The 114,371-nt window shown below is 47.6% G+C and carries 116 protein-coding genes, 2 rRNA genes and 3 pseudogenes (2 of these 121 cut by a window edge); 69 read left to right on the top strand and 52 right to left on the bottom strand.

Annotation, left to right across the window (positions count from 1 at the left end):
- Positions 1–454 carry the 3' portion of a hypothetical protein gene (locus ACO6UX_RS23380; RefSeq protein ID WP_422450700.1) on the top strand. The gene continues 377 nt to the left of window position 1, outside the view, so only the last 454 of its 831 coding nucleotides appear in the window; its start codon lies beyond the left edge, outside the window; it ends in the stop codon at positions 452–454.
- Positions 455–875: 421 nt separating this feature from the next.
- The gene (locus tag ACO6UX_RS23375; RefSeq protein ID WP_422450699.1) at positions 876–4,061 is read left to right on the top strand and encodes an LPD38 domain-containing protein; all 3,186 of its coding nucleotides are present in this window, start codon (positions 876–878) and stop codon (positions 4,059–4,061) included.
- On the opposite strand, the gene ACO6UX_RS23370 is transcribed toward ACO6UX_RS23375, so the two are convergent.
- Positions 4,055–4,219: a hypothetical protein gene (locus tag ACO6UX_RS23370; RefSeq protein WP_422450698.1), complete on the bottom strand. Its 165-nt coding sequence runs from the start codon at positions 4,217–4,219 to the stop codon at positions 4,055–4,057. The two genes, ACO6UX_RS23375 and ACO6UX_RS23370, sit on opposite strands and share 7 nt — an antisense overlap.
- A gap of 476 nt (positions 4,220–4,695) precedes the next feature.
- Here ACO6UX_RS23370 and ACO6UX_RS23365 point away from each other — a divergent pair, with 476 nt between their 5' ends.
- On the top strand, positions 4,696–5,103 hold the full coding sequence (locus ACO6UX_RS23365) for an NINE protein (RefSeq protein WP_422450697.1): 408 nt from the start codon (positions 4,696–4,698) through the stop codon (positions 5,101–5,103).
- A gap of 332 nt (positions 5,104–5,435) precedes the next feature.
- Here ACO6UX_RS23365 and ACO6UX_RS23360 read toward each other — a convergent pair whose 3' ends face one another.
- Entirely contained in the window at positions 5,436–6,473 is a 1,038-nt protein-coding gene (locus tag ACO6UX_RS23360) for an IS630 family transposase (protein ID WP_422450696.1), read from the bottom strand.
- A 420-nt stretch (positions 6,474–6,893) separates the two neighbouring features.
- On the opposite strand from ACO6UX_RS23360, the gene tnpA (ACO6UX_RS23355) reads away from it, so the two are divergent.
- The 8 genes from tnpA (ACO6UX_RS23355) (at position 6,894) to ACO6UX_RS23320 (ending at position 11,399) form a co-directional block, all read left to right on the top strand.
- Positions 6,894–7,193, top strand: a complete 300-nt coding sequence (gene tnpA / locus ACO6UX_RS23355) for an IS66 family insertion sequence element accessory protein TnpA (RefSeq protein WP_422444696.1) — start codon at positions 6,894–6,896, stop codon at positions 7,191–7,193.
- Positions 7,194–7,195: 2 nt separating this feature from the next.
- The gene (gene tnpB, locus ACO6UX_RS23350) at positions 7,196–7,567 is read left to right on the top strand and encodes an IS66 family insertion sequence element accessory protein TnpB (protein WP_101745392.1); all 372 of its coding nucleotides are present in this window, start codon (positions 7,196–7,198) and stop codon (positions 7,565–7,567) included.
- 18 nt (positions 7,568–7,585) lie between these two features.
- On the top strand, positions 7,586–7,825 hold the full coding sequence (locus ACO6UX_RS23345) for a transposase domain-containing protein (RefSeq protein ID WP_422450695.1): 240 nt from the start codon (positions 7,586–7,588) through the stop codon (positions 7,823–7,825).
- A gap of 129 nt (positions 7,826–7,954) precedes the next feature.
- The gene (gene tnpC, locus ACO6UX_RS23340) at positions 7,955–9,157 is read left to right on the top strand and encodes an IS66 family transposase (RefSeq protein ID WP_422450705.1); all 1,203 of its coding nucleotides are present in this window, start codon (positions 7,955–7,957) and stop codon (positions 9,155–9,157) included.
- Positions 9,158–9,364: 207 nt separating this feature from the next.
- Entirely contained in the window at positions 9,365–10,042 is a 678-nt protein-coding gene (locus tag ACO6UX_RS23335) for a GNAT family N-acetyltransferase (RefSeq protein ID WP_422450694.1), read from the top strand.
- Between the two features lie 53 nt (positions 10,043–10,095).
- Positions 10,096–10,725: a hypothetical protein gene (locus ACO6UX_RS23330; protein WP_422450693.1), complete on the top strand. Its 630-nt coding sequence runs from the start codon at positions 10,096–10,098 to the stop codon at positions 10,723–10,725.
- A gap of 147 nt (positions 10,726–10,872) precedes the next feature.
- A complete protein-coding gene (locus ACO6UX_RS23325; protein ID WP_422450692.1) occupies positions 10,873–11,172 on the top strand; it encodes a hypothetical protein in 300 nt (99 codons plus the stop codon).
- A complete protein-coding gene (locus tag ACO6UX_RS23320) occupies positions 11,169–11,399 on the top strand; it encodes a hypothetical protein (protein ID WP_422450691.1) in 231 nt (76 codons plus the stop codon). Before ACO6UX_RS23325 ends, ACO6UX_RS23320 begins: the two co-directional genes overlap by 4 nt.
- 233 nt (positions 11,400–11,632) lie before the next feature.
- Here ACO6UX_RS23320 and ACO6UX_RS23315 read toward each other — a convergent pair whose 3' ends face one another.
- Positions 11,633–12,106, bottom strand: coding sequence for a group II intron maturase-specific domain-containing protein (locus ACO6UX_RS23315; RefSeq protein WP_101749239.1), 474 nt, complete (start codon positions 12,104–12,106; stop codon positions 11,633–11,635).
- A 308-nt stretch (positions 12,107–12,414) separates the two neighbouring features.
- Entirely contained in the window at positions 12,415–13,677 is a 1,263-nt protein-coding gene (ltrA, locus tag ACO6UX_RS23310) for a group II intron reverse transcriptase/maturase (protein ID WP_422450690.1), read from the bottom strand.
- Between the two features lie 664 nt (positions 13,678–14,341).
- Here ltrA (ACO6UX_RS23310) and ACO6UX_RS23305 point away from each other — a divergent pair.
- The 5 genes from ACO6UX_RS23305 to ACO6UX_RS23285 all read left to right on the top strand — a co-directional run bounded on the left by ACO6UX_RS23305 (position 14,342) and on the right by ACO6UX_RS23285 (position 18,470).
- Positions 14,342–15,091 carry a metallophosphoesterase family protein gene (locus ACO6UX_RS23305; RefSeq protein ID WP_422450689.1) on the top strand — a complete coding sequence of 250 codons (750 nt, stop codon included), beginning with the start codon at positions 14,342–14,344 and terminating at the stop codon, positions 15,089–15,091.
- A gap of 80 nt (positions 15,092–15,171) precedes the next feature.
- Positions 15,172–15,663 carry a GNAT family N-acetyltransferase gene (locus ACO6UX_RS23300; RefSeq protein ID WP_422450688.1) on the top strand — a complete coding sequence of 164 codons (492 nt, stop codon included), beginning with the start codon at positions 15,172–15,174 and terminating at the stop codon, positions 15,661–15,663.
- 82 nt (positions 15,664–15,745) lie between these two features.
- The gene (locus tag ACO6UX_RS23295) at positions 15,746–16,138 is read left to right on the top strand and encodes a hypothetical protein (RefSeq protein WP_422450687.1); all 393 of its coding nucleotides are present in this window, start codon (positions 15,746–15,748) and stop codon (positions 16,136–16,138) included.
- Positions 16,125–17,306, top strand: coding sequence for a DUF6575 domain-containing protein (locus tag ACO6UX_RS23290; protein ID WP_422450686.1), 1,182 nt, complete (start codon positions 16,125–16,127; stop codon positions 17,304–17,306). The genes ACO6UX_RS23295 and ACO6UX_RS23290 overlap by 14 nt, the downstream gene beginning before the upstream one ends.
- Before the next feature lie 126 nt (positions 17,307–17,432).
- Entirely contained in the window at positions 17,433–18,470 is a 1,038-nt protein-coding gene (locus tag ACO6UX_RS23285; RefSeq protein ID WP_422450685.1) for a hypothetical protein, read from the top strand.
- A gap of 135 nt (positions 18,471–18,605) precedes the next feature.
- Here the strand turns inward: ACO6UX_RS23285 and ACO6UX_RS23280 are convergent, their stop codons facing one another.
- From ACO6UX_RS23280 to ACO6UX_RS23270, 3 genes are all read right to left on the bottom strand, one after another.
- A complete protein-coding gene (locus ACO6UX_RS23280) occupies positions 18,606–19,079 on the bottom strand; it encodes a group II intron maturase-specific domain-containing protein (RefSeq protein WP_422450684.1) in 474 nt (157 codons plus the stop codon).
- 128 nt (positions 19,080–19,207) lie between these two features.
- Positions 19,208–19,435, bottom strand: a complete 228-nt coding sequence (locus ACO6UX_RS23275; protein ID WP_422450682.1) for a hypothetical protein — start codon at positions 19,433–19,435, stop codon at positions 19,208–19,210.
- Positions 19,436–19,448: 13 nt separating this feature from the next.
- Complete coding sequence (locus ACO6UX_RS23270; RefSeq protein WP_422450641.1) at positions 19,449–19,796, bottom strand: reverse transcriptase domain-containing protein; 348 nt, start codon at positions 19,794–19,796, stop codon at positions 19,449–19,451.
- 885 nt (positions 19,797–20,681) lie between these two features.
- Between ACO6UX_RS23270 and ACO6UX_RS23265 the strand changes: the two genes are divergently transcribed.
- Positions 20,682–22,382, top strand: coding sequence for an AIPR family protein (locus tag ACO6UX_RS23265; RefSeq protein ID WP_422450683.1), 1,701 nt, complete (start codon positions 20,682–20,684; stop codon positions 22,380–22,382).
- 69 nt (positions 22,383–22,451) lie between these two features.
- Here the strand turns inward: ACO6UX_RS23265 and ACO6UX_RS23260 are convergent, their stop codons facing one another.
- The 3 genes from ACO6UX_RS23260 to ACO6UX_RS23250 form a co-directional block, all read right to left on the bottom strand.
- The gene (locus ACO6UX_RS23260; protein ID WP_101749240.1) at positions 22,452–22,925 is read right to left on the bottom strand and encodes a group II intron maturase-specific domain-containing protein; all 474 of its coding nucleotides are present in this window, start codon (positions 22,923–22,925) and stop codon (positions 22,452–22,454) included.
- Positions 22,926–23,053: 128 nt separating this feature from the next.
- Positions 23,054–23,281: a hypothetical protein gene (locus ACO6UX_RS23255; RefSeq protein WP_422450682.1), complete on the bottom strand. Its 228-nt coding sequence runs from the start codon at positions 23,279–23,281 to the stop codon at positions 23,054–23,056.
- 13 nt (positions 23,282–23,294) lie between these two features.
- Positions 23,295–23,600, bottom strand: a complete 306-nt coding sequence (locus ACO6UX_RS23250) for a reverse transcriptase domain-containing protein (RefSeq protein WP_422450681.1) — start codon at positions 23,598–23,600, stop codon at positions 23,295–23,297.
- A 931-nt stretch (positions 23,601–24,531) separates the two neighbouring features.
- On the opposite strand from ACO6UX_RS23250, the gene ACO6UX_RS23245 reads away from it, so the two are divergent.
- Together ACO6UX_RS23245 and ACO6UX_RS23240 are read left to right on the top strand one after the other, a co-directional pair.
- Positions 24,532–24,882, top strand: a complete 351-nt coding sequence (locus tag ACO6UX_RS23245; RefSeq protein WP_422450680.1) for an SH3 domain-containing protein — start codon at positions 24,532–24,534, stop codon at positions 24,880–24,882.
- A gap of 141 nt (positions 24,883–25,023) precedes the next feature.
- Positions 25,024–25,266: a hypothetical protein gene (locus ACO6UX_RS23240; RefSeq protein ID WP_422450679.1), complete on the top strand. Its 243-nt coding sequence runs from the start codon at positions 25,024–25,026 to the stop codon at positions 25,264–25,266.
- A 290-nt stretch (positions 25,267–25,556) separates the two neighbouring features.
- On the opposite strand, the gene tnpC (ACO6UX_RS23235) is transcribed toward ACO6UX_RS23240, so the two are convergent.
- Genes tnpC (ACO6UX_RS23235) through tnpA (ACO6UX_RS23225) form a run of 3 tightly spaced genes read right to left on the bottom strand, consistent with a single transcriptional unit; the run spans position 25,557 to position 27,820 of the window.
- A complete protein-coding gene (gene tnpC / locus ACO6UX_RS23235) occupies positions 25,557–27,128 on the bottom strand; it encodes an IS66 family transposase (RefSeq protein WP_422444698.1) in 1,572 nt (523 codons plus the stop codon).
- A gap of 18 nt (positions 27,129–27,146) precedes the next feature.
- Positions 27,147–27,518, bottom strand: coding sequence for an IS66 family insertion sequence element accessory protein TnpB (gene tnpB / locus ACO6UX_RS23230; protein ID WP_101745387.1), 372 nt, complete (start codon positions 27,516–27,518; stop codon positions 27,147–27,149).
- Positions 27,519–27,520: 2 nt separating this feature from the next.
- Entirely contained in the window at positions 27,521–27,820 is a 300-nt protein-coding gene (gene tnpA / locus ACO6UX_RS23225; protein WP_422444696.1) for an IS66 family insertion sequence element accessory protein TnpA, read from the bottom strand.
- Between the two features lie 134 nt (positions 27,821–27,954).
- Here tnpA (ACO6UX_RS23225) and ACO6UX_RS23220 point away from each other — a divergent pair, with 134 nt between their 5' ends.
- On the top strand, positions 27,955–28,164 hold the full coding sequence (locus ACO6UX_RS23220) for a hypothetical protein (RefSeq protein WP_422450678.1): 210 nt from the start codon (positions 27,955–27,957) through the stop codon (positions 28,162–28,164).
- Between the two features lie 240 nt (positions 28,165–28,404).
- On the opposite strand, the gene ACO6UX_RS23215 is transcribed toward ACO6UX_RS23220, so the two are convergent.
- Together ACO6UX_RS23215 and ACO6UX_RS23210 are read right to left on the bottom strand one after the other, a co-directional pair.
- The gene (locus ACO6UX_RS23215) at positions 28,405–29,211 is read right to left on the bottom strand and encodes a hypothetical protein (RefSeq protein ID WP_422450677.1); all 807 of its coding nucleotides are present in this window, start codon (positions 29,209–29,211) and stop codon (positions 28,405–28,407) included.
- Between the two features lie 16 nt (positions 29,212–29,227).
- Complete coding sequence (locus ACO6UX_RS23210) at positions 29,228–29,830, bottom strand: hypothetical protein (RefSeq protein ID WP_422443857.1); 603 nt, start codon at positions 29,828–29,830, stop codon at positions 29,228–29,230.
- Between the two features lie 243 nt (positions 29,831–30,073).
- Here ACO6UX_RS23210 and ACO6UX_RS23205 point away from each other — a divergent pair, with 243 nt between their 5' ends.
- The 3 genes from ACO6UX_RS23205 (at position 30,074) to ACO6UX_RS23195 (ending at position 31,513) form a co-directional block, all read left to right on the top strand.
- Positions 30,074–30,256 carry an excalibur calcium-binding domain-containing protein gene (locus tag ACO6UX_RS23205; protein WP_422450676.1) on the top strand — a complete coding sequence of 61 codons (183 nt, stop codon included), beginning with the start codon at positions 30,074–30,076 and terminating at the stop codon, positions 30,254–30,256.
- Between the two features lie 172 nt (positions 30,257–30,428).
- Positions 30,429–31,049 (top strand): helix-turn-helix domain-containing protein, encoded by a 621-nt coding sequence (locus ACO6UX_RS23200; protein ID WP_422450675.1) that lies wholly within the window; start codon positions 30,429–30,431, stop codon positions 31,047–31,049.
- 68 nt (positions 31,050–31,117) lie between these two features.
- Positions 31,118–31,513, top strand: coding sequence for a hypothetical protein (locus tag ACO6UX_RS23195; RefSeq protein ID WP_422450674.1), 396 nt, complete (start codon positions 31,118–31,120; stop codon positions 31,511–31,513).
- A 69-nt stretch (positions 31,514–31,582) separates the two neighbouring features.
- Here ACO6UX_RS23195 and ACO6UX_RS23190 read toward each other — a convergent pair whose 3' ends face one another.
- From ACO6UX_RS23190 to ACO6UX_RS23170, 5 genes are all read right to left on the bottom strand, one after another.
- The gene (locus tag ACO6UX_RS23190) at positions 31,583–31,732 is read right to left on the bottom strand and encodes a hypothetical protein (protein ID WP_422450673.1); all 150 of its coding nucleotides are present in this window, start codon (positions 31,730–31,732) and stop codon (positions 31,583–31,585) included.
- Between the two features lie 451 nt (positions 31,733–32,183).
- Positions 32,184–33,098 carry a metallophosphoesterase gene (locus tag ACO6UX_RS23185; protein WP_422450672.1) on the bottom strand — a complete coding sequence of 305 codons (915 nt, stop codon included), beginning with the start codon at positions 33,096–33,098 and terminating at the stop codon, positions 32,184–32,186.
- Between the two features lie 40 nt (positions 33,099–33,138).
- Complete coding sequence (locus ACO6UX_RS23180) at positions 33,139–33,669, bottom strand: hypothetical protein (RefSeq protein WP_422450671.1); 531 nt, start codon at positions 33,667–33,669, stop codon at positions 33,139–33,141.
- Positions 33,670–33,768: 99 nt separating this feature from the next.
- Positions 33,769–36,207: a DEAD/DEAH box helicase family protein gene (locus tag ACO6UX_RS23175; RefSeq protein ID WP_422450670.1), complete on the bottom strand. Its 2,439-nt coding sequence runs from the start codon at positions 36,205–36,207 to the stop codon at positions 33,769–33,771.
- Positions 36,208–36,213: 6 nt separating this feature from the next.
- On the bottom strand, positions 36,214–36,801 hold the full coding sequence (locus tag ACO6UX_RS23170) for a class I SAM-dependent methyltransferase (RefSeq protein ID WP_422450669.1): 588 nt from the start codon (positions 36,799–36,801) through the stop codon (positions 36,214–36,216).
- Positions 36,802–36,836: 35 nt separating this feature from the next.
- Between ACO6UX_RS23170 and ACO6UX_RS23165 the strand changes: the two genes are divergently transcribed.
- The 6 genes from ACO6UX_RS23165 to ACO6UX_RS23140 all read left to right on the top strand — a co-directional run bounded on the left by ACO6UX_RS23165 (position 36,837) and on the right by ACO6UX_RS23140 (position 39,856).
- The gene (locus tag ACO6UX_RS23165; protein WP_422450668.1) at positions 36,837–36,998 is read left to right on the top strand and encodes a hypothetical protein; all 162 of its coding nucleotides are present in this window, start codon (positions 36,837–36,839) and stop codon (positions 36,996–36,998) included.
- 91 nt (positions 36,999–37,089) lie between these two features.
- Positions 37,090–37,686 carry a hypothetical protein gene (locus ACO6UX_RS23160; RefSeq protein ID WP_422450667.1) on the top strand — a complete coding sequence of 199 codons (597 nt, stop codon included), beginning with the start codon at positions 37,090–37,092 and terminating at the stop codon, positions 37,684–37,686.
- Between the two features lie 57 nt (positions 37,687–37,743).
- A complete protein-coding gene (locus tag ACO6UX_RS23155; protein WP_422450666.1) occupies positions 37,744–37,971 on the top strand; it encodes a hypothetical protein in 228 nt (75 codons plus the stop codon).
- A gap of 159 nt (positions 37,972–38,130) precedes the next feature.
- Positions 38,131–38,346 carry a hypothetical protein gene (locus ACO6UX_RS23150; protein WP_163370559.1) on the top strand — a complete coding sequence of 72 codons (216 nt, stop codon included), beginning with the start codon at positions 38,131–38,133 and terminating at the stop codon, positions 38,344–38,346.
- Between the two features lie 89 nt (positions 38,347–38,435).
- Positions 38,436–38,987 carry a hypothetical protein gene (locus tag ACO6UX_RS23145; protein WP_422450665.1) on the top strand — a complete coding sequence of 184 codons (552 nt, stop codon included), beginning with the start codon at positions 38,436–38,438 and terminating at the stop codon, positions 38,985–38,987.
- A gap of 533 nt (positions 38,988–39,520) precedes the next feature.
- Positions 39,521–39,856 (top strand): hypothetical protein, encoded by a 336-nt coding sequence (locus ACO6UX_RS23140; protein WP_422450664.1) that lies wholly within the window; start codon positions 39,521–39,523, stop codon positions 39,854–39,856.
- A gap of 509 nt (positions 39,857–40,365) precedes the next feature.
- On the opposite strand, the gene ACO6UX_RS23135 is transcribed toward ACO6UX_RS23140, so the two are convergent.
- Together ACO6UX_RS23135 and ACO6UX_RS23130 are read right to left on the bottom strand one after the other, a co-directional pair.
- Positions 40,366–41,490: a Fic family protein gene (locus tag ACO6UX_RS23135; RefSeq protein WP_422450663.1), complete on the bottom strand. Its 1,125-nt coding sequence runs from the start codon at positions 41,488–41,490 to the stop codon at positions 40,366–40,368.
- 465 nt (positions 41,491–41,955) lie between these two features.
- Positions 41,956–42,303, bottom strand: coding sequence for a group II intron maturase-specific domain-containing protein (locus ACO6UX_RS23130; RefSeq protein ID WP_422450662.1), 348 nt, complete (start codon positions 42,301–42,303; stop codon positions 41,956–41,958).
- 610 nt (positions 42,304–42,913) lie between these two features.
- On the opposite strand from ACO6UX_RS23130, the gene ACO6UX_RS23125 reads away from it, so the two are divergent.
- The 3 genes from ACO6UX_RS23125 (at position 42,914) to ACO6UX_RS23115 (ending at position 45,076) form a co-directional block, all read left to right on the top strand.
- Positions 42,914–43,426, top strand: a complete 513-nt coding sequence (locus ACO6UX_RS23125) for a hypothetical protein (protein ID WP_422450661.1) — start codon at positions 42,914–42,916, stop codon at positions 43,424–43,426.
- Positions 43,427–43,617: 191 nt separating this feature from the next.
- Positions 43,618–44,658 (top strand): hypothetical protein, encoded by a 1,041-nt coding sequence (locus ACO6UX_RS23120; protein WP_422450660.1) that lies wholly within the window; start codon positions 43,618–43,620, stop codon positions 44,656–44,658.
- A gap of 1 nt (position 44,659) precedes the next feature.
- Positions 44,660–45,076 (top strand): hypothetical protein, encoded by a 417-nt coding sequence (locus ACO6UX_RS23115; protein WP_422450659.1) that lies wholly within the window; start codon positions 44,660–44,662, stop codon positions 45,074–45,076.
- Between the two features lie 59 nt (positions 45,077–45,135).
- On the opposite strand, the gene ACO6UX_RS23110 is transcribed toward ACO6UX_RS23115, so the two are convergent.
- The 3 genes from ACO6UX_RS23110 to ACO6UX_RS23100 all read right to left on the bottom strand — a co-directional run bounded on the left by ACO6UX_RS23110 (position 45,136) and on the right by ACO6UX_RS23100 (position 48,736).
- Positions 45,136–46,149 (bottom strand): hypothetical protein, encoded by a 1,014-nt coding sequence (locus ACO6UX_RS23110; protein WP_422450658.1) that lies wholly within the window; start codon positions 46,147–46,149, stop codon positions 45,136–45,138.
- A gap of 72 nt (positions 46,150–46,221) precedes the next feature.
- Positions 46,222–46,413: a Tn3 family transposase gene (locus ACO6UX_RS23105; protein ID WP_422450657.1), complete on the bottom strand. Its 192-nt coding sequence runs from the start codon at positions 46,411–46,413 to the stop codon at positions 46,222–46,224.
- Complete coding sequence (locus tag ACO6UX_RS23100; protein WP_422450656.1) at positions 46,397–48,736, bottom strand: Tn3 family transposase; 2,340 nt, start codon at positions 48,734–48,736, stop codon at positions 46,397–46,399. Before ACO6UX_RS23100 ends, ACO6UX_RS23105 begins: the two co-directional genes overlap by 17 nt.
- Here ACO6UX_RS23100 and ACO6UX_RS23095 point away from each other — a divergent pair.
- The 8 genes from ACO6UX_RS23095 to ACO6UX_RS23060 all read left to right on the top strand — a co-directional run bounded on the left by ACO6UX_RS23095 (position 48,617) and on the right by ACO6UX_RS23060 (position 65,401).
- Positions 48,617–48,895 (top strand): DUF5397 family protein, encoded by a 279-nt coding sequence (locus tag ACO6UX_RS23095; RefSeq protein ID WP_422450655.1) that lies wholly within the window; start codon positions 48,617–48,619, stop codon positions 48,893–48,895. The genes ACO6UX_RS23100 and ACO6UX_RS23095 overlap by 120 nt on opposite strands.
- Positions 48,896–49,176: 281 nt before the next feature.
- Complete coding sequence (locus ACO6UX_RS23090) at positions 49,177–49,734, top strand: recombinase family protein (RefSeq protein WP_422450654.1); 558 nt, start codon at positions 49,177–49,179, stop codon at positions 49,732–49,734.
- A gap of 220 nt (positions 49,735–49,954) precedes the next feature.
- Positions 49,955–52,090, top strand: a complete 2,136-nt coding sequence (locus tag ACO6UX_RS23085) for a type I secretion system permease/ATPase (protein WP_422450653.1) — start codon at positions 49,955–49,957, stop codon at positions 52,088–52,090.
- The gene (locus ACO6UX_RS23080; RefSeq protein WP_422450652.1) at positions 52,090–53,499 is read left to right on the top strand and encodes an HlyD family type I secretion periplasmic adaptor subunit; all 1,410 of its coding nucleotides are present in this window, start codon (positions 52,090–52,092) and stop codon (positions 53,497–53,499) included. Before ACO6UX_RS23085 ends, ACO6UX_RS23080 begins: the two co-directional genes overlap by 1 nt.
- Before the next feature lie 85 nt (positions 53,500–53,584).
- Complete coding sequence (locus ACO6UX_RS23075; protein ID WP_422450651.1) at positions 53,585–54,073, top strand: hypothetical protein; 489 nt, start codon at positions 53,585–53,587, stop codon at positions 54,071–54,073.
- A 64-nt stretch (positions 54,074–54,137) separates the two neighbouring features.
- The gene (locus ACO6UX_RS23070; RefSeq protein WP_422450650.1) at positions 54,138–63,167 is read left to right on the top strand and encodes a calcium-binding protein; all 9,030 of its coding nucleotides are present in this window, start codon (positions 54,138–54,140) and stop codon (positions 63,165–63,167) included.
- Positions 63,168–63,623: 456 nt separating this feature from the next.
- Positions 63,624–64,820 (top strand): IS1096 element passenger TnpR family protein, encoded by a 1,197-nt coding sequence (locus ACO6UX_RS23065; protein WP_422450649.1) that lies wholly within the window; start codon positions 63,624–63,626, stop codon positions 64,818–64,820.
- A gap of 269 nt (positions 64,821–65,089) precedes the next feature.
- Entirely contained in the window at positions 65,090–65,401 is a 312-nt protein-coding gene (locus ACO6UX_RS23060) for a hypothetical protein (protein ID WP_422450648.1), read from the top strand.
- Between the two features lie 57 nt (positions 65,402–65,458).
- On the opposite strand, the gene ACO6UX_RS23055 is transcribed toward ACO6UX_RS23060, so the two are convergent.
- The 5 genes and pseudogenes from ACO6UX_RS23055 to ACO6UX_RS23035 all read right to left on the bottom strand — a co-directional run.
- Positions 65,459–65,809 (bottom strand): hypothetical protein, encoded by a 351-nt coding sequence (locus tag ACO6UX_RS23055; RefSeq protein WP_422450647.1) that lies wholly within the window; start codon positions 65,807–65,809, stop codon positions 65,459–65,461.
- Between the two features lie 131 nt (positions 65,810–65,940).
- Positions 65,941–66,186, bottom strand: coding sequence for a DUF2164 domain-containing protein (locus tag ACO6UX_RS23050; RefSeq protein ID WP_422450646.1), 246 nt, complete (start codon positions 66,184–66,186; stop codon positions 65,941–65,943).
- Positions 66,187–66,583: 397 nt separating this feature from the next.
- Positions 66,584–66,814, bottom strand: a complete 231-nt coding sequence (gene brnA, locus ACO6UX_RS23045) for a type II toxin-antitoxin system BrnA family antitoxin (RefSeq protein WP_422450645.1) — start codon at positions 66,812–66,814, stop codon at positions 66,584–66,586.
- On the bottom strand, positions 66,804–67,061 hold the full coding sequence (locus tag ACO6UX_RS23040; RefSeq protein ID WP_422450644.1) for a BrnT family toxin: 258 nt from the start codon (positions 67,059–67,061) through the stop codon (positions 66,804–66,806). The genes brnA and ACO6UX_RS23040 overlap by 11 nt, the downstream gene beginning before the upstream one ends.
- A 192-nt stretch (positions 67,062–67,253) precedes the next feature.
- Positions 67,254–67,493, bottom strand: a pseudogene (locus ACO6UX_RS23035) (ATP-binding protein); the annotation flags it as partial.
- Between the two features lie 27 nt (positions 67,494–67,520).
- Between ACO6UX_RS23035 and ACO6UX_RS23030 the strand changes: the two are divergent.
- Entirely contained in the window at positions 67,521–68,432 is a 912-nt protein-coding gene (locus tag ACO6UX_RS23030) for an IS91 family transposase (RefSeq protein ID WP_422450643.1), read from the top strand.
- A 178-nt stretch (positions 68,433–68,610) separates the two neighbouring features.
- Here the strand turns inward: ACO6UX_RS23030 and ACO6UX_RS23025 are convergent, their stop codons facing one another.
- Positions 68,611–69,003, bottom strand: coding sequence for a helix-turn-helix domain-containing protein (locus ACO6UX_RS23025; RefSeq protein ID WP_422450642.1), 393 nt, complete (start codon positions 69,001–69,003; stop codon positions 68,611–68,613).
- A 539-nt stretch (positions 69,004–69,542) separates the two neighbouring features.
- Between ACO6UX_RS23025 and ACO6UX_RS23020 the strand changes: the two genes are divergently transcribed.
- From ACO6UX_RS23020 to ACO6UX_RS23010, 3 genes are all read left to right on the top strand, one after another.
- The gene (locus ACO6UX_RS23020; protein WP_422450641.1) at positions 69,543–69,890 is read left to right on the top strand and encodes a reverse transcriptase domain-containing protein; all 348 of its coding nucleotides are present in this window, start codon (positions 69,543–69,545) and stop codon (positions 69,888–69,890) included.
- Between the two features lie 13 nt (positions 69,891–69,903).
- Positions 69,904–70,131 (top strand): hypothetical protein, encoded by a 228-nt coding sequence (locus ACO6UX_RS23015; RefSeq protein WP_422450636.1) that lies wholly within the window; start codon positions 69,904–69,906, stop codon positions 70,129–70,131.
- A 128-nt stretch (positions 70,132–70,259) separates the two neighbouring features.
- Entirely contained in the window at positions 70,260–70,502 is a 243-nt protein-coding gene (locus tag ACO6UX_RS23010; protein ID WP_422450640.1) for a group II intron maturase-specific domain-containing protein, read from the top strand.
- Positions 70,503–70,871: 369 nt separating this feature from the next.
- Here ACO6UX_RS23010 and ACO6UX_RS23005 read toward each other — a convergent pair.
- Positions 70,872–71,647 (bottom strand): IS5 family transposase gene (locus tag ACO6UX_RS23005; RefSeq protein WP_422450639.1). Its coding sequence is split into 2 segments (ribosomal slippage): positions 70,872–71,308 and positions 71,308–71,647, totalling 777 coding nucleotides; the frame shifts between segments, so codons are not numbered across the junction.
- A gap of 197 nt (positions 71,648–71,844) precedes the next feature.
- On the opposite strand from ACO6UX_RS23005, the gene ACO6UX_RS23000 reads away from it, so the two are divergent.
- Positions 71,845–72,339 carry a hypothetical protein gene (locus ACO6UX_RS23000; protein WP_422450638.1) on the top strand — a complete coding sequence of 165 codons (495 nt, stop codon included), beginning with the start codon at positions 71,845–71,847 and terminating at the stop codon, positions 72,337–72,339.
- Between the two features lie 479 nt (positions 72,340–72,818).
- Here the strand turns inward: ACO6UX_RS23000 and ACO6UX_RS22995 are convergent, their stop codons facing one another.
- On the bottom strand, positions 72,819–72,962 hold the full coding sequence (locus ACO6UX_RS22995) for a hypothetical protein (protein WP_422444400.1): 144 nt from the start codon (positions 72,960–72,962) through the stop codon (positions 72,819–72,821).
- A gap of 373 nt (positions 72,963–73,335) precedes the next feature.
- Here ACO6UX_RS22995 and ACO6UX_RS22990 point away from each other — a divergent pair, with 373 nt between their 5' ends.
- The 3 genes from ACO6UX_RS22990 to ACO6UX_RS22980 all read left to right on the top strand — a co-directional run bounded on the left by ACO6UX_RS22990 (position 73,336) and on the right by ACO6UX_RS22980 (position 74,527).
- A complete protein-coding gene (locus ACO6UX_RS22990) occupies positions 73,336–73,683 on the top strand; it encodes a reverse transcriptase domain-containing protein (RefSeq protein ID WP_422450637.1) in 348 nt (115 codons plus the stop codon).
- 13 nt (positions 73,684–73,696) lie between these two features.
- Entirely contained in the window at positions 73,697–73,924 is a 228-nt protein-coding gene (locus ACO6UX_RS22985; protein ID WP_422450636.1) for a hypothetical protein, read from the top strand.
- Positions 73,925–74,182: 258 nt separating this feature from the next.
- The gene (locus ACO6UX_RS22980; RefSeq protein ID WP_422450635.1) at positions 74,183–74,527 is read left to right on the top strand and encodes a group II intron maturase-specific domain-containing protein; all 345 of its coding nucleotides are present in this window, start codon (positions 74,183–74,185) and stop codon (positions 74,525–74,527) included.
- 82 nt (positions 74,528–74,609) lie between these two features.
- Here the strand turns inward: ACO6UX_RS22980 and ACO6UX_RS22975 are convergent, their stop codons facing one another.
- Together ACO6UX_RS22975 and ACO6UX_RS22970 are read right to left on the bottom strand one after the other, a co-directional pair.
- On the bottom strand, positions 74,610–75,146 hold the full coding sequence (locus ACO6UX_RS22975; protein ID WP_422450634.1) for a hypothetical protein: 537 nt from the start codon (positions 75,144–75,146) through the stop codon (positions 74,610–74,612).
- Between the two features lie 173 nt (positions 75,147–75,319).
- Positions 75,320–76,387 (bottom strand): annotated as a pseudogene (locus ACO6UX_RS22970) (IS4 family transposase).
- 298 nt (positions 76,388–76,685) lie between these two features.
- On the opposite strand from ACO6UX_RS22970, the gene ACO6UX_RS22965 reads away from it, so the two are divergent.
- Both ACO6UX_RS22965 and ACO6UX_RS22960 read left to right on the top strand, forming a co-directional pair.
- Positions 76,686–76,937, top strand: a complete 252-nt coding sequence (locus ACO6UX_RS22965) for a site-specific integrase (protein ID WP_422450633.1) — start codon at positions 76,686–76,688, stop codon at positions 76,935–76,937.
- Positions 76,897–77,256, top strand: coding sequence for a tyrosine-type recombinase/integrase (locus tag ACO6UX_RS22960; protein ID WP_422450632.1), 360 nt, complete (start codon positions 76,897–76,899; stop codon positions 77,254–77,256). Before ACO6UX_RS22965 ends, ACO6UX_RS22960 begins: the two co-directional genes overlap by 41 nt.
- Positions 77,257–78,038: 782 nt before the next feature.
- Here the strand turns inward: ACO6UX_RS22960 and urtE are convergent.
- The 5 genes from urtE to urtA form a co-directional block, all read right to left on the bottom strand.
- Positions 78,039–78,734, bottom strand: a complete 696-nt coding sequence (gene urtE, locus ACO6UX_RS22955) for an urea ABC transporter ATP-binding subunit UrtE (RefSeq protein ID WP_422450631.1) — start codon at positions 78,732–78,734, stop codon at positions 78,039–78,041.
- Between the two features lie 13 nt (positions 78,735–78,747).
- Positions 78,748–79,506, bottom strand: coding sequence for an urea ABC transporter ATP-binding protein UrtD (urtD, locus tag ACO6UX_RS22950; RefSeq protein WP_422450630.1), 759 nt, complete (start codon positions 79,504–79,506; stop codon positions 78,748–78,750).
- Positions 79,499–80,665, bottom strand: coding sequence for an urea ABC transporter permease subunit UrtC (gene urtC / locus ACO6UX_RS22945; RefSeq protein ID WP_422450629.1), 1,167 nt, complete (start codon positions 80,663–80,665; stop codon positions 79,499–79,501). The genes urtD and urtC overlap by 8 nt, the downstream gene beginning before the upstream one ends.
- 3 nt (positions 80,666–80,668) lie before the next feature.
- Positions 80,669–82,315, bottom strand: coding sequence for an urea ABC transporter permease subunit UrtB (gene urtB, locus ACO6UX_RS22940; protein WP_422450628.1), 1,647 nt, complete (start codon positions 82,313–82,315; stop codon positions 80,669–80,671).
- 67 nt (positions 82,316–82,382) lie between these two features.
- Positions 82,383–83,612, bottom strand: a complete 1,230-nt coding sequence (urtA, locus tag ACO6UX_RS22935) for an urea ABC transporter substrate-binding protein (protein WP_269676007.1) — start codon at positions 83,610–83,612, stop codon at positions 82,383–82,385.
- A 446-nt stretch (positions 83,613–84,058) separates the two neighbouring features.
- Here urtA and ACO6UX_RS22930 point away from each other — a divergent pair, with 446 nt between their 5' ends.
- The 10 genes from ACO6UX_RS22930 (at position 84,059) to ACO6UX_RS22885 (ending at position 91,559) form a co-directional block, all read left to right on the top strand.
- Positions 84,059–84,949, top strand: a complete 891-nt coding sequence (locus ACO6UX_RS22930; protein WP_422450627.1) for an urease accessory protein UreD — start codon at positions 84,059–84,061, stop codon at positions 84,947–84,949.
- A gap of 30 nt (positions 84,950–84,979) precedes the next feature.
- The gene (locus tag ACO6UX_RS22925) at positions 84,980–85,282 is read left to right on the top strand and encodes an urease subunit gamma (RefSeq protein ID WP_209204055.1); all 303 of its coding nucleotides are present in this window, start codon (positions 84,980–84,982) and stop codon (positions 85,280–85,282) included.
- A gap of 9 nt (positions 85,283–85,291) precedes the next feature.
- Entirely contained in the window at positions 85,292–85,627 is a 336-nt protein-coding gene (locus ACO6UX_RS22920) for an urease subunit beta (RefSeq protein ID WP_269672330.1), read from the top strand.
- The gene (ureC, locus tag ACO6UX_RS22915) at positions 85,624–87,342 is read left to right on the top strand and encodes an urease subunit alpha (RefSeq protein WP_422450626.1); all 1,719 of its coding nucleotides are present in this window, start codon (positions 85,624–85,626) and stop codon (positions 87,340–87,342) included. Before ACO6UX_RS22920 ends, ureC begins: the two co-directional genes overlap by 4 nt.
- Positions 87,343–87,357: 15 nt before the next feature.
- Positions 87,358–87,849 carry an urease accessory protein UreE gene (gene ureE / locus ACO6UX_RS22910; RefSeq protein ID WP_422450625.1) on the top strand — a complete coding sequence of 164 codons (492 nt, stop codon included), beginning with the start codon at positions 87,358–87,360 and terminating at the stop codon, positions 87,847–87,849.
- Positions 87,833–88,507, top strand: a complete 675-nt coding sequence (locus ACO6UX_RS22905; protein WP_422450624.1) for an urease accessory protein UreF — start codon at positions 87,833–87,835, stop codon at positions 88,505–88,507. The genes ureE and ACO6UX_RS22905 overlap by 17 nt, the downstream gene beginning before the upstream one ends.
- Before the next feature lie 37 nt (positions 88,508–88,544).
- Complete coding sequence (ureG, locus tag ACO6UX_RS22900) at positions 88,545–89,195, top strand: urease accessory protein UreG (protein WP_422450623.1); 651 nt, start codon at positions 88,545–88,547, stop codon at positions 89,193–89,195.
- Positions 89,196–89,241: 46 nt separating this feature from the next.
- Positions 89,242–89,445, top strand: a complete 204-nt coding sequence (locus tag ACO6UX_RS22895) for a HupE/UreJ family protein (RefSeq protein ID WP_422450622.1) — start codon at positions 89,242–89,244, stop codon at positions 89,443–89,445.
- A gap of 838 nt (positions 89,446–90,283) precedes the next feature.
- The gene (gene ltrA / locus ACO6UX_RS22890; protein ID WP_422450621.1) at positions 90,284–91,075 is read left to right on the top strand and encodes a group II intron reverse transcriptase/maturase; all 792 of its coding nucleotides are present in this window, start codon (positions 90,284–90,286) and stop codon (positions 91,073–91,075) included.
- Between the two features lie 10 nt (positions 91,076–91,085).
- Positions 91,086–91,559: a group II intron maturase-specific domain-containing protein gene (locus tag ACO6UX_RS22885; protein ID WP_422450620.1), complete on the top strand. Its 474-nt coding sequence runs from the start codon at positions 91,086–91,088 to the stop codon at positions 91,557–91,559.
- A 100-nt stretch (positions 91,560–91,659) separates the two neighbouring features.
- Here ACO6UX_RS22885 and ACO6UX_RS22880 read toward each other — a convergent pair whose 3' ends face one another.
- The 4 genes from ACO6UX_RS22880 to ACO6UX_RS22865 all read right to left on the bottom strand — a co-directional run bounded on the left by ACO6UX_RS22880 (position 91,660) and on the right by ACO6UX_RS22865 (position 93,501).
- Positions 91,660–91,953 carry a HigA family addiction module antitoxin gene (locus ACO6UX_RS22880; RefSeq protein WP_422450619.1) on the bottom strand — a complete coding sequence of 98 codons (294 nt, stop codon included), beginning with the start codon at positions 91,951–91,953 and terminating at the stop codon, positions 91,660–91,662.
- The gene (locus tag ACO6UX_RS22875) at positions 91,883–92,230 is read right to left on the bottom strand and encodes a type II toxin-antitoxin system RelE/ParE family toxin (RefSeq protein ID WP_422450618.1); all 348 of its coding nucleotides are present in this window, start codon (positions 92,228–92,230) and stop codon (positions 91,883–91,885) included. The genes ACO6UX_RS22880 and ACO6UX_RS22875 overlap by 71 nt, the downstream gene beginning before the upstream one ends.
- Before the next feature lie 138 nt (positions 92,231–92,368).
- Positions 92,369–92,773, bottom strand: coding sequence for a helix-turn-helix domain-containing protein (locus ACO6UX_RS22870; protein ID WP_422450617.1), 405 nt, complete (start codon positions 92,771–92,773; stop codon positions 92,369–92,371).
- A gap of 356 nt (positions 92,774–93,129) precedes the next feature.
- Positions 93,130–93,501, bottom strand: a complete 372-nt coding sequence (locus ACO6UX_RS22865) for a DUF4440 domain-containing protein (protein WP_422450616.1) — start codon at positions 93,499–93,501, stop codon at positions 93,130–93,132.
- A 96-nt stretch (positions 93,502–93,597) separates the two neighbouring features.
- Between ACO6UX_RS22865 and ACO6UX_RS22860 the strand changes: the two genes are divergently transcribed.
- Both ACO6UX_RS22860 and ACO6UX_RS22855 read left to right on the top strand, forming a co-directional pair.
- Positions 93,598–93,798, top strand: coding sequence for a Lar family restriction alleviation protein (locus tag ACO6UX_RS22860; protein WP_422450615.1), 201 nt, complete (start codon positions 93,598–93,600; stop codon positions 93,796–93,798).
- Positions 93,799–94,165: 367 nt separating this feature from the next.
- Positions 94,166–95,146: a transposase gene (locus ACO6UX_RS22855; protein ID WP_422450614.1), complete on the top strand. Its 981-nt coding sequence runs from the start codon at positions 94,166–94,168 to the stop codon at positions 95,144–95,146.
- Between the two features lie 369 nt (positions 95,147–95,515).
- Here ACO6UX_RS22855 and ACO6UX_RS22850 read toward each other — a convergent pair whose 3' ends face one another.
- Entirely contained in the window at positions 95,516–95,998 is a 483-nt protein-coding gene (locus ACO6UX_RS22850) for a tetratricopeptide repeat protein (protein WP_422450613.1), read from the bottom strand.
- Between the two features lie 299 nt (positions 95,999–96,297).
- Between ACO6UX_RS22850 and ACO6UX_RS22845 the strand changes: the two genes are divergently transcribed.
- Complete coding sequence (locus ACO6UX_RS22845; protein WP_422450612.1) at positions 96,298–96,810, top strand: phage integrase N-terminal SAM-like domain-containing protein; 513 nt, start codon at positions 96,298–96,300, stop codon at positions 96,808–96,810.
- Between the two features lie 189 nt (positions 96,811–96,999).
- Here the strand turns inward: ACO6UX_RS22845 and ACO6UX_RS22840 are convergent, their stop codons facing one another.
- Complete coding sequence (locus ACO6UX_RS22840; protein WP_422450611.1) at positions 97,000–97,176, bottom strand: hypothetical protein; 177 nt, start codon at positions 97,174–97,176, stop codon at positions 97,000–97,002.
- 95 nt (positions 97,177–97,271) lie between these two features.
- On the opposite strand from ACO6UX_RS22840, the gene ACO6UX_RS22835 reads away from it, so the two are divergent.
- Positions 97,272–97,550 (top strand): hypothetical protein, encoded by a 279-nt coding sequence (locus ACO6UX_RS22835; RefSeq protein ID WP_422450610.1) that lies wholly within the window; start codon positions 97,272–97,274, stop codon positions 97,548–97,550.
- A 275-nt stretch (positions 97,551–97,825) separates the two neighbouring features.
- On the opposite strand, the gene ACO6UX_RS22830 is transcribed toward ACO6UX_RS22835, so the two are convergent.
- Together ACO6UX_RS22830 and ACO6UX_RS22825 are read right to left on the bottom strand one after the other, a co-directional pair.
- A complete protein-coding gene (locus ACO6UX_RS22830; protein ID WP_422450609.1) occupies positions 97,826–98,920 on the bottom strand; it encodes a hypothetical protein in 1,095 nt (364 codons plus the stop codon).
- A 132-nt stretch (positions 98,921–99,052) separates the two neighbouring features.
- Positions 99,053–99,187: pseudogene (locus ACO6UX_RS22825) on the bottom strand (arsenical-resistance protein); the annotation flags it as partial.
- A gap of 71 nt (positions 99,188–99,258) precedes the next feature.
- On the opposite strand from ACO6UX_RS22825, the gene ACO6UX_RS22820 reads away from it, so the two are divergent.
- The 5 genes from ACO6UX_RS22820 to ACO6UX_RS22800 all read left to right on the top strand — a co-directional run bounded on the left by ACO6UX_RS22820 (position 99,259) and on the right by ACO6UX_RS22800 (position 110,579).
- A complete protein-coding gene (locus ACO6UX_RS22820; protein ID WP_422450608.1) occupies positions 99,259–102,831 on the top strand; it encodes a DUF4116 domain-containing protein in 3,573 nt (1,190 codons plus the stop codon).
- 201 nt (positions 102,832–103,032) lie between these two features.
- Positions 103,033–104,397, top strand: coding sequence for a hypothetical protein (locus ACO6UX_RS22815; protein ID WP_422450607.1), 1,365 nt, complete (start codon positions 103,033–103,035; stop codon positions 104,395–104,397).
- The gene (locus ACO6UX_RS22810) at positions 104,387–105,163 is read left to right on the top strand and encodes a chromosome partition protein MukE (RefSeq protein ID WP_422450606.1); all 777 of its coding nucleotides are present in this window, start codon (positions 104,387–104,389) and stop codon (positions 105,161–105,163) included. Before ACO6UX_RS22815 ends, ACO6UX_RS22810 begins: the two co-directional genes overlap by 11 nt.
- Positions 105,160–109,596 (top strand): chromosome partition protein MukB, encoded by a 4,437-nt coding sequence (mukB, locus tag ACO6UX_RS22805; protein ID WP_422450605.1) that lies wholly within the window; start codon positions 105,160–105,162, stop codon positions 109,594–109,596. The genes ACO6UX_RS22810 and mukB overlap by 4 nt, the downstream gene beginning before the upstream one ends.
- The gene (locus ACO6UX_RS22800) at positions 109,593–110,579 is read left to right on the top strand and encodes a Wadjet anti-phage system protein JetD domain-containing protein (RefSeq protein WP_422450604.1); all 987 of its coding nucleotides are present in this window, start codon (positions 109,593–109,595) and stop codon (positions 110,577–110,579) included. The genes mukB and ACO6UX_RS22800 overlap by 4 nt, the downstream gene beginning before the upstream one ends.
- On the opposite strand, the gene ACO6UX_RS22795 is transcribed toward ACO6UX_RS22800, so the two are convergent.
- The 4 genes from ACO6UX_RS22795 to ACO6UX_RS22780 form a co-directional block, all read right to left on the bottom strand.
- Entirely contained in the window at positions 110,568–111,752 is a 1,185-nt protein-coding gene (locus tag ACO6UX_RS22795; protein ID WP_422450603.1) for an iron-containing alcohol dehydrogenase, read from the bottom strand. The genes ACO6UX_RS22800 and ACO6UX_RS22795 overlap by 12 nt on opposite strands.
- Entirely contained in the window at positions 111,749–112,285 is a 537-nt protein-coding gene (locus ACO6UX_RS22790) for a hypothetical protein (protein ID WP_422450602.1), read from the bottom strand. Before ACO6UX_RS22790 ends, ACO6UX_RS22795 begins: the two co-directional genes overlap by 4 nt.
- Positions 112,286–112,459: 174 nt before the next feature.
- Positions 112,460–112,575: ribosomal RNA gene (rrf, locus tag ACO6UX_RS22785) — 5S ribosomal RNA — on the bottom strand.
- A gap of 148 nt (positions 112,576–112,723) precedes the next feature.
- Positions 112,724–114,371, bottom strand: a 23S ribosomal RNA gene (locus ACO6UX_RS22780); it runs 1,692 nt beyond the window's last position.

Genomic DNA, 114,371 nt, shown 5'->3' with positions numbered 1-114,371 from the left:
AGGTTGGAATGACTGGGGTGATGAAGAACTCAGGGAAACACTGCAAACCGAAATCGATCAGACCATCAGCACCATTGAGGAACTGACCCATCACAAGGCCCGGTTACTGGATGAACTGAAAGCGCTGGAGCAAGAACTCCAGTCTCTCCATAGCGGCAAGGCACCCAATATTCACCGTATGGTGCCCGACGCTCCGCTGAAAGAGAACTGGCCCAACCTGATTATGAAACGGATGATCCGCCATGCTGCTGAACAAGGCTTTGACCGGATCGCCTGGACCAGTGCCATGCAACAGGTGGAACGGTATCCCGGTCTGGGTCAGGTGGTTCGGGAATTGCGGGTATATCCCCGGCTGAATAAAGAAGGCGTCGTGCAAGGTTTTGAGCTGGAAGCTAAAGACCGCAATGGAGTCACCCGCAGTATGGTGGCACCCGAGTCGTCACTGGCAGACTAAGTAGTTGGCCAAATGGAATCGTATATTTCTGGCTAAGTGGGCAGTTACTATGCAAGGCGCAACGTAGGGAGCATAGCCGTAGCTATGTGACCGGAGTTGCAACGCCGCAGAGTGACTGCCCACTTAGTCAGAAATATATGATTTCATTTGGTTAACTACTTATATCGGGCATCGTCTGGCGGAGCAGGCCCGGGAAAAAACCAGAGACGTTTATGAAACGCTGAAACAGGAGCGCAGCCAGTGGTCAGCAGAGCAGGATGCTGACGATGAGCAGAAACGCTGGTTTCTTCGGGCTGCCAATGGCGATGCCCTATACACCCAGGATGATGAGTTTCTGTATTTCAACTCCGAAGCTGAGGCGATTCACCAGATTGATCAGACGGTATTTGCCGAGCATAGCGAAGAGTTCACCCTGGAAGGTATGAATGAAGTGGTGGGTAAGGATGGCAAGGGTATGCGTGAGTTCTACGACAAGCGCCTTGCCAATTACATGAAGAAATACACCAGGAAATGGGGAGCGAAGCTGGAACCCATTGAGATGGCGTTCCATCAGGAAAAGTATCCCTATGATAATAAGCAGGACAAGGTGTGGTCCGTGACCGTCACCGACAAAATGCGCGACTCGGTACTGAAGGATGGCCAGCCGCTCTTTTCCCTGAAAGATGACCCCCAGGGATGGGGGAAATCCCACCAAGCGCTGGGAGCGCGACTGGGACAAAAAGATCAGAAGCCCGACAACTCCCCCCGCTATGCCCTGAAAGATATACCCGACGATGTGCTGTCAGTGATCAAAGATATCCATGGCGGTATCAATCCAAAAAGTAAGCTGGACCGGCTAAAAGAGCAGTGGGATTCCCGCACCCTGGTTGAACATATCCAGCGGTGGCAGGTAGAAGCCAATCAGGGAATATTGAACCGTTTTGCCATTGTTGAGCACAATGAAAAACAGTTGAATGATGGCAAGTTGCTGGATGCTGCCCTGTCCGCCAGCAAAGCAGCGTACCTGAGCCGGAACTCGGACAGTGTCACAGAAGCGGTGCTGTTTAAAGGCACGCCGATGCTGAAAGACGGCAGTGTGATAATAAAGCCCAACAGCCAGGGGATTGTGGAGGTGTTTACCCCGGTGGCCGAGCGGGGCGAACTGGAAACCCAGGAGGTCTGGGCAGGCAGTATCCGGGCGAGGCGGATTATCGATGAAGACAAGGCCGCCAGAGCCAAAGGCAATCAGTTGCTGGTCCGGGGGCAGGCCATGAAAGAGACTCTGGATGCCATTGCTCCAGATGAGTATCAAGGAGGGCGCTCTGCCTGGAACCGTGATCGCAAGCAGATGGAGAAAGACCTGAAACTGGGTAAGGATCTGAATCAGCAGAGCAGGGAGAATCTGTACGACGAACAGAAGATAAAAACCATCCAGAACTGGGTAGACACTCAGCCGCAGCTGAAAGCCCGGTTCAATAAAGTAAAAGACAGCTATCAGGCTCACAATAAAGACCTGCTGGACTTTATGGAGGCTGCCGGTCTGCTGAATAAGGACGTTCGCAAACTGTTTGAAACCGACGACTACCTGCCCTTCCATCGGGTACATGACCTGGAAGCGAAGGAGCAGGATGGAGGTCGCATCAAAAGAGGATTATCCGGTCAGAAGTCAGGAATCCGGAAACTCACCGGTGGCGTCGAAAAGATCGCACCACTGGAAGCGATGGTTCGTAATACCCGAGCGATGATCGATGCCGCTTTCAAGAACATTGCCCAACAGCGCATTGTGGAGGATGGGGTGCGCCTGGGTGCGTTGGAAAAGGTGGAAGCTGCTTTCACCATGACTGATCAGGAAGTGGTTGAACGACTGCGGGATATGGAGCTGGATACCAACCTGACACCGACCCAAATGCGTCGCTGGAAGGCCCTGTTAAGCGCCTATGTGGAACCGGGCAATGGCGTGGTCAGCGTATCGGTTAACGGTAAGCTGGAATATTATCAGACCAAAGACCCACTGTTGTATGCCGCCATTCAGGATCTGGGCGCACCGGCCCATAACGCCTTTGAGAAGCTGATTGGGTTCCCTCGCAAGGTGCTCACCACAGGGGTAACCTCACTGCCGGATTTTTGGCTGCGCAACCTGTTCAGGGATACCCTGTCCACGGCGGTGCATATTGCCCCGGAGGTAAATGGCAAACCAATGAAGCTGAATCCGGTGGCCGGTGCGGTCAGAGGTTTCCGAAAGTCATTAAAGGAAGATGAAACCCGTTGGGCGCTGGCCATGGGTGGCGGCATGAGCGGCAGCGGCTATTACACCATCAATTCGGATAATGTCCGCAAAAAACTGTCACCGGAAGAGCGGAAGCGAATCATTAACCGCCCCGGACAGTTGTGGGATTTGTGGAAAGGGTTCGGTTCCCGTTTTGAAAACGCCAACCGGTTGCACGTCTATGAGCGTGCCATCGAACAGGGCGGTTCCACTGCCGAAGCAGCCTTCCAGTCTCTGGATGTATTGAACTTCACCCGCAGCGGCCAGTGGCCATTGATCCGGTTTATGGTGAACTCCATTCCGTTCTTTAACTCTCTGTTGCAGGGAGTTAACCGGCTGTGGCGGGGCATCAAGCCGGGTAATACCTGGGATTTGTCGTCATTTTCCGGTCCGGTGATTTTCCGTGGCCTGCTTTATGGCATGGCCGCCTGGGCATTGATGAAAAACTACGAGGATGATGACCGATACAAAGAACTGACCAATGATGACAAGCTGGGGTATCACCACTTCTGGATCGGTGAAGGCAAGGAGGGCCATTACCGGATACCCAAGCCCTTCGAAGTGGGTGCCATCTTTGCCACCCTGCCGGAGATTATCACCCAGAGCCTGGATGGCCATGAGGATATGAAGTGGACCAGGGATATGATGTACGGGCTGGTGATGAATATCTTTAATCTTGACCCCATCCCGCAAATCATCAAGCCAATCTGGGAAGTGTCCGAAAACAGGGACCGCTTCCGTGACCGGCCCATTCTCCCCATGCGCTTGCAGGACCTGAAGCCAGAGGCACAGTACGATCCTTACACCAGCGACACCCTGAAAGAGCTGGTGCAGTGGATACCAGAAGAAGCGCCGGACTGGATGCGTTCCCCCAAAAAGCTGGAGCATCTGATCAGGGGCTATTTCGGGTCGCTGAGCAGTTATACCCTGATGGCCGCCGATGCCATAACCCGAAAAGCAACGGGTGCCGCCGACAAACCAACACCCACTCTGCAAGACAACCCATTACTGGGCAGCTTTGTGCGAGACAAAGTGGCCAAACGTAACCGTTACACCGATGAACTGCACGAGATGACGGTGGACATTAACGAGATCGCCAACAGCATCAAACGCTACCAGGAATCCGGCGAAGGCCAGCGAGCCAAAGATCAGGAGCAGTCTGCCGCCGCAAAGCTGAAGCATAAAGCAGGACTCCAGAAGGCGAGTCGGGAGATAAACAAGCTGAGAAAAGAAGTGCGCCGGGTGATGGAAGACCGGTCGATGAACTCTGAAACTAAACGGCAACAACTGAATACTCTGCACGAGCGGATCAACCAGTTATCAATGAATGCGGTCAAGCGTTACCAGCAACCCTTTCACTGATCAGCCTGTTTTTTCTCCTGCTCTTCGGATGCCTGATCGCGAGTACCTTTGACGGAGGTCATCACCGCCTCAGACTCATCCCGTGAGAGCTGCAGAACATGAAAGAGGAGAGAAACCAGCTGAGAGACCTTGGCGAGCCAAATGTTCCTTTTGTTCATAATATCCGACCTTCACCACCCCTTGGTAACATTTTGATTTTAAACGATTAAATATCGTGCCAACCATATATTCGAATAGAATATATGGTTCAAAATCAGATGATTACGTTATTTTGGTGGTGAAAGTGGGTAATATACGTCCATTTATTGTAATTGTAATTATTGGCCGTGTAAGAAGTGTAAAATATGGGTATCGGCTGCATCCTGCCAAACAAATACCACTGTAAACTGTTCGATGGTACTATTTTATGCCTATGCAACTAGACATTGAGTGTCGTTCAAAAAAGCGTTACCCGACTATTCCTGAAAATGTCTGGGTGGGCGGTAGCGTCGTTGCGGATCAGGAAAGTGTTGCAATGTTTTTTTGATTTAAGGCATTGGGTAGGACAAGCATAAAGCCGATTTTTTCTGGTCAAGAAAATGTAGTGTGTAAAAACCAAGACCCCATCGTTTTCCCAATGGTTCAGGTAATTAAAATGAACGACACCCATAGTAAAGTTATCGGTTATGTACTTTGGATTTTCGGTTTTCTTGGCGCTCACCGCTTTTATTATGGCAAACCGGTAACAGGGACTATCTGGTTGTTCACCCTTGGTCTCTTTGGCATAGGCTGGCTGATCGATCTTTTCCTTATCCCGGCCATGGATCGGGAAGCGGATTTTCGTTTCCATAGTGGCCAGTATGATTACTCTGTTACATGGATCTTGCTGGCATTCCTTGGTGTATTCGGCGTTCACCGTATGTACCTGGGGAAATGGATATCGGGAATTTTGTATCTGTTTACCATTGGCTTTCTTGGCCTTGGTGTTATTTACGATTTTTGGACGTTAAACGACCAGATCTCGATTAAAAACAGTGCGAATAGTTCTGCATCAGAAAACTGAAAAAGTGGGTTGAAAATTTTAGGGCAAGAATTTAGAGGCAGGTTTTTAATCTTGGATTCGTTCAAGATTCAAGACTCGACCCCGGTTTCTGCGGTTTCTGCAGTAAAAGTTAGTTCGTATATACAGAAAATCAACTGAATGGTTAATCTGTTGTTTTGAATGAAAATAAAGCAATCTTTAATCACACGGGTTGCTTGACCGAAAAATATACGAATTACAAAATACGAATCAGAAGATATAGCCTATAGAATGCAGAACGTTATGTAAGTCCCGCTGTATGGGGGGGTATCGGCTGGTACGTATATCGAATCTACAGTACTGATTTCCAACCATTATAGGTAGCACTGCCTGCAAGCATATCTGGTGTCATGCAACCTGAAAAAACCTTTCACCACTTCAGGCATTTTTTGTAGTGCTCGCATCTTGCTACGAACAAAACTTGTGAACTCATCTTTGGTCTTCAAAGCGACTTTTCCCAGCTTTTCTTTGAGCTGATTCCAGACCTGTTCATCAGGATTTAACTCCGGAGAATAGCTTGGCAGTATGTGCAGCCCAAGCAGCTTCGGCTCTTGTTCTACATAAGCTTTCGTATATTTTGCCCGGTGTGCAGGATGACCATCTGTGATTATGATCACTGGCTTGTCAACACTTCGGACCAATGACTTCAGATAGTCAACAAACATAAAGCGATCCATTTTCCCGGTAAATGTCCGGTATCTCAGGATACCTTCTGAACTCACTACAGAAACAATGTTCAACCTGTGTCTGGAGCCTGTTGTTTTTACAACTGGAGTTAGTCCTTTTACGCCCCATGTCCTGCCACGATGGCACTCAGATTTTGCTGTAGATTCATCCAGAAAGAAGATGATTGCATCTTGTTCTTCTGCTTGCCGAAGTATCGCGGGATAACGCTCATCAAGCCATTCTTCTATTTTTTTATCCTGTTCCCAAGCCCCCCAGCGAGGCTTTTGGGGCGAGAAACCCAAGCGTTTTAACAGTTTGCGAACACCGCCAGGTACATACTTGACCTGAAAAGTCTTTTCAATGAGTGCTGCTATGATCTGGCATGTCCACAATGTAGTTTGGTAGCCATAATCAATAGGTGTTCGGGTTCTCAGAAGTAGCTTTAGCTGTTGCTCCTGAACGGCTGACAGTCTTGGCTTGGGGCCAGTTTTACCTGTACGGGTTTTCAGGCCGTCCCAGCCACGCTGTTTGTATCGGTCTATCCATTGATAGACTATTTTTCTTGAGGTTCCATACTTGTGAGCAAGATTTGTAGGACTCATACCTGCATTCCAGTCCTTTATTGCTTTGAATCGAATTTCTTCCCTGATGGAGTCTGAAAGCCTGCGACCGTCAATATTATTCATTACTGCCTCATTTATGGAGGTATGAAGGTATGAAGGCGAGAATAATATCATACGACGGTAGTTACCTATAATAGGTACAAATCAATATGTTATGCGAAACTGATTCGTGTAAACGACTGTTATGTGGTTCATCAAATGCAGCATCAACAAAAATAAAATATGAAGCAATTCGTTAGTAAAAATGTAATCTTATTTTTTGCTTGGCTTCTGTCGACCTATTGTACAGTTCAGTTCCATAATCACTATATTGATGATATTGAAACTCCGTTTGTACTTATCGGTATTATACTTTTTCCATTGGCTGCCATAATTACGTTAATAGCAGATATAAAAATACAGGTAAGCGCTTATTTAAGGACGTCTTCAAAACCCATCATCTGTCTGCCACGCTAACCCCTGTTTTAAAAACAGGAGCGAGCCGTGAATCAAAAACAACCAAACCGCCGCACTTCTGAACAGTGGCAAGGCCTCATCGATCAACAGCGGGAAAGCGGCATCAGCCAGAAAGCCTTTTGCCTTTCGCGCAATATCTGCCTGTCAACCTTCACATTGTGGAAGCGCAAACTAAGGCAGGCAACCGAAAGGCCTGATCAACCAGCACAACCAGACCCTGACTGGTTCGAATTTAAAACTGATTTTCACAACACACCATCAGACCTGCCTCCATGGGAAATTGAACTCGAATTACCCGGTGGTGTAACCCTGCGTATGCGGCGTTGATCATGTTTTTTCCTGAATCACAGGTGCGGGTCTGGCTTTATAACCGCCCCACCGATATGAGGAAGTCATACAACGGCCTGGTTGCTCTGGTGAAAAATACCCTTGAGGAAGACCCGTTGAGTGGGCAGTTGTTCGTCTTTATCAATCGTCGCCGAAACCAGTGCAAGGTGCTGTACTTTGAACGTAGCGGTTACTGCATCTGGAGTAAACGACTGGAGCAGGGTCAGTTTCACTCCCACGCCGGTCAGGCGGTTAAACAACTGCTGGCATTGACCGACCTGAAGCTGATCATTGACGGTATTGATACCCGTTCTATCCGCTATCACAAACGTTATGTAAAACCTGATACATCGAACAGCAAAACCTCTGAGTAGTAGCTACATTCAAAGGCTATGAATCTACCTGTCCCTGTCAATCAACTCTGTCACCTGCAGCTGCTCCAGCAGTCGCAGGCGCTGTTGCAGGAACACATATCCGCGAATAAACACCTTAAGCAGGAAAACGAGTCCCTCAAACATCAGCTGGCCTGGTTTAAACAACAGCTGTTCGGTGAAAAATCGGAAAAGAGACTGATAGTAAACCCGGACCAGCTGGCTCTCGGGGAGATCCTCAAAGACATTGAGCATCCATAGATTCCGGAAACAGAAATCATCACCTATGAGCGCAGAAAGAAGCACAGGCCAGATGACTGTGTTACCGATCAGGGATTGCGCTTCACCGAAGGTGTACCTGTTGAACTGATTCATATTCCTGCTCCTGAAATGCAGGGTGAAGACGCCGACCAGTATGAAATCATTGATCATAAATATACCCATCGTCTGGCGCAGCGTCCGGGCAGTTACGTTATTCTGAAATACCAGAGGGACGTCGTTCGCCACAAGGCAGACCAAACCCTGAGCACGGCGGCAGCCCCCTCCGGCCTGTTTGACCGCAGCTTTGCCGATGTGAGCTTTATAGCTGGCCTGCTGGTTGAGAAATACCGCTACCACCTGCCGCTTTACCGTCAACATCAGAGACTGGAAGCCAGCGGTATCACCGTCAGTCGTGGCACGCTGACCAATCTGGAGCAGCGTGCTGGCCAGTTGTTACAACCTGTCGCCCATGAAGTACTGAACAGCTGCCTTGAAAGTCACACCCTGGCACTGGATGAAACACCCTCAAAAGCTGGGCTGAAATGTAAGGGTAAAATGAAAAAAGGCTACTTCTGGTGCTTTTATGGCGACCACGAAGAAATAGCCTTTATCTACTCCGACAGCCGCTCCTGTGATGTGGTTGAGCCTTACCTGAAAGAATTTGAAGGGGTATTACTCACAGATGGCTACCCCGGCTACGCTAGCCTTTGCTCGAAATACCCAAAGATCACTCATGCCGAGTGCTGGACACACAGCCGACGTTATTTCGTCAAGTCAGAAAAAGCGGAACCCGAAGCGACCAAAGAAGCCCTGAAACAGATCGGCGCACTGTACAAGGTTGAAGATGACATCCGTCGTCAGGGGTTGGAAGGCGACGCACTGCGTGATTATCGCCAACAAAAAGCCAAACCCCTGGTTGACCAGTTCTTTGAGTGGAACCGGGAGCAGCTGAGACGGCTTGACCTGGTTCCCAGCAACCCTCTGAGCAAGGCACTGGGCTATGTTCACAAGCGGGAAAAAGAGCTTCAGGTTTACCTGAACGATCCAACGGTAGCGATAGACACCAATCATCTTGAACGTGGCCTTCGTTGCATCCCGATGGGAAGAAAGAACTGGATGTTCTGCTGGACGGAAGAAGGCGCAGACAATGTTGCCGTGTTCCAGACGCTGATCACCAGCTGCCAGCTGGCGGGCATCGATCCCTACAAATACCTGGTTGATGTTCTCCAACGCATCAGCCTCCACCCGGCCCGTGATATCAGGGAATTGATACCGCGACTCTGGAAAGAGAAATTCGGGGCCAATCCATTAAAAGCCGATCTCGACAAGTAGGGGGAGTCTGCCCCCTGTTTGGTCGCTTACTTCAGAGCACATCATCAGGCTGGCTGGTAGAGCATATAAAGGTTCCATACAAATATGAGTACGCAATCCAAGCTGCAAAACAGAGAAACCGCATGGATTGGGCTGTAGCCTTAGAGTTCGGAAGAATCGCCATGTAACAAGAGCATCCAGCGGACGGCGCTAGAAGCGCCGCCGCTTATGCAGGCGTTAGCTACTAAATCAACATCACACAAAACTTCGATAGACATGAATAAAAAATGGTTTGAAGATGTAACCCTTCAGGGAAATGAAGTAGAACTCTTCCCTTTAGAAAAGAAACATGCAGATGATTTGGTAAACGCTGCTTGCGATGGAAATTTATGGGAACTTTGGTTTACGGGAGTTCCAAACAGTGAAACTGTTGATTTGTACATTGACTTTGCACTTTCAGAAAAAGGCAAAGGCCGATCCTTGCCATTTGTGATATATCACAAGCTAAAAAATAAGATCATAGGTTCTACTCGCTACTGTAATGCAGACTTAGAAAACAAACGCCTTGAAATTGGTTATACATGGTATGCCAAATCTTTCCAGAAAACGGCTGTAAATACAGAATGTAAGTTATTACTTCTTCAACACGCTTTTGAAATCCTTGATTCAATTGCTGTCGAGTTTCGCACTCATTGGCACAATCAAGCTTCTCATGCAGCAATCTCTCGTCTGGGAGCAAAGCAGGATGGTGTTCTGAGAAATCACATTAAAGATAAAGATGGTTGCTATCGTGATACAGTAATTTTCTCAATCATTGACCATGAATGGCCAGTGGTTAAAAAAAGCCTTAAATACAAATTGTCATACAATACGCAGCTAACAAGAGCATCCAGCGGACGGCGCTAGACGCACCACCGCTTATGCAGGCGTTATGCGGCCAATTTACTTAGGAGGAAGTAATGAATAATGTTTGGAAGGTTGATGTTAAAAACAAAAAAATTTTACCATGTGATGAAGTCTTTAAATCAATCAAATGGCATAAATCAGTATTTAAGGGATATGGAGAAGGAATAATTGATTGCGGCGGTTCTAAAGAGCTTTCTGATTTGTCAGCTTGGAATGAAACAAAAAATATCCATGGGTTTATAAAACAAGATCCAAATCTTTTTTTTAATACTCCCTCAGCAATCTGGTGTTATACGGGGAAAGTTGGAGAGGCTGCTGATTTCATCGGGTTCAGAGATGACTCAGTATTGGTTGGGGAAATCAAATGGCAAGAAGGTTGGTCAAAAAGACTTTCAGAGCAAGTGCCTCGCTATATTAGCAAACAACAATGGCTAGGAGATACCAGTAACAAACATTTGGAAGTTTATGTATCATCACCACAAACAGCTTCAAAAGATTTAATTACCAATCTTTCCTACTTAAATTCATCACAATGGAAAAGTTTAAAGATATATTTTGGGTTTATGCAATTGGGCTGGCTTGAAGAGGATAATAAATCATATTTTTTCAGAGTGATTTGGATGCCGGGTGATAGTTGGATAGGAAAGAATTTTGATAGAATGGAAGAAATTGGAATTCATTGAAACTCAATGATTATCACCGTATAACAAAAGCATCCAGCGGACGGTGCTAAACGCGCCGCCGCTTATGCAGGCGTTAGCCTACCCAAGCCAGCAACAACGAAAGCTGGTATTATTTTTCTTTTGTCTTGAAGATATATTGAGGAAAAAATGCATTTAGCTATATCTTGGGATATAAGTGCTCAAAACCCACAATGGGATCAGCTGAATAATCAGATGCTGGCTGTTTTATCGCCATATTCATGGGTGAGACCATTGTCAACTTTTTATGTTGTCCGAGTAAATGGAGAAGTAGATCGACATAATATTTTTAATGGTTTAACTGCGGTTGCTCAAAGCTCAACAATGAATCAAATTAATTTTCTTATAAGCCCTTTAATGTCTGCTGGGCGATATGATGGATTCTTGCCCCAAGATGCTTGGGTAAATATAAATGAGAGAACATCGTGATAGATAATATAAATGAAAACAAACATGATGATCTCACTGATCGCCAATCGAGCCTGCCAAATTCCTCGAACCCATTAGCAAGTGCTTCCAATATAACTGTTACCGTTCCAGAATCAGTTGGGGTAAAGTTAGTCGATGCAAGTACACTTGGAGATTATGAAATCTGGTCATTGCTTACCTCAATTCTAAGTTCTGCAGTAGTTGGTTTTTTTGTTGCGTTTATGTAGGCTGAGCAAATTAACAAGAGTTTGTATTTTGCTGTGACAGCAGTATTTATTATTCTTATGGTTATCAGCGCTTTCATGGTGTAGGTCAAAAGAAAAAAACTTTCAAACAATACTAAAACCTTAAAGTTTTCAGTTGGCGAACAAGTAGCGAGAGAGTAGGCTAAATCGGGTAAGGGCTGGTCTTTCTCCAACCCTCCCCACAGCACCCGGCATGCGGGTCCGCACCGGGCGGTTCAACGATGATGGTGAAACCTGATCCATAAGTCTTTCAATGAAACAAGCCCAATTTTCGCAAGGTAACTGTTATTCAGTGCCTGCTGTACCGCATAGGTTTTACTCAGACGGTAATACCCTTTGCTGCTGGCTGCGATCTTGGCGGCGTTCACTTTATCAACGCCTAACCTGACCAGATTCTTAAAACGGGTTTTCGGCTTGCGCCATTGCTTCAGAAAGCAGCAACGGATTCGCCGACGTATCCATTGATCCAGCAGGGGAATTGGTCGGTAATATTCCGATAACCGGAAATACCCCATCCAACCCCGGATATATTGCGCCAGTTTGCGTAACCGATGTTGCATTGAGACACCCCAGCGACGACTGGTCAACTTGAGTATCCTGTATTTGAATCGGTCCAGACACTTCTGGGCCCAGCGAACTTTCTTCCCTGTGAAGGTGAAACTCAGGAATTCGCTTTCTGTTGCTTTCACAACCTTCTCATCATAAAGAGCTTTTCCGGGAGTTAATCTTCAGTTTCAATTTGCGTTCAATGAATTGGGTAATGCTGTGCATCACCCGATCCCCTGCACGCTGACTTTTGACGAGAATAACGAAGTCATCACACTCTCTTACAAAAGAGCCTTGCAAAGCAATGACCCCGATATTCAAGCTCCTTGTCAAGTTCGTCGAGGACCACATTAGACAGTTGCCCTATAAATCACGCGGCTAAATCGGGTAAGGGCTGGTCTTTCTCCAGCCCTCCCCACAGCACCCGGCATGCGGGTCCGCACCGGGCGGTTCAACGATGATGGTGAAACCTGATCCATAAGTCTTTCAATGAAACAAGCCCAATTTTCGCGAGGTAATTGTTATTCAGTGCCTGTTGTACCGCATAAGTTTTACTCAGACGGTAATACCCTTTGCTGCTGGCTGCGATCTTGGCGGCGTTCACGTTATCAACACCTAACCTGACCAGGTTCTTGAAACGGGTTTTCGGCTTGCGCCATTGCTTCAGAAAACAGCAACGGATTCGCCGACGTATCCATTGATCCAGCAGGGGAATTGGTCGGTAATATTCCGATAACCGGAAATACCCCATCCAACCCCGGATATATTGCGCCAGTTTGCGTAACCGATGTTGCATTGAGACACCCCAGCGACGACTGGTCAACTTGAGTATCCTGTATTTGAACCGGTCCAGACACTTCTGGGCCCAGCGAATTTTCTTCCCTGTGAAGGTGAAACTCAGGAATTCGCTTTCTGTTGCTTTCACAACTTTACTTTTCCGGGAGTTAATCTTCAGTTTCAATTTGCGTTCAATGAATTGGGTAATGCTGTGCATCACCCGGTCACCTGCACGCTGACTCTTGACGAGAATAACGAAGTCGTCACAGTATCTTGCAAAGCAATGACCCCGATATTCAAGCTCCTTGTCGAGTTCGTCGAGGACCACATTAGACAGCAAGGGTGATAAAGGCCCACCCTGTGGCATGCCAACCCTGGTCGGGTAGACATTGCCCTCAATCATGACACCGGAGCGCAGGTAGCGACCAATCAGCTTCAGAAGGCGTTTGTCGTGGACCTTACGGGAGACCCTCGACATCAAAACGTCGTGATTAACCGTATCAAAGAATTTACTCAGATCAACGTCAACGGCGTAATGCAGCCCCCGGTTGATCAACTGCTTAACCTGACGGACTCCGTCGTGTGCTGACCGTGCCGGTCGGTAGCCAAAGCTGTTTGGGGAAAATCCCGGGTCAAAGACAGGCGTCAGCACCTGCACAATGGCCTGCTGTATGACCCTGTCGATCACGGTTGGGATTCCCAGCAAGCGTTCACCGCCGTCCGGCTTTTCTATCACATGCCGACGCACGGGTGACGGCTGGTAGGTTCCGTCCAATAAGGCTTGACGCACTGAAGGCCAATGCTGTTTGGCAAAGTCTGGATAAGCTTCAATGGTGACTCCATCGATACCCGGAGCACCCTTGTTGCTTCTGACCTGTTTCCATGCGCTTGCCAGATTAGCCGGTTCAAGTACGCAATTTAGTAGATCATGGTTCAAAGCTGGTTAAAGATTCTGTCGCCAGGTACGGTGAGTCGCCGGACGGCTGCATCGCCCTGAGGGAATCAGTCTCCTCTTTGTCATCGATGTTCGGCCCTTCGCTGACGACTTCCCGTCCATTAATGACTTTTGTCGTACAGCTACTATGGCCTCTGCTGACTTCTGTCCAATCACCACGCGGAGTTGCCTCTGCTGGCGCTATTGGTTGCCATCGGGTTTGCTCGAACAGGATGATGAGTCACTGTTCGCCGAGCCTGTTGTAACCAGTGGCTGAGAACTGGGAATTACCAATCGCATGTTGAACAGATCTCCCCGGATAAGGACATGAACTTTCAGTGCACAACCGCCGCATTTACCGTGTCTCACGAACCTGAGGGCTTCGTAATCTTTGGCTCACTCGCCCAGAGACTCAGCCTTGTATGCGGTTTCTGTACGTCGGCTCGCACCTTTGCACTCAGACTGCCTCCGCACAGCCCCTCACGGGACTGCACTTGCCTTAAGCTAGTGGTTGTCATCAGCAGGCGTCTTTACCGCCAGTCAAATGTAGGTTCTCCCACAGGGGACTTTCACCCCATCAGTTCATGCCCATGCCGGGCGTACCAAATAAATCCAGGTGACGCCTACGGCGCACCTGATTTAGGCGTTACACGGCTAAATCCAACATATGAGTAAACTTGCAGTATTTTCAGATATTCATAGCAATGTATGGGCTTTGGAAGCCGTGCTATTGGATGCAAAACAAAAAAGTGTAGATGGTCTTATAAATCTTGGAGATATTCTGTATGGCCCATTGGCTCCAAGAGAAACTTATGATCTTCTACAAACAGAAGAAATAATAACAATCAAGGGGAATCAGGATCGTCAGATTTATGAAGCTACAGATTCTGAAATATCTTCAAATCCGACAATGCAATTTATCCTTTCAGAGCTGGGCAACGATCCGCTTAAATGGATGAAAGAATTACCTGCAACAAAATCTCTGGAAAGCGGTCTCTTTCTCTGTCATGGAACACCAGATAATGACTTGGTTTATATGCTTGAGGATGTTTCTGAAGGTTGTGCAAAAGTAAGGCCAGAGTCAGAGATTTTAGATCTCACAGCTGGAGTTGAAGAAAAAGTTATTCTATGTGGTCACACTCATATCCCACGTACAGTACAACTCAGTAATAGTACACTTGTCATAAATCCTGGAAGTGTTGGCTTGCCTGCTTATTTTGACGATGAGCCAATTCCTCACAAAATGGAAAACTATTCAAATTTAGCTTCATACTGCATAATTCAGAGCACATCATCAGGCTGGCTGGTAGAGCATATAAAGGTTCCATACAAATATGAGTACGCAATCCAAGCTGCAAAACAGAGAAACCGCATGGATTGGGCTGTAGCCTTAGAGTTCGGAAGAATCGCCATGTAACAAGAGCATCCAGCGGACGGCGCTAGAAGCGCCGCCGCTTATGCAGGCGTTATGTGCTAATCATAAATCACGGAGTAAGCATGACAATAGAAGTAATTGTTGCAGACTATTCAAATGAAAAACATGCTGATGACCTTGTTTCCTTATTGAATGATTATGCTATTGATCCAATGGGCGGAAATGAACCTTTGGATCAATACGTCAAAGAAAACCTGGCCAAAGAACTTGGTAAGGTTACAAGTGCTTTCAGTATTCTTTGTTATGTTGATGGTAAGCCTGCTGGTTTTGCAAATTGCTTCGAAGGGTTTTCAACCTTTAAATGTAAGCCCCTTATAAACATTCATGATATTGCAGTTAAAAATGAATATCGCGGAAAAAAGTTAAGCCAAATAATACTTGATAAAATTGAGGAAATTGCTTTTCAGAAGGGATGTTGCAAAATCACTTTGGAAGTATTAGAAGGTAATAAGCCCGCTCAGCAAGCCTACCTAAAATATGGTTTTGAACCATATAAATTAAACGGTGATAATGGTTGTGCTCAGTTTTGGCAAAAACAAGTAACACGCACATAACAAGAGCATCCAGCGGACGGCGCTAGACGCGCCGCCGCTTATGCAGGCGTTAAGCGCTTAAATAAACATTGGAGATAAATTCATGGATTGGAAATATTCACTTCCAACACAATGTCCACCAAAGGAAGCAAGAAATGATGAGATTGAATTGTACAGATTAGTAATGAACTCCCCTCCTAATTCTAACGACTTTATTCCGCTTGCGTTTGAGCTAAAAACCCCACATCAGAATTTTGATGAATTCATGAATTGTTGCTCTCATGGGTTATCAGCTTTTAAAAATATTGAGGGTGCAATTAAATGGAGAAGGAAGTATAAAAAGAAATTTAAACATCACAAAATATCAAGGGGAGTTATCAAAAAGGAAGATGGAATGGTTCTTGAAACCTTCACAAAGCCTCACATAACATGGTGGGTTTCCACAAAACAACCTGAAAGAGGGTTTGTAGAGGTAGAAGAGAATGTCGCAGCATAATTACTTAAACACTGAGATTAAAAATCTCAAACCTTGGGAAATATTTGATTTTTTCGAAGGCCCACGATTTTATAGCTGCAAAAACCAAACTGGGCAAATATACCTTGTTCACTGGGTTGACGACATAAATGACTGTGATGTTTGGCTTTATTCAAAGGTCAGTTTTGAGAAGTACTGTGCTTTAAAAAATAAAAAAATTGATATTCGATCTTGCTTTGAAAAACCAGAAGAAGGTTTTTCATACTTAGTCACAGTTGCATCAAAAAAAGAATTTAATGTCGATTTTATTAAATCAGAAAGCTATGACCCTGAATGGCTGCCTGATGAAGGTGAATTTTTAGAATGTAATACTTTATCAACAACTCTTCCACAAAAAGTAGTCGATATTCAAGAAGCTGCTGTTGCAAATTCAAGACAAGTACTTGACCTAGCGTTTAGTAAAGCACACCAAACATATGAAATTGCATCCGACACACTGGGTAAAGTTCTAACAACATTACAAAACTATCTTTATTCTTCAGCGTGTCCAAGCGATATTGATATTCGTAGGGTTCCAGAACATATTAAAGATGAAAATACTCTTATGGTGTCTGGTCTTTTTGCGAGTTCTTTTGGTGTAAGGTTACAAAGTAAAAATAGCGATTTATTTGCAGACTCAAGCCAAAATCAAAACCTTCATAAATTCATGGAGCTTCTTACTGCTACAGAAGAAAGTGATCGAGTACTAAAAGAAGTTAAAAGCTACAACTTATTGTCTAGAGCCAGATACAAAGCAGTACTTCAAGAGTTGGTTGCTGCTGGGGTTTCAGTTAAAGCAGAATGGTCTGATCCACATGGTAACTTTAGAGCTTCAAGTATACCATTTCATCGGATAAAAGAGGCATTAAGGCAATTAGAAGAGGGTGAATCGAGTGATACTCAAACAGTCAAATACAAAGAAATAAGGCTTGTCGGAGTAGATATTGAAAATGACTTTTTTGCCGTTGTAAAAAATGATGGTGAATTGTTAAAAGGTAAACTCGATAAATCTTTGGAATCATATCAATTCAATGTGCCAAGTATTGTAAATGCAACCATTGAAGAAACATGTAAAATCAATCCTGTCACAGATAAAGAGAAGTGGTCATATAAACTCATAGAGATCGAGAAATCAGCGCCTAACAAGTAAATCCAGGTGACGCCTACGGCGCACCTGATTTAGGCGTTATGTGGCTAAACCGAATGCAACATCTAGGTTTTATTTCTTGATTAGTGATTTTGATAAGATAGCTATAATTTATTGAGTTGGCTTAATATGGAAACTAATGAACAAAAATTAATTTTGAAAAATCTTATTGATAGAATTTATTTTGATAATCAGACTGGGGAGCAAGTTCTTCCAGGAGTGATAACAACATCTGAAATAAAAGTTCTGAGTTTGCTCTTGGATAAACTAAATAATATACATTGTGGTGATAAGTCTCTTGAAAAGAAAGTGGACGAAAGTAAAACCGACTTATTAAAAAGAGTTCATGCATCAGACTTTATTAAAGTTTCAGAAAAAAGTACTTTGAGAAAAATAATAGATGATGTTTTTTTAGAGGTTAAGTTAGATTTTTTTGAAACTAAAAAAAGTTCGGACTTAAAGTTAAATTTCTTGTTGTTTTTCTTGTTTGATAGCAACAAAAAGCTTGCTTACGAATTTATCATATATTGTAGCTCAATACTTCCTGTAAAACTGAGAGAAAAAGATGGCATCTATTACTTTGTGGGAGTAAGTAGGAAAGCTAAATCATATCCGGTTGACGCTGAATATCCTACGTTTTCATTTTGGTCTAAAAATCTTGATTTTTCTTACTTTAATTTTAATGAGAAAAATATAATAGATATCGCTTCGATAGCATATGAAAAATATTGCGAATTTCATGAGATGAGAGAATTTAAGTGGCCAACAACTGATATATTTAAAGGTTCTGATGTATCGCCTGCTTTAGATTTTACTGATAACAAAGGGTTGCTCAGTATCTATGGCTACCGTGTGGGGAAAAATGGAAAGAGTGAATCAGAAAGAAAAAATATCTTGCGCAAATTGATGGAGTTAAACCTAAGAACTGAAAATCTACGATTGGATGAAAATTATATTTATAGTTGGGGGCAAGGAAATACCAAGGATAGACTAAAGAAACTAGCTTATACATTGGCTGCTTTTGTGAAGAATGCCAAAAGAAAAAAATTTGACTATAAAGAGTCTATTTCTGACTGGGAGCAGGACTTGGCTTTTTTGAAGGAAAATTATTATGATGGATTTTATAGTTTTGCTTGGCCTACGTTAATCAGTATCAAAAGTAATTGAATTCTATCGTTTTTGTTCATAAGTTTAAGTTAGTAAGTTCTCAAAACAGTGAAATCTGCCACATAAATCGGGTAAGGGCTGGTCTTTCTCCAACCCTCCCCACAGCACCCGGCATGCGGGTCCGCACCGGGCGGTTCAACGATGATGGTGAAACCTGATCCATAAGTCTTTCAATGAAACAAGCCCAATTTTCGCAAGGTAACTGTTATTCAGTGCCTGCTGTACCGCATAGGTTTTACTCAGACGGTAATACCCTTTGCTGCTGGCTGCGATCTTGGCGGCGTTCACTTTATCAACGCCTAACCTGACCAGATTCTTGAAACGGGTTTTCGGCTTGCGCCATTGCTTCAGAAAGCAGCAACGGATTCGCCGACGTATCCATTGATCCAGCAGGGGAATTGGTCGGTAATATTCCGATAACCGGAAATACCCCATCCAACCCCGGATATATTGTGCCAATTTGCGTAACCGATGTTGCATTGAGACACCCCAGCAACGACTGGTCAACTTGAGTATCCTGTATTTGAACCGGTCCAGACACTTCTGGGCCCAGCGAACTTTCTTCCCTGTGAAGGTGAAACTCAGGAATTCGCTTTCTGTTGCTTTCACAACCTTCTCATCATAAAGAGCTTTTCCGGGAGTTAATCTTCAGTTTCAATTTGCGTTCAATGAATTGGGTAATGCTGTGCATCACCCGATCCCCTGCACGCTGACTTTTGACGAGAATAACGAAGTCATCACACTCTCTTACAAAAGAGCCTTGCAAAGCAATGACCCCGATATTCAAGCTCCTTGTCGAGTTCGTCGAGGACCACATTAGACAGCAAGGGTGATAAAGGCCCACCCTGTGGCATGCCAACCCTGGTCGGGTAGACATTGCCCTCAATCATGACACCGGAGCGCAGGTAGCGACCAATCAGTTTCAGAAGGCGTTTGTCGTGGACCTTACGGGAGACCCTCGACATCAAAACGTCGTGATTAACCGTATGACCGCCATGGAAGGTGGGAAGTCTGGTTTTGCAGGAGCAAAAACCAGCCAAAGAATTTACTCAGATCAACGTCAACGGCGTAATGTAGCCCCCCGTTGATCAACTGCTTAACCTGACGGACTCCGTCGTGTGCTGACCGTCCCGGTCGGTAGCCAAAGCTGTTTGGGGAAAATCCCGGGTCAAAGACAGGCGTCAGCACCTGCACAATGGCCTGCTGTATGACCCTGTCGATCACGGTTGGGATTCCCAGCAAGCGTTCACCGCCGTCCGGCTTTTCTATCACATGCCGACGCACGGGTGACGGCTGGTAGGTTCCGTCCAATAAGGCTTGACGCACTGAAGGCCAATGCTGTTTGGCAAAGTCTGGATAAGCTTCAATGGTGACTCCATCGATACCCGGAGCACCCTTGTTGCTTCTGACCTGTTTCCCGGCTCTGGCTCCTGCTTCGCACTACCTCCTGCATCCATGCAGTCGCATGCGCTTGCCAGATTAGCCGGTTCAAGTACGCAATTTAGTAGATCATGGTTCAAAGCTGGTTAAAGATTCTGTCGCCAGGTACGGTGAGTCGCCGGACGGCTGCATCGCCCTGAGGGAATCAGTCTCCTCTTTGTCATCGATGTTCGGCCCTTCGCTGACGACTTCCCGTCCATTAATGACTTTTGTCGTACAGCTACTATGGCCTCTGCTGACTTCTGTCCAATCACCGCGCGGAGTTGCCTCTGCTGGCGCTATTGGTTGCCATCGGGTTTGCTCGAACAGGATGATGAGTCACTGTTCGCCGAGCCTGTTGTAACCAGTGGCTGAGAACTGGGAACTTACCAATCGCATGTTGAACAGATCTCCCCGGATAAGGACATGGACTTTCAGTGCACAACCGCCGCATTTACCGTGTCTCACGAACCTGAGGGCTTCGTAATCTTTGGCTCACTCGCCCAGAGACTCAGCCTTGTATGCGATTTCTGGGGGACGCCCAGTCTACGTCGGCTCGCACCTGTGCACTCAGACTGCCTCCGCACAGCCCCTCACGGGACTGCACTTGCCTTAAGCTAGTGGTTGTCATCAGCAGGCGTCTTTACCGCCAGTCAGATGTAGGTTCTCCCACAGGGGACTTTCACCCCATCAGTTCATGCCCATGCCGGGCGTACCAAGTGCATCCAGCCGACCGCCTACGGCGTCGGCTGATGCAAGCGTTAGCTTACAATCATATAGTGAGATAATTAAATGCATAGGATTACAAAATCCCATTTAAATAGTTTTTCTAAAAGTCATGGACTTTCCCACTTAGAAGAAAGCGTTCAGTTTGAACATTTTGTAAATTACTCGGTTTTATCTGCCAGGCTTGCAAATAGTTATGAGTTGGAGGATGTAACAACAGGATCTGGCGATGATGGAATGGATGGTGTTGCAGTTATAGTAGATGAAGAGTTAATTGTATCTGATGAAGATGCAAAATCTGTGTTTTCATCTACTAGAAAAAATCATGATGTTGAAGTTATTTTTATTCAGTCAAAAAGAAGTGAGACATTTGATTTAGGGGATTTTCTTAAATTTAAAGAGTCTATTCTTCGATTTATTAATGCCGACAATTATGAGTCAAATGATACAACTCAAAAAAATGCAAGAAGTATTTTTGATATCGTTATTAGCAATGTTCCTAGGATAAGGGATGGAAAACCTAATGTTACAATTAGGTATGTTACAACTGGGATTTATAAGAAGCCAGATGCTCTTGAAAAAGCAAAAGGTGATCTTATTTTGCAGCTTAATGAACTTGGTTATTTCCATGAAATAGAAATCGATTTTCTAGGAAGAGATGAAGTAACTAATTTATGGGTCAATACTTATTCTACGGTAAGTGCAGAACTACCTATGTTCAGTAATGCCGCATTACCAAAAATTCACGGAATTGACGAAGCTTATTTGGCAGTTGTAAAAGCAAAAGATTTGGTGGACAATCTTTTGCTAAATGAAGACGGAAATCTAAGAACTCATGTTTTTGAAGAAAATGTGCGAGCTTTTTTAGGGCTAGATAATCCAGTAAATAAATCAATAGCTGATACGCTTTGCGAAACTGACCAAGCTACTAGATTTCCAGTTCTGAATAATGGAATAACTATTGTTAGCCCTGACGTCCGTGTTCAAGGAAGTGTACTTCATTTAGATAATTTTCAAATTGTAAACGGATGCCAAACTTCAAATATGCTTTTTGAATGTAGAGAAAAACTTAACGACTCTATAATGGTTAATCTGAAAATTGTTGAAACTTCAAATGAAGATGTTTTCTCTGATCTGGTTAGAGCTACAAATAGCCAGTCAAAAGTTGAAGAAACACAATTTTTATCACTAAGGCCAGTTGTTAAACGAGTTGAGGATTACTTTAATACATTTGATGGCCAAGATGGCAGGATTTACTTTGAACGCCGTGATAGACAATACGTAGGTAGAGATATACCAGCAATTAGAGTATTTAATGTCAATGTCGCAGCTAAAGCTGTTGCTTCAATGTTTCTGGGACGACCTGATCTCGCGTATAGATACCCAAAACGCGTGTATGAACAGTTGGGAGAACAAATTTTTTCTGATGATACTAAAGAATCTGTTTTTTATGCAGCATGTTTAACCCTTTATAGACTTCACTTATTAGTCGCTAGTGCTGACATTCCTCAAAATGTCAGAAAGCATAAATGGCATATTATAGCTCTAGTGGGTGCTATTGTTGCGGGTAAAACTGTTCCAAATCTTAACTCCCGACATATTGAAGCATACTGTAAGAAAATAATTGATAAATTTACAAAGCATGGTAAAAGTGTTGTTGAAGCGTTTCAACAGGCTGTTGATATTCTACAATCAACAGAAAATCTAACTGATGATAGATTGAAGCGACAGGCAATAACCTCTGAGATGCTCGACAAAGTAAGCTAAATCGGGTAAGGGCTGGTCTTTCTCCAGCCCTCCCCACAGCACCCGGCATGCGGGTCCGCACCGGGCGGTTCAACGATGATGGTGAAACCTGATCCATAAGTCTTTCAATGAAACAAGCCCAATTTTCGCGAGGTAATTGTTATTCAGTGCCTGTTGTACCGCATAAGTTTTACTCAGACGGTAATACCCTTTGCTGCTGGCTGCGATCTTGGCGGCGTTCACTTTATCAACGCCTAACCTGACCAGATTCTTGAAACGGGTTTTCGGCTTGCGCCATTGCTTCAGAAAACAGCAACGGATTCGCCGACGTATCCATTGATCCAGCAGGGGAATTGGTCGGTAATATTCCGATAACCGGAAATACCCCATCCAACCCCGGATATATTGCGCCAGTTTGCGTAACCGATGTTGCATTGAGACACCCCAGCGACGACTGGTCAACTTGAGTATCCGGTATTTGAATCGGTCCAGACACTTCTGGGCCCAGCGAGCTTTCTTCCCTGTGAAGGTGAAACTCAGGAATTCGCTTTCTGTTGCTTTCACAACCTTCCCATCATAAAGAGCTTTTCCGGGAGTTAATCTTCAGTTTCAATTTGCGTTCAATGAACTGGGTAATGCTGTGCATCACCCGATCCCCTGCACGCTGACTTTTGACGAGGATAACGAAGTCATCACACTCTCTTACAAAAGAGCCTTGCAAAGCAATGACCCCGATATTCAAGCTCCTTGTCGAGTTCGTCGAGGACCACATTAGACAGCAAGGGTGATAAAGGCCCACCCTGTGGCATGCCAACCCTGGTCGGGTAGACATTGCCCTCAATCATGACACCGGAGCGCAGGTAGCGACCAATCAGTTTCAGAAGGCGTTTGTCGTGGACCTTACGGGAGACCCTCGACATCAAAACGTCGTGATTAACCGTATGACCGCCATGGAAGGTGGGAAGTCTGGTTTTGCAGGAGCAAAAACCAGCCAAAGAATTTACTCAGATCAACGTCAACGGCGTAATGTAGCCCCCCGTTGATCAACTGCTTAACCTGACGGACTCCGTCGTGTGCTGACCGTCCCGGTCGGTAGCCAAAGCTGTTTGGGGAAAATCCCGGGTCAAAGACAGGCGTCAGCACCTGCACAATGGCCTGCTGTATGACCCTGTCGATCACGGTTGGGATTCCCAGCAAGCGTTCACCGCCGTCCGGCTTTTCTATCACATGCCGGCGCACGGGTGACGGCTGGTAGGTTCCGTCCAATAAGGCTTGACGCACTGAAGGCCAATGCTGTTTGGCAAAGTCTGGATAAGCTTCAATGGTGACTCCATCGATACCCGGAGCACCCTTGTTGCTTCTGACCTGTTTCCCGGCTCTGGCTCCTGCTTCGCACTACCTCCTGCATCCGTGCAGTCGCATGCGCTTGCCAGATTAGCCGGTTCAAGTACGCAATTTATAGTAGATCATGGTTCAAAGCTGGTTAAAGATTCTGTCGCCAGGTACGGTGAGTCGCCGGACGGCTGCATCGCCCTGAGGGAATCAGTCTCCTCTTTGTCATCGATGTTCGGCCCTTCGCTGACGACTTCCCGTCCATTAATGACTTTTGTCGTACAGCTACTATGGCCTCTGCTGACTTCTGTCCAATCACCACGCGGAGTTGCCTCTGCTGGCGCTATTGGTTGCCATCGGGTTTGCTCGAACAGGATGATGAGTCACTGTTCGCCGAGCCTGTTGTAACCAGTGGCTGAGAACTGGGAATTACCAATCGCATGTTGAACAGATCTCCCCGGATAAGGACATGAACTTTCAGTGCACAACCGCCGCATTTACCGTGTCTCACGAACCATAGGGCTTTGTGATCCTTGGCTCACTCGCCCAGAGACTCAGCCTTATATGCGATTTCTGGGGGACGCCGAGTCTACGTCGGCTCGCACCTTTGCACTCAGACTGCCTCCGCACAGCCCCTCGCGGGACTGCACTTGCCTTAAGCTAGTGGTTGTCATCAGCAGGCGTCTTTACCGCCAGTCAGATGTAGGTTCTCCCACAGGGGACTTTCACCCCATCAGTTCATGCCCATGCCGGGCGTACCAAGAGCATCCAGCGGACGGCGCTAGACGCGCCGCCGCTTATGCAAGCGTTATGCGCTACCATATCAAAACTTATAAGTATGAAAAAAAGAACAGTAATAAAAAGGCATAAGAGTAACTACCCAAGCCCGATTTCATTTATGGCCGGAGAGGTAGTTTCTATCGGAAAATACGATGAAGAATATCCGGGATGGGTTTGGATAACAAAAACAGATGGGAATGAAGGTTGGGCTCCAGTACAGTTTTTAGAAATTGATTCTAATAAAGGAGTGGCAACTGAAAACTATAATGCTGTGGAACTGAACACTTATGTTGGTGAAACTTTGCTAATAGAACAAGAACTGAATGAGTGGGGTTGGGCGAAAAATAGTTTAGGCTCTTTTGGTTGGGTTCCATTAGAGACACTGAATAAAAATGGGGTCAGGTCTTGATTCTTGACGTTAGTTTCGATGGCCCGATCAAGGTTCAAGACCTGACCCCGGTTTTTCTAACAACAGCTTCGTGCGGACTGCGCCGCACAAGCGGGGGTTATGTGCCCTTTTCGATAATCTCAAAATAAGGAAGGTTTGATAATGAATAAAAAAGAAATTGAAGATTTTCTCAAGGAAGAAAATAATAAAATTGATGATTCTGAAAAAATTGAGCCTGCCAGTGAACACAAGGTTGTAAGCAATCATTCAGGATATAGCTACGAAGGTAGTGAAAATTATGAACATGATGACAATGGATCATTACATAACTATTCGGGTGTCGTAGACGAATTTGATAGCGCAGAATCAGAGCATGAAGGCTGGGAAAATGGGTATGATTTTTAATTAATTTAATTTATGAAGGTAGGGATTTGATGATTAAAATAATAACAATACTTCTCATACTTTTTGGAGTAACTGAAATATCATTTGCATATAACTATAAGCAAAATCCAATTACAAATAAAACTCCACGAAAAACTGCTAGCTTTTCAGACTCTGTTAGAAATCAAATTCATGCAGTGGGATTATGGTCAAATTTAAAGTCTCCATTGCCAGGAGATATAGAAATCCACCGATCAGGAAGTGCAAATATTGGCAAGATCGTAAGCGTCCAAGCAGGGAGCAGACTCCCCCTACTTGTCGAGATCGGCTTTTAATGGATTGGCCCCGAATTTCTCTTTCCAGAGTCGCGGTATCAGTTCCCTGATATCACGGGCCGGGTGGAGGCTGATGCGTTGGAGAACATCAACCAGGTATTTGTAGGGATCGATGCCCGCCAGCTGGCAGCTGGTGATCAGCGTCTGGAACACGGCAACATTGTCTGCGCCTTCTTCCGTCCAGCAGAACATCCAGTTCTTTCTTCCCATCGGGATGCAACGAAGGCCACGTTCAAGATGATTGGTGTCTATCGCTACCGTTGGATCGTTCAGGTAAACCTGAAGCTCTTTTTCCCGCTTGTGAACATAGCCCAGTGCCTTGCTCAGAGGGTTGCTGGGAACCAGGTCAAGCCGTCTCAGCTGCTCCCGGTTCCATTCAAAGAACTGGTCAACCAGGGGTTTGGCTTTTTGTTGGCGATAATCACGCAGTACGTCGCCTTCCAACCCCTGACGACGGATGTCATCTTCAACCTTGTACAGTGCGCCGATCTGTTTCAGGGCTTCTTTGGTCGCTTCGGGTTCCGCTTTTTCTGACTTGACGAAATAACGTCGGCTGTGTGTCCAGCACTCGGCATGAGTGATCTTTGGGTATTTCGAGCAAAGGCTAGCGTAGCCGGGGTAGCCATCTGTGAGTAATACCCCTTCAAATTCTTTCAGGTAAGGCTCAACCACATCACAGGAGCGGCTGTCGGAGTAGATAAAGGCTATTTCTTCGTGGTCGCCATAAAAGCACCAGAAGTAGCCTTTTTTCATTTTACCCTTACATTTCAGCCCAGCTTTTGAGGGTGTTTCATCCAGTGCCAGGGTGTGACTTTCAAGGCAGCTGTTCAGTACTTCATGGGCGACAGGTTGTAACAACTGGCCAGCACGCTGCTCCAGATTGGTCAGCGTGCCACGACTGACGGTGATACCGCTGGCTTCCAGTCTCTGATGTTGACGGTAAAGCGGCAGGTGGTAGCGGTATTTCTCAACCAGCAGGCCAGCTATAAAGCTCACATCGGCAAAGCTGCGGTCAAACAGGCCGGAGGGGGCTGCCGCCGTGCTCAGGGTTTGGTCTGCCTTATGGCGAACGACGTCCCTCTGGTATTTCAGAATAACGTAACTGCCCGGTCGCTGCGCCAGACGATGGGTATATTTATGATCAATGATTTCATACTGGTCGGCGTCTTCACCCTGCATTTCAGGAGCCGGAATATGAATCAGCTCAACAGGTACACCTTCCGTGAAGCGCAATCCCTGATCGGTAACACAGTCATCCGGCCTGTGCTTCTTTCTGCGCTCATAGGTGATGGTTTCTGTTTCCGGAACTTCTGGAGACTCAATGTTCTTGAGGATCTCCCCGAGAGCCAGCTGGTCCGGGTTTTCTATCAGTCTCTTTTCCGATTTTTCACCAAACAGCTGTTGTTTAAACCAGGCCAGCTGATGTTTGAGGGACTCGTTTTCCTGCTTCAGGTGTTCGTTCGCAGATTTGTGTTCCTGCAACAGCACCTGCAACTGCTTGAGCAGCTGCAGGTGAGAGGGTTGATTGGCAGGAACAGGAAGATTCATAGCCCTTGAATGTAGCTGCTATTCAGAGGTTGTGCTGTTCGATGTATCAGGTTTTACATAACGTTTGTGATAGCGGATAGAACGGGTATCAATACCGTCAATGATCAGCTTCAGGTCGGTCAATGCCAGCAGTTGTTTAACCGCCTGACCGGCGTGGGAGTGAAACTGACCCTGCTCCAGTCGTTTACTCCAGATGCAGTAACCGCTACGTTCAAAGTACAGCACCTTGCACTGGTTTCGGCGACGATTGATAAAGACGAACAACTGCCCACTCAACGGGTCTTCCTCAAGGGTATTTTTCACCAGAGCAACCAGGCCGTTGTATGACTTCCTCATATCGGTGGGGCGGTTATAAAGCCAGACCCGCACCTGTGATTCAGGAAAAAACATGATCAACGCCGCATACGCAGGGTTACACCACCGGGTAATTCGAGTTCAATTTCCCATGGAGGCAGGTCTGATGGTGTGTTGTGAAAATCAGTTTTAAATTCGAACCAGTCAGGGTCTGGTTGTGCTGGTTGATCAGGCCTTTCGGTTGCCTGCCTTAGTTTGCGCTTCCACAATGTGAAGGTTGACAGGCAGATATTGCGCGAAAGGCAAAAGGCTTTCTGGCTGATGCCGCTTTCCCGCTGTTGATCGATGAGGCCTTGCCACTGTTCAGAAGTGCGGCGGTTTGGTTGTTTTTGATTCACGGCTCGCTCCTGTTTTTAAAACAGGGGTTAGCGTGGCAGACAGATGATGGGTTTTGAAGACGTCCTTAAATAAGCGCTTACGCAAGATCAAATGCCAATGGGTCTCAGTAAGTATTAGCGATCAGTATATTAGAATGTTCGGTGATACAGGCTATACAACTGCGATAGACATAAAGTGTGGTTCAAAAGAAGCTATTAATCTATTTACTTATACTTCGTCAAGAGGTGATGAAAAAGAACTAGCTTATGTTTCAATTTATACTCAGGGAAAATGGCAAGGATTTATCTTTAGAAAAGGAAATGTTGAGTCTAATAAGAGGCAACCCATTGGTGATTCTTGGTAAAAAAACTGGGGTCATAAAAAAACTGGGGTCAGGTCTTGATTATTGACGTTAGTTTCGATGGCCCGATCAAGGTTCAAGACCTGACCCCGTTTTTATGATGTACTCAATCATCATGGTTTTGTTTATTGCAACATGGGTGGTTGTTTTTGTGAAAGTCATAGCAAGTTATTTTGGTTACGACTTGGCAGTCATTTAATGACTTCTCTATTTCTTTGGGTGAAAGTCTCATACTGACAAGTACTATGGATCTACTTTATTAGGAAATGGGATGACATTGCCGTTATGACCGCTGATCTTGGCTCGATAGGTGACCGACAGAAGCCGCCAGCCCTTATCAAACCAGTCGCTCTGGATTAAAGACCTGAGCGTTAGAATCCCTTGGCCTCCCGGATTTCTCCACCGCATTCCCGAACATTTCATGCGCTGAGTAACCAGTGTTTTGCATGCTGCTTCAATCACTCCGGAGCCGATGGGAAGACTTTTTGACAAATGCTCTACGTACTTCATCCGTAGGCTATTTTTTCTGAAGTATTCCAGTTCGGTCTTAAGCTTGGATCGGCGCGGGTGTTTTTTGTGTTGGTAAGCCAGGGCCTTGATGACTTTATCAATTCCGCCAGTTTCTTCTTTCAGAATATGCCGGTACGTTTTGAACTTCTCTTTAGCCTTTGGACTATTTTCACCGTACGACAGATCAAAGGCTTTCTTCAGGTGCTCTGCCGCATGGTAAAAGTCGATAATTTCATGACCTTCAGGTAAATCGCTGGAGAGATATGTCCAGTTGTCTTTGGCTCCATCTGCGACTTTCACCAATGTCAGACCCGGCTTTTGTTCAAGGACCTTATTCAGGTGATTTTTGATGGACTGTTTCAATGTCTCCTTCTTGCTCTCGGGCATTCGCCCCATCCTTATGGTGGATAGACGATTACCCAGATCATCATAAAACGACAGCGTCCCACAACTGGCTTCCTGACAACCCGCAGGGCCTCTGGTAAGCTTGCCTTCAGCTGCTCCCTTGTCCCGTTTTTCCTGACGCTTTCCGCCCTTCATAGGCAGCATTACACCATCAAGAGAGGCCGCTACCGTCGCAGCATTGGCTGGAACCTGAAAGTTGTCTGCCAGACATATACTCAAAAGGTTCAAGATACTGTTCCCACCGTTCACTGAGTTTTGCAGGAAGACGAGCCAAAGTACTGGCCGACGGTTTCATATTTCCCAGCAACTCAAGAAGGCTTGCCACTTCGGTTGGTGGCAACTGAGCCACCATCCATGCCGCTTGCTTTGCCGCCCTGGGTAACCAGAACCCTTCAACAATCCCTGCCTGGAGTTCCAGGGGGACTATACATTTGCTTCCTGAGCCGGATCGATACAGGGTTCGCTTTACCCGGACAGAGCCAGCAGCAGATTGGTATGTTTGATGATTTTGAGCCACCCTGCGATAAACGGTGCCCTTGACCTCAATAGAAGGTTCATTGACGTCCAGTTTTTGGAGGTCTTCAGAGAGAATCTCCTGCTCTGCAAGAGCCATGAGGTTATGCAGTTCATTTTCGTAATCCTCCCAGTGGAGCTCATGGCATGACTGGCGAAGAAGAGATAACCGATGTTGCAGCATCTCGATTGCAGGGCAGTGATTACTAGCGGGAATGGTCAGTGGGTGACATACTTCCATGGAGGGCGGCCTCTCGCAGATGATTCTTTTGTCACATGAAAATCATAGCTGCGTTTGGTCGCCTTTCTTGTTCGGGTATTTTGGCTCTGGGACGTAAATTCTATGCTCCAGGGTCTGTAGTTGTGCTCAGTATGAGACTTTCACCCATTTCTTTAGTCATAACCACACCATCAACTCCAGGAAGTATTCGTTTATCAGAAGCTGGCGACCAGTAGCGGCTCTGTTCCAGAACCTCAAGCAGTTATGTCACTGTTTGAGTCCTCATCGTCCAGTGATACTGCCAGGTTTAGTTGCAGTGGCAAAACCCATTGCTCCCAAATGACTTCCTGTGAAGAAGCCACCTTTTACCAGGATAATTGCCCTGGCACCAATATGGACGGTGACCGTGATGGTATACCTTGTGAAAGGCAGCTGTGCAATCAATAAATCACAATGCTAATAAATAGACCGTAGCACCACCTGTGAACCTTCCCTGTTTCAAGAGTAAAAGCAATCCCCCTTGAGACCATCAGCCAATAAAACATACTTCAGCAAGTCAGAATCGAAACTCAATCCAACCTGTCTGGCGAAAACCTGTTATAGCCAGAGGCAATGAATCATGAATAAAACTTTTGCAGACCGTCTGGCCACTGCCATGAAACTGAAGGGAATAAAAACCGCCAGCGCCCTGTCCCGTGACACGGGCATCGAGCGCAGCTACATGTACCGCCTGGCCAGTGGCAAAATTGATAATCCGCACAAATATGTGGAACGGCTGGCGGTGGCCACTGGTGTCTCCAGCCATTGGCTGAGCACGGGGCTGGGTGATCCTTACGACCCGGAACCGGAGAAACCCAAAGAGCCGTCAGCAAATGCGACCATGCTCACCCATGTAACCGTTGTACCGCCGGAAGGGGATTGGTATGAAGTGACTGCCAGGGTGCCGGATGTATTTGTCAGCCAGCAACACAAACCCCGGGATAAGAAACTCTACGAGTATTACTATGTGCCGGAAACCATCGAGTGCTTTACCGGCTTCACCCTGTTGGTGGTAGAACGAGAATTACGACCAGGGCCGGGTATGTTTCTGGCCCAGCGTGAAGTGAATGGTAAACAGCAGTTGTGCAGTTTTCTGATCAGTTATAAAGGACTGGATCAGACCAGCACCCGGCAGCCGGATATGCAAACCATTGGCCGGGTGCGGATTATGGATTACTGGGAGTTGGATACGAAAAGATAGGGGGATGGGTTTCCTCACCGAGCGAGGGAGCCTGGGGAAGCAACGTCCAAATCGGAATTTATCATAATATGGACAACTATGACGGGGCCGGCTGGACTGACTGGATGCTGCTCAAAGAATTAGACAGAGCCTCTATTCCGGATCAGCCGGGTGTGTGTATGATTGCAGCCCATCGAAGAATTCACCGAGCCCATGGTACTGACAAACAGGGTATTCTTGATATCGGTGAATCGGATAACTTGAAAAAGAGGCTTGCAGCGTTCAGAGCTTGCTCCCTGGGGCATCGGAACCGTGGCCATACGCAGCAGGCTGGAGATGCTACAATTTCAACTTTGACAGCATATTCCCCTATGAAAAATTATGGATATGCTGGAAAACATGTCGGCGAAAAAAGGAAGCTTATGCCCTTGAGGGTGAACTTTTACAGGCCTATTTTTCGAAGCATTATGAACTCCCTCCGCTGAACTATAAGTTTAACTGGGCCTCTCATGCTGCACATGACTGACAGGGCAACAGTGACAAGTGCCGCCCCTTCAAAAAGGCACCTTCTCATCATCACCATCCCACTCCCAGATTGCCAGATCACTCTCTGATGGCTCAATATCCAGGCCATCATCATCCGTCTGTATATACTCCCACAGTTCATTATGATGCAGCCAGATGGGGTCAGCGCTGAGAAGCATGGCTTCTCGTTCCGCAAATGCTTCAAGGGTATCCTCTCTTTTAATCCGCACCTGCTTGCCGTTGATAAAAATCCACTGGTATTTTTTCCGGCGTTCCGCCCTGGCGGCTTTACGGATTCTTTTCTGTTCAGCAGTCAGCTTTTTCCAGAATAAGTCTGTGGATAAGTTGTTGGCAGGTTGTGTTTATATTGTCAGTAGTTCGTTATAACCCTTTGCAGTAGCTGCCTGTAGAATTATTATCCCCTGTTTAAGTTATCCGGAATTTATGTGGAAAAGATTGTGGATAAACCGTTAGGGGATAAAGGCAGCCTTTCAGACAGGCGGGGTAAGAATAATTGGTTAAATATTGATCAATAAAAATCCTCATATTCCGGATACTGCTCCGGCGCTTCACCTTTACGTTCGATCACCTGGATATCAGTCGTACTCTCTTTTTGCATTCAGTCCATTCCTACAGAGTTCTGTCTACCCAGATAAAATTATTCTGATCCAGCTTCTGCTCACCACCCCAACGGTAAGCCACCAGTTTGCCGCCAGGCCTTGCGACACTGTAATCAATGCAGGCCACGTTCTCGCTCAAAGCCCCGGGATTACCGTCCATCCAGTAATGCCCAACAAACAGCGGCACAGTATCTGTGTAGCGATAACGTTGTTCAGGAAGTGGTAAATGCGGTAGGGCAGCATCACACGTGCCAATGGTGGCGTTTGACCAGTGCGTCGCCTGCTCATCCCACCAACGTATGCGGGCAGCAGTACGCAGGTTCCCCCTTTTATCGTTGAAACTGAAACCTTCTGGCAATTCCAGCTCAATACCTTTCAATAAGTGCTCAATTGCATGGTAGAGCGGATGGTTTTTATCAGAAGCAGGAGCAAAGGCATCGGGTAGTAGGCAGTTATTGTCGTCCAGCCAGGGAGCCACTATCGGAAAACTGGGGTAATGCCATACCGCATGGATAATTCTCAGCTCCCCAAGATCCAGAAACAGTGGCAGGCTTTTGAACCAGTCAATGGTCTCCCGGTGTTTATGAGAACCAAAGGGAAGCTCGGCAATAAACTCAGCATGATCCCGGACATTTTTTTCATTATGGGGGCGCAGGTAATCTCCGGTGTTATCGGGTATTGAGTAGCAGATAGCATTGAACTCATGATTGCCCATCACGGCAAGCGCGCTTTCCTGTTCTACCATCGAACGACAAATATCGACTGTTTTCCGATGCTGACCCTTGCCATCGATAAAATCCCCGACAAATATGGCTTTGCGTTCAGGGTGTTTATAAACCGTTCCCTGTCGTTGATAGCCAAGCTTCAGCAGTAGAGCTTCAAGTTCATCAGCCCGGCCGTGGATATCTCCAATAATGTCGTACATTTTTATTCTTCTCGTTGGTTAATAAAGATGGCGGATCGCATCAGTCTGACGATAGAAAACCGATCAACTGATCATGATCCAGGCTGTGCTGCCAGCCTGGTAGATGTTGTTCAATAAACTGATCCACAAGCTCCCTGGCCAGCATGCTTTGCTGAAAATCCTGATCACGAATACGCTTCAGTGATTGTTGATACTGCTTCTGATCCAACAGGCCTGCTCTGAATTGCTGTTTTAGCTCTGGTTTTTTTGTGGACAACTCAGCCTGAACAGCCTTGTGCTCCGCAAGCTTTGAGAAAATCCCCTCGCAGCCATGTAACACAGCTTGCAGTGACTGACGCTTACCATCCAAAAGCAAAAGATCATTATAGAGTTCCGACAGCAGTTCTGAAGCTACCTGATCTCCAATTTCCAGAAAGTTACGACTGGCCCTGGCAAAGGTCGGCACATACCGGTGAGCACTGTATCCGGAGAACGGAGCAGTGATTTCAACAGATAAGCCTGCGCGGGAGAGGTCGGTGATGGTTCCGGAGACTGACTGACCATTGATGGTCATAGAGATAAGTTTTTCCATGTGTATTCCTCTTTAGCGAGATTTATTAAGCGCCTGCAAGTGGGAGTAAATTGGCGCTGTTATTTTCAGGCTAATACAGTCTGGTTAATCGGTCAAAGATCAGCCCCGATTGATATACATGGCTATTCTCAGTTCCACTAACTCCTGCATCATCTGATGCAAGGTCGCTTTATGCTGGGGAAGAACCTTTTCCTTGCAGACAAAACGACCACTGTCTATCACAAAGGGGTCGTTGTCTTTATTTGAGTAGAATTTAATGGGATTGCCCAACCAGTATTTATGCCAGGCTTTGCTGTCAGCAGTGAGGGTTTGCTTATTTTCAGGCAGGTCTTTGGTAAACAGGTCTGGCCGTCGTTTCAGGTGGTGCCAGCTTTTTTCGGCCAGCTGCTCAGTGGTTGGCGGGTTGTCAAAACCATCAAGGTCAAGGAATGCACTGAGCAGGATCATTTTAAAGGACTTGGCCATGGCGGTTTTCTCAATGGCGCTTCGAAGATAATCGCCGTGGCGTTGCAACACCTCGGCTTCCTGCTTCGTCAGGTCTTGCTGGTTAGCAACCAGCTGAAACCAGCTATTGTGCTGCTGGCCAACCCGGCTGAAGGGCATCTGAATTTCATTCAGGTAATGGTAGAACTCAGTAGCGGTTGGGCGATAGTCAAGCAGGGTCTTTAATGTCTGGTATTCGTCTTCAATGCTGTCTTTCTGCTGCCGGGCAAGCCGGTTTAATAAATCGATGACGGTGGGCTCATAATTAACAAAACAACCATCCGGCAGCTCTGCACTCCCAGTGGTAATCTGCTTTGCCAGTTGTTTAAATGAGTGGCCGTTGTGCAAAGCTACAGGCTTGATCAAAAAGGACTTGTGGTTACCGATGAAGTCAATGACCACCAGATGGGTTTTCTGGTGGTGAAGCCTCAGCCCCCGGCCCAACTGCTGTAAAAACAGTATCTTTGACTCCGTTGGACGCAGCATAAGTACGGTGTCAATCGCTGGGAGGTCTGTGCCTTCATTAAACAGGTCTACGGAAAACAGTACATCCAGTTCACCATGTTCCAGTTGCGAGAGCGCTTCATGCCTTCGAAGCTCTGAGCCATTATAAACGGCTTCTGCCCGATATCCTGCGGTTTTAAATTCTGATGCCATAAACTCGGCATGTCTTTGGGAAATACAGAAGGCCAGTGTCCGTTGCTGTCGCTTTTCCTGCCAGTGGTTAAGGATATGCCTTGCCCTTTTTTTCGAGGCAAAGGCATGGGTGAGCTGGTCTATGGAAAATTTGCCGCTGCGCCAAGGGATCTCGTCGTAATCAACATGCTTGTCTTCGATGCCATAATAGTGAAATGGTGCGAGCAGGCCGCTATTGATGCCGATAATAAGGTTGCGTTCAAATACCAGGTTGTTGTCGCAAAGGTTGAGTATATCCGCCTGGTCGGTTCGTTCTGGTGTTGCAGTCAGTCCTAACAGAAAGCCCGGGGAAAAGTGACTGAGGATATTTCTGTAGGTGGCAGCGTGCGCATGGTGAAACTCATCCACCACAATGTAGTCAAAGTGGTCGCTGGCAAATTGCTTAAGATGGCTATGCCGGCCAAGGGTCTGGACGGAAGCAAAGAGCAGGTCGGCATTCGCCGTCCGTTCCTTGCCATTATAAAAGCCAACATGGGCTTTGGGCAGGATACGGGTGAAGGCTTTTTGTGCCTGCAGCAGTATCTCTTCCCGATGTGCCACAAACAGAATCCTTTTGGCCTTGAACTGACGGGTATCAAAGGCGGCCAGCCAGGTCTTGCCCAGACCTGTGGCCAGAACCACCAGGCCACGCTGATAGCCGGCCAGTCGACTGTTATGAAGGGCTTGCAGGGCTTCGATCTGAATATTGCTGGGTGTTGGGGCTTCGGTGAACGCCTCAGGATCAACGGCTATCAGCTGCTGTTTCTTGCGTCTGCTAATGTAACTGTCAATCCATGGATGGCTAAGCGGACTAACCTGCGGGTGGTGGAAAATATCGTGGAATTGCTGGCAGATATTGGAAAACTGTTGTACATAAATATCGTCGTTTGTTCCACGGCAGCTAAGCTTCAGGTTCCACTCATGGCCGGTTACCAAGGCGGCTTTGCTGATATTGCTGGAGCCGACAAAAGCGGATCCCTCAAGCCATTGCCCGTTATCCATATGAACGAAGATATAGGACTTCATATGGAAGCTTTGCTGACCTTCGCACTGGTAGATTCGTATATCGGCGTTGCGCTCCCGGAGTAACATCAGTTCCCGCAGGGCTTGAGGATCAGTTTCATCCAGATAGTCTGAGGTAAGCACTTTCAGGGTTGCTCCCCGTTCAACGGCATCAGACAGTGCACCGAAAAGCAGCTGCAAACCACTCACCCGGATAAACGCAACTGTGATGGCTATTTCCCTGGCGCGGTTTATGGCGTCAATCAGCTTGGGGAGCAGAGGATCATTAATGCCACCTGTGGTTAGAAAGACTGAGCCGTTATCGTCAGGCGTTTTTGCATGAGGGGGTGTATGGGGATATAGCGGCGTTGCTTCCATGTTTACCTAAATCCTGGTTAGCAGGGCATTAAGCCATTGTTCATTGGCTCTGCCTGGGCGAAGGTCGGATGTTTGCCAGTGATGGCTGATCTTCAGTGGCGTATTGCTGAGAATATCTATAAGGCCATCGTAGTTTAAATCAGTGAAACTCCGGCCATTACGGGTTAGCTGGTGATTTTCGCCCAGCTTAAACGAACAATAGAAGATGCCACCCATTTTCAGGAACGAGGCCAGATGGGTGAAGGTATCGGAGAGTTCTGTATAAGGAACATGCAGGAGCGAGGCGCAGGCCCAGATACCATCAAATTGCTGCTTTGACTGGAAGTCTTTAAATAATGAATGCTCAACAGCCAAGCCAGTGAGACTCCTGGCCATATTGGCCATGGCTTCACTGCCGTCGAATGCTGTTACCTGGTAGCCCAGATCCAGAAAGGCTTTGGCATCTCTGCCTGAACCGCAGCCAGCATCCAGTATATGACCATGTTCTTGTATATGTGGCAGAAAGTGCTGGTACAGGGACTGGGTATCGACATCAACCGTTGTGTTAAAAAAAGACTCGGCATTCAGGTCATAGAAGGGGATGCTGTCTGACATTAGTGAGGGTTACTGGTAATACTTGAGATGGCTGTATGATGCCATGGGTTCTGACCCGCGTCATTTATTATCCAGATACTTTGCCCGGAGATTGTTCAACACCTGGTTTCACCGCACTCGATCAGCTGCCGGTAGGTGAAGTGTTTGCTGCAAGGTTGGTTCAGCTGGGGCATGGTGAAACCCGTTGTTTGTTTTGATCAGAATAAGGAATTGGTCTGGTGAAATTCAATCCCGAATGAAATAAGCTGCGCATGGAATCATCCTTGTTAATAAACTCTGAGAGATTCGATGTATATCTTCCCTGAAACTGAAAAAAAGCTGAAAGCCAGAATTTCCAGCTATCGATCGGCGCTCAACAAAGAGAAAAAAGAATATCACTTCATCAGTGATGGCAGTGGTAAACGATATGTTCTGTTCAGTCTGTACCTGGTCCTGAACGATTTGCAAAAGTCAGAGAGTTACTTTAACTGGTACCAGGAAGAATTTCCTGATGATGCGGGTGAACCGATCCAGAAATTGTGCTGGTCTCTGGGCCTGCTGAGAATGAACAAACCGGTGGAAGCACGCTACAGGCTGGCGGATCTGATGCTGGCAAATCTTTATCTGATCCCTTACGTGCTGGGCCAGCCCCTCGAGCAGGAATATGATATCTGGCATGCATCCAACTTCCACAATCTGGATTATATTTATGCCTTGCCAGAAGAGGTCAATAACGCGATTACGGATAACGAGCGGGAGTGGATGGGTGAGGCGTATGGCTCACTTGAGTTTCGCCGTATCAGAAAACGATACATCGAAATTTACCATGAGTTGTTAACTACTAAAGAGCTTGCTGAGCGAACAATATTACTCAACGAGTCTCGTGGTTTATTACAATCTGTTTGATATCTTACATTCTATATTCCTGTCTGGGTTAGTAAAAGCAGCAAAATAGGCTATGAAATGAGTATTGATCAGTTGGCATACTTGAATGATTTGATTGAGAGCGGTGGCGAAATAACCATAGGCTCAATCGGTCCTGTTGAGGGAGCGACGGCAGTGGATGAAAGCAGTTGCCTGGCTATGCTTGCCCGGAAATCCGGAGAAACCCTGTCAGAGTTATTGATCAGGCTTGATGACGCTATCCAAAAAGCTATTGAGGAAGATGAATTTATCGATGAAATAAACTGAGAGGTACAAATGGGGCATTACTGTAGGATTTGTGCCTGTAGCAAGCCAAATGAACAGTTTTCTGGCAAAGGGCATAAGAATCATATCTGCAAAGAGTGCTCTAAGAAACCCAAAGAGGAAAGATGTGCAATTGATCAGGAAAATGAAATATCTGGTTTTATGCGTCAGTCAACTATTTCCAGGAAGAATATAGCGCGTTTGCATAAACTGAAACTGTCGGCTAACCAGCGTGTTGCCGAGCTGGCTGCCATTACTTTAGCGGTTGCACTGGTTAAACCACACAAAAAGCGCAGGCTGAAGGTGTTGGCCAAAGAGCATAGAGAGCTGTTTATTAAAGTCAGTGAGTCTGGTCTTATTTATGCCCACCATTACTGATCATCCAGCAAGCTACCGGGTTTGGAAACACCAATTTATTTTGCTTCCCTGATGCTGGTTCAGCCGGGATATCGCAGAGGAAATATAAATTGACATCAGTGACTCGCAAGCAGCGCCGCCAACAGGAGCGGGAGCGGAAAAAGTTGTTTAAAAAGCTTAACAGGATATCCAGCAACGCTATCGATAAGATAAGGAATAATTGCGTTGCCGATACCTCGGAAAACCTGGGGCTTTCCCGTATGTCCGATCATATTTCAGACTTTTCCGAGCCCCTTTATGATTCCAGCTGGGATCAGGACGGCATTGAGGATATTTATGAGCTGGTCTGTTGTTGCTGGAATATAGGCACATGTTCGAAAGAGTTCGAGGATTTTTTATGGGGTATTTTGATTGAGAGGAAACTGGACGAGTGCGTTAATGACCCCGATGGCATACTCGCCAGCAAGCTCTCTGGCATTATTGACCAAAGGCGCTTGAGGTTTGCTGAAGATCGTCGTTTTATCATGGATTTTCGCCTGGAGTTTACTGAAGACAATTGCATGAATCTGCAAATAGTCAGCATGCCGATAGCTCAAAACGAATTTCTGGCAATGCAGGCAGCCAGGGTGATGGCTATGGAAGATGAAACTTTGGGCGCATAAAATTCCCGGGGTTTCGGACTTCAAGCTTTAACCGTGACGATTTTCGCCCGGCTTGTCGTGTAGCCCTGGCTGAGCGACTTCTGATAGGCACCCCTTTTTCTCGAATCCCACTGGTCATGGTCTCTGTATCGTCGTGCTTTTACAGGTTATGAATATGATCCACCATCCCGGGATCTCAGTTCATATGCCCAGCGATGCAATGATTGACCCTGGAATCCGTAGCCTTCGTGATCAGTTAAGCAGGCCAGGATAAATTGGGGAAGATAACGACGGCAGCTCACCGTGATAAGGTGAAAGTCAGTTCTATTACCCAAGCGGCAAAGCGGGGCTAATAACAACCGCGGTCAGAGCCGGGAGCGATTCCTATGATATCTCTGATGATTCATGAGCCTGATAGTGGGACAGGTCGACGTTGGATGGTCGGATATATCAAAAATAAAAAAAGGCCCCGGTGATCTGGCCGACTGGCCTCCGTAAGAGGCCATTACCTGCAAAAAAGTGATCCCGAAACACAATAACTATCTGGGGATAATATGGAGTGTTATCAGCAGCAGTTTGGTGGTGACTATGCGCTGAGTATCCGTATACCCGGGTACTTTCAGGATATCTCTTATCGCCATGATACCGGCCCTGCCTTTACCTGGACCCGGGGCAGCCGGATTCTGAAAATCTGTGTGTTGCCGGAAAGTCTCCAGGACCGGGAGATCACCGGCACCTACCGTTACACCCTGATGGAAATGAAAGCGAACGGCGAGGATGACGACTGCCCGGCGTTTGTGGCGATCCATTTTGAAACGGACTCGCCGGTGGCGTTTGAGCAGGTGATTTTTGACCGGGGGCGGTTGCAGGGCTTACTGAACCGTAACTGATCCGCCGGTTGTACCCTGCAGGGGGATGGCTTGCTACCCGTGGGCTGGCGGCCTTTCCTGAAACGGAAGCACCGCAAAAACCTTACTGCCGGTAATGCCTCTTACCGGAAGTAATATGTTGATTGGTATGAGCTTTTTTAAAGTTTGAAGTTTTCATTTATCAAGGATATCCGGTTACTTTGAATTAAATTTTCCGCTCATTAACTTATGCCGTGGAATCCTTACTTTCCCAACGAGGCTTATGGAGCCTGAATCTGGTATCATGCTCCTCAAATGGTTTTGAGGAGTCTCCAAACTCCTCAATGAGGCTTGTGGAGCCTGAATGTGCTATCAAGCTCCTCAAGTGGTTTTGAGGAGTCTCCAAACTCCTCAACGAAGCTTGTGGAGCCTGAATGTGCTATCACGCTCCTCAAGTGGTTTTGAGGAGTCTCCAAACTCCTCAACGAGTTTTGTGGAGCCTGAATCAGAGGTTCCACTCCTCAAAAGGCGTGCGAATTCAGAGCTATCCGCTATGTGCGTTGGAATACACCCTGACCTTCAGTAATTTCTAACAGCTCTGCAAAACAAAGTACCGCAGGACGCCTCCCCGAAGCCGGTTTGATCTCCAATAAAATCCCGGCATCGCGCAGTTGACGGAGTAAAGCCGGTGTGGTTTTGGGATGAATGCCGTACTTTTCTTCAAACTGTTGAATAATATCCGTGGTGCGAAAGATGGGGCGACTAAACAGCGCATCCAGTAAATGAACCGAATACTGGGAGCGGGTAATGTGTTGAATTTGATGCTTCATATGCTCATACAGCCCCATGATGTTTCTCACCCGCGCACTGTTTTCCCTGGCCTGAAGGGTGATTGCTCGCAAAAAGAAAGCAATCCACCCATTCCAGTCGCCTTCTGAAGAGATCGCCTGGAGACGCTGGTAATATTCGTCACGGTGGGCTTCCAGGTATTCGCTCAGGTAGAACATAGGCTCGGAGAGAATTTTTTTCTGGTACAGAAATAGCGGGATCAGGATGCGTCCAATCCGGCCATTACCATCCTTGAATGGATGTAACAGTTCGAATTGCCCGTGTACCACGGCGACCTGAAGCAGAAAGTCGCAGTCATCATAATCAATATAACGTTCCCAGGACTCAAGGTGCTCCATTAATTGCAGTGGTGAGGGGGGCACAAATGTCGCCTGTTCCATGGAGCAACCCGCCCGGCCAATCCAGTTCTGATCGTTGCGAAATTCACCGGGAGATTTATTCTGTCCCCGAACGCTGTTGAGCAGTATGCTGTGCAACTCACGGATCAGGCTTAAACGGATGGGATAAGCTTTCAGGTGTTCACTGGCCTGAAACAGGGCAGAGCGGTAGTTTGAAATTTCCTGGATATCCTTGAATTTCTCGCCCTCTTTCTCCAGTCCTGCCTCCTGCTCCAGTACCTCATCAACGGTGGCCTGAGTACCCTCAATCTTGGAAGAGAGTACCGCCTCTTGAGTGGTCAGTGGCGAGAGCATCACCGCAGGGTTTGGTATCCCTTGTAGCAAACCATCGTACCGGGCAAGCTCAGCGTTTGCCTCGCCGACCAGGCTAAACAAGGCGCGAAAGTCAATATTCTCCAGGGGCAGCGTATCTGGCTGATCAGGGGGCATCCTGTTGGTATCCTGAGCCAATATTATGGGTTTGATTGTAGCGCGGCATGGGTGTGTATGATACGGGGTGACGTACGGATACCCGGATAGCATATCTGGCCATATTGATGGATTAAGCGTTCTATAAATTTCAGAACGATTACAGGATTGCCCGCAGGCAAAAATTTGCCTGCCCCTTCTTGTTGGTTACGAGCTGTGCACTGGATGGATTTTAAAATGCGATTTGTAATGCAAGAAACATGAAGCAAACGCTTCGCAGGTATGGGCGATGATCAGAGAAAATATCTTTCAGTGTTGAAAACTGTCGTTTAGATGACCACTTTCGCTGGGTAACCAGAAGGTATTTTTCATTAAAAATTGTCCTAAAAAAAATGGCCAAAATATCGAAAAATAATACACACTTGCGCACTTTTTCCTAAAACGATTTGAGCTAATTCATTGAAATATAAGGATGACACACTAGCTTCAGGTGCTAGTGACTGTATGGTCGTGGAAGTTCGAGTCTTCTCCTGGGCACCAATTCTCAAAGATATGTCGTGTAATTATCGGCAAATCAGGTAAGGCGGGGTGCGCCAACGGACTCGCCGCATTTCTCCATGAACGCATCTTGATGTATTTGGACGGCGGCTTATATCCCAGCTGTTTTAGCCGCCCATGCAGCTTGGCCGGTTTCTTCCACTGTTTCAGCTGTATACATCGCAGTCTGCGCCTGACCCAACTCATGACTCCCTTCAGTGCACTGCGACAATTGGCTATCTTGAAGTAGTTGGCAAACCCTCTCAGCACCGGGTTCAGTTCTTTGATGATCGTCACACGGGCTCATCTGCCACCTCACACCACTGCTATCCTTGAGTTTCCTCTTGCGATAACAGCCCCCGATGACTCAGGGATTGATGCCAGGCTTCCCCAGTTACTAAACGGATCCCTGCCAGAAATTCCACCCTCAATCACTTGTCGGGACTGACTGAGTATTGGGCGTCGCGCTATTTCGCACGCTTGCCGCTCCCGACCTGCCGAATCAGGTTCGCTTACGCTGTGTACCTCTGACTTCCTATGCTTCCTTCGGACCCAGCCGTTGGCCAGCAACGCCCTTGCCATTCGGATTACCTTCCCCTCAGTCGGGGTGGTTCAGGCTTCTTTCAGCCTGACGGGTTTGCCCGCTTCGCTGGGCAAACAAAAAACCGGACAATTGCCCGGTGATACCTTCTCTCATATCTCTTCCTTTTTGTTATCTTGTACCCTGTACTTTCTGGGTTTTCCGAATATAGATTTTCTTCGCTTCCAGTGTTTTGTGGCCAGATACTAATCCTTCGTGGTGAGACACGCTTTTTGCTTTCAGGTCGTGGAAGTGCCACTTCTCGTTAATCAGTCCTTCATCTACTGTGCAGTTAATCAGTTTCTGCTACTGGCGGGGTTTCGCACCGTGCGATATCGTACTCTGATTTGTCGGGCAAAATTCCTCAAAGGGCAAGAAATTCGGGTTGTCTGGAGCTGTTTTGAGAATGATAAGGGGCTGACTGAAAAAAGAATTTTCATCTCAACCAATACAGAACACGAAGGGCTTGATGTACTTCGGGGTTATGCAAAGCGGTGGCCAGTAGAGCCAATGTTTCACCAACTCAAACATACTTTTGGTTGTTGCCATTTATGGCAGCAGAAATTACGAACACTGCTTCGGTGGATGCATTTGAAAATGGCAGGCTATGCATTATTGCAGTTGTTAACCGTTTGTAAAAATCAGGCATGTCTGAATATTTCCCGGATACCCTGGAGAAGCCCGGATACAACCACTGCGGGCATGATGAGAATTGCTCTTTCAGGAATTATTCCGAGGTTCTCTATTCGCAAGGGCTGGAACAGATATGAGCAAAAATATGAGTTCAATTTCAATGAACTGTCCGGCCAGTTGAAGACAGATAAAGCAGAGGCTGCATAAATACAGCCATTTAGAGAAAAACCGGCAATAAAAGCGAACCTGAAAAAATTGTTTGTTGATGTCGGCTTGTTATTTTATCGAAACCTGGCCAGTCTTTCGTGTCATGCAAAGTCTAAAGTCGAGTTGTGAAAGAGAGGAACTTTTATAAGAAGGCGTGGTCTTAAGCTGTAATTCAACAGTTCAATAATTCAATGGATCAAACCAATCAATTTTCTTCATTTGATGCTTATTTTTATTATCTTTGTTCCAGCGCATTAGGTTTAGTAGATCAAGAACAGCAATTTGGGGCTACCGAACAGCAGCCTGTTTATCAAGGCATACCAGTTCAAGTGCTGAACCCTATTCCTATTTACAATAGCGGACCAGATACATATCAAAATGAAGCTGATCATTCTTATTCATTGAATAAATATAGTATTACATCCCTAACAAACCTCGATTCAGAAAACGCTTCTGGAACAGGTATTCAAGAAATACCACAATCCATTCTTGATGAATATGTTCCTTACCAGCCTGATTATGAGCCCGTTAATAATCCATTATTACTAACACCAAGTACTCCCTTTCAGCAGCTAATATCGTGGGACGAGCTTGAAATCAGAAAGCAAACAGCAGCGAATCATACAAGCTCAGGTTTACAGTTAACTAATCTTCCTGCCGGAATTCATAGTTCACAAGATTTACGGCCAGTTGCTGTCGTTAATCCGTCATGCATGTACCAAGCTACAAGTGATAACCAAACAACCCAGGCAGGAGTTAATGTTGATAGCAGTTCTTCACTTGCCGAGCGACAAAGGGAGCGCAATAGGGAGCTCCGAAGGGAGCGCTACCAGACAGATCCCGCTTACGCCGAGCGAGAAAGGGGGCGCAAAAGGGAGCGCCAAAGGGAGCGCTACCAGACAGATCCCGCTTACGCCAAGCGCCAAAGGGAGCGCCAAAGGGAGCGCTACCAGACAGATCCCGCTTACGCCGAGCGTCAAAGGGAGCGCAAAAGGCAGCGCTACCAGACAGATCCCGCTTACGCCGAGCGTCAAAGGGAGCTTCGCAAAGATCCCACTTACGCCGAGGGACAAAAGATCTATACAAAGACCTACAAAAGAATCAAAATACAAACCTCCAACAAGGAAGAAGCTAAAGAGCAAGCTGTGATCGCAAGAGAGCGGTATCTTCAGTCAGTCAATTCAGCTAAAAACTCAGGTTATTTACCACTGAGTTCTAATTGTCAGTCATGATGTGACTTGGGCGGGACCCAATGATTATTACTTACAAATCGCCAGCATAAACCTGCCCAAAGATGAACGCTATTCAGGCAGTCTGCCAGGGACAGGCGTATCCGCAGAATGGCGAGACAAGACGACAGAGTTCCGGGTCCCAACCTTGACAGAAGAAGAAGCCAAACTGAAGCAGCTGATCGACCAGGGTTTTGCAGTACTGCGTGACAATAAAACAACAACCGGCTTTGATAAGCCTGAAGCTGATGCCTGCGAAATCTGGCTGGATGCCTGGGAAATAATCAAAGAACTCTATCAGGACAAGACATCTCTGGACATCATTGGCTCCAGGATGGAATTTACCCTGTACTCTTGGGGCTCCGAGATGGATATGGGCCCCGGCCTGCAAAATTGCTTTTACGTCATAAAAAGCTGTTAACCTGTTGAACTGTATAAAGAAAATGTCGCCCCTCTTGTTCGGGTACATGAACCGCCAAATTATTCTATCAGTGTTGCTGGATTGGCCTTGTTGGAAACCAAAGTATCAGAAACAAAAACGATCCGACTCCCCTTCTCCATGCCCTGATATTCATTCTGATAATACTTGTCATGTACCAGCTGACGAAAATGCCATGACCTGTAGTGACTGTTCGGGGATGCTCTATTTTCCCTAACACCAGCCATACTGCCTAAAGTCATATGCTTGCTACAACGATGACCCAGAGATGCAAATTGGTGATTACTGAACTGTCCTGGCAGTCCATCCTGTAAAATATCTTGGCGATCATTACTGCGTGCATACATAACATACACTGACATGGACACCATCAGTTTCAGCAACTCATAATGAGACTGCAATTCCGCATTATCACAACGCTCTGTGTGAAGATATCCTCTTGAAGCAAACCCAGGGAGAATGTCGGCAAGATCCTGATATCGGTTTGCAGACAGAATACGTGGCAAATCTTCTAATTTCACGGATATGCGAGAATATGTTGTTGCCGGATCATGAGCAAACTGAAAATTAAACGTCAGCATTCCCTTGCGGCCAGGAGGCGTTTGTGCTGACTTGGTGCCTTTGCTGCATACCTTGATGAATGGATCAATTTTCTCATTCATCTCATCAGTATTCCGGCACATCGTCACCAGAACTCCAGTTATAGATAGTCCGGCAAACTTATATTCCTTCGGGATCGCCAAAATAAACTGATCATAGGGCAACCGGAAACCTTCAACCGCTGATAAGGAAAACTTTGCCTGTAACAGCATGTTCAGAACGTCAGCATCCTTGGGAAATATCATACGACGCTGACCAATACGCCAGTAATACTCTTCGCAACAAATTCCGAAATCTAATGTGTTAATGAAATCTGGTTCGATGTAGTTTGTATAGTGATGGATATGATCCTCGAAAGACCACGATTTCAGGCGGTTAAGCTTGGCTGTCTTCTTGATGATTTTGTCGCTGGCACGGAGATCAAGGTTAAAACGGTATTGATAATATCCAGGCATTTCGCCGCCTATAATGTTCAGAACTATTGTACCGAATGATAAGTGATTTCAGTGACATTCTGAAAGGGATGCTCACAGTACCGAAATTGAAAAATCCAGAGGCCGCACCTGCTTGGTTAGCTCAAGACGATAATCTCCCAGCCTGTTGGCACTCTCTATATAAGGGGACAGGTGCTTCAAATCATCTTCGGTAATTTTGTGCCCTTCTTCTTTCAGCTCCTTCAATACTCTCATCATCACTTCGACGTTATAAAAAATGAGCATGTTTGAATCTGGCTCCAGCCTCTGGCCGGTGTAAATTTAACCGCTTGATGTTCTTGATCCTGGGCATCAGCTTTATTCCCAGTAAATAAGCCAGTCCGAAAACAGCAAGGCTTTGCCCATGTGTATCAGAGTGGACCGTATCGGGCTGAATGTCGGAATCATTCTGCAGAAGGCCGTCCAGAATATAAATTGCCTCATAAACACCACAGGGTATAAAGCGGGAAAAGAGGCAAATGTATTTGTCGCTGAGGTGGTAGTAGGCAATGCCGCCATAGCCACCATACCGAATGTGATACTCGGACAGAAGGTTGTTTTCATACACATCCCATTTTGTACCATCGGCAGACGCTCTTTTGCCGGTTCCCCAGTAGGCAGGTAGCGAAAACTGGTTATAGCCATTGATGACATCCCTGATACATTTGATGAGAGTGTCTTCGGAGCAGTGCTTGAGATTCAGTCGTGCAATTTGTTTGCGGCTGATATTCTGAACTGAGCGGGACAGCTGGACTGGCCCAAGGTTACAGCCGTAACAAAGCAGGTTGAGGACGAAGCGTTCTTCTATATTGTCAATTCTGGATTTATTGCCCGACAGAGGCCGTATATGCTTGCTGAGATTCAACCACTTTTCAGTTTCAGACAGCACATCCAGAATATTTTTAGGCGGCATACGCTCTTTGATCAGGGATGCGAGAGCCTCTTGCTCAGGTGTTGGTTTCTCTGCCTTGATCGGAGTAATGCATAGCTTTTTATTGATAATCTGCACTTCAGTGTTTTCTGGAAACTGCTCATCAGCCTTTTTGCAAACAGCGTGAAGTCTGGCTTTGAGCTGACTGCAAAAGTCACCACCATCGGAGGGATAGCCCATCATTTGGCAGAAATCTTCGAACTGCTCTTGATACTCTTCTTCTGAGATAAACTGCGTTCTGAAATCACTGAAATTCTCACTGTCTTCAACAAATAAATCGCCGGATCTGAGTGCTTCCGCAACCAGCGTAAAGAGGCATAGCTCAAGGTAAAGACGATGCACCTTGGTAACGGGTACACCTTTCTTTTGGGTTTCAGTGACTGAAGTCCACCATTTTCTTGCCGGTACCCATTTTAGAGATACAGAGCTGTTGGATACATCAATATGGCTTTTACGTGATGTTTGGTGTTTTTTGATAAACAGTATGACTTTGATCAGCGCATAGTCACTAAGAGGCGTTCTCACCTTCAGCAAGTTCAGGGCATCAAACAGATTTGCCCTGTGATTTTTAAACATAGGGAGTAAAAACGGGAGGTAGTTGTTGCTTGAGTAAGTCAGTAGCTGATCGCAGGAGTCGATCACTTCCTGCGGATTGTGTTTCAGGGCTGTGCCTATATTCCGAAGTTTATGCTGATCGTCTCTGCTACTCCCCTGGTAAGCAACGGTAACATCCTTCAGCTGCCCGATAAGCTGCTCCTGCTGTTTCGTTTTATTTTTCAGCCATTCCTTCAGCTTCTTGTCTGCCCGAGTGTGCATACGCCGCATCAGTTTGATCAGTAAATCAGCCGCATCATCAAGGGTGCGGGAAAGTCGGTAACGGAGTAGGATCGTCAACAGCAGCTCTTGCTTACCCTTTCTCAATCGTGCCATTTCCGAACGATCCAGAGCGCGGGCTTCCAACTGCAAGTCCCGGTATTTGTCAGGTGTGATATCCGGCAAGTTGGGTAGACCTGCCTGCTGCTTGCGAAGCCAGCTCAACACACCCAGCGTATTGGTTGTGTTTTTTGTCGTCAGCTTTCCAGGTTCTTTTTTAAGCTTTTCCCATGATTCTTCATCCAGTAATGATGAGAGAACCAGTTTGGACTTTTCATCAAGAGAATCGAGGTAATTGCTGTAGAGTTCTTTATTGACCCTTCGGCGCTGGTCACTTGCGACCCGAGCAAGTGCATCAAAGGTAGGAAGCTCATAAGAGTCCTTAATCAGATTTTCGAGAACTTCATTGATGATATCCGCCAGGTGGTGTTTGCTTTTTGCTGACTCATAGGCCCGCTGTATGATGATATTCCTGCCAGCGGGTTTTACTTTGAAGCGATCTCTCAGCAGGCTCAGATAAATACTTCTTACGGAAGAGTCCCTGTGTTTTCTGACTTCTTCACCAGAACTCCGACTCTTTGTTATCTTGCCGTAATATTGAATGTATCCATCAGGTAGGTCATCAAAACCTGTGTGATAGCCCAAATGCTGAAACATCTTCAGCATGGTCAAAAGTACTTGGCGATGCAGAGGCTTTATTACCTGACCATTGATCCAGTCTATTTCATCGGGGATCGATTCCCTGAACCTAAACTCATCGGTCAATATCGGCAGTTTGGCAAACTGGGACCTACGTATAAAATTCTTGAACCTATCAGGCCGGTTGACCAGGATGACTGGATTGTCCTGATTCAGATCCCTGAGTCGGGAGAAGAAACTGAATACAGATACTCAAATATCAAAAACGATCCGGTTGCTCACTGATGCTCGCTATTGCTTTTGACTTAATTGTTGCAGACAGAAAAGAATCAACCGAAAGGTTGTGCCACAGGCTTATATTGAGATTGGTTCTACCCTTTCCAGTCTTGGATTCAGGAGAGTTCAGGGTAGTCTTTATGTGACAGACGATGAGGACATGGCTAACCTCTTCCGTGCGATCACAGCCCTGAAATCTCTTTCCTGGTTTTCCGCATCTGTTAGAGATATCAGAGCTTTCAGGGTTGAACAGTGGTCAGATTTTGCTGATATGATCAAGGGAGGCTGATATGAAAATCGGCTATGCAAGAGTATCTACAAAAGATCAGGATTTATCACTGCAGCGTGAAGCACTATTAGCAGCTGGTTGTAACAAAATATACGAAGATAAAGTCAGCGGAACACAAAGTAACCGTGAAGGATTGAAGCTCGCATTTGAAGTGTTACGGGATGGTGATACCTTGATTGTCTGGAAGCTGGATCGCCTTGGGAGAAGTGCCACAAATCTAATCACTTTGATCAATGAGCTTGAACAGCAGGATTGTCACTTTGTGAGTCTTACCGACAATATTGATACTTCAACAACTGCAGGTCGATTCTTCTTTCACGTCATGGCAAGCCTTGCCCAGATGGAACGGGAACTGATTGTGGAGCGAACTCGAGCAGGTTTAGAAATTGCCAAGCAACGTGGTAGAGTTGGCGGGAGAAAACGGCAGATGACAGACTCTAAAATAGATGCAGCAAAAAAACTTCTGTCGAACGGCCTTCCTGCAAAGGAGGTTGCCGAAAATCTCGGTGTTTCTATTCCAACACTTTATCGGTGGTTGCCAGCCAGCCAAAGGGACTAATGTCCCCCATCTACCTCCTGCAAAACAATGTGGGATAACAGCTTTGGATTTCGTAAAAATAATCATAAACCAAAACCAAATTTTGTAAAAAACGTCACTTGACTATTAAATACTTTTCATATTAAAAATGACAACGCAGATATGCAGGATAAAGCATTACCTTTCATCTGCTCGGCCATGGACACCGGCTGATTTATCAAATAATGAACAGGAATTCTTGATGTCTGCAGTAGGAACTTCGGACTCTGCGATCACCTGCCTGGTGATGATGGCTCGTTTTCACGGGCTGGCAGCTCAACCAGAACAGGTCAAGCATTTAATAGGCGACACTGAAGGTGTGGTTGATCCTGTTGATCTTCTCCGTATCTCCAAACATCTTAAGCTGAAAGTCAGAAGAACTCAGGTTGCCCCGGAGAAACTGCAAGAGTTGCCATTACCTGCTATCGCACTTGATAAGGATGGTAGCTATTTCATTGTTGCCCGTTGTAATGATGACAAGATTCTGATTCAGAAGCCTACGAGTTGCCAGCCTGAGGCATTGGAGCTGGATGACTTTCAAACTATTTTTTCTGGTGAATTATTTCTTTTTACCAAACGTTCCCTGCTGCCGGACAGTCTTTCAAAATTTGATTTCAGCTGGTTTATTCCCGCCATACTCAAGCATAAAAAAATGCTCTATGAAGTACTGCTGGCGTCGTTTTTTATCCAGCTCTTTGCACTGATTACCCCACTTTTCTTTCAGGTCATCATAGATAAAGTTCTGGTTAATCAGGCTTTAACGACACTTGACGTACTCGCCTTCGGGTTGCTGGTTCTGTCGATTTTTGATGTTGTGCTGAATGGCTTGCGGAATTATGTATTCAGCCATACTACCAACAGGGTCGATGTGGTTCTTGGTTCCAGGCTCTTCAGTCACCTATTGCGTCTACCCGTTGCTTTTTTTCAGGCTCGCCGTGTCGGTGATACCGTTGCCCGTGTTCGTGAGCTGGATACCATTCGTGAATTTATTACCGGCTCAGCCCTGACGCTTTGTATTGATTTATTGTTCACGGTCATTTTCTTTGTCGTCATGTATTTCTACAGCCCGACGCTGACGTGGATCGTGTTAGGTTCGATTCCCTTCTATATTATTCTCTCGTTAATAGTAACGCCTATTCTTCGGGCTCGCTTAAATGAGAAGTTCAAACGCGGTGCTGAAAACCAGTCCTTTCTGGTGGAATCCGTCACTGGTATAGAAACCATTAAAAGCACAGCGGTTGAACCCCAGATGCAGAGACATTGGGAAGATCAGCTGGCGGCTTATGTTTCCGCTTCTTTCAGATCCATGAATCTGGGCAATATTGCCAGCCAGACGGCAGGGCTCATCAATAAAGTGGTGACGGTACTGATTCTTTGGGTGGGAGCCACGCTGGTTATTAATGGTGACCTTTCCGTCGGTATGTTGATCGCCTTTAATATGATTGCCGGTCGCGTAAGCGCACCTATTTTGAAGCTGGTTCAGCTGTGGCAGGACTTTCAGCAGGCGGGGATTTCGGTTCAGCGTTTGGGGGATGTTCTGAATACACCCACAGAGCCGGGACACGATCCAAACCGAACAACGCTGCCTGCATTAAAGGGTTTCGTTGAATTTGAACACGTCACCTTTCGATATCAGCCGGATCGTCCAGCAGTACTCCATGGTGTATCGCTTGAAGTAAAGCCAGGAGAGGTGATTGGCATTGTTGGTCGATCCGGCTCAGGAAAAAGTACGCTGACAAAACTGGTGCAACGTTTGTATGTACCAGAGTCTGGTCGTGTATTGGTCGATGGTGTTGATTTGGCTCTGGTTGAACCTGCCTGGTTACGAAGGCAGGTAGGCGTTGTGCTTCAGGAAAACTTTCTCTTCAACCGATCAGTTCGAGACAATATTGCTCTGGCTGAACCGGGAGCCTCAATAGAACGTGTGATGGCTGCAGCAAAACTATCAGGCGCTCATGACTTTATTCTGGAGTTGCCTGAAGGTTATGACACACAGGTAGGTGAACAAGGCAGTTCTCTGTCTGGTGGTCAAAAGCAACGTATTGCTATTGCCAGAGCACTCCTGACCAATCCGAGAATTCTGATATTTGATGAAGCCACCAGTGCGCTGGATTATGAGTCAGAACATATCATCCAGCAGAATATGAAGCGAATCAGTCAGGGGCGTACGGTGTTTATCATCGCTCACCGACTTTCTACTGTGCGTGATGCTGATCGCATTATCACAATGGACAAAGGGAGAATTGTTGAGGAGGGGCCTCACGATCAGCTGGTCAAACAAGGTGGTCATTATGCCCGCCTGAATGCTCATCAGCATGGGCTGAGGGAGGCTGTGTAATGGTTAAATCGTTCTTTGATCATGCTACCAAAGCCCTGTTATCCAAAACGGAAAACACTGAGGCATTACACAGTACCCGTCGTCAGTTTTTGCCCGCTGCACTGGAAGTGGAAGAAACTCCAGCCAATCCGGCCAGCAGAGTCATCGTAAAGGTCATTGTTCTGCTATTCACTATTGCTGCCGTCTGGGCGTGTTTTGGCAAGATCGATATTGTCGCCACGGCTCAGGGAAAAATAGTCCCTGGTGAACGGGTAAAAACCATTCAACCTATGGTGATCGGTGAAGTTCAGAATATTCATGTTCGGGAAGGTGATGATGTCGAGGTGGGAGACCCTCTGATTTCACTGGTAGACATTGTGACTGAAGCCGAACTGGTCAGGTTAAGTAAACAGACCTCTGCTTTTTCATTACAACTGGCCAGGCAGGAAGCCTTTATTGATTATCTTGATATCGATAATTATTCGAAGCCAGCCCAACTGAAGCTGGATAGTTATCTCAAGCAGGAAGAAAGCGACATCAATATTGAGTTTGAAGAACAGCTCTTACAGCAACAAATAGAAGACTATGTATCATCATCTGAAACACTGAAAAGCCAGCTCAAGAGCAAAAAGGCAGAACAGCGAACAATAGAAGCCATTGTCACCAAACTGCAACGAGTCCTGCCTATTATTGAAGAGCGCACTCAGGCGCTGGAAGGCCTGTATAAAAAGAACTACGGATCAAAAGTGCAATACCTTGAACTGGAACAGCAACGTATAGAGCTGGAAGAAGATATCAAGGCACAAAAAGCGGCAGTACAGCAATTGATTGCCGAGCAGGAAGAAGTTCAGAACCAGCTGCTCAGTCTTCACGCTCAAAAACGGCGGGAAAGCCTGGGCCAGCAGGAAGAGCTTCGACTGCAACTCACCAGCCTTGAGCAGGAAAGCATTAAGGCACAAGAACTCCATGAACAGCAGCTCATCACATCCCCCATAGACGGCACCGTACAACAGTTACAGATTCATACCATCGGCGGTGTCGTTCAACCGGCACAAGCTTTGATGCAAATCGTCCCCAAAGAAGCAAGGATGGAAGTGGAAGCCTGGGTACTGAATAAGGACATTGGTTTTGTTCAGGAAGGCCTGAAAGCAGAAGTGAAAATCGATACCTTTAACTTTACCAAGTATGGCCTGATTGGTGGGGAGTTAATGAATGTGTCCAACGATGCTGTGCCCGATGAAAAACTGGGTTTGAGATATATGGCCAATGTCCAGATTGAAAAAGACTGGATGCAGGTGGAAAACCGGAAAGTGAATTTATCGCCGGGTATGAGTGTGGCTGTGGAAATTAAAACTGGGCAGCGTCGTTTGATTGAGTATTTTTTGAGTCCGCTTTTGAGGTTTAAGCAGGAGAGCGTACGTGAGAGGTAAGCCAGTATGTACTGAATGCTAAATTTTTAGCCGATGATAATTGGTTTTGTAAAACATTATTAATTTTTTATAGTGATCTTTTATAATGAAAACGAAACAAAACAAGAAATTAACCTTAAAGGAATCATGTTTTTTTAGTTTGACTCCTATTTTAATATTTTCTTTAATTTTAACTTTTTCTCCTCTCACATGGGCCGAAGCCAATCTGAAAAATAACTGCTATATCACGATTGACGGTGAGGTTGACCCAGTCCTAGTTCTGTTGGTTCTTTCTTATAAAGAAAAAGGGGTTGATGATAAATTGATAATCAAAAGGATATCCAATGCTATAAATGATGGTTGTGATTTAAACGTCACAGATAAAGATGGCTTATCACCATTAAATACTTCCATTCTCTTTCAGCATCTGGATTTAGTTGAGTTTTTTATTGAAAAAGGAGCTACCCCATACAACAAAATCATTAGTCCAAAAGATGTAATTAACGGACTTGATTCTGTAGCCTTTTCCAAAGCTCTTTTGGATAAAGACTGGTCTGATAAACGACAGAAAATTTACGATTACTTAAAAAAATAGCAGAATTAGCTGTTTTTCTGATTTAAATAACCCGTGTTAGTTTTTTTAAAAGGGAAATTCTAAAATGTCTGACTCATCAAACAATCCAAACGATGATCTTAGGGAAGTTTTTCGAGATAGCAAAGGAAAAAGAGAACGTGCACTCGAAACACTTTATGATGTAATGCAGGATGATGAAAGCTTTTCACCAGAAAATAAGGAAGGTGCTGGTGAAACAATAGATGGGCTTTTAAATATTTTATTCCGAGGTCTAGTTCCTGAAGGTCTAGGCGATAAGATGGTTGATGATGTATCAAAACTGCATAATAAATCAAAAGATGAAATTGATAGAATATTAGGTGAGTCTGCACCTCGTGAGACTACTAACACTCCTCCTCCTGCGAAACCGAAAGCTCCTGGACCGACCCCTGCATCCCCGCTTGTTTTAGATTTGGATGGAGACGGTATTGAAACTGTTGGCCAGTCGTCAGGAATATATTTTGATCACGATGGGGATGGATTTAAAGAGCGATCCGGTTTTGTAGGAGCGGATGATGGACTTTTAATATATGACCGAAATGGAGACGGTAAAGTCAACGATGGTACGGAGCTTTTCGGTAATTCCACCGTATTGAACGATGGCAGCAAAGCAGATAATGGATTCACCGCTCTTGCTGAATTTGATTCAAATGGTGACGGTTTGATAAACGCGAATGATGAGGAATTTGTCAATTTAAGAGTATTTCGTGACTTAAACCAAAATGGCATTACAGATGATGGCGAATTGATTACTCTAGAGGAAGCGGGAGTTAAGTCTCTTTCTATTAATTATACCGATCAAGCATTTACAGATAGTGCCGGAAACGAACATAGGCAAGTAGGAAATTATACTGCAGACAACGGGCAAGTTCTTTCAATGAATGATGTCTGGTTTGATACTGACCCCACTGACACAATAGAAACTATAGTTGAAGTTCCTTTAGAAATTTCACTTTTTTTGCCAGATGCACGTGGATTTGGCACAACATTTTCATTGCATCAAGCAATGGCTAGAGATGAATCAGGAGAATTAAAAAGGCTAGTTGAGCAATTCGTCAACACAGACTCTCGTCAAGAAAGTCAAGCCTTGCTGGAACCAATAATTTTTGCTTGGACTGGACAGAGCGGGGGATACCGACAACATGGCAGAGCCCCAATGGATACACGAAAGATTGGTGCTCTTGAGTCTTTCTATGGATACCAGCTTCCAATAGCTCAAGGAGGGGGCTGGCAATATGCAAGAATGTATAATGAAATATTTGCCAGTTTGGTAGACAGTGTATTCTACCAAATGGCATCTGATAGTTATTTGAAGCCCCTATTTGACGAGGTAAGCTGGACTGAAGAAGCTGGGTCTGATGTTTGGCTCGGTGATTTCACAAATGTGATCGATGATCTCTATAGATATTCTGAGGCTGCTCCATCATCAGCACCAGATTTACTACAGGATTTTGTTCAGGCAGTAAGAGGTATTAATGTATATGATGCCCGAAATCTCGACAATCTCAGAACAGCTCTATACCGCTTCAATCAATTAGAAGAAGTTAATAATTTCAGTGTTGAAACAGCTGCGTTAGTAACTCAAATAGTCAATAGCTCGTTTAGTTATGGTGATAGGCTGCTTGCTGGAAATAGTGATATTTTTCTTTTGTATACCGATGTGATAGAAGGGGATGATAGTGATAATGAGTTAATTGGTCTTGAAACCAATGATCAGCTAGAAGGCATGAATGGTAATGATGTTCTTGATGGTCGGGCTGGAAACGATTTATTAATTGGGGGAAATGGTAACGACGAGTATCGTTTTGGGCTGGGTTATGGTGAAGACCGTATCAATAATTATGATCGCACAGAGGGGCGTTACGATGTAATTCGAATGCTAGGCGATTTAACAATAAATGATATTACTACTCAGCGGGAGGGTGACGACCTTGTCATCTCTATAAATGGTACAAATGATACCCTTCGAGTATTGTCTCATTTTTCTCAAGAAGGTTCTGACTATAAATACGTCGATGCAATCCTGTTTTCTGATGGCAGCAAGCTTGAGGTTGGGCCAGACAATTTCGACCTTCAGAATGTAGCTTCTCAAATCTTTAGTGATGGTGATGATGATATACATGGGACTTCCTATGTTGATGAACTGGATGGATTCGCTGGCGACGATTACATTTCCGGTAAGAAAGGGAATGATTTGCTCTCAGGGAATGATGGTCATGACCGGCTCTTTGGAGGTGATGGGAATGATCAGTTACTTGGTGGGTCTGGGCATGATGAGCTTTATGGTGGTACGGGTGACGATAGTCTAACTGGTGGAACTGGCGATGACCTTATGGTCGGAGGTTTGGGGAGTGATACTTATTATTATGGGCTTGGTGATGGACTTGATGTCATCAATGAATCTGGAAGCAATGAAACATTAGACCGCATTATTCTTGGAGCAGGTATTCGTTCAGAAAATATTCTGATACGTGCTCAAGGGGCTGACTTGGTTCTATACATTAATGGGGATCAAGATGAAATTCGTATTCGAAATTTCTACAACAGCACAAATAGTTACCCCATTGATAAAGTTGAATTCAGTGATCCTGATAGTTCTCTGAAGGAGTGGACTTCAACAGATCTTTATACATTAGCCTTGCAGGCTACAGATGAGAATGATGAGCTACAGGGTGACAATCAGAATAATATCATTGACGGTTTGAAGGGGGATGACTTGCTTCTGGGGGGAGCCGGTAATGATAATCTCAGTGGCTCAGAAGGAAATGACACTCTAAGAGGGGAAGATGGTAATGACACCCTGATAGGAGGAGTCGGTGCTGATACTCTTGAAGGTGGGCGAGGTAATGACAGACTTGAAGGTGGGGCTGGCAACGACCTACTTCTTGGTGGAGCTGGAAGTGATACCTATGTCATAACTGCTGATGGAAGTCAGGATATTGTAGAAGACTATGATAATACTGGCACTGACCTCGATAAGATTCTTTTTGATTCAACCATTAACCCTGAGAATGTTAGTTATCGAAGAACAGCTACTGATCTGATCATCGAAATTAATAAAGATGATGTTATTTCGAAGGTCATAATCAGAAATGGATTTATCAGTGAGCGCAACCAAATAGATCAGCTGGTATATGCTGATGGCACTGTAACCAGTATGTCTGAGGCTCTGGCGCAGGCTGCTCAGTGGACAGGGACAGATGGAGTTGAAAAAGTCTACGGTTATGCCGGTGTAGATATTATCAACGCTTTGGGTGGAAATGATGTAATTTATGGCCGGGATGGTGATGACCAGCTGTCAGGTGGTGAGGCTGATGACCGCATTTACGGTGAGCTGGGTAATGACAACCTCGTAGGAGACGATGGTGCAGATTACCTCCATGGCGGTATAGGTGATGATTCACTCAATGGTGGTAGAGCTAACGACCAACTACACGGCGACAAAGGTAACGATAGCTACATATTTGCCCAGGGGGATGGACATGACACCATAACCGAATATTCATCGGGTACTGACACCGATGTCATTCAGTTAAGCGAAAGCATTCTTCCAGCCAATACCATACTTCTAAGACAAACCGATGATCTTTTGATCAAGATTGATGGTGATGCTCAATCCATTCGGGTTCGTAACTATTTCAACAATGATGCCACATCAGGCTATGCGGTAGACCGGATTGAATTCGCAGACGGTACTGTTTGGGATATTGATACTGTCAAAGCGAAAGTTATTGTTCCTACGGAAGGTAATGATGATATCTGGGGCTATAACTCCTCGGATGATAACCTGAGCGGTTTGGCTGGCAATGATGTCATTAGAGGTCTTGGTGGAAATGACATCATTAATACCGGTGTGGGTGATGACACAGCCTACGGTGGTGACGGTAACGACACTATTGATGCTGGAGCTGGTGCAGATATTGTCGAAGGTGGTGCAGGTAATGACTTGCTAACGGGCGGCTCGGATAATGATCGCCTGACGGGTGGCCAGGGCTATGATACCTATCTGTTCAGTCATGGGCATGGACAAGATACGATCCATAATTATGACTCTGAAGAAGGGCGGGTTGACCGGATTCGCTTTGACAGCAGTATTACGACAAGTGACGTGCGTGTAACAAGACAGAATGATGATCTGGTTCTGATTACATCACCCAATGACTCCATTCGGGTTGAGCGTTATTTTCAGGCTGATGCATCCTCTAACTATGTCTTGCAGGAAATAGAGTTTGCAGATGGTACTGTTTGGGATATTGAGCAAGTCAAACTCAAGGCCCTTACCGGTAATGACGGTGCTGATACGCTGAGAGGTTATGCCAGTGATGATCAGCTATCCGGGCTTGGAGGTAATGACGAACTCAGAGGCGGCGATGGAAACGACCTGCTGGATGGTTCCTCTGGTGATGATGTGCTTGAAGGCGGTAAAGGGCAGGATACTCTTAACGGGGGAACTGGCTCCGATCGTTATCTGTTCTCGCGAGGCGATAGTCAAGACCTTATCTATGATGACTTTGCAGATTCAACAACTTTGATTCTGAGCGATCTGGACGGTGGCAAGGCTGACTTCAGTAATGTGGTTTTCCGTCGTGTGAACTCGGATCTTCAGCTGACCTTTAAGGACAGTAGTGGCGATCAGATTACATTGAAATCTTTCTTCAGTGATGATCAGCCCAAGAGTGGATTAACCATTGAAAAGCCTGATGGTACTTCAGAAGTTCTGGATGCCAATGCAGTTGCTTTGAAAACACTGGTAGGCACTGTAAGCGATGATGTTATTCAGGCTAATAGTATTGATAACGTCATCAATTCATTGGACGGCAATGATCGTATAGATGCGTACGCTGGTAACGACACGTTAAATTCGGGGGCTGGAGATGACGTGATTTATGCCGGTGAAGGGGATGACAGTCTCACAGGTGGGTTGGGCAATGACCAACTCTATGGAGGCGACGGCGATGATCAGTATTTATTCTCCGCAGGTCATGGGAATGATCAAATAGATGACACCTCTGGTAACGATGAACTCCGTTTTACGGATGTAAATCCTGATTCTGTATTGTTACGTCGCGACGGAACGGACTTGCTGATTACCAATACTTCGACAAACCATGCTATCCGCATTCGTAACCAGTTTGCGACTGCGGCTGGCGTCGTTAGTGCAAACGCAGTTGATCGTATGGTCTTTGCCGATGGCACCGTTTGGGATCATGACATCATAAAAGAGATGGCCCTTAAGGGCACTTCCGGAGATGACACTATCTATGCCCACCCGGACAACGATAGTGTTGACGGCCTGGAAGGCAATGACGTTATCTATGGTCGCGAAGGGAATGACACTCTCTCTGGTTCTGGTGGTAATGACCAGCTTTATGGTGAAGCCGGAAACGATCTGCTGGATGGTGGCCTTGGGGACGATACTCTCATAGGTGGTACTGGAGCAGATACGCTTCAGGGGCAGGACGGTCAGGATAATCTTCAAGGTGAAGAGGGTGACGATATTCTGCGGGGTGGTAACCATAATGACCAACTACTCGGCGGGGCTGGCCAGGATCGGTTATACGGTGATGCCGGAAACGATTCCCTTGATGGTGGTAGTGGTGACGATGAGCTGCATGGCGGTGATGGTAATGATGTCCTGAACGGCGGTTACGGCTCAGACCAGCTTTATGGTGGTGCCGGAGATGACAGTCTGACGGGTACAGGCCATCTCATTGGTGGAACAGGTAATGACACCCTTGAGGGAAGAGGATTCCTGGTAGGTGGTGATGGCGATGACCACTTAACTGGCTGGGGGTCGGACACATTACATGGCGGCGACGGTAACGATACGCTCATCGCCTTTAATGATCCATTCTCTACACTGGCTACCTCTTTTAATGCTGGCAAGGGTAACGACACACTCTACGGCTCGTTTGGTAATGATTCCTACGTCTTCAATCTTGGAGATGGTCATGACCTTCTGATAGAGCGTCGTCAGGATGAGTCTTACAGCAACATTGATCCTTCTTCAGATACGATTCTATTTGGGCAAGGCATTGTAGACAATGACCTTTCTTTCGAGCGGCACGGTGACAACCTGCTCATTAAACACAGCAATGGCACTGATTCGATTACCGTCCAGAACTGGTTCCGTGAGCCTACCAATCACTTCAAAATCAATCAGCTTAGATTCTTCGATGAGACCAGCTTGACTGATGCCGATGTTGAAAATCGTGTCGTTACATTTGGTACTGATGGTGATGATGCCCAGTTACTGGGATACCGAAATCTGAATGATGAAATTCATGCCGGGGCGGGTAACGATAAAGTCTGGGGGCGTGCCGGTGATGACCAGCTCTATGGTGGTGCTGGAGATGATTACCTGGACGGTGAAGACGGTAACGACCGGCTCTTTGGTGGCAGTGGTGTCGATAATATCCACGGAAAAGCCGGTGATGATCATCTTGAAGGCGGTCTGGGTAATGACAGTCTTTCGGGAGGCAGTGGTGCTGATGCTGTCTATGGTCAGGAAGGTGCAGATAGCCTCTTCGGTGGTGCCGGTGATGACCTTCTGGATGGTGGCACTGAAAATGATTATATCGATGCCGGTGATGGTAATGACACGCTGCTGGGTGGAGATGGTGCCGATCAGTTAAGAGGTGAAGGAGGCAATGATGTCCTTCGGGGTGGTGCTGGTGACGATAAGTATGTCTGGAGTCTCGGTGATGGAGCCGACACGATCGATAACAGTGGTGGTGGTGTAGATATCCTCCTGCTTGGTGGTGGAGCGACTCAGGATCGACTCAGTTTTGAAAGGGATGGCGACGATCTGCTGATTAAAGCCAATGGTGATGACGCTCAATCCATAAGAGTCATTAAGCACTTTCTGGGAGGGGATTACGCTCTGGATGCAGTTCAGCCAGACGGTGGAACACTCATTTCAACCACGCAGATCAATCAACTGGTAGCCGGAGGCAGTGATCCAGACTTCGATTCCGTTGTGAGTGGAACTGAGGCCGGAGAGCAGCTGGCTGGTAGTAACAACAAAGATAAGATACTCGGAAAGGGTGGAAACGACGTTATCTTTGGTATGGCTGGCAATGATCGTCTAGAAGGAGGCGATGGTAATGATCAGCTGGTTGGAGGTAATGGCGGTGGTGTAGGTACCGGAGATGATGTGCTTCTCGGTGGCCTTGGTAACGACATACTCCGGGGCGAAGACGGCAATGACACTCTGGATGGTGGTGCCGGAGATGACCACTATTACTACAACGCCGGAGATGGTGTGGATGTCATTGATGCCACTGGCGGAGGAACGGACTGGATTCTCTTCAATGGAAATATAGATCGGAACCGACTCAGCTTCCATCAGGATGGCAATGATCTGGTTATTCTGCTGGATAACGATTTAGGTCAACAGGTAAGAGTGAAAGAGCATTTCCTTGGTGGTGAGAAAGCCATTAGTTATGTTCAGCCTTCCGATGGTGGGTACGCAATACCGGCTTCCTCTTTTGCAGGGTTACTGACTGATCTACCCTCACCAGATAATGGTGGTGGCGACACTGGAGGTGGCAGCAATCCAGATCCTGATGATGGATCAGGACAAACGCCTGATAATGGTGAAACGCCTGTTGCTGAAACTGGCGGAGATGATTCAATCACGGGCACTGCTGCCAATGACATCCTCTTGGGTGGTGCAGGCAATGACACCCTGACGGGAGGTGCCGGTAATGATCAGTATGTCGGTGGCACTGGAGATGACACTTATGTGTATACCAGCGGTCAGGATGTTATCGACAGTACCGGTGGTGGTACCGATATCCTTCGCTTCTCAGGTGGAATTGGATTCAGTGATGTTTCTTCCGGATTGATTAAGTCTGGTGATGACCTGATCTTGCGCGTAGCAGGCGGGCCTAATCAGGTAACGCTGAAGAACTTCTTCCTTGGTGGAGAGCATCTGGTTGAAACCATGACCTTTGATACCGGAGGTCAAATAACCTCTGACCAGATTTTTGGAGCATTTGGTTTGCCGGTACCTAACCCTTCTGCTGATTTTGATAATACAGTAGAAGGTACTGCAGGTGATGATGCTTCACTCGCAGGTACCGCTGAAAGCGATCTGATTAAAGGCTTTAATGGTGATGACCAGCTTCTTGGAAATGCAGGGAATGACCGCCTTGAAGGCAGTAATGGTGCAGACACCTTAAATGGTGGTGCCGGTAATGACCTGCTTATAGGTGGCCGGGGCAATGATACTTATGTAATCAATACCGGAGGTGGTCAGGATGTCATTGTTAATGCCGGAGGAGGTTCAGACACGCTCCACTTTGATGGCATAGATTTCAACCAGGTTTCCAGTGGCCTGATGCGTAGCGGTAACGATTTTATCCTGCGGATCAGCGGTGGAACGGATCAGGTAACCTTTAAAGACTGGTTCCTTGGTGGAGACAATGTAGTTGATACTATTACGTTTGCTTCAGGTGGTCAGTTATCAGCAGCCCAGATATTCGGTGCTTTTGGAGCCAGTAACCCTGAACCAGCCGGTTCACCGGACTACCAGAATCTTCCAGATGAGCGATCATTCGGAACTATTCTGTCAGGTTCTGCTGGAGATCAGGTTATTCTGGGATCGTCGGACGCTGATTGGCTGGATGGTGGTGCTGGAAATGATCAATTGTATGGTAATGCTGGTAGTGATTACCTGATGGGTGGTGATGGTAACGATACCTATCATTTTGCAGCCAACGGCGGCTCAGACACTATCAACAACCTGTCCAATACGCCTGCTGATACTGATGTGCTGCAGCTGTCTGGTATTGAAGAAGAAAATCTTTGGTTTACCCGTGAAGGTGACAACCTGCTGATTGATGTTATTGGCTCTGATGATCAGATCACTGTGCAGGACTGGTACAGCAACGATGCCCAGAAGTTGGATCAGATACGAACCAGCGATGCAGTACTCCTGGCAAACAAGATGGATAACCTTGTAAATGCCATGGCTGGTTTTGATGCTCCTCCTCCTGGAAATGCACAGCTTCCCGATGATACCCGTACACAGGTAAATCCTGTTATTGCGGCTAATTGGCAGGCTGTTTAAGCCATCAAAGATGGGTAGGTGTGAAAGCCTACCTATTCAGTTTTGAATGATGGCCTGTGAAGGAAACTTTGCAGGCTTTTCATATTAACTGGAGGAGTAACTCATGCTACAAAAAGAAGTCTATGAAAAACATTATTTCTTTAAAATTCATTCATTTGCGTTACTTTTTTGACGTAAAAGCAATTTTGCAGGCCGAGGCCCGGATAGATATCAATATTTTTAATTGGTGTAGTTCATTGGTGTATATACCAATTTTATAAACGGTATCTATCCTTACAGCTGCAAAGGAAGTCATTTTTAAGGTATATATTTAACTAATACTAAGGGCACCAGGCCCCGAAACAATCGCTATCGACTTCGGCAATCACTCAATGGATGGATACAGATTACGTATTTACCGCAATTGAATAATTGATCCATGTCAACAAAACCGAGTTAGCAATAAGAATGAAGCCAATGTTATTTGAACCAAAAACGGCAGAAGCCATAGCAGCATTTACCCTGTCGGACCATCAACAGGTATTCCTCCGGGATGTTGATGTGTTTCTGGATTACCTGGTGAAAAATCCGGTTCAGGTTTCGAAAAGCAAGAACCTGCCTCCGGTTAAATGGGCTGAGCCACTGAACAGTCTGCTCTCCAGCCCCGAAGTGCTGACCTTGAAACGACCAATGACCACTAATTATGCCCGGCTAATGGGGCTATTATTGCTGAGTCGCAGTTCGGGGCTGGCCGCCCTTCGGCCAGATAGCAGGGGAAATACAGTACTTCATATCAATGAGGCGCTTTACCAGCAGTGGCAGGGCATGAATGGTGCTGAACGATATTTTTCCCTGCTGGAAGCGTGGATTAATCGAGGTTATGCCATGAGCGTCGGGGAGCGAATCAATACTATTGATAACCGCTTTCTGCCCGGGTTTATGATGAGGTACGGCGACACCGATCTATGGCAAGGCAAAGCGGCCAGGGATCCGGGCTTCTGGTTACGCAGGGGGAAGGCGTTCAACCTGACCATTCTCAAAATGGCCGGGATGGCTGAATTCCAGCTTGAGGATAGTAACCGGGAAATCCATTTCCTGAAATTAACGCCCTGGGGGCAGTTGTTTTTAAACGCCTGTCGGCAAGGGTTTATCGACTCGCTGAAAGAGGATGAATATGAAGACGACTATGAACACATCAATCTGCTGCCCGCGATAAAAGCAATTCGGCCAGATGTTCAAAAAAACCTGGAACTACCGGAGCCGATGATTGCTGCCAGTTATGTCCTGTCCGTTGCTTTGGGGAGTCAGTGCACCCGTACACTGAAAGTATCCGCTGACCACCTGCTTGAAGATCTGGCAGAAGCCATCCTTGACACCTTTGACTTTGATTGTGACCACCTTTATCACTTTCAGTATCTGAGCCCATTTGGTGCCGACCGGATGATTGGTCATCCTGCAGTAGATTTCTGCGATGCCTGTGTGACTGAAACCCGGCTGCGTCAACTTGAGCCGGTACCCGGAATGAAAATCACCTTTGTCTTTGATTATGGTGATAACTGGGAGTTTGACATCGTGGTCATGCACGGCAGTGAAGAGAGTACGTCTGATATCCAGGTGATCGAACGTAAAGGTGAAGCGCCGGAGCAGTATCCGGAATATGAGGATTTTTATTGATCAATATTTAACCAATTATTCTCACCCCGCCTGTCTGAAAGGCTGCCTTTATCCCCTAACGGTTTATCCACAATCTTTTCCACACAAATTCCGGATAACTGAAACAGGGGATAATAATTCGACAGGCAGGTACTGCAATGGGTTATAACGAACTACTGACAATATAAACACAACCTGCCAACAACTTATCCACAGACTTATTCTGGAAAAAGTGAGGGCGTGTCTTACATTTGATTCTGGTGTCGGCGAACAATGATCGGGAGGCGATAGTGAAAATCCCCCAGGCTATAAAGAACAATGTTGCGAATATTATTGACAGGTTTAACAAGGAGAATGGTTGTCAGTACCAGGAAAGATACCGGGGAGAATATCTGTATCTCGATAAAATTGACACCCATGGACCGGGACAGGTTTGCCGGTTGAAGTTCAACGGCGGAGAAGATAACTGGTCTTTTGCGATTTATAAATACTCCTCTGCACGATACGACAGTAAGGAAATATTCTTTCCCGGTGAAGAGTACGTGAATGGCACAGTAGAAGGTGCATTAAAGGCGGGACTGCTGGCGTACCCACCTTATTAATCAGGGATATGGTGTCGGGTTTTCATGCGGGAAGCCACCAATCCTATCGTCTCATGTCTAATTCTCAGTAATCCATAATCCGCACCCGGCCAATGGTCTCAATATCCGGCGTACGGGTATTGGTCTGGTCCAGCCCTTATAAATGAGCAGAAAGCTGCAGAACTGTTTTTTACCATTCTCTTTCTGGGTGGCACTGTTAAAGACCGTTTTCTCATTGGCAAGCAGGGTGACAGTGTCGCCCATTCGGAATGGTCGTACTGACTGGTACATTTTTTTGCTGAACCGGACTTTGATCAGTTCGCCTTCTCTATTTCTGATTTGCAGCTTGCCTGCGCTGCTGATCAGCTCCACCACCCCTTCTGTTTTCACTGTTTGACTGAATGGCCTTTGCAACCATAATGAAACCATTACGGTTCCCCGGAGATTACACCAACGCCAGCACTTACAGTTAAAAATATACCTGAAACACTCGATTTTTATTACAAAATCCGGGTATCTGTATACATAACCCACATCATGAAGCGTGCTTGAATGACCTGTCAGCTATCAGGTTTTTCTAAATCTTGCATCAGATACCCTATCTCTTCAGTCTTTTCGGTAAATACAGTATAAGCATCAGAAAGCCCCTGATTATAAAAATACGAGCCGATTTCCCTGGCAAAGAAATCAATCACGAATTCAGCATCAAAGCCACCAATTTCCTGTCCTAACTCATCGTTAAAATAGTCTTTTATTTTGCTGACGAGTCGCTCCTTTTGATCGGTTGTAAATTTTATTTCATTCATACGGCTACCATTTTGTCAGTCAGCTTAACATAGATGACGAAATCACAATGATCATTAAAGGTAGTATGATCAAAGATTGGCTGCCATTTTTGTACTTGATATTTCTATGCTGGGTTAAGCCGAGTTCTTACTCAAGTTCTTTGCAACACACATATTTTTGATTTCTAATGCTTTGAAATTGTCTGGCAAACATACATGAGCACAGGATTAGGAAAAAACTGATCAGGCAAAAAATCAGGATAACAATACCTAATGAATTTTCATTTATATCTTACCCCCGTTTCTTGTTTTGCGGTGACAGCTTTAAATGAACTTTGCTTTTTCCAGTTTTAAATAATGCCGGATGCTGTGGGGAGGGCTGGAGAAAGGCCAGCCCTTACCCGATTTAGGTGAGTTTTTACCGACGAGTTTGATCTATTTTTTCGGCCATCCATGTTTTGATAATTGCCTGGCGAGCAACACCAAGTCTAGCGGCTTCTTTGTCAAGGGCATTAATCATCCAGACTGGGAAGTCTATATTGATACGTTTTGTATCAAGATCGGGACGATGGCCTTTTTCCCATTCAACGACAGCATCAATTAAATCACTACCTTCATCAAAGGCTTTATCGAAATCTTCAGTTTTCATAGTACATAATCTCCTTTGTTCTGGAACGACGAACTGAAATAATTCTGATGTTGTTTCCTCGAAGTGTGTAAACTGCTGTCCAATGCTTTCCTTTATACACTGCAACCATCAGGTATCGTTTTTCACCCTCAACACTTGCTGGAAAAACGATCTTTGACTCATCATTCCAGAGATTTTGGGCTTCATTGAAATCAATTTCATGTTTGTCGAAATTTATCATGCTTTTGTTAGGATCATATTCAAACACGTCTAATAGATACCTTATCGATACCTTCAAGATGTGTATTATATACTATTTTGCGGGTATAGTGCGCATTCCGGAGCATTCGGCTCCCCATTCCACTAACATCCAGCCACTGATTCCGGAAGTATCTGGCCACCCATTCCGGAAACATTCGGCCACCCCTCATCGGAGCGCAGCGACGCATCGGTTTGCAGCTTAAGACGTAGGTTCGGACTTCGCCAGTTTTGCTTGTTTTTTGCGCAGTGACTCACCCTTTAAAGGGACGCGGTGGGCGTTATGAGTCAGCCGGTCCAGAATCGCATCTGCCAGTGCCGGATCACCGATCAGTTCATGCCAGTGATCAACGGGCATCTGGCTGGTAATCAGCGTGCTCTTGAGGTTGTGCCGGTCTTCAAACAGCTCCAGCAAGTCTCGCCTCTGACTCTCGTTTAAGGGAGGGGCTTCCGGCATGATGCTGCTGGAATGCAACGGCAAAGACAGAAACTGTTGCCCGTTGAATACTTTATGGTGACCTTCACCTTACCAGCGCAACTGCGGGCTCTGGCTTGGCAACATCAACGACAGGTGTACGATTTACTGTTCAGAACAGCGGCTGATACCCTGAAACAGTTTGGAGCCAATGACAAAAAACTGGATGCTGACCTGGGAATGACCGGCGTCCTGCACACCCACAGCCGACGGCTGGATTACCATCCCCATATACATTTTGTCGTGCCCGGTGGCGGCATCAATACCCGACGAAAAGAGTGGCGCAAACTCACAGGTCACTATCTTTTCAATGGCAAGAACCTGGCCATGGTCTTTCGAGCCAGACTCCTTCGCGCCCTGGACGAACAGGGACTACTATCACTAAGCCTGAAAACAAGGCTGCCCAAAGAGTGGGTCGTCAATTGCAAACGGGTGGGCAAAGGATTACCAGCACTTGAATATCTATCCCGGTATCTGTACCGGGGCGTGATCAGCGACAACAACATCCTGGCCAGCAAACAAGGAAAGGTGACCTTCTCTTACCTCAACAGTGAAACCGGCAAAAAAGAGACGCGAACCCTGCCAGGAGAAGACTTCCTGTGGCTGGTACTGAAACATGTATTACCCAGGCGATTTCGACGATTGCGGGATTATGGATTTTTACACAGCAACGCAAAAAAACAATTATCACTGGTGCAACTGGTTTTTACACGTCATGGTCAAAGCAGTAGAACCCGTGATTCGTCCGCAATTCAAATGCAGGCATTGCGGCGCAGCGATGAAGCACATTGCGTTCAGCTTCCTGAAACCGACCTGAGTTGCCACAGCAACAAATACCGCCATTCACAAACAGGGAGAAGATGTAAGCTCAGCCAGACAGATATGACATACCCCAGACTACCGTAATGCAGTGGTCGGGAGACACTCATCCTGAATAAATAGTGTTCTGAAAAAACGCTCTGATTCAAGATCCGCCAGAAAAGTAAACTTCAATAGACCTTCCTCACCAGAATTCAACCCGGGCTTGTGCAACAACAGGATAAGATTGCGGCTGGGCGCAATCTATCCTTATTCGTTATGTTTGCTATTCTGCCCAGGAAGTATCGGTCATGCGAGGATCGTCGATCCGCTGGCCGAAGCAGTTGTAGTGATCTTCCTTGACTTGTTTGAAGACAAAGGGCTCGAACAGCATTCGGTAGGCTTTTGTTTTAGTGCCGGTCGCATCTTGCCGGAACATGCTTTCGATGAACTGTTCCTGTTCAAGTTTTTTCAAGCATTCACTGACTCGGTGTCGGGTTATGCCAACCATATCACCAAGGATTTTCTGACTGGGCCAGCACTCACCTTCACTGTTGGCAAATGTGGCCAAAACAATCAGCAGCAGCCGTTGAGTGGGCAGTAGGCTTGCCATCTCATCGGTATGAATTTTCACCCTCAACAATCTCATCACTCCGATTGTGTACGCGAACGAAATCATGGCTATACTATCCCCTGAGCCATTACTCGCTGAGTGACGGCTCGTTGATTCGAGAGAAACCCGGTTAGGAGTGCCACCTCCGTCTGAGCCGGGTTTTTTCTTGCGTGTCAGAAACATAGACTCTGTTAAAAAATAGGCAAGAAAAAAGGGGGTCGTGTACACGATAGGCCTGTTCGATATGAACTGGCAAAATAATCGAGGTCTCGACACAAACAAGATTAAAGAACAGTATCAAAGAACAAGTTGCGCAATGCGGCCTGCGTCGGTGAACATAATCGGGATAGGGCAGAGTCTCACAACTCTCTGACGACTCACCGTACCTGGCGACAGAATCTTTAACCAGCTTTGAACCATGATCTACTAAATTGCGTACTTGAACCGGCTAATCTGGCAAGCGCATGCGACTGCACGGATGCAGGAGGTAGTGCGGAGCAGGAGCCAGAGCCGGGAAACAGGTCAGAAGCAACAAGGGTGCTCCGGGTATCGATGGAGCCACCATTGAAGCTTATCCAGACTTTGCCAAACAGCATTGGCCTTCAGTGCGTCAAGCCTTATTGGACGGAACCTACCAGCCGTCACCCGTGCGCCGACATGTGATAGAAAAGCCGGACGGCGGTGAACGCTTGCTGGGAATCCCAACCGTGATCGACAGGGTCATACAGCAGGCCATTGTGCAGGTGCTGACGCCTGTATTTGACCCGGGATTTTCCCCAAACAGCTTTGGCTACCGACCGGGACGGTCAGCACACGACGGAGTCCGTCAGGTTAAGCAGTTGATCAACGGGGGGCTACATTACGCCGTTGACGTTGATCTGAGTAAATTCTTTGGCTGGTTTTTGCTCCTGCAAAACCAGACTTCCCACCTTCCATGGCGGTCATACGGTTAATCACGACGTTTTGATGTCGAGGGTCTCCCGTAAGGTCCACGACAAACGCCTTCTGAAACTGATTGGTCGCTACCTGCGCTCCGGTGTCATGATTGAGGGCAATGTCTACTCGACCAGGGTTGGCATGCCACAGGGTGGGCCTTTATCACCCTTGCTGTCTAATGTGGTCCTCGATGAACTCGACAAGGAGCTTGAATATCGGGGTCATTGCTTTGCAAGGCTCTTTAGTAAGAGAGTGTGATGACTTCGTTATTCTCGTCAAAAGTCAGCGTGCAGGGGATCGGGTGATGCACAGCATTACCCAGTTCATTGAACGCAAATTGAAACTGAAGATTAACTCCCGGAAAAGCTCTTTATAATGAGAAGGTTGTGAAAGCAACAGAAAGCGAATTCCTGAGTTTCACCTTCACAGGGAAGAAAGTTCGCTGGACCCAGAAGTGTCTGGACCGATTCAGATACAGGATACTCAAGTTGACCAGTCGTCGCTGGGGTGTCTCAATGCAACATCGGTTACACAAACTGGCGCAATATATCCGGGGTTGGATGGGGTATTTCCGGTTATCGGAATATTACCGACCAATTCCCCTGCTGGATCAATGGATACGTCGGTGAATCCGTTGCTGTTTCCTGAAGCAATGGCGCAAGCCGAAAACCCGTTTTAAGAATCTGGTCAGGTTAGGCGTTGATAAAATGAACGCCGCCAAGATCGCAGCCAGCAGCAAAGGGTATTACCGTCTGAGTAAAACCTATGCGGTGCAACAGGCACTAAACAACAGTTACCTCGTGAAAATTGGGCTTGTTTCGTTGAAAGACTTATGGATCAGGTTTCACCATCATCGTTGAACCGCCCGGTGCGGACCCGCATGCCGGGTGCTGTGGGGAGGGTTGGAGAAAGACCAGCCCTTACCCGATTTAGGTGCATTTTCTGGGTCACTGTGTGGAAGCCTCTGTAGTAAAAAGCTCTAAGAGGCTGTTTTAAAACTACTTAAGCCTTCGTAGCATTATGCGAATCATGCATATATAAACGAAGGCTTCTGAACTCCTTGGCAGCTGTTCATAGTCTTTAGATAAATGTCTGGATCCTTCAAACCAGCCAAAGGTTCTCTCCACAACCCAGCGCCTGGCTTGAACGACAAACTTTCCACGTGGGCGTTTTGTGATTTCAAGTTCCCTTTTGGGTTTGAAGCGATAAAACCACTCTTCAAGGTAACCCCGGTAGCCACAGCCAGCCCAGACTTTCCGGATGTTTTTAAAGTATTTCTTAAGGTGAGCCAGTATGAACTGACCTGCAAAACTATCACTAAATGCGGCTGCGTGTACCCATACCACCAGAATCAGGCCAAGAGTATCAACAGCTATATGACGCTTTCTGCCTTTTATTTTCTTCCCGCCATCATAGCCTCGATCCCCCCTTTTACCGAGGTTTTCACGGATTGGGAGTCAATGCTTGCTGCGGTTGGTTGTGGCTCTTTGCCCGCCTGAATTCGCATCTGGTCACGAAGTGCATCATGCACCTTCTTCCATGTGCCATCTTTTTTCCAGATTCGGAAATAGGTGTAGACAGTACTCCATGATGGAAAGTCAGAAGGTAGCATTCGCCACTGACAGTCTGTTTTAGTGAGATAGAATATGGCATTCAATATCAGACGATAACTCCAGTCACGTGGTCGCCCATTTTTTGGCGTATCATAGCCAGGGTCAGGGAATAGAGGCTTGAGGATTGCCCACTCGTCATTGGTCAGGTCGGATGGATACATAATTATCCTCCTTAAACTAATCAGATACTGTAGTTATAGACGACGTTGGGTTTTTTATCCTGAGTTAATGGTCAGTAACTTTTACAACAGTCTCTAAACTTTTCGAAACGGGAACTTTTTTAAAACCTTATTTTCAAAGGGATATTGCACCTCATATTGGTGTAATGGAATTATCCCCAATAGTAAAGGTTAAAAAAATGTTACCTACAAATCATATTCATACTGGTTCAAAGATTATACCCCAGATAAATAACAAGACTCTAGAAAGCGATAGAGACTCAGATAAAGTTGCTACGCAGTCTGAAATAAAAAAAGCCGATTCTTATTCATCCCAGGATCACGACAATAAACCAATTACTCAACGCAGTGTAAACTTTTCAGAAAGAAATTCACCATTTAAAAGCAATGATGTATACACAGCTGACTCAGCTAAATCTCATAGCACATTAAATGTTGATGATAAGCTAAAGAAAAATGCAGAAGCATATGAGGCTACTTTCCATGCAAAAATTGATTATTCATCTCCTAAGGATATAGATATATTGAAAAAAATGGAAGTTAGCGAAACTGAGATTGCTCTGGTAGGGATCACAAAAGAAGGTAATAACCCTATAAAAATTGTATTAGCTATGGCCGATGATAGAGGATACTTTACTTCTCAACAAGGTAAAGAATTTCAACTTTCTCAGTAGTTCAAGAACATAAAAGCATCAGTTTAATTTGACCTATATTTGCGGTTTCTCAGTGTGACCGCACTCTCTGCACCTAACGCTTGCATAAGCGGCGGCGCGTCTAGCGCCGTCCGCTGGATGCTCTTGGTACGCCCGGCATGGGCATGAACTGATGGGGTGAAAGTCCCCTGTGGGAGAACCTACATCTGACTGGCGGTAAAGATGCCTGCTGATGGCAACCACTAGCTTAAGGCAAGTGCAGTCCCGCGAGGGGCTGTGCGGAGGCAGTCTGAGTGCAAAGGTGCGACCCAACGTAGACTCGGCGTCCCCCAGAAATCGCATACAAGGCTGAGTCTCTGGGCGAGTGAGCCAAGGATCACAAAGCCCTCTGGTTCGTGAGACACGGTAAATGCGGCGGTTGTGCACTGAAAGTTCATGTTCCCTCTTGTTTATAAAGAGTGGGGAGATCTGTTCAACATGCGATTGGTAATTCCCAGTTCTCAGCCACTGGTTACAACAGGCTCGGCGAACAGTGACTCATCATCCTGTTCGAGCAAACCCGATGGCAACCAATAGCGCCAGCAGAGGCAACTCCGCATGGTGATTGGACAGAAGACCGAAAATTGCTCCTGCATTTTCAGCATACAGGCCATCCATGGCCTTATCAGCAGAGGCCATAGTAGCTGTACGACAAAAGTCATTAATGGACGGGAAGTCGTCAGCGAAGGGCCGAACATCGATGACAAAGAGGAGACTGATTCCCTGAGGGCGATGCAGCCGTCCGGCGACTCACCGTGCCTGGCGACAGAAACTTTAACCAGCTTTGAACCATGATCTACTAAATTGCGTACTTGAACCGGCTAATCTGGCAAGCGCATGCGACTGCATGGATGCAGGAGGTAGTGCGAAGCAGGAGCCAGAGCCGGGAAACAGGTCAGAAGCAACAAGGGTGCTCCGGGTATCGATGGAGTCACCATTGAAGCTTATCCAGACTTTGCCAAACAGCATTGGCCTTCAGTGCGTCAAGCCTTATTGGACGGAACCTACCAGCCATCACCCGTGCGCCGACATGTGATAGAAAAGCCGGACGGCGGTGAACGCTTGCTGGGAATCCCAACCGTGATCGACAGGGTCATACAGCAGGCCATTGTGCAGGTGCTGACGCCTGTATTTGACCCGGGATTTTCCCCAAACAGCTTTGGCTACCGACCGGGACGGTCAGCACACGACGGAGTCCGTCAGGTTAAGCAGTTGATCAACGGGGGGCTACATTACGCCGTTGACGTTGATCTGAGTAAACTCTTTGGCTGGTTTTTGCTCCTGCAAAACCAGACTTCCCACCTTCCATGGCGGTCATACGGTTAATCACGACGTTTTGATGTCGAGGGTCTCCCGTAAGGTCCACGACAAACGCCTTCTGAAACTGATTGGTCGCTACCTGCGCTCCGGTGTCATGATTGAGGGCAATGTCTACTCGACCAGGGTTGGCATGCCACAGGGTGGGCCTTTATCACCCTTGCTGTCTAATGTGGTCCTCGATGAACTCGACAAGGAGCTTGAATATCGGGGTCATTGCTTTGCAAGGCTCTTTAGTAAGAGAGTGTGATGACTTCGTTATTCTCGTCAAAAGTCAGCGTGCAGGGGATCAGGTGATGCACAGCATTACCCAGTTCATTGAACGCAAATTGAAACTGAAGATTAACTCCCGGAAAAGCTCTTTATGATGAGAAGGTTGTGAAAGCAACAGAAAGCGAATTCCTGAGTTTCACCTTCACAGGGAAGAAAGTTCGCTGGGCCCAGAAGTGTCTGGACCGATTCAGATACAGGATACTCAAGTTGACCAGTCGTCGCTGGGGGTGTCTCAATGCAGCATCGGTTACACAAACTGGCGCAATATATCCGGGATTGGATGGGGTATTTCCGATTATCGGAATATTACCGACCAATTCCCCTGCTGGATCAATGGATACGTCGGCGAATCCGTTGCTGCTTTCTGAAGCAATGGCGCAAGCCGAAAACCCGTTTCAAGAACCTGGTCAGGTTAGGTGTTGATAACGTGAATGCCGCCAAGATCGCAGCCAGCAGCAAAGGGTATTACCGTCTGAGTAAAACCTATGCGGTACAACAGGCACTGAATAACAATTACCTCGCGAAAATTGGGCTTGTTTCATTGAAAGACTTATGGATCAGGTTTCACCATCATCGTTGAACCGCCCGGTGCGGACCCGCATGCCGGGTACTGTGGGGAGGGCCGGAGAAAGACCAGCCCTTACCCGATGTATACGCGGTGATTACTCAAGTTCTAAACTCACCAAATTTGTTACAAAAGGCTTTACAGTGAACTCTCCTGTCACAAAGCGATTTCTACCTGTTTCCCAGTTAAGTGCTTTTATATAGTACTTTCCTGCAGCAAGAGTCAATTCTGGATAATTTAGATCGTCGAATGTTATTGGGTCTTCTTTTAACCACCCCTCAGAAGTAACTTCAAAGATGTAACCGCCACATCTTAAAGTACCAATCCTTGGATGCATGCAGGAATCTAACACAAGCTTTGTCTGGTTTTTGGGGTTTTTCTCTGTTTTAGTAATAGATATTTTCCCAAGCTCTCTCTTAGTTTTTGATGCTTCAACTATTGAAATGTTTTTACTTTCAACAGAGTAGGATCTGGATTTAGAAGTTTCTGGTATTATAGATCCAACATCTGTTGTTGATTTTAACACCCCGTCAATTGCACCGGAAACAGCATCACTTGCAATTTGATTAATATCAGTGGTAGAACACCCTTGAATTAATACCATTGCAGAAAACAATATTCCAAGCTTCTTCATTTTATCACTCCTTTGTGTGCCACTTTGTATTTTTGGTGTTTTGTTGTATGAGCGTATAACAGTCGTTTACACGAATCAGTTTCGCATAACATACTGTAGATTCGCTATACGCACCAGCCGATACCCCCATGCAGCGCGACTTACACAGCGTTCTGCATTTTAAAGGCTATATCCTATGTACGGGACAAAACCTGAAGCAGGGTCTGAAATCCAATCTGATCATTTTTTGAACCCTCGTTTTTCAAAACCCTGCGGAGCATGTCTATTCCCAGTCTGAACAGAGCTTTGGCTGGCCGCATATGCTTATTCAAAGGGAGTTCTTTCGCTTCACCATAATGCCAGTGACCAGCAATCAAACACCAGGCAAATGCCAATGCAAGCATGCCCATTAGCTTGTCCATGCGATCCAGATCCGTCATGTGGGTAGACTCAAGATCAAAGCCTCGACTTTTCAGGCAACCAAACAGCGTTTCTATCGACCAACGCTTATAGTAGTCCTCAATCATGGTGTCTGGTTTCTGGGTTGCCACGACAATCAAGAGTCCCTTGATTGTGCGTCTTGCAGCAATATAAAGAGAAACACCTGAAACTTTGCGTTTGCTGTGCCAAGTGACAGTCTGGTCAAGCTTTATGTTCCAAAACAATTGTGCGGCTTTGATATTCTTGCCACAGTTACTCAGTACTGTAGTGCTTTCCTTGATTCGCAGTCGGCAGAAGATGCCCTGATTGTCCAGCTAATTGAACCACTCACGGCCAATGAACTCACGATCAGCAAGTAGCTCATCTATCTTATCCGCTGGAATCAATTTCAGGACTCGTTCCATGATAGCAATACGCTCTTCAGCATTTGAGTTGCCGCCACTCTTATCGAGGCAAATCCAGACAATGGGAATAGACGCTCCCTGCCATGCAACAGCAACCACGAGATAGTTGATATGCTGACTGCCAAACTGCCAGTTGGTTCTATCCATGCAGAGTGTGTATCTGTCGAGGTTCAGCCAGTGAAGTATCAGTTTACCCAGCTGTTCATAACAGTAGGTGTAACCGGCAAAAAAGCGCTTTATACGACGATAGCTTGATTCTGCCTGAGACTTGCTTTGGAACTCTTCTGCTACACGGTAAAGATTGCATGATCGCCCACGTATCAGGCCGAGAATGAATTGGGCAAGAAAAATAATCCGGGCTTGATGCCAGGGCAGATGAGCTTTAAGCTCCTTGGCTAATGAGCTGACTTCTTCCATGTACTTCTACTACGATAATCTGTTCGGAGGTTAGAGACCGCATAGATTACCTTACATGGAGAGTCAGCTCATCCCCTCTGAACTCTTGCCAGCTCTGGCCTCCAGATTTTTTGTCCCGTACATAGGGCTATATCTTCTGATTCGCATTTAGTAATTCGTATATTTTTCGGTCAAGCAACCCGTGTGATTAAAGATTGCTTTATTTTCATTCAAAAAAACATGTTAACCATTCAGTTGATTTTTTGCATATACGAACTAGCTTTTACTGTATAAAAACACAGTATCAAGTAGGACTTATATGAGATTACAAGAACGCTTTCAAATTGCCATTCGCTCTGACGGTTACTCTCTGTCTACCGAGCGCAGCTACTGGGACTGGATTAAACGCTTTATAAAATTTCATAAAATGCGTCATCCCGATTTACTGACTGGCGATAATGTCCGTGATTTTCTTACCCATCTGGTGATGAAAAAGCACGTTGCTATCAGCACTCAGCAGCAGGCATTGAGTGCCCTGGTCTTTTTGTACAAACAAGTGCTGGGGGCGTGACAGCTTTACGATCAATGACTGGCTAAAAGCAAAACGGCCAAAAAAACTCCCTGTTGTGTTTTCGGTGACTGAAGCCAACTCTGTCTTGTCCTATCTCAAAGGCACACCATTATTAGTCGCCCAATTAATGTATGGTGCCGGTCTTCGACTGAAGGAAACACTCCGTCTCAGGGTTCAGGATGTTGATTTTGGGCGTATGGAAATTACCGTTCGCCATGGCAAGGGTGGCAAAGACAGAATGACGTTGTTGCCCAAAGCGTCTGTTGAAGCATTACCGTTCAAGAGTTGTTGGGTCATGCCAATGTCAATACAACAATGATATATCCATGTACTCAATCGCGGTGGTAAAGCGGTTTTAAGGAATTGTCACGAAATAATTTCGATATTTTGAACTCGATCTCCGTTCATCCTGAGCTTGTCGAAGGGTGATAGGCACAATACATGAGGCCGGAGTTCACGCCCTTCGACAGGCTCAGGACGAACGTGGTTTTGAAACTCAGAAATGTACAAATTATTCCGGGGCAATTCCTAAGCCCTGTTGATCGCTGATAAAAAATGAGGGCCAGATCAACACCCGGAAGCTTAAATCAAAAAATGATAAAACAACTTTCGAACCGCACTCACGCTACCGCCCCTCTATTCCATTTACTTGAGTATTAAGGCAGTTTTGCATTACACGACAATTTATTTATAGTTGTATAGGGGTGAAATAGTACCATCGAACTGGTACCTGAGGTATTCTTTTTAATGCTCCCAACAAGGAATTGTCTCGGAATAAGTTCCGGATTTGACTGAGACTTGTTAAGGAACTGTCATGAAATAACTTCCACATTCCCGGTGCTAACCCAGTCAAGAAAAAATTTTGCCACGGAGTCACGGAGGAAAAGATTTTTTTCTATTCTCCGTGTCTCCGTGGCAAAAATAGGAAGTTTCAGGGACAATTCCCAAGCTCACCCCCTGCTGGCCGCAAAATCACAAGCGGCCTGCCTTTTTCCGGTGGTAGGAAGCGCTTACTGAAACGTCAAAGTTATTAAATGACAGTGCCTAAACGGGGTTGAAAATCAGGGTACCAGCGGTGACACTGAATACAATGACCAGCTATCAAACAGTCATTAAACGACGAACGGCAACTTCATCCATGTCGTTGCCGGCTCCTGCCAAAGCAACCTCGCCTCGATCCAGCACCGCAAAGGTATCCGCCAGGTCACGGGCAAACTCAAAGAACTGCTCAACCAGCAGAATGGCCATCTCACCCCGGTCCCGGAGCAGACCAATAACCGACTGAATATCCTTGATAATGGACGGTTGAATGCCCTCCGTTGGCTCATCCAGAATCAACAGCTCTGGCCGGGTTACCAGTGCCCGGGCAATGGCCAGCTGCTGTTGCTGACCACCGGACAAATCGCCACCCCGACGATGGCGCATCTGTTGTAACACGGGAAAGAGATCAAAGATTTCCGGATCAATCCGCCGCTTTGCCCGGGGCAGACAGGCAAAACCGGTTTCCAGGTTTTCCTGCACCGTCAGTAAAGGAAAAATCTGCCGCCCCTGGGGAACATAGGCGATACCGTTCCGTGCCCTTGAGTGAGCGGGGTTGCTGGCAATATCCCTGCCCTGCCACAGGATCTTGCCAGAGGCGGGCGTTACCCGACCAGCAACAGCGTTCATCAGGGTGGTTTTGCCAACACCATTGCGCCCCATAACGCTGGTCACCTGTCCCTTATGCGCGGCAATGGTTACCGACTTCAGGGCCTGGCTGGCACCGTAAAACACATCAATGCCCTGTACTTCCAGCATCACATTGTTCCTCCTATCTACCCAGGTAAACGTCGATGACTTTTTGATTCTGCTGAACATGGTCCAATGAACCAGACGCCAGCACACTGCCTTCATGCAGCACCATCACCGGGCACTCCAGCGCCCGGATAAACGCCATATCATGTTCAACCACTACTACACTGCGCTCTCTGGCCAGATCTTTTAACAGATCCGCCGTTCTGAAGGTCTCTTCATCGGTCATACCCGCCGCCGGTTCATCCACCAGCAATAGCTCCGGTTCCTGTAACAGCAGCATGCCAATCTCCAGCCACTGTTTCTGTCCGTGGGATAATGAGGCCCCTAACCACCCTTTTCGGTCTGACAATCGGATCAGAGCCATCACTTCATCGATTCTTCTGGCACCTTTTGCGCTGAGTGCACCAAACATGGCAGCAAAAGGCGTTCGTCGTCCAGTCATGGCCAGCTCCAGATTTTCCCAGACCGTCAGGCTTTCAATCACGGAGGGCTTCTGAAACTTCCGGCCAATCCCCATATTGGCGACGTCGGTTTCGTCATAGCGGGTCAAATCCACGTTGCCACGAAAAAACACTTCACCGGAGTCAGGTCGGGTTTTACCGGTCACCACATCCATCATGGTGCTCTTACCCGCACCATTGGGGCCGATAATCGCACTCAGCTCTTTTTCCCGCACCATAAAGGAGAGTTCATTCAATGCCCGGAAGCCATCGAAACTGACCGTGACATTGTTGAGATAGAGCAAGGTGTCGTTGGGTATATGTTTATCAACCATCCACTAACTCCTTTCTCTCAGCTCTGTTGCCCTGCGGATCCCGACGCTCATTGATAAAGCCCGCTATCTGTTGATAAAGACCGACCAAACCTTTAGGCAGCCATAGCGTAGTAATAACAAACAGCGCCCCCAGGGCAAACAGCCAGGCATCGGGCATAACGCCGGTAAACCAGGTTTTTGCGTAGTTAACAACGACCGCACCAATCACCGCACCATAGAGTGTTCCACGACCACCGACGGCTACCCAGACAACCAGCTCAATAGAGTTGATGGGAGAAAACTCACCCGGATTAATAATGCCAACCTGGGGAACATAGAGGGCACCGGCAATACCGGCAAGCACTGCTGACAGGGTAAACGCCACCAGCTTGTAGTGTTCAACCCGGTAGCCCATAAAGCGTACCCGGCTCTCAGCATCCCGCACTGCCACCAGCACCCGGCCATAACGGCTGCTCACCAGCCAGCGACACACCAGGTAACCCAGCACCAGTGCCAGTGCAGACGCCATAAGCAGTACCACACGGGTACGGTCACTTTGCAGGCTGAAACCCAGCAGATCCTTAAAGTCAGTCAGGCCATTATTACCACCAAAGCCAAAGTCATTCTGGAAGAACAGCAGCATCAGGGCATACGTCAGTGCCTGAGTAATGATGGAGAGATAAACACCGGTCACCCTGGACCGGAAAGCCAGCCAGCCAAAAAGGAAAGCCAGCAGACCGGGCACCAGGGCGACCATTACCAGGGCAACAGCGAAAGAGTCAAACCCATACCAGTACCAGGGCAGCTCCTGCCAGTTCAGAAACACCATAAAGTCCGGCAGTTCCGGGTTGCCATAAACACCACGGTCTCCAATCTGGCGCATCAGGTACATACCCATGGCATAACCGCCCAGGGCAAAAAACGCCCCATGACCCAGGCTGAGAATCCCGCAGTATCCCCAGACCAGATCCAATGCCAGGGCCAGCAATCCATAGCAGAGATACTTACCCAGCAGAGTAACGGTATAGTTGCTGACGTGCAGGGGAGAACCTTCCGGCATCAATGTGTTGAGCAACACCACCACAATCGTGATTGCCATCACTGACGACAGAAGAAGTTTACCGGCACGATCTTCAAGTAACAGTCGGGATAAAAACCCCTGTTGGAATCCATTCGTCATGTGTCAGCCCTCAACTGCCCGCCCCTTGAGCGCAAACAGCCCCCGGGGTCGCTTCTGGATAAACAGAATGATGAAAACCAATACCAGAATCTTGGCAACCACGGCACCAGCCCAGGGCTCCAGAAACTTATTCACCACACCCAGCCCCATGGCGGCGACCAATGTGCCCCACAGGTTTCCTACGCCGCCGAACACCACCACCATAAAGGAGTCGATAATGTAATTCTGGCCAAGGTTTGGCCCAACATTGGTCAACTGCGACAGGGCGACGCCCGCCACACCGGCAATACCGGAGCCCAGGCCAAAGGTCAAGGCATCCACCCGGCCGGTAGGTATACCCATGGAACTGGCCATGGCGCGGTTCTGGGTCACTGCGCGAATATTCAGCCCAAAGCGGGTGTAACGCATCACCAGCAGCAGCACCATAAACACCAGCAGACTGAAACCAACAATGTATAAACGGTTCCAGGTAAGCGACAGCGCCTCATTAATGACCCACGAGCCACTCATCCAGGCGGGGGTTGCCACTTCCTGATTCAGTGGTGAAAAGATCGTTCTTACCGCCTGCTGAAGAATCAGGCTGATACCAAAAGTCGCCAGCAGGGTTTCCAGGGGACGGCCATAGAGATGGCGGATAACCAGCCGCTCTATCAGCACCCCGGCAGCACCGGCAACCAGAAAGGCCAGGGGTATGGCAATAAACAGGGACTGATCAATAAGTTCCGGGAACACAGACTGAATGACGAACGTCGTATAGGCACCGAGCATCATCATCTCCCCATGGGCCATATTAATCACGCCCATCACCCCGAAAGTAATCGCCAGCCCGATAGCCGACAGCAACAGCACAGAGCCAAGACTCAAGCCAAAGAAGATATTTTCAGCCACGGTATAGTACTGCTGTCGCTGGTCAATTTCGGCCAGTGCCGTTTTGATGGTTTGTGCCAGCGCGGTATGGTCCGTAGCGGTTACTGCCTCCGCCAGTGCGGAACGAATAAAGGGGTGATCAGAACGGGTGAGTACTTCAATCGCTTCTATTTGTTCACTGATCGAACCCATCTGCAGGCGATCCAGGGCCAGGGCCATATCCAGGGCATTGATAACTCCCTGACTCTCCTCGCTGGCCCTCATAGTTCTGAGTGTACCCAGCGTTTTGCTATCCAGCGTTTTCAGAGAGGCGTATATGGCATTTATGCGGGTTTGTGGGTCACTGGCTTTCAAGTCCCAGGATGCCAGTGCTGTTTTAATGATTGAGCGCAGTTGATTATTAATTCTTACTTTTTTCAGCGCTCTTTTCTTTACTGTGCCAAGGACTGAAGACGCACCTTGCAGCTTTCCTTGGGCAGGAAAAGGGTCAAAAATCCGATACTGTTTATCCGGCGTCTTTTCAGCGAACACCAGTCGTTTATGCTGCTTCTCAACAAACAGTTTGCCATTGAGCCAGTGTTCCAGAACCTGTTGGCTGGACTCGCTGCCTTCTTGCGCCAGGGACGTAATCACAGCTTCCAGCTGTCCCCAGGAACTTTTGCTTAATAATGGTTTAAGGTCTTCGGGCGACAGCGCCAACACCGGCCGCGATAAAATCAGCAGCAGGAACAGGAGAAAGCGGGCTGGCAGACTGTGAACCATCTGCCGGAGGTTCTGATTCATAATACATCCCTATATACCCATTCCTCCCTGACGGGAGGAGGGCGTGATTGTTATATCATCTTATAAATCAGTAGTTCTGGCCGGAGCAGACGCCGGTTTCCAGGTTATAGTTGCCGCACTTAACCGGTGCCGACCAGTCGGCAACAATCTTGGAACTTTCCGGCAGGAAGTCAGTCCAGGCATCGCCAATAACGCCACCTTTGGTTTCCCAGACAATCTCAAACTGACCATCATCCTGAATCTCACCAATCAATACCGGCTTGGTCAGATGGTGGTTGGTATTCATCACCGCTGTGCCACCGGTCAGGTTAGGAACGGTAATGCCATACATCGCTGAACGCACTGAATCAACGTTGGTGGTACCGGCCTTCTCAACCGCCTCAACCCACATATTGAAGCCGATGTAAGTGGCCTCCATCGGGTCATTGGCAACACGCTCTTCATCCTTGATAAAAGACTGCCATGTTTCAATAAATTCGTCGTTGGTGTCACTTTCAGCACTCATAAAATAATTCCACGCCGCCAGGTGACCTACCAGTGGCCCGGTATCAATGCCGGAAAGTTCTTCTTCACCCACCGAAAAAGCGATCACCGGAATCTCTTCAGCCGAAACCCCCTGGTTACCCAGTTCCTTGTAGAATGGGACATTGGCATCGCCATTGATGGTGGAAATCACCGCGGTCTTTTTACCGGTATTACCAAACTTCTTGATATCAGAAACAATGGTCTGCCAGTCTGAGTGACCGAACGGCGTATAATTGATCATAATGTCAGCATCTTTGATGCCTTTGCTTTTCAGGTAGGATTCCAGAATCTTATTGGTGGTTCTTGGATACACGTAGTCGGTACCGGCCAGAACAAAACGGGTGACCGCACCCCCCTCTTCGCTCATCAGGTAATCCACCGCCGGAATGGCCTGCTGGTTGGGTGCCGCGCCGGTATAAAACACATTTTTCGAGGACTCTTCCCCTTCATACTGAACCGGGTAGAACATCAGGCCATTCAGTTCTTCCACCACCGGCAGTACCGATTTGCGGGACACGGAAGTCCAGCCGCCAAAAATAACATCGACGTCTTCTTTAACCAGCAGCTCCCTGGCTTTCTCGGCAAACAATGGCCAGTCCGAGGCCGGGTCAACGACCACTGCCTCCAGCTTCTTGCCAAGCACCCCACCATTTTTATTCTGCTCTTCCACCATCATCAACACGGTATCTTTCAGCGTGGTTTCACTGATGGCCATGGTGCCGGAAAGGGAGTGAAGCACCCCAACCTTAATGGTGTCTGCAGCCTGAGCCATTACTGACCATGACAGTGCGGCAGTAGCCACCGATGCCGTTAAAAAGTTCCTGGATAGTTTGTTTAACCGGTTGTTCATAGCTTCCCCGCTGTCGATTGTTCGCTGTTCGTTTCCTGAACAGGGGATAGCAAGAGGTGTGCCATGGTCAGTTTCAGTGCTTGCGCCATGGGAAAGCTGGCTGGGAAAGAGAGCCTCCGCCCTGAATTTTCCAGACCGGCAGGCATTTGCCGGAAACAACAGGGGGTACGCCATATTTTGGCGCGCCTTGCAGGCACATTAACTGATGCCGCACCAAATCAAGGCATTCATAATGACCATTTGGTCAGGTATTATGTCGGCGACAAGTGACGTATTCAGTGAAATACTGTGTCTGGCACAGGTTTTGCCATTGATCAAAAAGATCACCAATAAATGATCCCGGATAAGAACAAGCACAAGGCTGTAATATGCAAGCATCATCGGGTGAGACAGAGAGCAACCAGAGCAGCAGGCCTGATAGCGCCGAGGTATCGTCGTCGGGTTGGCGTGCCGGGATAGACGTAGAACTTAAACACCTGAATGGCCGTACCCTGATGGGGAGAACCCGCCATTATGGGCCGCTGCGCATTCAACGCCCTTTCTGGCCGGAAGGCAAAGACCTGACCCATCTTTATATTCTGCATCCTCCCGGTGGCCTGGTGGCCGGAGATGAACTGGTACAGCGCTTTGCCATCAGAAAAGGTGCCCATGGGCTGGTCACAACCCCGGCTGCCGGTAAAGTCTATTTCAACGGCAATGGTCAACTACAAAAACAGACAACGCATATCACGGTCAGCGACTCAGCCTCCATGGAGTGGCTGCCTCAGGAAACCATCCTGTTTAACGGTGCCATTACCGAGCTTGATACCCGCATTGAACTGAGCGGCAATGCGCTCTTTGCAGGCTGGGATATTATCTGTCTGGGTCGAACCGCCAGCGGCGAGCAGTTTGCCCGAGGGCAACTCACCCAGCATCTCACCCTGACCCGGGACAGCAAACCGCTCTACCTTGACAGGCTCGATTTTGCTGCCGGGTCTGCACTGCCCATGTCCCTTCTGGGGCTCGATAATCACACCGTCTTTGGCACCTTTCTGATCACCCTGGAAAGCCCGCCAGACTTACCCGGCCTGCACAGCCAGCTGGTCGATAAAGGCTGGCACCGGGTAACCGCCATCACCTGGCGGGCCGGTGTGTTTATTGTGCGTTACCTGGGTGATTCATCAGAGCAGGCCAGAACCATTTTCACCTGGATTTGGGAAGCTGAGAGAGAACGATTCAATGGCCGCAAAGGGTGTCGGCCACGTATCTGGAATACCTAAATTAACGAATAATTAAAGCAGGATCTCACTATGGAACTTACCCCCCGGGAAAAAGACAAGCTGCTTCTCTATACCGCAGCACTGGTTGCCGAGCGTCGTTTAGGTCGCGGGGTCAAACTGAACTACCCGGAAGCCATTGCGCTGATCTCCATGCATATCATGGAGGGTGCCCGTGACGGTAAAACAGTGGCCCAGTTGATGAATGAAGGCCGTGAAGTGATCACCCGTGAACAGGTGATGGACGGTATTCCGGAAATGATCCACGAGGTTCAGGTGGAAGCCACCTTCCCCGATGGTACCAAGCTGGTCACCGTCCATAACCCCATAGCCTGAGGATTGATCATGATACCAGGAGAAGTGATTGCCTCTGCCGACCCCATTGAGATTAACGTCGGCAGGGAGACCCTGACCCTCTCGGTGGCCAATACCGGTGACCGTCCTATCCAGGTGGGTTCCCACTACCACTTTTATGAAACCAATCCCGCCCTTGCTTTTGACCGTGAGCAGACCCTCGGGTTTCGCCTGAATATCCCGGCAGGAACGGCTGTCCGCTTTGAACCCGGCCAGGACCGACAGGTCGAACTGGTTCGCTATGCTGGCAAACAGACCATTTACGGATTCCGTGGCGAGGTGATGGGCACACTGCCAGAACCAAAACAGCCGGGAGAAGCACAATGACCATCAAACGTACGCAGATGGACCGGCAAACCTATGTGGATATGTTTGGCCCCACCGTAGGCGACAAAGTTCGTCTTGGGGATACCGAACTGTTTATCAGCCCCAAAAAGGATTACACGGTCTACGGGGATGAAGTGAAATTTGGCGGTGGCAAGGTAATCCGGGACGGTATGGGACAAAGCCAGCGGCCCGGTGCTGAGGTTGTGGATACCGTTATCACCAACGCCCTGATTCTCGACCACTGGGGTATCGTCAAGGCTGATATCGGTATCAAACAGGGTCGTATTGAAAAAATTGGCAAGGCGGGTAACCCGGATGTTCAGGAAGGTGTGGATATTATTATCGGTCCGGGCACCGAGGTGATTGCCGGAGAAGGGCAGATCATTACCGCCGGCGGTGTCGATGCCCATATTCACTTTATCTGCCCCCAGCAGATTGAAGAAGCCCTGACCTCCGGTGTCACCACCATGCTCGGTGGCGGCACGGGGCCTGCCACCGGCACCAATGCCACCACCTGTACGCCCGGCACCTGGCATATCAGCACCATGCTCAAGGCCGTGGACAGCCTGCCCATGAACATTGGCTTTCTGGGCAAAGGCAATGGCAGCCTGCCCGAAGCCCCGGAAGAACAGGTGCTGGCCGGTGCCATGGGCATGAAACTCCATGAGGACTGGGGAACCACACCGGCTTCTATTGACTGCTGTCTGACAGTGGCTGAGAAATACGACATTCAGGTGGCAATCCATACCGACACCCTGAACGAATCCGGTTTTGTGGAAGACACACTGGCCGCCTTTAAAGGTCGGGTGATCCATACCTACCATACGGAAGGGGCCGGTGGTGGCCATGCACCGGATATTATTAAAGCCTGTGGCGAAAGCTATGTACTACCATCGTCTACTAATCCGACACGCCCCTACACGGTCAATACGGTGGATGAGCATTTGGACATGCTGATGGTCTGCCATCATCTGGACCCCAATATTCCTGAAGATGTGGCCTTTGCCGACTCCCGTATCCGCCGGGAAACCATTGCGGCGGAAGATATTCTCCATGACCTGGGCGCTTTCAGTATGATCGCCTCAGACTCTCAGGCCATGGGACGGGTCGGCGAAGTGGTCAGCAGAACCTGGCAGACCGCCCATAAAATGAAAGTGCAACGGGGACTGTTGCCCGAAGATAGCGATGCCGGGGTGGATAACTTCCGGGCTCGCCGCTATATCGCCAAATATACCATCAACCCCGCCATTACCCACGGTATTGCCCACGAGGTCGGCTCCATTGAGCCGGGTAAACTGGCTGACCTGGTGCTGTGGAAACCGGCATTTTTCGGCGTTAAACCGTCACTGGTGATTAAGGGGGGTGCTATCGCAACGGCACCGATGGGCGACCCGAATGCCTCCATCCCGACACCCCAGCCGGTTCATTACCGCCCCATGTTTGGTGCTATGGGGCAGGCCGTTGCCGATACGTCATTGTCGTTTGTTTCCCAGGCGGCACTGGAGGCGGGTATTGGTGAAAAACTGGGCCTGAAGAAAACCTTATCTGCCGTTAAAAATACCCGGATCATCCGCAAGGCGGATATGGTGCTCAATACCTGGCAGCCCCGGATGGAGGTGGACCCGGAAACCTATGAAGTCAGGGCCAATGGCGAACTGCTGGTGTGTGAACCGGCAGACGTGGTGCCGCTGGCCCAGCGTTATTTCTTATTCTGAAACCGAGGATCGTTTATGTTGAAGTTAATCGAGCGCCTCCCGACAGCGAGCAGTGAGTTTTCTGATGAACTCCTGCTCCCTTTTGATCAACGCAAACGTGGACGACTGAAAGCCGTTACGGTGAGTGGCCGGGATGCCGGTATTTTTATTGACCGTGGCGACGTTATGCGTGACGGCACTCTGCTGCAAGCTGAAACCGGCGAAATCATCCGCATTACCGCCGCCAGTGAAGCCGTCACCACCGCCCGTTGTAAGGATCCTTTGACCTTTGCCAGGGCCTGTTATCACCTGGGCAACCGCCACGTTCCCTTGCAGATAGGCGACAACTGGCTACGCTACCAGGTTGACCATGTTCTGGATGATATGGTGTCCCTGCTTGGGCTGGAACTGGACCATGAACAGGCTCCCTTTGAGCCTGAGAACGGTGCCTATAGCAAGGGTCATTCCCATCATCAGCACAGTCATGCTCACGAACATGGACACGCCCATCATGAGCATCACCACTGAGTCGCTGCTGGGTCTGCTGCATCTGGCCAGCCCGGCACTGCCGGTTGGTGCGTTTGCTTACTCCCAGGGGCTGGAAACCGCCATTGACCGACAGTGGTGCTATAACCGTGAGACCACCGGCAACTGGATCAGCGAACTGATGCAACAGGGCATGGCCCGTCTGGATATACCGGTGTTTTTCCGGCTATACGACGCCTTTTCGGTAGAAGACCGGCAGCAGGTTAACCACTGGAACGAAACGCTGCTGGCTTTCCGGGAGACCAGGGAGTTATACGATGAAGACTGCCAGGTTGGCCGCGCATTTGCTGTCTGGGTCAAGTCCATGTATCCGGACGAAGCCCGTACGGACTGGTTGCAATCGCCGACACAGGCCGCCATGTTCGCCCTGTCCTCGTTATGTCATGGCATCGATAAGAAAACCGCTGCGACAGGGTTGCTCTGGTCCTGGTGTGAGAACCAGGTAACCGCAGCCACCAAAGCCGTTCCCCTTGGCCAGACCGATGCCCAGCATATTCTGAAGCGCCTGATTCACGGGATCGAACCCGCACTCACCCTGGCCCAGTCACTGGCAGATCATGAAATTGGTAACAACCTGATGCACTTTGCCATGGCCAGTTGCTGGCATGAGCATCAGTATTCGAGGCTATTCCGCTCTTAACCTGACCATTTACCCGTTAATAACAAGGACAATCACCATGACAACATCAAGAACCCCACAAACCCTGCGTGTCGGTGTCGGTGGCCCGGTCGGTTCCGGTAAGACCGCACTGCTGACCAAACTCTGTGCCGCCATGCGCGACCATTACAATCTGGCCGTGGTCACCAACGATATTTATACGAAAGAAGACGCCCAATTTCTGATGCGCAATGAAGCGCTGGACGAAGACCGGATCATCGGGGTAGAAACCGGTGGCTGCCCACACACCGCCATTCGTGAAGACGCCTCCATGAATCTGGCGGCAGTTGATGAACTGTGCCAGCGCCACCCCGGTCTTGAACTGGTTCTGGTAGAGTCTGGTGGCGATAACCTCAGTGCCACTTTCAGCCCGGAACTGTCTGACCTGACCCTCTATGTCATCGACGTTTCTGCCGGCGACAAAATCCCACGCAAAGGTGGCCCGGGCATTACCCGCTCCGACCTGCTGATTATCAACAAAACAGACCTGGCCCCTCATGTTGGAGCCTCTCTGGAAGTGATGGATCGGGATGCCAGAAAAATGCGGGGAGACCGCCCGTTTTTCTTCACCAACCTGAAGGCCAACGAAGGCGTGCGGGAGATCATCGATTTCATTATCGATAAAGGCATGCTGGATGCCAAAATGCCGGAAGCCGCAGCGACCGCGTAGAACATCCAACGGTTTAACTGATAAAATTCAAACAAGGAAAACAGGCATGAACATCAAATTACTGTCACTGGCCAGCGTGAGTACCCTGATCGCCAGTCAGGCTATGGCCCACCCGGGAGATCACTCTACCGGTGGTGTGATGACAGCTATCTGGCATCAGCTGACGGAACCGGATCATCTGTTGTTTGCCGGTTTAGTGGCTGCTGCTGTTATTGTTGGCGTGAAGGTTTATCAGAAGAAGAAAGCATAGGGCCTGTTGAGCAGAAGAGCATCAGAGCGGGATTTCTCTGATGCTCTCAAATACGGTCTTACTCAGCTATCTCAATAATTCAAGGGAAAAGTGATACAAAATACGTTTTTGGGAATTTATTCTTTTCCCATATCAAAAACAAGATCTGCAAATTATAAAAAACTTCCAGGTTTGCACAAAGCATATAACGCCAAATTTAGCGGCACGAGCGGAGTGAGTGACCGCTGGAATTTTTTGGTACGCCCGGCATGGGCATGAACTGATGGGGTGAAAGTCCCCTGTGGGAGAACCTACATCTGACTGGCGGTAAAGACGCCTGCTGATGACAACCACTAGCTTAAGGCAAGTGCAGTCCCGCGAGGGGCTGTGCGGAGGCAGTCTGAGTGCAAAGGTGCGAGCCGACGTAAAGAAACCGCATACAAGGCTGAGTCTCTGGGCGAGTGAGCCAAAGATTACGAAGCCCTCAGGTTCGTGAGACACGGTAAATGCGGCGGTTGTGCACTGAAAGTCCATGTCCTTATCCGGGGAGATCTGTTCAACATGCGATTGGTAAGTTCCCAGTTCTCAGCCACTGGTTACAACAGGCTCGGCGAACAGTGACTCATCATCCTGTTCGAGCAAACCCGATGGCAACCAATAGCGCCAGCAGAGGCAACTCCGCATGGTGATTGGACAGAAGTCAGCAGAGGCCATAGTAGCTGTACGACAGAAGTCATTAACGGACGGGAAGTCGTCAGCGAAGGGCCAAACATCAATGACAAAGAGGAGACTGATTCACTCAAGGCGATGCAGCCGTCCGGCGACTCACCGTACTTGGCGACAGAATCTTTAACCAGCTTTGAACCATGATCTACTAAATTGCGTACTTGAACCGGCTAATCTGGCAAGTGCATGGAAACAGGTCAAAAGCAACAAAGGTGCTCCGGGTATTGATGGAGTCACCATTGAAGCTTATCCCGACTTTGCCAAACAGCATTGGCCTTCAGTGCGTCAAGCTCTATTGGACGGAACCTACCAGCCGTCACCAGTACGTCGGCATGTTATAGAAAAGCCGGATGGTGGTGAACGCTTACTGGGAATCCCAACCGTGATCGACAGGGTTATACAGCAGGCCATTGTGCAAGTGCTGACGCCTGTCTTTGATCCGGGGTTCTCTCCAAACAGCTTTGGCTACCGACCGGCACGGTCAGCACACGACGGAGTCCGTCAGGTTAAGCAGTTGATCAACCGGGGGCTGCATTACGCCGTTGACGTTGATCTGAGTAAATTCTTTGATACGGTTAATCACGACGTTTTGATGTCGAGGGTCTCCCGTAAGGTCCACGACAAACGCCTTCTGAAACTGATTGGTCGCTACCTGCGCTCCGGTGTCATGATTGAGGGCAATGTCTACCCGACCAGGGTTGGCATGCCACAGGGTGGGCCTTTATCACCCTTGCTGTCTAATGTGGTCCTCGACGAACTCGACAAGGAGCTTGAATATCGGGGTCATTGCTTTGCAAGATACTGTGATGATTTTGTGATTCTCGTCAAAAGTCAGCGTGCAGGGGATCGGGTGATGCACAGCATTACCCAATTCATTGAACGCAAATTGAAACTGAAGATTAACTCCCGGAAAAGCTCTTTATGATGAGAAGGTTGTGAAAGCAACAGAAAGCGAATTCCTGAGTTTCACCTTCACAGGGAAGAAAGTTCGCTGGGCCCAGAAGTGTCTGGACCGATTCAAATACCGGATACTCAAGTTGACCAGTCGTCGCTGGGGTGTCTCAATGCAACATCGGTTACACAAACTGGCACAATATATCCGGGGTTGGATGGGGTATTTCCGGTTATCGGAATATTACCGACCAATTCCCCTGCTGGATCAATGGATACGTCGGCGAATCCGTTGCTGCTTTCTGAAGCAATGGCGCAAGCCGAAAACCCGTTTTAAAAATCTGGTCAGGTTAGGCGTTGATAAAGTGAACGCTGCCAAGATCGCAGCCAGCAGCAAAGGGTATTACCGTCTGAGTAAAACCTATGCGGTACAGCAGGCACTGAATAACAGTTACCTCGCGAAAGTTGGGCTTGTTTCATTGAAAGACTTATGGGTCAGGTTTCACCATCATCGTTGAACCGCCCGGTGCGGACCCGCATGCCGGGTGCTGTGGGGAGGGCCGGAGAAAGACCAGCCCTTACCCGATTTAGGCTCACGCTTTTGATTTTTGTCTGGGTCTATGCGGTTAAAAATTTGAGGGGTTGTAGATCTGAAAGGTTTATTCTCTTTCGTGCTTGCCATATTTCATAATTATCCTGCATTGCAAGCCAACTTTCAGGTGTCCGACCAAGAACCTTTGATAATCTCAGTGCCATTTCCGGTGAAACTGCACTTTTTCCTTTTATAACTCTGTTAAGAGTTGAAGCAGCTACACCAAGCTGTTCGGCCAGATAACGACAACTAATTGCATAAGGCTCCATGTAAATGGATTCTATGAACTCTCCAGGGTGAGGTGGATTGTGCATGGACATTAGTGATAATCCTCATAGTTAAGGATGTACGCATTGCATCCCGAAATTCAAAGGTAACTCGCCAGTTACCACTCACTGAGATTGACCATATTCCTGACCTATTACCCTTCAATGGATGAAGAGAAAAACCAGGAAGGTCAATATCATCAAGCACTTGGGCAGTATCGATTGCAGTCAGCTGCATTCTTAGCTTCTTTGCGTGCCTGGCCTGAATTCCAGCCTTTTTGCCCGTATCAAAGAACTGTTTGAGCCCTTTATGTTTGAATGATTTAATCATGCCAATGAGTGCAGCTTATTGCGCAACACGAATCAACAATGGAAGTTTGTACGATGTTGCAGAGTGAGCCTAACGCTTGAAGTAACCGGACGCAGCGGAGCGGAGCGGAGTTCCGGTTGACTGACTTGTTATGTTCACTTACTCCAAGCCTTCCGCCCAGGAAGCATCAGTCATTCGAGGATCGTCAATCCGCTGGCCGAAGCAGTTGTATTGTTCTTCCTTGATACGCTTGAACATAAACGGTTCAAACAGCATCCGGTAGATTTTGCTGGCATTACCTCCGTTTCTGGTTTTCCGGTGACAGCTTTCAATGAATTTTTCTTTTTCCAGCTTTCTCAAACTGGTGCAGATCGTTCCTTGGGTTACGCCAAGAATTTCTGCCAGTGCTCCCTGGCTCGGCCAGCACTCCCCTTCAGAGTTGGCAAAGGTCGCCAATACAACCAGTAAGTACCTCTGGGTCATGTTCAGGTTTTCCAAACCTTCTGTATTGAGTTTTACCCGTATCAACTTTGCAATCCCAATTGTGTAGGCAAAGGAAATCATTGCTATACTGTCTCCCGAGCAGCAGCTCATTGCTATACAGAGAAACCCGGTAGGAGCCGCTAACTCCGACGATCCGGGTTTTTTCTTGTGTGCGGGAAACTTAGACCACATACAGGGGATTGCAAGACAAATAGACCTTATTAGTTTCGACCCCAAAACATAGTGGTGAAACTAATACAAACAAGATAAAGAACAGTATCAAAAAACAAGTTGTGCGCTGCGGGCAGCATGGGTGAACATAACGCCGCATTAAGTGGTGAGTAAACGTGTGCCATGTTTGAGCGAAGCGAGTTCGGCACGCGTTTGCGCATCCAGCTTAAATGCTTTGTTATATGCCCGTTTGCCCAAGCCTGATATTAGACCAATTCAAAAACTGGACATGGAGTTCCTTGATGAAACTTCAGTTGCCAACGAAAGCCGTTAAAAGCCCAAATAGAGCAACGTTTAGCATAGTCGCTAGTCTCGCCCGACGGCGCTACTAAAACTGACTCATATTTCAATAGCTGAACCGATGGTTCAAGTTGGACACATTCATAGTTTTGCGAATGAATCCGAACCTCTGAAGGTTCTTCTGAACTCATCATTTCTATGATTGAAGCAAAGTCATAACTAATACCTGATTTACCAATCTCAGAAAAGCTAGGATGAATCAGACGTTCGATATCTAGCAAACTCTGACGTATTTCGTACTGATGAAGTTCGATTTCTTGCTCAATCAAGATATCCATATATTCTCCAAATTCGATAAGGCATATAACACCTGCGTCACAGGCGCAGTCCTGTGAACGCCCTTGTTAAACGCTGACTGGCAGAGACTAGCAACAATGGATATTGAATTAAAAGACTGCCCGTTCTGCGGGAGTGAAGTCAAAATGAAAGGTGGCCCGTGGGCGCAAGAAAGTTTCTCGATCTGGTGCAAAGGGTGTATGCACCACATGGATGGCGGAATGGACGAGAGCAAACTTGCTGAAAAATGGAACCGCCGAAACGTAGTAGGCAAAGCAGACGACAGCAATTCCCGCTGATCATTGATAAATGCCTAATCCAATAGATCTTTCCATAACTCATTCATTTAGGCCAAACGAAATCATGCTGCCCGATCAGCCAGGCTATCAGCAAGTTCAGAACACAGGTTAAACAGGGCTACCAGAAACTCCCCTATGTGGTGTCAACCATCAAGTGTTTTAAGCTGACACTCCTGCCTTCAATAATCGCTGTAAACAGATCTTCCCAGTTATCGATGGTGAACCAGTCAAATAAGCCCCGTATCGGGAGGAAAATAAAGAAAATAAGGACACCCAAAAATTTGACTAATCGGCCACACTGTCTATTTTTCTTCTGGAGCCTCTTAAGGGCATTAAGGAAATCTACCCAGTAACCAAAATAAATGACATGACGACCGCCCGAAAAAACCTCATAGATCCAGCCAGTACGCCCTACTACCACTGCATGGCACGCTGCGTTCGCAGGGCCTTCCTATGCGGCAAAGATAATTTCTCAGGCAAAAACTATGAGCATCGCAGGCAGTGGGTGGTTGATCGGTTGAAAGCGCTTTCTGGTATTTTTTCCCTGGAAGTCTGTGCTTATGCGGTGATGTCGAATCATTATCATGTGGTGCTCCATATCAATAGTCAGCAAGCCAAAAAATGGGGCACCAAAGAAGTCTTACAACGTTGGACGCAGCTGTTTGCAGGTCCGCACCTGGTTCAGCGTTTTCTTGTCGGCGATCAGCTGGGCAAAGCAGAGCTGCTGCGAGTCGAAGAATATGCCCAGGAGTACCGAGGTCGCTTAATGGATATCAGCTGGTTCATGCGCTGTCTCAACGAATACTTAGCCCGGCTGGCCAATAAGGAGGATGAGTGCAAAGGGCGCTTTTGGGAAGGTCGTTACAAAAGTCAGGCTCTGTTAGATGAGGCAGCATTGCTGACTTGCATGGCCTATGTCGACTTAAACCCCATCCGGGCAAAAATTGCAGCAACGCTGGAAACCTCAGAACATACCTCTATTAAAGAGCGCATTGAGTCATACGACAGCGTAAACGGAAAAAAACAAAAAGCACCCTTGAAGCCGTTAAAAGCTCAGGGTCAAAACCCGGAACAGGCGATTCCATACCCACTCAGTAGCTACTTTGAACTGGTTGACTGGTCTGGCCGAATTGTCCGAAAAGGCAAACGTGGTCGTATAACTGACGATGTACCACCTATCCTGGAGCGCTTGGGTATTGACCCAAAAGAATGGTTGGAGACTATGCGGTGGAATAATCGTTTTCACCGCGCAGTCGGCAAGCTGGCTTCACTGAAGGCTTATGCAGAAAGCACCGGAAAATGCTGGGTTCATGGGGTGTCTGTGAGTGGTGCTCTCTATCCTGCCTGATCAACATATTTTCATTGACTTTAATGTGGCCAGAATTTTCTGAATGCTCTTTCTTATATTGCTTTCTTATATTGTCTTGATAGTGTCTTCTCTCTGGCTGTTACTTAGTGCTTTTTATACGCTTCCTGTTTGGTATGAATGAGAAATTCTTACAATGATCAATACTATCATTTAAAAAATGAATAAATGACGTACTCTCTTGACTTTTTAAAAAATGGGTGTCCTTTCTTTTTATCTTTCATTGAAAGACTTATGGGTCAGGTTTCACCATCATCGTTGAACCGCCCGGTGCGGACCCGCATGCCGGGTGCTGTGGGGAGGGTTGGAGAAAGACCAGCCCTTACCCGATTTATGAGCCGGTTGCACGGACTACCACGTTTGATCTAGATTTTGTGCATAAATGTTGATTGCATTTTTATATGCTTTGATATCTGTTGAGTTTGTAGTTTTCAACAATGTATGAAGTAACAATTGGACAGATTTTTTATGATTTCCGAGATTGTATAAATTCATTGCATAGAAAGGAATTATTTCATCTTTGTCCTGGTAATCTGAGAGCAATAATTTAAAGTAGATATCTGCCTCGCTATAGTTTCCAATGCATCTTAAACTGCTTGCCAGTCCTAATAGGCAGTCAAACCTTTCATCATAAGATAAAACACCATCAAGTGCCTTTTTATAGTTAGGTATAGCTTCTCGCTCAAGTCCTTGAGCATCATAATTCCATGCGATTTGTAAGAATGCTTGTCCCGAATAGTTTTCGTCATCTACCAGCTTTTCCAAAGCTCTTATTGAATCTGTAAACCTTTCTTCTTTCCGTAAGTTAATTGCATGGGTAATGATTGATTCCATAATGTTCCTTTAGGCTCATAACAGTCGTTTACACGAATCAGTTTCGTATAACATACTGTAGATTCGCTATACACACCAGCCGATACCCCCATACAGCGTGACTTACACAGCGTTCTGCATTTTAAAGGCTATATCTTCTGATTCGTATTTTGTAATTCGTATATTTTTCGGTCAAGCAACCCGTGTGATTACAGATTGCTTTATTTTCATTCAAAACAACAGGTTAACCATTCAGTTGATTTTCTGCATATACGAACTAGCTTTTACTGTATAAAATTACAGTATCAAGCAGGACTTATATGAGATTACAAGAACGTTTTCAAATTGCCATTCGCTCTACCGGTTATTCTCTGTCTACCGAGCGCAGCTACTGGGACTGGATTAAACGCTTTATAAAATTTCATAAAATGCGTCATCCCGATTTACTGGCTGGCGATGATGTCCGTGATTTTCTCACTTATCTGGTGATGAAAAAGCACGTTGCTGTCAGTACTCAGCAGCAGGCATTGAGTGCCCTGGTCTTTTTGTACAAACAAGTGCTGAGGCGTGACAGTTTCACGATCAATGACTGGCAAAAATCCAAACGCCCCAAAAAACTCCCTGTTGTGTTTTCGGTGACTGAAGCCAACTCTGTCTTGTCCTATCTCAAAGGTACACCATTATTATTAGTCGCCCAATTAATGTATGGTGCCGGTCTTCGACTGAAGGAAGCTCTGCATCTTAAAGTTCAGGCTGTTGATTTTGGGCGCATGGAAATTACCGTTCGCCATGGCAAGGGTGGTAAAGCGGTTTTAAGACCGGTTGATCGCTGATAAAAAATTTCTGAACAGCACTCACACTACCGCCCCTCTATGCCATTTCCTTGAGTATTAAGGCAGTTGTAATTTACACGACAATTTGAAAATAGTTGTATAGGAGTAAAATGTTACCATCGAACTGTTTATCAAAATACCTTTTTAAATCAGGCCACCAGCGCTGACACCGAATACAATTACCGGTTATCAAACAGTAATTAAACGGCGAACGGCAACTTCATCCATGGCGTCGCCGGTTCCTGCCAGGGCAACCTCGCCTTGGTCCAGTATCCGCCTGGCAAACTCAAAGAACGGCTCAACCAGCAGAATAGCCGCCTCACCCCGGTCACGAACCAGACCAATGACCGCCCCCTGCCCTGCCACAGGATTGTGCCAGAGGCGGGTGTTAGTTGTCTCTGTGCCAGTCTTTATTGTTTGCTATGCTCATGTCTCAAACAATAAACGTAATGGTATGCAGTATGTCATTGGAAGCCAGAGTGGAGAAACTTGAATCCCATTTTGATTCGCTGGACAGTGCAGTTCGTAATCTCATCAAAATCACTGGTGATACCCATCAGGAGATACTGGCAACACGACAGGAGATGCGTACACGGTTTGCCCAACAAGATCGTGAGCTTGCGGGTGTTAAAGCCGATGTTTCTGCTTTGGCTGAAGCCATGATTGCAGGTTTTAAGCGTACCGATGAAAAAATAAACCGGCTAGAACTTCTCATTCGTCAACACCATTGCGCCCCATAACGCTGGTCACCTGTCCCTTATGCACGGCAATGGATACCGACTTCAGGGCTTGGCCGGGATGGCAGGAAAATGTGGGGAGACCGGTGGCGTGAAGGTTTATCAGAAGAAGAAAGCATAGGGCCTGTTGAGCAGAAGAGCATCAGAGCCGAATTTCTCTGATGCTCTCAAACACGGTCTTACTCAGCTATCTCATCAGTTCCTGAGTTAACGGCTACAGGCGAACAGCAATATCATTAAACTCAACCAACGTGATCTGCCTCAATGCATGGGAGAACTCAAAGCGATTCTGAGTTTAAGCGTTTCAGCTCTACTTGCATTAAATCACTCCATTCATTGAGTACTGTCAATCTATTTTCATTACTGGCAATACGAACACCAGTATGGCCTACCCATAAAGACTCCTGTATGTCCTCTTTACTCATTGTTGCTTTTTCTTCTTCAAACTTTTCGAGTTCAAGCCGGTCTTCTTTTAATGACTGGCTTACTGCTTGTTTCTCGTTTTCGATGAGAGTCAGATAATCCTGGTAACTTTCTATGGTTGTTTTGATAGCAACGTCAGGATTTTGCCCTGATGCTGAAGCAATATGGGCCAACGTAGTCTGGTAGAGCGGATCGGATGGTGGTACCCCTTTTTCCTCCATTGTCTTTTTCAATATTTCCAGCTCCGAAGCTGGTAAATTTGCCACCATTTCTACCCTTTGCAAATAGTCAGGTAAAACCTGTCTTACATGCTGAAAGTACTCCTGGTCGTCAAATGACGGCTTGCCCATGCTGGAATCTGGTGTGCTCAGAGCTTCCTGCACAACTTTTTCACACGCAGGGGTATTGTCCAAAAGTTTCATTTTCTGACTTAACAACCACTGATCAGCCAGAGTTCTGGCGGCTTCAGAGGAGTCAGGTATTTCTTCAATCAAGCGATTGACTTTGCCAAGAGGGTCAACCGAATGTTCAGATTGGTTTGATATTTTTTGTTCCAGATAATCGTTGAAAATTATTTTACCGATATCTGTTTCAAGCTTTAACTGGTCTGAATTCACACATTCAATAAATTCTTTATCTGATGCTGGTGACTGAAGTAACAGCAAGGCTTGCCCTACAGTGATTTCGCTTACAGTGATTTCTCTTGTCATCAATGGTTTATCAGAATATCGACTGATCAAATCGACAGCTTCTTGTTTCTGCCGACCATGGATGGAGACTGTATCCTGAGGCGTTAATGGTTTGACCGTTCGCCTCATCCAGTTACCTTTTGGTATGTCTGTTTTCAGTTGATGACTGCCACTCAGGCGGACTGGCTGATCAATACCCCCTGTATTGGCAAGATTTTGAAGCGTTTGACACACTTGATCCCTGGAAGGCAAAGAACGCATGGTAGATCCCCTGTGAATTCTGAAAAATCCGGTCAGAAAGTATCTTCGACAATGCTAGTGCCTTTTTTAGGGCGTGCCTTAAGGAGCTGTCATTTAATAACTTCGACATTTCAGTAGTCAACGGGAAGATAATTAACCTGCGCGAGCAACCGGAAAACGATCGCGGGTACGATTGGCATAAGCCACCAGCGCCAGCATGATCGGCACTTCAACCAATACACCGACCACTGTCGCCAGGGCAGCGCCGGAGTTCAGACCAAAAAGACTGAAGTCCTATTTGTTGAAACTTTTTTCAAAAGCACTGGTCCAATAAAGAAAATTTTATAGAAATCACAATTATGGATAGCGCTCTACCAACAACACGGTGCTTTATGTCACCCATACCTGCTCATAAAACTGACTGCCACGCAGCATTCAAATCCGCTGGTCCTGTCATTCTTGCCAGTCATGCCCCCACTCCTTGCAAACGGTTTATTAAGGATCATTCATACGAAACCACCCACTCTTCTCCATTATCCACTCGTGACATCGAACTTCCGGTTACGGACAACCGCAGGCTTGCCAACCATGACTTGCAACCTGCCATCTTGCCACCCACCACTGACAGGCAAACCCGGGCCTTTATGGGCGGCAAGGGACTGTTTCTGCACCGTATGCAACAGGCTAACATCCCGGTTCCACCCTTCACTGTGGTTGACACAACCCTGGTCGCCAAGCTGGAGCAACACCCTTTCCCCGCAAAATGCCTGTTGCCTTTTCTGCCAGATTTACACAGCTGGAGCCACGAACCATACAGCCTGGAACAATTGCGCACGATCGTTGCCGAACTCCCCCATCAGCAACAGGCGCAATGTCTCAAGGGTTTATCCGGGTTTATTGCCAGTGAGGATTTCTACCAACAAGTCAAAAATATCGGTGCTGCCGAGGATATTCGTCATCTCTACCTCACGCTCCGGCAACCATCCAATGAGGCCTGCATTGTCCGAAGTTCCGGCGTGGATGAAGACCGCTCCGGCGATGCCCAGGCCGGTCGTTATGATTCCCGGGTTCATGGTGGCGGCGATATCCTGAAAACCTGCCTGCAAGTCCTGTCGTCCGCTTACCGGCCGGAAGTCTGCCCCTCCGGGCGGGTAAAACCCATGGCGCTGGTCCTGCAGCAATGCATCCATTGTCAGCTGGGGGGCGTAGTGTTCAGCGACTTAACACTGCAGGAAGGGGAGGGTACCATGCAGATTGAATTTGCACAGGGTCAACCCCGGGGGGCCGTCTGTGGAAGTTCAGGCATCCGCCCCCATCGCTATACGATCAGACGCGGTGATGACGAAAACAGTAAACCGGTTCGGCAATTTACCCCAGGAGACGTTACGACACAGTTTGTCCTGGAAAAAATCTCCAGTGAAGAGACCGGTGAAGCGGGTTATATCGAACGGAGCACCACGGTAAGCACCGATGGCAAAGACATCATGCTTACTGAGGAGATATTGCAAAAACTGCAGGAATATACAGAACAGCTGGCAGATATGTTCTGCTGCCCGGTAGATATTGAGTTCGGCGTGAAAGACGGGCAACTCCACCTGTTCCAGTGCCGGCCAGTGACCCAGCTGCCGGGCAGTACCCATTTTTGTGCAGCACCTCCCTCCCTGCCACTGGCTGAGGGAATCATGGTCAGTGAAGGTTGCTGCAGTGGTGTGGCCCTGGTGGTCACCGAACCGGTCAACGCGGAACAGATTCCGCTCGGTGCCATTCTGTTTGCCGAACACGCCAGTGACTGGATGCTGGCACCGGATATTTTAAAACGTTTAGGCGGCTGTGTGTTCAAAGATGGGGGAACCACCGATCATGTTGCCATCACCCTGCGTCAGGCGGGTATACCCTGTCTGGTGGCTGGTTCTCAGTATTCTGAGGCATTAACCCAAGCCAGCGGACAACAGGTAACACTGGTGGCAGGCAGTTTTGCCGACAGCCCCGGAGCCTATTTGCAGACCGGCGACCAGTCTGCCTACTGGCAGACCAACAGCACCACTTCCGGTCAGGATATCATCAGCTCACCCGCAACCGGTGCTGCAGAACCACCCGACTTCACCCGGGTCGACGAAGGTTTTGCCTGGCTGAATCGCCAAAATAACCGCTTGCTGGACTATTTTCACCCTGATCGATTAATCAGTCGCTGCCTTGGCCCGGGACGAAGTAAGGCCGTCAGCATGTCAGCAAACCGATCAAAACTATTACAACAGCTTGGCATTGAGATTCAGCAGCTACAGGGGGATTTACAACAGTTTGTATCGGGTTATAAGGGCTTTTTGGCTCTGGCCGCCGTGCCTGAATCGAATGCAAAACCATCTGAAGTCCAACCCTTTACCGAGGAGCTCCTACTCCTTGAAAAACAAAGCAATTGCCTGAAAGATGCCATTGTTAACCTGCGCTCGAAAGTGGTGTTGCCGCTGCTGACCACCGACCAGGAATTACCCGACCAGCCCGTGAATTTCAGGCAATGGCTGAGAGATTGTCAGGCCTTGCTGGATAAATTGCAAAAACTGAACCAGCCCAAAGAAGTGAACGATATCCATTCTGCTCACGACCTGATTTACTGGCTTCATCAGCGATTTGTTAATGCTCTCGCCCCGGTGGCAGAAGCATCAGGGCAGGGACAAATTACCAAAATCACAGATTATAGAACGCTGATTAATATACTCCCCCAAGGAGTTTGCGGACTATTAAACGACAATTGCATCTCGGTACTGCACAAACTTAACGTATCAAAGCTACGCATGCTTAATATGGTGGATGCCGCTTTTATTAATGCAGCCCTCGGGGTGCACGTCTGCACCATAGCAATGCTGGAACAGGCCGAGGGAGGCAAGGGTCGTACACTTCGCCTCGACATCTCTGATAAATTTACCCAAGACAAGGAAAATAAACACTTACAGGGCAAATTGAAGCGTTTCTGGTTTTTGGTCCAGACACTTCGTTGTGCATCGATTGATAGCAGTTCACGGCCAATGGCGATCAGTTTTAATCAAAGCGCGGGGAAAATGACCATAGAATACACTCAGGTTAATACCACATCAGCATTACAGGATGGCTTTGTGAAATTGGTGACTGCTTTGAGAGGACTGACCTCCATGGATATATCAATCAACAGTTTTAAGTGCGATAAAAATACTGATAAGTGGTATTTTGAAACGCTGGTTAATAAGTGCCAAAACGGGCTGAGCGACGCCATAAATAACTGGACATTCAAACATTGCCTGGTAGTGGATGTATTTGAAAGCCGCGAAATACTGTCATATTACAAAGATTATGCGTTCGTTGATTATCTGGACGACGAATACAGGTTCTTCCATGAAATAGCCAAAGAAGCTTATGGTATTCTTAATGCATTTCGAGCCCCGTATAGAAGTTCAGGACTTCGCCAAATCTTTACCGATGCCAGCGAACTCCTTAAGCCGGATGATGCTGCAAAAATAATAAAGGAACTGCTAGCTCACATGGCCATTGAAGCCTTCTTTCCAAAGGTTTCTATTCAACTCTTGCGTGAGGATTATAATTTAGATCACGACAGGGATCTGGTGCTTTTCCTGGTGGAACAAAACCCAAAGTTATTCAGTTATATCTCCGACGAATTCAGGGATGATATTGAAATAGCCAAGTCTGCAATAGGACAGCAATGGCTGTTATTAAAATATGCCAGCGATCGTCTCAAAGAGGATAAATCCCTGGTAATTCTTGCCATTAAAAGTGATGGCCGTGCAATTAAGTATGCCAGTACAGATATCAAAAATGACAAGGATTTTGTCCTGCCACTGCTCTCAAGAGATGCCCGCATTTACAAATATCTCAGCGACAGACTGAAATCTGATCCGGATATTCAAGCTGCCGCCCGGAACAAGGACACTGGATTCACGCAATAGGCCAATAATCTGCTCTTCAATGAACTCCTCGGTCTTCCTACTGTTTAAGACTGAGGAATTAAAAGACATTCCAGCGAATAATCAGTTTATTGCTTTACCCTGTTATCAGTTTTTCTCATAATAAATCCGGCTTAACCGGCCTTAACCAGGTTCTGCCCCACCTTCCCCCAATACAGCACCTTATGACTGATGGAGTAGTGATTGCCAGCATCAAAAAACATCCCGTCACTGATCAGCACCATCCTGACTCAGGGTATCAGCCTTAAACTGCAACCTGCTGATCTCGCCTACCTGGCAGCACTGCGCTATTGGAAAGAAACGGAATCACAACCGGAATTCAGTGAAGAAGAGCTGCATGTGGTATTCCAAAACGTGGAAAAAGCACGACTGGACGATAACAGTGAGGATTCTTCAAAGCGCTGTAACGACGTGATCCGCCGTCTCCTTCAGCAGCACCTTTTGATCTGCCTTGAAGGCAGTGGGCATCGACATCACGCTTATCTGATCACACCGCTGTCCGAACAGATTGTCGATTCCGTGTGTGTCGGTATGGAAGCGTCAAAAGAAGCACTGAGTACCCTGTTTATGACGGTTGCCACGCACCTCAGAGAGATCAGGGATTCTGCGGAACAGGGGGGCAACGAACCGTTCTGGAAGCTTCAGGTAGAAGCGCCATTGAACATTACCGTCAACCAGCTGGTCACCTCCATTGATCATCGTCAGCGTCAGCTGGACCAGGATGCCATCAACACCCGCAAAGAAGTGGTGGAACTGCTGAAGCAGGACTGGCAAAACAGCATCAGCCAGTGCGAACAGTTGCTGACCAGCACCCAGAATCATCTTCAGGATTTACAGCAACTGCTATTGGCCTCGTGCCACGAACTTCGTTCACTGCTGGACGCCATTTCCCGCTATTGTGAACAGGCCAGTCGACACGATGCCATCAACAGTGTTATCCGGCTGGAGCAACATCTTGACCGTATTGAGCACTGGAGCAGCGAACGCATGAACCATTGGGAAGGTTTCCACCACCGGGTTCATCAATACCTGCGTCAGTTTGTCACCATGGATGAGCGCAAGGCATTGATGGAGCGGGTGCGGGAAGGCATCCGAAGTTATCAGGCATTGCCCTGGTATCTGCGCTACGCCAATGAAGATCCGCTGGCCCGATTGCGGGATATTGAACCACCCCGGGCGAAAGAAAATCTGGCACGGGTAATCCATGATGAAGGTGAACTGACGGCCATCGAAGACTTTGATGCCCTGAAGCAGCAGGTTAAGGAATGGCTGGTCAGGCAGGAGCAACAGTCCAAAATACTGCCATCCTACGAACAGGCACTGGAACAGCTGGCCAGCCAGTGGCCTATGGAAAAACTGAACATGGTCGCAGGCTGGCTGTTCAGCGCCCTGACTGAAATGGGCCACCAGCAAAACCGGCAGAACATTGCAGATCATCAGTGGCATGCGGTTCTCCCGGCCATCGCTCCCGAGTTTTACGTGGAACGCCTGAGTCTGACTCCTAACACACTCCGCCAGGAAAGAGAGAAACCGATTGTTGACCGATAACCCCTACCAGCAGATCGCCGACCTGATCAATGATGAATGCTTCCCGGAACTGGATACCCGGCTGCGTCGGGGTGAACATATCGACGCTCGCCACCACCGGATTTTCAATATTATCCAGGACGGTTTTTCCCTGCTGGTCGAACACTACCTCCGCTATGGTATTGACCTTGTTCAGGCACCGGAAGCGTATTACTACCTCCGCCCCGGCACTGCCGGTAAAAGCCTGATTCGTGCCAGAAAACTGGATGAACTGACCATGGTCGTCGGTCAGGTGCTGGCCATGTTCCATCTCGACCCCGAGCAACTGGAAGGCAGTGGCTGGATATCCGCCGATGCAATCTACGAGCGGCTGCGACTGCTGCTGGACAATGAATACCTTTGCCAACTGCTGGAACGAAAAAAAATCGAGACCCAGGCAGACCGTGAAAAAGCCATGGAAACCCTGCGTAAGGCCATCCGACAGCTGGCCAGGCTGGGCATGGTAAGGCTGGAAGGCAACCAGGCCAGCCGTCTGCAGACCCAGGCACCGTTGCTGCGATTTATTGATCCTGTTCGCTCAACGGCTTCGTCACCAGAAGCCGCCAGGGCAGCCATGGCGCAGCTGGTTCGTGACGGTTATATCAGCCTGAATGACGATGAAGAACCTGTGATGCAGGAAACTTCTGATCCGGAAGATAATCCGGAAAACGCACCACAAGAAAAGCGTCACGTTGAAGACGACACCGTTATATCTGAACAGGCCCTTGAACAAGAGCAGGAAGCATGAGCCAGAAAAGAACCCAGATCCGCAGCCTGACCCTGGTTAACTTCCGGGGTGTCTTCTTCAAGACTCTGGACATGCACCCATTAATGAGCAACCTCATCGGCCATAACGGTGCCGGTAAGACCACCATTATGGGTGCCTTGCTGATAAACCGGGTACCCGACAATCGTCTGGTTCGCCTGCGTAACAACTCCGACAGCGGACAGGATCGCAGTGATAATGGAATCTGGGGACGCATCAGTGCCGGTACCTGTTACAGCCTGGTGGATTACGAACTTTACGACGGCAGGCGGGCAATAGCGGGTGTCCAGATTCGCCGCCTGAGCCAGCCGAAAGTCGAGCTGAAACTGTTTGCCATTACCGGTGTCGATGATGATGTTCCGGTGCGTGATCTGGTGATGAGGCCGGTACCCGGCGAAAATGGCTTATACGAACCCCTGGATGGCAAAGCCCTGAGAAATCAGGTCACCATGATGGGCGGTGAACTGCAAATCTTCAACACCACCGCCCAGTATATGAACTGGCAGTTCGAGCAGCGGATTATTCCCCGCCGAATGGAAAACAGCCAGGATCGCCAGCGTTATTACCGCATGCTGGAAACCAGCCTCTACGGCGGCTTGTCGTCTGAGCTGCAAAAAGGACTGAGGGATTATCTGCTGCCGGCGGATGATCAGGTACGCCAATCCATTGGCTCCATGCAAAGTGCCTTGCAACAGACCCAGCGAACCCGTCGCCAGATAGAAAGCACCCGCAGTGACCGGAAAGTCATCCGGGAGATTCTGGAGTCCAGCTATGCCCTTGGCGAACATGTTCTGGCATGGTCAGAAAAGCAACAGGCCAAACTTCAGGCTGAGCTGAAAGATAAACGTCAGCAAGAGCATCAGGCACAACTGGAGCTGGAAACTAAAAAACAACAGCTGTCAGCCATTGAAGCACGATTACTGACCCTGGATACCCTGGACAGTGAACTGGCAAGCCGTGAAGAAGACGCTGACGAGCGTCTGGATCATGCCAAAAACCTTGAACGACTGCATACCGATCTGCAAAGACTGGAAAATGAGCAGAGCAACCATAACCAGCAGCTGGAAGAGCTGAGCGAACAGAACGCATTACTGGAAAGCCAGTATGCAGAAGAGTCCGCTGAGCTTAAGCGCCTGCAGGATGATATTGCACAACTGGTAAAACAGCTGACCAGTGTCGAGCAGGCCTATTCTGAAGAAGCCCGAAAAGCCGGATTATACCTTGCCGCCCTCAGGGCGTTGAATGAAGTACGTGACAGCTTTAACCAGCCAGACCTGTCGGCAGACGCACTCACTCCGTTAATGGGAACGTTGCTGCAGGCTGAAAAGGACGTTTCCGGCCGCTATTACAGCCAGAAGCCACTACTGGATGAGGCGGAAACCATTCGCGGGCATTTCGAGGCAACCCTGTCTCTGCTGGCGACGTTTGGTGATACCGATATTGATCTGAAACAGGCAGCCAGCCGCAGCGACCACTGGCGACATTACCATGAGCAACAAACAACACTGGCTGCACAGATACCGGTATTGATCAGGCAGCAGCAACAGCGCCAGAAAGAAGAAGAGCAACTGAAGAAGCTGCAACAGGCCGTTGCGATGCTTCCCGAAGAATGGCGCAACAGTATTCAGGATGAAGCCAGCTGGAACACCAGCCTGAACACCGCCACTCATGAGCAACAATTCCAGCAACAGAAAATAGATACCCTTGGCGGACAAATCCAGCAATCCAGACAGACAATGGTACAAATCCAGGGCAGCCTTACCCAGGCCCGTCAGGATAATATTCACTGGCTGGATGCTCGCAGACTGGGTCAGGCGATTCAAGCCATCCGCCCGGCTGCCCTGATGGATAGCCACAATGACTTTATCACCCTGCGCCAGCAAATCAGCCAGGAACAGCAGGAAAACCTGCAGGCCAATGTGCAGCTCGGCAAGCATCTGGAAGAGCTGCGCTCCCGCATGGCCCAGCTGGAAATCAAGGCATCAAAAGAGCTGCAACAACTGCAAAAGCTGGCGGAGATGACCGGCGGAGTGGTGATCAGTGACTATTTTGATAACGATGATATCTCCCTGGAAGAGGCGGCCTGGCTGGAGGCCAAGTTTGGCCCGTTACGCCACGCCATCCAGGTTCGGGACATCAGCAAAGCTGCCACTATTATCCGCGAAGAAAGCGATCGCCCGGATCATGTCTGGCTACTGGGTGGCACACCGGGAGCGTCTTTTTCGGAAGAAGAGTATCTCCATACCCCCCTTGAGCAGAAAGAAGACGGCAGTGTACTGGTAGAAATCGCCAGCAATGTTGCCCGTTTAAGCCGGGAACCTGAGTTCCCGACCATTGGCCGACTGGCCCGGGAGAAAGAGCAGGAAAGACTGCGGCAGCAGGAAGAACAGCTGCTGGATCAGCTGCAGGAACTGGCCATTGGCAAACGACAGTTGGAGAAATGCCAGCAACTTCTCGATCAGCTGTCCGCCAAAAGCCAGTGGCTTGGCGTTCAGAAGCCGCCGGTTAATGAGCTTACCGGGCAACTGGAGCAGCTGGAAGCCCAGGTCGAATCACTGACGGTTGATCTGGCCGATGCCGAGCAGCAGAAAACCAGTCTGAATGGTGTTGTTCGTTGTCTTGAACAGTGGCAAACCAGTGCCTGGCTATTGAATGACGACCCCGATCGCCAATCATTAGAGGCTCTCCATGAGCAACTGCAAAGTGCCACTGACGCTAAAGCCTGGGTGGACAAACATCAGCAGACGATTCGGCAGCTCAATGAGCATCGCTTCTATATTCAGCAGCCACCGGTAGAGAATCTGGATGCCCTGCGAGCAGAGCTGGAACAGCTGAAGCAGCAGTTAAGCCATTACCACCAGCAGAAAGACCTTCTGACGTCGGCCATGGACAAAGCCCCTAATCTGCGCTTTGCAGAGTCTGTCGCACGGCAGGAAGAAAAAGAGAATCTGCAAAATCAACTCAGGAATGAGTACGAGACTAAACAACAGCAGGAGCAACGGCAAAACCAGTATGCGACACAACTTCGTGAGCAGTGCCACTCACTTGAGAAAAGCATCCACTCTATCAATGCTCTCCTGAGTCAAAATAGTCATCAGCAATCAGAGCTCAAACGACAAATTTTTGATATTCCTCTGACCTGGAAAGTGGGTCTGAAGGAAGAGTGTGCTGCACAGTTAACCCGCATCAAGACAGAAAAGTCTGAACTTATTCAGGAAATCAAACAGCAAAACATCGCTCAAAGTACTGTTGCAGCAGAACGGAAAAAAGTCGAGGAGCGACTCAGTGATACCATAGCGGATATTCATCAGCTGGAACCTAAAGCGCAACACGCCACCACCAGCCATGAACGGATTGTGCAACAGGCAGAACAGTCCGGTTTACGACATCGGCTGCATATTCATCACCTGCTGAATCAGGACAGTGACGCGTTACGTGACGGTTTGGCGACGGCAAGGGTCGCATTGGCAAAGGCTCTCGAAAATGAACAGAAGAATGAACAGAAAAATGGCCAGGACAGTCTTTATCAACAAATAGAGAAAGGCAGCAGCACGGATTTGCCAGCACTGTTCCAATGCTTTATTGATTCACAAACGTATCTTGCCCAGCGCATGGATAAAACGTTGTATCAATCGGATGACCCAAGGCAAAACCTGGAGTTGCTGGAAGAGCGGCTGACTCGTCTGGAAACCCTGTTAAAAGACGCCGAGAAACGCTTCCTCGCCGAATCGGACAGTCTCGGGCAGAACATTCAGCGCAAGATCAACAAAGAACGCAAACAGATTCATCAGCTGAACGCTGCCCTGTCCAGTGTGCATTTTGGTACTATCCGGGCAATCAAAATTGAGCTGGAAGTGATCGACAGTTTCCAGAAAATACTGGATGCCTTGCAGCAGGAATTTTACGCAGACCTGTTCCGCAAACCCGATATCACCGTGGAGGCGGCGCTGGAATACCTCTTTAAGAAGGAAACCGGGGGTACCATTGTTGGCGATAAACTGCTGGATTATCGTGAGTACATTCGCCTGAATATTCTGATTCAGCGGGCTGGCAGCAGTCAGTATGAACCAGCCAACCCGACCAACCTTTCCACCGGTGAAGCCATTGGCACCGGTCTGGCCATTCTCACCATGGTGCTGCATTCATGGGAAGTCGCTAGCAATAACCGCGATGGCAAAGGACACGCCGCCAGTCGTCTGTTATTTCTGGATGAAGCGGCACGGCTTGATGCCAGGGCACTGGCCACTCTGGAAGAGCTCTGTGACCATCAATCCCTGCAACTGCTGGTTGGTGCGCCGGATAATGTGCTGCCCAAAAATGGCATTACTTATCGGATGGTACGCCTGATGGAACCTTACGAGCATGTTATTTTCTCTGGCGTAAAAGGCAGGCTGCCCCAGGGGGCTGAATCGTGACATTCCAGCCAGAAGATGCCATACCGATTGCATTAGACTTGTTAGCAGACAGCTATCGTCAGAAAGGTCGGCAAATGTCGGCCTTTCTGACACACCTCATAAAGGTGGGCTGGGTCGAGCAGTGTAGCTTTCGCCAAAGAAACAATGATTTTGCCCTGAGAACCGCCCATGACCGCCTGAGTTTCCTGGAGTATATGGAAAGGCAGTTCGGCAGCCACTGGCAAACGTCACTGGAGCAGGGTGAAACAAGGGAAGCATTTCTCACCCAGCATCTGATATCACCGTTACCAGGGCATATCCATAGCCGTGTAGTTAATGCTATTTGGGGCGAACACTCCAAGAAACAGGCGGCAACACCTTCTGGTATAGCAACAAGAGACAGCGAACTGATTCAACTCCGCACCCGAATGGAATGTCAGCTGCATTTTGCTGGAAGGGTTATTAATTGTCGGAATGAAATGGCCTTTTCAGATGCGGTCATCATCAATGAAACTGCACTGGGCAAGCTGCAAAGTATACAGTGTGAAGCGCCAATAAATATCATCACGGTGGAAAATGCCGGTGCCTGGCAACACCTGCCCTTACCGGAAAATGTTATTGCCCTGTTCGTTCCGGGGAATAATCAAAAGCTGGCGTTAAAGCTACTGTCGTTTTTTCCGGACTACCAATGGTGTCACTTTGGCGACCTGGATCAGAAGGGACTTGATATTGCCGCATCACTGGCCCGGGCTCTGAATAAACCACTGAAGTTATTAATTCCTGACTGGTGGAACGAGTATCAGCCCCATTTCAAGCTGGGAATAAAACAGGGGAAAATTGCCTGGCGGAAAGATATCTGTCCTCAATCCAGAAAGTACGCACAACACCCCTTTATCAATACCCTTGCCGATGATGCAAGATGGATGGAGCAGGAGGCCATCGTACTGGACTCCCGCCTGTTGGATGAGATCCGATGTCTTTTTGATAGCGACCTACCAGGCTGACTTCAACAGCCCCAGTACCTGCTCATAACTGGCATCGACCCGGTTATAGAGCAGTGCACCATCGTCGATACTCATACGAGCAATGTCTTCCAGTTGCGACTCATGCACCTTGCCACTTTCTGACAATGTTCTTGGCAGCCCTGTTTGCTCAAACAGTTCATCCCGCATGGCGCGAATATAGATAATGGTTTCAGCCGCCCGCCGCTGTTCGGGTACTTTGTTGTAAAAATCGGCACCGGCCAGGGGAAGCAGCAGCTCACCGATCGCCTGTTCACACCGGGGCAGGTTGTATTCCAGAACATAAGGCAACATCAGACTCATGCAGACGCCGTGGGGAAGATGGGTTATCGCCCCAAGCGAGTGCCCGATGGCATGGACCAGCCCAACCATGGAGTTGGAAAAGGCAATGCCCGCCATGGTGGCTGATTCTGCCAGCTTCAGTCGGAGATCCTGGCTATCAGGTGTGGCAAGCACCCGAAGCAGGTTTTCCCGTATGCCTTTGATCGCTGCAACGGCATAGGCATCACTGATCGGATTCTTGGCCGTCCCCAGAAACGCTTCAATGGCATGGGTCATGGCATCCATGGCGGTGGCAGCGGTGATATGTGGTGGCAGTGTCAAAGTCATCCGTGGATCAAGAACCGCCACATCAGGCATCAGAAATGAAGAGCTATAAGGCACTTTACGACCCGTGGCATCATCCCGAATAACCGCAACTTTGGTCACTTCTGAACCGGTACCTGCCGTGGTTGGCAGGATAAATAACGGCTTTAGTCGTTTAGTCAGCGCACCAGAACCGCTGTAAGCCAGAAGATCATCACCACCTTCGGACACGAGAATATTGACCGCCTTTGATGTATCAATCACCGACCCACCACCAATGGCAATAATGCCATCCGCGCCATGCTCACGATAAAACCGGGTGATGGCAGATACGACACTGGTTGATGAGTCTGGCGGTACATCACTATAGACCCCCGCCATCGAAACCCCGTCAACCACCAGAGCCCGCTTGACGGGCTCAATTAAACCGGCGTTGAGCACCCCGCCATCGGTAATAATCAATGGCTTCTTTACCCCAAGGCTGGCCAGTTCGAATGGGATATGCTCCAGGGCTTCATTACCTGAAACGATTTTGACCGGATTAAAGAATTCATAATAACTGCGGCTCATTTGGCAAACACCCCCATAACAAAACCGGCAAACACGCCCAGATAGATTTGAACTGCCCCCATCAGCTTTTCCGTTAAGGAAATATCCGGGTAATGACGCATGATTTTCCGGCCTATAAACCGGGGAAGTGCGATCGCTTCCAGTCGCTCAAAGCAACGGACCAGTTTCATGGAAGCGGAAAGATCGCCATCTACCACCATTCGCTCCCTGGCAAAGGCATCGGTTGTGCCTTCCAGAAAAGAGAGCGTATTAAAAGCGTGGGCGAGATGTTTGAATTGAATATCCACATCGGGCTTGGTTTCACTGCTTTTACGACCCGGTTTTATTCGCCCGCCACTTTTCTTCATATACAAACACGGGCCACGGGGCATAACACTCATGGAAAAGGTAAAACCATCGGGCAATGATTCGATTTCCTGCTGAATCAGCCTGTCAGTCCGACAAGCCTTAGCCAGCCCATGACCAATAAAAGCCAGCATAAAACGGACATACAAACGCTTTATGCGCCAGATAACGGGAAGGGATGGGGTCACCTGAAGCTCCTGCCAGCGAACCGCCGGGCAATAATTATTGTTGTTATTTCCGGGTGATATTATCCACAATCAGAAGATGGTCGGCTATATAGGGAGCGTTATTCAAGACAATGAAATAGATTTAGCACATAAAAAAAGCCCAGTTGATTGCTCAACTGGACTTTTCTGTTGGGTGCCTGGCGATGACCTACTCTCACATGGGGAGACCCCACACTACCATCGGCGATCGGTCATTTCACTGCTGAGTTCGGGATGGGATCAGGTGGTTCTAACCTTCTATGGTCGCCAGGCTAATTAGATACTAGAGACTAGAAACCAGTCTCTAGATGGAATCCTTTAATTAAGCTGTTTTCTTGCTTCACACTCTATGCGTATGGCTCCAACTGACAACTGGCCACTGACCACTGTCAACTGATTCGCAAATCGCTTTGGCGTTATATGGTCAAGCCGCACGAGTCATTAGTATTGGTTAGCTCAATGCCTCACAGCACTTACACACCCAACCTATCAACGTCATAGTCTTTAACGGCTCTTCAGGACTCTCTGGGAGTCAGGGAAGTTTCATCTTGAAGGGGGCTTCCCGCTTAGATGCTTTCAGCGGTTATCCCGTCCGAACATAGCTACCGGGCAATGCGTCTGGCGACACAACCCGAACACCAGTGGTCCGTCCACTCCGGTCCTCTCGTACTAGGAGCAGCTCTTCTCAAACTTCCAACGTCCACGGCAGATAGGGACCGAACTGTCTCACGACGTTCTAAACCCAGCTCGCGTACCACTTTAAATGGCGAACAGCCATACCCTTGGGACCGGCTTCAGCCCCAGGATGTGATGAGCCGACATCGAGGTGCCAAACACCGCCGTCGATGTGAACTCTTGGGCGGTATCAGCCTGTTATCCCCGGAGTACCTTTTATCCGTTGAGCGATGGCCCTTCCATTCAGAACCACCGGATCACTAAGACCTACTTTCGTACCTGCTCGAGATGTACCTCTCGCAGTCAAGCGTGCTTGTGCCTTTACACTAACCGTACGATGTCCGACCGTACTTAGCACACCTTCGTGCTCCTCCGTTACTCTTTGGGAGGAGACCGCCCCAGTCAAACTACCCACCACACAATGTCCCCGATCCCGTTTCGGGACCCGGGTTAGAACCTCAATATTGCCAGGGTGGTATTTCAAGGATGGCTCCACGATGACTGGCGTCACCGCTTCAAAGCCTCCCACCTATCCTACACAAGCAACATCAAGATCCACTGTGAAGCTGTAGTAAAGGTTCACGGGGTCTTTCCGTCTAGCCGCGGATACGCTGCATCTTAACAGCGATTTCAATTTCACTGAGTCTCGGGTGGAGACAGCGTGGCCATCGTTACGCCATTCGTGCAGGTCGGAACTTACCCGACAAGGAATTTCGCTACCTTAGGACCGTTATAGTTACGGCCGCCGTTTACCGGGGCTTCGATCAAGAGCTTCTCCGAAGATAACCCCATCAATTAACCTTCCGGCACCGGGCAGGCGTCACACCGTATACGTCCACTTTCGTGTTTGCACAGTGCTGTGTTTTTAATAAACAGTCGCAGCCACCTGGTATCTTCGACCAGCCTCAGCTTACGGAGCAAGTCCGATCACCAAAGCCGGCGCACCTTCTCCCGAAGTTACGGTGCCATTTTGCCTAGTTCCTTCACCCGAGTTCTCTCAAGCGCCTTGGTATTCTCTACCTGACCACCTGTGTCGGTTTGGGGTACGGTCCCTTCTGACCTGAAGCTTAGAAGTTTTTCCTGGAAGCATGGCATCAATCACTTCAGTTCCGTAGAACCTCGTCATCAATTCTCGGCATTCTCAATTAAGAGAGCGATCCGGATTTGCCTGGATCCCTTGCCTACTATCTTAAACGCAGACAACCAACGCTGCGCTGACCTAGCCTTCTCCGTCACTCCATCGCAGTCAGAAGGGGTACAGGAATATTGACCTGTTTCCCATCGATTACGTCTTTCGACCTCACCTTAGGGGCCGACTCACCCTGCGCCGATTAGCGTTGCGCAGGAACCCTTGGTCTTCCGGCGGGGGAGCTTCTCACTCCCCTTGTCGTTA

It is taken from the genome of Endozoicomonas sp. ALB091, assembly GCF_049310265.1.
In the GTDB taxonomy this organism is placed as follows: domain Bacteria; phylum Pseudomonadota; class Gammaproteobacteria; order Pseudomonadales; family Endozoicomonadaceae; genus Endozoicomonas.
This window is presented reverse-complemented; position numbering and strand designations above follow the sequence as displayed.

What these genes read in the sequence shown, in the direction of transcription:
- ACO6UX_RS23375 (WP_422450699.1), top strand. Translation starts at nt 876, where the DNA reads ATGAATGAAGTGGTGGGTAAGGATGGCAAGGGTATGCGTGAGTTCTAC.
- ACO6UX_RS23370 (WP_422450698.1), bottom strand. Translation starts at nt 4,219, where the DNA reads ATGAACAAAAGGAACATTTGGCTCGCCAAGGTCTCTCAGCTGGTTTCT.
- ACO6UX_RS23365 (WP_422450697.1), top strand. Translation starts at nt 4,696, where the DNA reads ATGAACGACACCCATAGTAAAGTTATCGGTTATGTACTTTGGATTTTC.
- ACO6UX_RS23360 (WP_422450696.1), bottom strand. Translation starts at nt 6,473, where the DNA reads ATGAATAATATTGACGGTCGCAGGCTTTCAGACTCCATCAGGGAAGAA.
- tnpB (WP_101745392.1), top strand. Translation starts at nt 7,196, where the DNA reads ATGTTTTTTCCTGAATCACAGGTGCGGGTCTGGCTTTATAACCGCCCC.
- ACO6UX_RS23345 (WP_422450695.1), top strand. Translation starts at nt 7,586, where the DNA reads ATGAATCTACCTGTCCCTGTCAATCAACTCTGTCACCTGCAGCTGCTC.
- tnpC (WP_422450705.1), top strand. Translation starts at nt 7,955, where the DNA reads ATGCAGGGTGAAGACGCCGACCAGTATGAAATCATTGATCATAAATAT.
- ACO6UX_RS23335 (WP_422450694.1), top strand. Translation starts at nt 9,365, where the DNA reads ATGCAGGCGTTAGCTACTAAATCAACATCACACAAAACTTCGATAGAC.
- ACO6UX_RS23330 (WP_422450693.1), top strand. Translation starts at nt 10,096, where the DNA reads ATGAATAATGTTTGGAAGGTTGATGTTAAAAACAAAAAAATTTTACCA.
- ACO6UX_RS23325 (WP_422450692.1), top strand. Translation starts at nt 10,873, where the DNA reads ATGCATTTAGCTATATCTTGGGATATAAGTGCTCAAAACCCACAATGG.
- ACO6UX_RS23305 (WP_422450689.1), top strand. Translation starts at nt 14,342, where the DNA reads ATGAGTAAACTTGCAGTATTTTCAGATATTCATAGCAATGTATGGGCT.
- ACO6UX_RS23300 (WP_422450688.1), top strand. Translation starts at nt 15,172, where the DNA reads ATGACAATAGAAGTAATTGTTGCAGACTATTCAAATGAAAAACATGCT.
- ACO6UX_RS23295 (WP_422450687.1), top strand. Translation starts at nt 15,746, where the DNA reads ATGGATTGGAAATATTCACTTCCAACACAATGTCCACCAAAGGAAGCA.
- ACO6UX_RS23290 (WP_422450686.1), top strand. Translation starts at nt 16,125, where the DNA reads ATGTCGCAGCATAATTACTTAAACACTGAGATTAAAAATCTCAAACCT.
- ACO6UX_RS23285 (WP_422450685.1), top strand. Translation starts at nt 17,433, where the DNA reads ATGGAAACTAATGAACAAAAATTAATTTTGAAAAATCTTATTGATAGA.
- ACO6UX_RS23275 (WP_422450682.1), bottom strand. Translation starts at nt 19,435, where the DNA reads ATGTCGAGGGTCTCCCGTAAGGTCCACGACAAACGCCTTCTGAAACTG.
- ACO6UX_RS23265 (WP_422450683.1), top strand. Translation starts at nt 20,682, where the DNA reads ATGCATAGGATTACAAAATCCCATTTAAATAGTTTTTCTAAAAGTCAT.
- ACO6UX_RS23255 (WP_422450682.1), bottom strand. Translation starts at nt 23,281, where the DNA reads ATGTCGAGGGTCTCCCGTAAGGTCCACGACAAACGCCTTCTGAAACTG.
- ACO6UX_RS23245 (WP_422450680.1), top strand. Translation starts at nt 24,532, where the DNA reads ATGAAAAAAAGAACAGTAATAAAAAGGCATAAGAGTAACTACCCAAGC.
- ACO6UX_RS23240 (WP_422450679.1), top strand. Translation starts at nt 25,024, where the DNA reads ATGAATAAAAAAGAAATTGAAGATTTTCTCAAGGAAGAAAATAATAAA.
- tnpC (WP_422444698.1), bottom strand. Translation starts at nt 27,128, where the DNA reads ATGAATCTTCCTGTTCCTGCCAATCAACCCTCTCACCTGCAGCTGCTC.
- tnpB (WP_101745387.1), bottom strand. Translation starts at nt 27,518, where the DNA reads ATGTTTTTTCCTGAATCACAGGTGCGGGTCTGGCTTTATAACCGCCCC.
- ACO6UX_RS23220 (WP_422450678.1), top strand. Translation starts at nt 27,955, where the DNA reads ATGTTCGGTGATACAGGCTATACAACTGCGATAGACATAAAGTGTGGT.
- ACO6UX_RS23215 (WP_422450677.1), bottom strand. Translation starts at nt 29,211, where the DNA reads ATGAAGGGCGGAAAGCGTCAGGAAAAACGGGACAAGGGAGCAGCTGAA.
- ACO6UX_RS23210 (WP_422443857.1), bottom strand. Translation starts at nt 29,830, where the DNA reads ATGGAAGTATGTCACCCACTGACCATTCCCGCTAGTAATCACTGCCCT.
- ACO6UX_RS23205 (WP_422450676.1), top strand. Translation starts at nt 30,074, where the DNA reads ATGTCACTGTTTGAGTCCTCATCGTCCAGTGATACTGCCAGGTTTAGT.
- ACO6UX_RS23200 (WP_422450675.1), top strand. Translation starts at nt 30,429, where the DNA reads ATGAATAAAACTTTTGCAGACCGTCTGGCCACTGCCATGAAACTGAAG.
- ACO6UX_RS23195 (WP_422450674.1), top strand. Translation starts at nt 31,118, where the DNA reads ATGGACAACTATGACGGGGCCGGCTGGACTGACTGGATGCTGCTCAAA.
- ACO6UX_RS23190 (WP_422450673.1), bottom strand. Translation starts at nt 31,732, where the DNA reads ATGCTTCTCAGCGCTGACCCCATCTGGCTGCATCATAATGAACTGTGG.
- ACO6UX_RS23185 (WP_422450672.1), bottom strand. Translation starts at nt 33,098, where the DNA reads ATGTACGACATTATTGGAGATATCCACGGCCGGGCTGATGAACTTGAA.
- ACO6UX_RS23180 (WP_422450671.1), bottom strand. Translation starts at nt 33,669, where the DNA reads ATGGAAAAACTTATCTCTATGACCATCAATGGTCAGTCAGTCTCCGGA.
- ACO6UX_RS23175 (WP_422450670.1), bottom strand. Translation starts at nt 36,207, where the DNA reads ATGGAAGCAACGCCGCTATATCCCCATACACCCCCTCATGCAAAAACG.
- ACO6UX_RS23170 (WP_422450669.1), bottom strand. Translation starts at nt 36,801, where the DNA reads ATGTCAGACAGCATCCCCTTCTATGACCTGAATGCCGAGTCTTTTTTT.
- ACO6UX_RS23165 (WP_422450668.1), top strand. Translation starts at nt 36,837, where the DNA reads ATGATGCCATGGGTTCTGACCCGCGTCATTTATTATCCAGATACTTTG.
- ACO6UX_RS23160 (WP_422450667.1), top strand. Translation starts at nt 37,090, where the DNA reads ATGTATATCTTCCCTGAAACTGAAAAAAAGCTGAAAGCCAGAATTTCC.
- ACO6UX_RS23155 (WP_422450666.1), top strand. Translation starts at nt 37,744, where the DNA reads ATGAGTATTGATCAGTTGGCATACTTGAATGATTTGATTGAGAGCGGT.
- ACO6UX_RS23150 (WP_163370559.1), top strand. Translation starts at nt 38,131, where the DNA reads ATGCGTCAGTCAACTATTTCCAGGAAGAATATAGCGCGTTTGCATAAA.
- ACO6UX_RS23140 (WP_422450664.1), top strand. Translation starts at nt 39,521, where the DNA reads ATGGAGTGTTATCAGCAGCAGTTTGGTGGTGACTATGCGCTGAGTATC.
- ACO6UX_RS23135 (WP_422450663.1), bottom strand. Translation starts at nt 41,490, where the DNA reads ATGCCCCCTGATCAGCCAGATACGCTGCCCCTGGAGAATATTGACTTT.
- ACO6UX_RS23120 (WP_422450660.1), top strand. Translation starts at nt 43,618, where the DNA reads ATGGATCAAACCAATCAATTTTCTTCATTTGATGCTTATTTTTATTAT.
- ACO6UX_RS23110 (WP_422450658.1), bottom strand. Translation starts at nt 46,149, where the DNA reads ATGCCTGGATATTATCAATACCGTTTTAACCTTGATCTCCGTGCCAGC.
- ACO6UX_RS23105 (WP_422450657.1), bottom strand. Translation starts at nt 46,413, where the DNA reads ATGCTCATTTTTTATAACGTCGAAGTGATGATGAGAGTATTGAAGGAG.
- ACO6UX_RS23095 (WP_422450655.1), top strand. Translation starts at nt 48,617, where the DNA reads ATGCTGAAACATCTTCAGCATGGTCAAAAGTACTTGGCGATGCAGAGG.
- ACO6UX_RS23090 (WP_422450654.1), top strand. Translation starts at nt 49,177, where the DNA reads ATGAAAATCGGCTATGCAAGAGTATCTACAAAAGATCAGGATTTATCA.
- ACO6UX_RS23085 (WP_422450653.1), top strand. Translation starts at nt 49,955, where the DNA reads ATGTCTGCAGTAGGAACTTCGGACTCTGCGATCACCTGCCTGGTGATG.
- ACO6UX_RS23080 (WP_422450652.1), top strand. Translation starts at nt 52,090, where the DNA reads ATGGTTAAATCGTTCTTTGATCATGCTACCAAAGCCCTGTTATCCAAA.
- ACO6UX_RS23075 (WP_422450651.1), top strand. Translation starts at nt 53,585, where the DNA reads ATGAAAACGAAACAAAACAAGAAATTAACCTTAAAGGAATCATGTTTT.
- ACO6UX_RS23070 (WP_422450650.1), top strand. Translation starts at nt 54,138, where the DNA reads ATGTCTGACTCATCAAACAATCCAAACGATGATCTTAGGGAAGTTTTT.
- ACO6UX_RS23065 (WP_422450649.1), top strand. Translation starts at nt 63,624, where the DNA reads ATGTTATTTGAACCAAAAACGGCAGAAGCCATAGCAGCATTTACCCTG.
- ACO6UX_RS23055 (WP_422450647.1), bottom strand. Translation starts at nt 65,809, where the DNA reads ATGGTTTCATTATGGTTGCAAAGGCCATTCAGTCAAACAGTGAAAACA.
- ACO6UX_RS23050 (WP_422450646.1), bottom strand. Translation starts at nt 66,186, where the DNA reads ATGAATGAAATAAAATTTACAACCGATCAAAAGGAGCGACTCGTCAGC.
- brnA (WP_422450645.1), bottom strand. Translation starts at nt 66,814, where the DNA reads ATGAAAACTGAAGATTTCGATAAAGCCTTTGATGAAGGTAGTGATTTA.
- ACO6UX_RS23030 (WP_422450643.1), top strand. Translation starts at nt 67,521, where the DNA reads ATGCAACGGCAAAGACAGAAACTGTTGCCCGTTGAATACTTTATGGTG.
- ACO6UX_RS23025 (WP_422450642.1), bottom strand. Translation starts at nt 69,003, where the DNA reads ATGATTTCGTTCGCGTACACAATCGGAGTGATGAGATTGTTGAGGGTG.
- ACO6UX_RS23015 (WP_422450636.1), top strand. Translation starts at nt 69,904, where the DNA reads ATGTCGAGGGTCTCCCGTAAGGTCCACGACAAACGCCTTCTGAAACTG.
- ACO6UX_RS23000 (WP_422450638.1), top strand. Translation starts at nt 71,845, where the DNA reads ATGTTACCTACAAATCATATTCATACTGGTTCAAAGATTATACCCCAG.
- ACO6UX_RS22995 (WP_422444400.1), bottom strand. Translation starts at nt 72,962, where the DNA reads ATGCTGAAAATGCAGGAGCAATTTTCGGTCTTCTGTCCAATCACCATG.
- ACO6UX_RS22985 (WP_422450636.1), top strand. Translation starts at nt 73,697, where the DNA reads ATGTCGAGGGTCTCCCGTAAGGTCCACGACAAACGCCTTCTGAAACTG.
- ACO6UX_RS22980 (WP_422450635.1), top strand. Translation starts at nt 74,183, where the DNA reads ATGCAGCATCGGTTACACAAACTGGCGCAATATATCCGGGATTGGATG.
- ACO6UX_RS22975 (WP_422450634.1), bottom strand. Translation starts at nt 75,146, where the DNA reads ATGAAGAAGCTTGGAATATTGTTTTCTGCAATGGTATTAATTCAAGGG.
- ACO6UX_RS22965 (WP_422450633.1), top strand. Translation starts at nt 76,686, where the DNA reads ATGAGATTACAAGAACGCTTTCAAATTGCCATTCGCTCTGACGGTTAC.
- urtE (WP_422450631.1), bottom strand. Translation starts at nt 78,734, where the DNA reads ATGCTGGAAGTACAGGGCATTGATGTGTTTTACGGTGCCAGCCAGGCC.
- urtD (WP_422450630.1), bottom strand. Translation starts at nt 79,506, where the DNA reads ATGGTTGATAAACATATACCCAACGACACCTTGCTCTATCTCAACAAT.
- urtC (WP_422450629.1), bottom strand. Translation starts at nt 80,665, where the DNA reads ATGACGAATGGATTCCAACAGGGGTTTTTATCCCGACTGTTACTTGAA.
- urtB (WP_422450628.1), bottom strand. Translation starts at nt 82,315, where the DNA reads ATGAATCAGAACCTCCGGCAGATGGTTCACAGTCTGCCAGCCCGCTTT.
- urtA (WP_269676007.1), bottom strand. Translation starts at nt 83,612, where the DNA reads ATGGCTCAGGCTGCAGACACCATTAAGGTTGGGGTGCTTCACTCCCTT.
- ACO6UX_RS22930 (WP_422450627.1), top strand. Translation starts at nt 84,059, where the DNA reads ATGCAAGCATCATCGGGTGAGACAGAGAGCAACCAGAGCAGCAGGCCT.
- ACO6UX_RS22925 (WP_209204055.1), top strand. Translation starts at nt 84,980, where the DNA reads ATGGAACTTACCCCCCGGGAAAAAGACAAGCTGCTTCTCTATACCGCA.
- ACO6UX_RS22920 (WP_269672330.1), top strand. Translation starts at nt 85,292, where the DNA reads ATGATACCAGGAGAAGTGATTGCCTCTGCCGACCCCATTGAGATTAAC.
- ureC (WP_422450626.1), top strand. Translation starts at nt 85,624, where the DNA reads ATGACCATCAAACGTACGCAGATGGACCGGCAAACCTATGTGGATATG.
- ureE (WP_422450625.1), top strand. Translation starts at nt 87,358, where the DNA reads ATGTTGAAGTTAATCGAGCGCCTCCCGACAGCGAGCAGTGAGTTTTCT.
- ACO6UX_RS22905 (WP_422450624.1), top strand. Translation starts at nt 87,833, where the DNA reads ATGAGCATCACCACTGAGTCGCTGCTGGGTCTGCTGCATCTGGCCAGC.
- ureG (WP_422450623.1), top strand. Translation starts at nt 88,545, where the DNA reads ATGACAACATCAAGAACCCCACAAACCCTGCGTGTCGGTGTCGGTGGC.
- ACO6UX_RS22895 (WP_422450622.1), top strand. Translation starts at nt 89,242, where the DNA reads ATGAACATCAAATTACTGTCACTGGCCAGCGTGAGTACCCTGATCGCC.
- ACO6UX_RS22880 (WP_422450619.1), bottom strand. Translation starts at nt 91,953, where the DNA reads ATGTCCATGCACAATCCACCTCACCCTGGAGAGTTCATAGAATCCATT.
- ACO6UX_RS22875 (WP_422450618.1), bottom strand. Translation starts at nt 92,230, where the DNA reads ATGATTAAATCATTCAAACATAAAGGGCTCAAACAGTTCTTTGATACG.
- ACO6UX_RS22870 (WP_422450617.1), bottom strand. Translation starts at nt 92,773, where the DNA reads ATGATTTCCTTTGCCTACACAATTGGGATTGCAAAGTTGATACGGGTA.
- ACO6UX_RS22865 (WP_422450616.1), bottom strand. Translation starts at nt 93,501, where the DNA reads ATGGATATCTTGATTGAGCAAGAAATCGAACTTCATCAGTACGAAATA.
- ACO6UX_RS22860 (WP_422450615.1), top strand. Translation starts at nt 93,598, where the DNA reads ATGGATATTGAATTAAAAGACTGCCCGTTCTGCGGGAGTGAAGTCAAA.
- ACO6UX_RS22855 (WP_422450614.1), top strand. Translation starts at nt 94,166, where the DNA reads ATGACGACCGCCCGAAAAAACCTCATAGATCCAGCCAGTACGCCCTAC.
- ACO6UX_RS22850 (WP_422450613.1), bottom strand. Translation starts at nt 95,998, where the DNA reads ATGGAATCAATCATTACCCATGCAATTAACTTACGGAAAGAAGAAAGG.
- ACO6UX_RS22845 (WP_422450612.1), top strand. Translation starts at nt 96,298, where the DNA reads ATGAGATTACAAGAACGTTTTCAAATTGCCATTCGCTCTACCGGTTAT.
- ACO6UX_RS22835 (WP_422450610.1), top strand. Translation starts at nt 97,272, where the DNA reads ATGTCATTGGAAGCCAGAGTGGAGAAACTTGAATCCCATTTTGATTCG.
- ACO6UX_RS22830 (WP_422450609.1), bottom strand. Translation starts at nt 98,920, where the DNA reads ATGCGTTCTTTGCCTTCCAGGGATCAAGTGTGTCAAACGCTTCAAAAT.
- ACO6UX_RS22820 (WP_422450608.1), top strand. Translation starts at nt 99,259, where the DNA reads ATGGATAGCGCTCTACCAACAACACGGTGCTTTATGTCACCCATACCT.
- mukB (WP_422450605.1), top strand. Translation starts at nt 105,160, where the DNA reads ATGAGCCAGAAAAGAACCCAGATCCGCAGCCTGACCCTGGTTAACTTC.
- ACO6UX_RS22795 (WP_422450603.1), bottom strand. Translation starts at nt 111,752, where the DNA reads ATGAGCCGCAGTTATTATGAATTCTTTAATCCGGTCAAAATCGTTTCA.